87 protein-coding genes (1 of these 87 only partly in view) are annotated in these 99,013 nt (G+C 51.1%); 5 read left to right on the top strand and 82 right to left on the bottom strand.

Translation table 11 applies throughout. The features are described 5' to 3' along the window. The 32 genes from KF749_00490 to KF749_00645 form a co-directional block, all read right to left on the bottom strand. Positions 1–316: the beginning of a flagellar hook protein FlgE gene (locus tag KF749_00490; protein ID MBX2989622.1), read on the bottom strand. The gene continues 971 nt to the left of window position 1, outside the view; 316 of the gene's 1,287 nt are visible here — the first part of the coding sequence; it begins with the start codon at positions 314–316; its stop codon lies beyond the left edge, outside the window. A 103-nt stretch (positions 317–419) separates the two neighbouring features. Then, a complete protein-coding gene (locus KF749_00495) occupies positions 420–806 on the bottom strand; it encodes a flagellar protein (protein ID MBX2989623.1) in 387 nt (128 codons plus the stop codon). A gap of 3 nt (positions 807–809) precedes the next feature. Next, a complete protein-coding gene (locus tag KF749_00500; GenBank protein MBX2989624.1) occupies positions 810–1,496 on the bottom strand; it encodes a flagellar hook capping protein in 687 nt (228 codons plus the stop codon). A gap of 23 nt (positions 1,497–1,519) precedes the next feature. Beyond that, entirely contained in the window at positions 1,520–3,334 is a 1,815-nt protein-coding gene (locus KF749_00505; protein MBX2989625.1) for a flagellar hook-length control protein FliK, read from the bottom strand. Next, complete coding sequence (locus tag KF749_00510) at positions 3,331–3,897, bottom strand: hypothetical protein (GenBank protein MBX2989626.1); 567 nt, start codon at positions 3,895–3,897, stop codon at positions 3,331–3,333. Before KF749_00510 ends, KF749_00505 begins: the two co-directional genes overlap by 4 nt. 9 nt (positions 3,898–3,906) lie before the next feature. Continuing rightward, positions 3,907–4,335, bottom strand: coding sequence for a flagellar export protein FliJ (gene fliJ, locus KF749_00515; protein ID MBX2989627.1), 429 nt, complete (start codon positions 4,333–4,335; stop codon positions 3,907–3,909). Between the two features lie 12 nt (positions 4,336–4,347). After that, a complete protein-coding gene (gene fliI, locus KF749_00520; protein ID MBX2989628.1) occupies positions 4,348–5,685 on the bottom strand; it encodes a flagellar protein export ATPase FliI in 1,338 nt (445 codons plus the stop codon). Continuing rightward, a complete protein-coding gene (locus KF749_00525) occupies positions 5,685–6,395 on the bottom strand; it encodes a hypothetical protein (GenBank protein ID MBX2989629.1) in 711 nt (236 codons plus the stop codon). The genes fliI and KF749_00525 overlap by 1 nt, the downstream gene beginning before the upstream one ends. Continuing rightward, entirely contained in the window at positions 6,388–7,425 is a 1,038-nt protein-coding gene (gene fliG / locus KF749_00530) for a flagellar motor switch protein FliG (GenBank protein MBX2989630.1), read from the bottom strand. Before fliG ends, KF749_00525 begins: the two co-directional genes overlap by 8 nt. Positions 7,426–7,463: 38 nt before the next feature. Next, positions 7,464–9,074 (bottom strand): flagellar M-ring protein FliF, encoded by a 1,611-nt coding sequence (gene fliF, locus KF749_00535; protein ID MBX2989631.1) that lies wholly within the window; start codon positions 9,072–9,074, stop codon positions 7,464–7,466. A 1-nt stretch (position 9,075) separates the two neighbouring features. After that, on the bottom strand, positions 9,076–9,375 hold the full coding sequence (gene fliE, locus KF749_00540) for a flagellar hook-basal body complex protein FliE (GenBank protein MBX2989632.1): 300 nt from the start codon (positions 9,373–9,375) through the stop codon (positions 9,076–9,078). 5 nt (positions 9,376–9,380) lie between these two features. Next, a complete protein-coding gene (locus KF749_00545) occupies positions 9,381–9,677 on the bottom strand; it encodes a hypothetical protein (GenBank protein ID MBX2989633.1) in 297 nt (98 codons plus the stop codon). Positions 9,678–9,679: 2 nt separating this feature from the next. Then, positions 9,680–10,177, bottom strand: a complete 498-nt coding sequence (flgC, locus tag KF749_00550; GenBank protein MBX2989634.1) for a flagellar basal body rod protein FlgC — start codon at positions 10,175–10,177, stop codon at positions 9,680–9,682. Continuing rightward, positions 10,174–10,602 (bottom strand): flagellar basal body rod protein FlgB, encoded by a 429-nt coding sequence (gene flgB / locus KF749_00555; protein ID MBX2989635.1) that lies wholly within the window; start codon positions 10,600–10,602, stop codon positions 10,174–10,176. Before flgB ends, flgC begins: the two co-directional genes overlap by 4 nt. A 164-nt stretch (positions 10,603–10,766) precedes the next feature. Beyond that, the gene (locus tag KF749_00560; GenBank protein MBX2989636.1) at positions 10,767–11,342 is read right to left on the bottom strand and encodes a response regulator; all 576 of its coding nucleotides are present in this window, start codon (positions 11,340–11,342) and stop codon (positions 10,767–10,769) included. Next, a complete protein-coding gene (locus KF749_00565) occupies positions 11,339–13,525 on the bottom strand; it encodes a response regulator (protein MBX2989637.1) in 2,187 nt (728 codons plus the stop codon). Before KF749_00565 ends, KF749_00560 begins: the two co-directional genes overlap by 4 nt. A 72-nt stretch (positions 13,526–13,597) precedes the next feature. After that, positions 13,598–14,440: an HDOD domain-containing protein gene (locus tag KF749_00570; protein ID MBX2989638.1), complete on the bottom strand. Its 843-nt coding sequence runs from the start codon at positions 14,438–14,440 to the stop codon at positions 13,598–13,600. Then, positions 14,430–14,783, bottom strand: a complete 354-nt coding sequence (locus tag KF749_00575; GenBank protein MBX2989639.1) for a hypothetical protein — start codon at positions 14,781–14,783, stop codon at positions 14,430–14,432. The genes KF749_00570 and KF749_00575 overlap by 11 nt, the downstream gene beginning before the upstream one ends. A gap of 489 nt (positions 14,784–15,272) precedes the next feature. Then, entirely contained in the window at positions 15,273–16,703 is a 1,431-nt protein-coding gene (locus KF749_00580; protein MBX2989640.1) for a HEAT repeat domain-containing protein, read from the bottom strand. A gap of 277 nt (positions 16,704–16,980) precedes the next feature. Beyond that, positions 16,981–17,418, bottom strand: coding sequence for a response regulator (locus KF749_00585; GenBank protein MBX2989641.1), 438 nt, complete (start codon positions 17,416–17,418; stop codon positions 16,981–16,983). A gap of 128 nt (positions 17,419–17,546) precedes the next feature. Continuing rightward, positions 17,547–18,977, bottom strand: coding sequence for a sigma-54-dependent Fis family transcriptional regulator (locus KF749_00590; protein MBX2989642.1), 1,431 nt, complete (start codon positions 18,975–18,977; stop codon positions 17,547–17,549). A gap of 5 nt (positions 18,978–18,982) precedes the next feature. Further along, complete coding sequence (locus KF749_00595) at positions 18,983–20,653, bottom strand: response regulator (GenBank protein ID MBX2989643.1); 1,671 nt, start codon at positions 20,651–20,653, stop codon at positions 18,983–18,985. A 191-nt stretch (positions 20,654–20,844) separates the two neighbouring features. After that, entirely contained in the window at positions 20,845–21,510 is a 666-nt protein-coding gene (locus KF749_00600) for a response regulator transcription factor (GenBank protein MBX2989644.1), read from the bottom strand. Between the two features lie 147 nt (positions 21,511–21,657). Next, complete coding sequence (locus KF749_00605; protein MBX2989645.1) at positions 21,658–21,918, bottom strand: hypothetical protein; 261 nt, start codon at positions 21,916–21,918, stop codon at positions 21,658–21,660. Between the two features lie 9 nt (positions 21,919–21,927). Then, positions 21,928–22,278 (bottom strand): hypothetical protein, encoded by a 351-nt coding sequence (locus KF749_00610; protein ID MBX2989646.1) that lies wholly within the window; start codon positions 22,276–22,278, stop codon positions 21,928–21,930. After that, entirely contained in the window at positions 22,275–22,640 is a 366-nt protein-coding gene (locus KF749_00615; protein MBX2989647.1) for a flagellar protein FlaG, read from the bottom strand. Before KF749_00615 ends, KF749_00610 begins: the two co-directional genes overlap by 4 nt. Before the next feature lie 16 nt (positions 22,641–22,656). After that, complete coding sequence (gene fliD, locus KF749_00620) at positions 22,657–24,096, bottom strand: flagellar filament capping protein FliD (GenBank protein ID MBX2989648.1); 1,440 nt, start codon at positions 24,094–24,096, stop codon at positions 22,657–22,659. Positions 24,097–24,129: 33 nt separating this feature from the next. Beyond that, entirely contained in the window at positions 24,130–24,456 is a 327-nt protein-coding gene (locus tag KF749_00625) for a hypothetical protein (protein MBX2989649.1), read from the bottom strand. 144 nt (positions 24,457–24,600) lie between these two features. Next, a complete protein-coding gene (locus tag KF749_00630; GenBank protein ID MBX2989650.1) occupies positions 24,601–25,425 on the bottom strand; it encodes a flagellin in 825 nt (274 codons plus the stop codon). A 270-nt stretch (positions 25,426–25,695) separates the two neighbouring features. Then, positions 25,696–26,523: a flagellin gene (locus KF749_00635; protein MBX2989651.1), complete on the bottom strand. Its 828-nt coding sequence runs from the start codon at positions 26,521–26,523 to the stop codon at positions 25,696–25,698. Between the two features lie 289 nt (positions 26,524–26,812). Continuing rightward, on the bottom strand, positions 26,813–28,390 hold the full coding sequence (locus tag KF749_00640) for a glycosyltransferase (protein MBX2989652.1): 1,578 nt from the start codon (positions 28,388–28,390) through the stop codon (positions 26,813–26,815). A gap of 5 nt (positions 28,391–28,395) precedes the next feature. After that, the gene (locus KF749_00645) at positions 28,396–36,753 is read right to left on the bottom strand and encodes a glycosyltransferase (GenBank protein ID MBX2989653.1); all 8,358 of its coding nucleotides are present in this window, start codon (positions 36,751–36,753) and stop codon (positions 28,396–28,398) included. 250 nt (positions 36,754–37,003) lie between these two features. On the opposite strand from KF749_00645, the gene KF749_00650 reads away from it, so the two are divergent. Beyond that, entirely contained in the window at positions 37,004–38,206 is a 1,203-nt protein-coding gene (locus KF749_00650) for an aminotransferase class V-fold PLP-dependent enzyme (GenBank protein ID MBX2989654.1), read from the top strand. 15 nt (positions 38,207–38,221) lie between these two features. Further along, positions 38,222–38,629, top strand: coding sequence for a response regulator (locus KF749_00655; protein ID MBX2989655.1), 408 nt, complete (start codon positions 38,222–38,224; stop codon positions 38,627–38,629). Between the two features lie 13 nt (positions 38,630–38,642). On the opposite strand, the gene KF749_00660 is transcribed toward KF749_00655, so the two are convergent. From KF749_00660 to KF749_00675, 4 genes are all read right to left on the bottom strand, one after another. After that, positions 38,643–39,689 carry a PorV/PorQ family protein gene (locus KF749_00660; GenBank protein ID MBX2989656.1) on the bottom strand — a complete coding sequence of 349 codons (1,047 nt, stop codon included), beginning with the start codon at positions 39,687–39,689 and terminating at the stop codon, positions 38,643–38,645. 11 nt (positions 39,690–39,700) lie between these two features. Then, a complete protein-coding gene (locus tag KF749_00665; protein MBX2989657.1) occupies positions 39,701–42,160 on the bottom strand; it encodes a T9SS type A sorting domain-containing protein in 2,460 nt (819 codons plus the stop codon). A gap of 1 nt (position 42,161) precedes the next feature. Then, positions 42,162–42,959, bottom strand: a complete 798-nt coding sequence (locus tag KF749_00670; GenBank protein MBX2989658.1) for a TonB-dependent receptor — start codon at positions 42,957–42,959, stop codon at positions 42,162–42,164. Positions 42,960–43,068: 109 nt separating this feature from the next. Further along, a complete protein-coding gene (locus tag KF749_00675; protein MBX2989659.1) occupies positions 43,069–45,108 on the bottom strand; it encodes a carboxypeptidase-like regulatory domain-containing protein in 2,040 nt (679 codons plus the stop codon). A 144-nt stretch (positions 45,109–45,252) separates the two neighbouring features. On the opposite strand from KF749_00675, the gene KF749_00680 reads away from it, so the two are divergent. Further along, positions 45,253–46,209 (top strand): CPBP family intramembrane metalloprotease, encoded by a 957-nt coding sequence (locus KF749_00680; protein ID MBX2989660.1) that lies wholly within the window; start codon positions 45,253–45,255, stop codon positions 46,207–46,209. Between the two features lies 1 nt (position 46,210). On the opposite strand, the gene KF749_00685 is transcribed toward KF749_00680, so the two are convergent. The 13 genes from KF749_00685 to KF749_00745 all read right to left on the bottom strand — a co-directional run bounded on the left by KF749_00685 (position 46,211) and on the right by KF749_00745 (position 63,480). Then, entirely contained in the window at positions 46,211–47,248 is a 1,038-nt protein-coding gene (locus KF749_00685) for a beta galactosidase jelly roll domain-containing protein (protein ID MBX2989661.1), read from the bottom strand. A gap of 117 nt (positions 47,249–47,365) precedes the next feature. Then, the gene (locus tag KF749_00690) at positions 47,366–47,809 is read right to left on the bottom strand and encodes a hypothetical protein (protein MBX2989662.1); all 444 of its coding nucleotides are present in this window, start codon (positions 47,807–47,809) and stop codon (positions 47,366–47,368) included. A 150-nt stretch (positions 47,810–47,959) separates the two neighbouring features. After that, positions 47,960–48,643 carry a response regulator transcription factor gene (locus KF749_00695; GenBank protein ID MBX2989663.1) on the bottom strand — a complete coding sequence of 228 codons (684 nt, stop codon included), beginning with the start codon at positions 48,641–48,643 and terminating at the stop codon, positions 47,960–47,962. Positions 48,644–48,652: 9 nt separating this feature from the next. Beyond that, positions 48,653–50,227, bottom strand: a complete 1,575-nt coding sequence (locus KF749_00700) for a hypothetical protein (GenBank protein MBX2989664.1) — start codon at positions 50,225–50,227, stop codon at positions 48,653–48,655. A 6-nt stretch (positions 50,228–50,233) separates the two neighbouring features. After that, entirely contained in the window at positions 50,234–51,424 is a 1,191-nt protein-coding gene (locus tag KF749_00705; GenBank protein MBX2989665.1) for a dipeptidase, read from the bottom strand. Between the two features lie 165 nt (positions 51,425–51,589). Then, entirely contained in the window at positions 51,590–54,124 is a 2,535-nt protein-coding gene (locus tag KF749_00710; GenBank protein ID MBX2989666.1) for a TonB-dependent receptor, read from the bottom strand. Between the two features lie 70 nt (positions 54,125–54,194). Continuing rightward, a complete protein-coding gene (locus tag KF749_00715; GenBank protein ID MBX2989667.1) occupies positions 54,195–55,754 on the bottom strand; it encodes a DASS family sodium-coupled anion symporter in 1,560 nt (519 codons plus the stop codon). Between the two features lie 22 nt (positions 55,755–55,776). Further along, positions 55,777–56,775: a Gfo/Idh/MocA family oxidoreductase gene (locus tag KF749_00720; protein MBX2989668.1), complete on the bottom strand. Its 999-nt coding sequence runs from the start codon at positions 56,773–56,775 to the stop codon at positions 55,777–55,779. Next, positions 56,772–57,569 carry an MOSC domain-containing protein gene (locus KF749_00725; GenBank protein ID MBX2989669.1) on the bottom strand — a complete coding sequence of 266 codons (798 nt, stop codon included), beginning with the start codon at positions 57,567–57,569 and terminating at the stop codon, positions 56,772–56,774. Before KF749_00725 ends, KF749_00720 begins: the two co-directional genes overlap by 4 nt. A gap of 118 nt (positions 57,570–57,687) precedes the next feature. Then, on the bottom strand, positions 57,688–59,703 hold the full coding sequence (locus tag KF749_00730) for a M13 family metallopeptidase (protein MBX2989670.1): 2,016 nt from the start codon (positions 59,701–59,703) through the stop codon (positions 57,688–57,690). A 150-nt stretch (positions 59,704–59,853) separates the two neighbouring features. Further along, positions 59,854–61,431, bottom strand: coding sequence for a bifunctional metallophosphatase/5'-nucleotidase (locus KF749_00735; GenBank protein ID MBX2989671.1), 1,578 nt, complete (start codon positions 61,429–61,431; stop codon positions 59,854–59,856). Positions 61,432–61,447: 16 nt separating this feature from the next. Then, a complete protein-coding gene (locus KF749_00740) occupies positions 61,448–62,515 on the bottom strand; it encodes a UDP-N-acetylmuramate dehydrogenase (GenBank protein MBX2989672.1) in 1,068 nt (355 codons plus the stop codon). After that, positions 62,512–63,480, bottom strand: coding sequence for an XdhC family protein (locus tag KF749_00745; protein MBX2989673.1), 969 nt, complete (start codon positions 63,478–63,480; stop codon positions 62,512–62,514). Before KF749_00745 ends, KF749_00740 begins: the two co-directional genes overlap by 4 nt. Positions 63,481–63,606: 126 nt before the next feature. Here KF749_00745 and xdhA point away from each other — a divergent pair, with 126 nt between their 5' ends. Together xdhA and xdhB are read left to right on the top strand one after the other, a co-directional pair. Next, positions 63,607–65,058, top strand: a complete 1,452-nt coding sequence (gene xdhA, locus KF749_00750) for a xanthine dehydrogenase small subunit (protein ID MBX2989674.1) — start codon at positions 63,607–63,609, stop codon at positions 65,056–65,058. Further along, the gene (xdhB, locus tag KF749_00755; protein ID MBX2989675.1) at positions 65,033–67,417 is read left to right on the top strand and encodes a xanthine dehydrogenase molybdopterin binding subunit; all 2,385 of its coding nucleotides are present in this window, start codon (positions 65,033–65,035) and stop codon (positions 67,415–67,417) included. The genes xdhA and xdhB overlap by 26 nt, the downstream gene beginning before the upstream one ends. Before the next feature lie 17 nt (positions 67,418–67,434). On the opposite strand, the gene uraH is transcribed toward xdhB, so the two are convergent. From uraH to KF749_00920, 33 genes are all read right to left on the bottom strand, one after another. After that, positions 67,435–67,779 carry a hydroxyisourate hydrolase gene (gene uraH, locus KF749_00760; GenBank protein ID MBX2989676.1) on the bottom strand — a complete coding sequence of 115 codons (345 nt, stop codon included), beginning with the start codon at positions 67,777–67,779 and terminating at the stop codon, positions 67,435–67,437. After that, positions 67,776–68,411, bottom strand: a complete 636-nt coding sequence (locus KF749_00765) for an SGNH/GDSL hydrolase family protein (protein MBX2989677.1) — start codon at positions 68,409–68,411, stop codon at positions 67,776–67,778. The genes uraH and KF749_00765 overlap by 4 nt, the downstream gene beginning before the upstream one ends. Positions 68,412–68,488: 77 nt before the next feature. Beyond that, positions 68,489–69,136 carry a phosphoribosylanthranilate isomerase gene (locus KF749_00770; GenBank protein ID MBX2989678.1) on the bottom strand — a complete coding sequence of 216 codons (648 nt, stop codon included), beginning with the start codon at positions 69,134–69,136 and terminating at the stop codon, positions 68,489–68,491. Positions 69,137–69,228: 92 nt separating this feature from the next. Further along, positions 69,229–70,674, bottom strand: coding sequence for a phosphoenolpyruvate kinase (locus KF749_00775; protein ID MBX2989679.1), 1,446 nt, complete (start codon positions 70,672–70,674; stop codon positions 69,229–69,231). Between the two features lie 35 nt (positions 70,675–70,709). Beyond that, positions 70,710–71,222, bottom strand: a complete 513-nt coding sequence (uraD, locus tag KF749_00780; protein MBX2989680.1) for a 2-oxo-4-hydroxy-4-carboxy-5-ureidoimidazoline decarboxylase — start codon at positions 71,220–71,222, stop codon at positions 70,710–70,712. A 7-nt stretch (positions 71,223–71,229) separates the two neighbouring features. Further along, a complete protein-coding gene (gene alc, locus KF749_00785) occupies positions 71,230–72,252 on the bottom strand; it encodes an allantoicase (protein ID MBX2989681.1) in 1,023 nt (340 codons plus the stop codon). A gap of 36 nt (positions 72,253–72,288) precedes the next feature. Continuing rightward, positions 72,289–73,623, bottom strand: a complete 1,335-nt coding sequence (allB, locus tag KF749_00790) for an allantoinase AllB (protein MBX2989682.1) — start codon at positions 73,621–73,623, stop codon at positions 72,289–72,291. A gap of 94 nt (positions 73,624–73,717) precedes the next feature. Beyond that, entirely contained in the window at positions 73,718–74,191 is a 474-nt protein-coding gene (locus KF749_00795) for a hypothetical protein (GenBank protein MBX2989683.1), read from the bottom strand. Positions 74,192–74,218: 27 nt separating this feature from the next. Continuing rightward, positions 74,219–74,752 carry a hypothetical protein gene (locus KF749_00800; protein ID MBX2989684.1) on the bottom strand — a complete coding sequence of 178 codons (534 nt, stop codon included), beginning with the start codon at positions 74,750–74,752 and terminating at the stop codon, positions 74,219–74,221. Next, on the bottom strand, positions 74,727–75,290 hold the full coding sequence (locus KF749_00805) for a sigma-70 family RNA polymerase sigma factor (GenBank protein MBX2989685.1): 564 nt from the start codon (positions 75,288–75,290) through the stop codon (positions 74,727–74,729). Before KF749_00805 ends, KF749_00800 begins: the two co-directional genes overlap by 26 nt. A gap of 46 nt (positions 75,291–75,336) precedes the next feature. Continuing rightward, complete coding sequence (locus KF749_00810) at positions 75,337–75,888, bottom strand: HIT domain-containing protein (GenBank protein ID MBX2989686.1); 552 nt, start codon at positions 75,886–75,888, stop codon at positions 75,337–75,339. Positions 75,889–76,017: 129 nt separating this feature from the next. Continuing rightward, positions 76,018–78,126 carry an elongation factor G gene (gene fusA / locus KF749_00815; GenBank protein ID MBX2989687.1) on the bottom strand — a complete coding sequence of 703 codons (2,109 nt, stop codon included), beginning with the start codon at positions 78,124–78,126 and terminating at the stop codon, positions 76,018–76,020. A gap of 260 nt (positions 78,127–78,386) precedes the next feature. Continuing rightward, complete coding sequence (locus tag KF749_00820; protein MBX2989688.1) at positions 78,387–78,773, bottom strand: DUF948 domain-containing protein; 387 nt, start codon at positions 78,771–78,773, stop codon at positions 78,387–78,389. A gap of 24 nt (positions 78,774–78,797) precedes the next feature. Beyond that, on the bottom strand, positions 78,798–79,193 hold the full coding sequence (locus KF749_00825; GenBank protein MBX2989689.1) for a YtxH domain-containing protein: 396 nt from the start codon (positions 79,191–79,193) through the stop codon (positions 78,798–78,800). Positions 79,194–79,482: 289 nt separating this feature from the next. After that, positions 79,483–80,394: a zinc ribbon domain-containing protein gene (locus KF749_00830; protein ID MBX2989690.1), complete on the bottom strand. Its 912-nt coding sequence runs from the start codon at positions 80,392–80,394 to the stop codon at positions 79,483–79,485. A gap of 3 nt (positions 80,395–80,397) precedes the next feature. Next, positions 80,398–80,706, bottom strand: coding sequence for an integration host factor subunit beta (locus KF749_00835; protein ID MBX2989691.1), 309 nt, complete (start codon positions 80,704–80,706; stop codon positions 80,398–80,400). Positions 80,707–80,764: 58 nt separating this feature from the next. Then, on the bottom strand, positions 80,765–81,673 hold the full coding sequence (gene sppA / locus KF749_00840) for a signal peptide peptidase SppA (protein MBX2989692.1): 909 nt from the start codon (positions 81,671–81,673) through the stop codon (positions 80,765–80,767). Positions 81,674–81,835: 162 nt separating this feature from the next. Then, positions 81,836–84,211, bottom strand: coding sequence for an endopeptidase La (gene lon, locus KF749_00845; protein ID MBX2989693.1), 2,376 nt, complete (start codon positions 84,209–84,211; stop codon positions 81,836–81,838). 173 nt (positions 84,212–84,384) lie between these two features. Further along, complete coding sequence (locus tag KF749_00850) at positions 84,385–84,855, bottom strand: Hsp20/alpha crystallin family protein (GenBank protein MBX2989694.1); 471 nt, start codon at positions 84,853–84,855, stop codon at positions 84,385–84,387. Positions 84,856–84,909: 54 nt separating this feature from the next. After that, positions 84,910–85,305, bottom strand: a complete 396-nt coding sequence (locus tag KF749_00855) for an Hsp20/alpha crystallin family protein (GenBank protein ID MBX2989695.1) — start codon at positions 85,303–85,305, stop codon at positions 84,910–84,912. A 28-nt stretch (positions 85,306–85,333) separates the two neighbouring features. Beyond that, positions 85,334–85,780 carry an Hsp20/alpha crystallin family protein gene (locus KF749_00860; GenBank protein MBX2989696.1) on the bottom strand — a complete coding sequence of 149 codons (447 nt, stop codon included), beginning with the start codon at positions 85,778–85,780 and terminating at the stop codon, positions 85,334–85,336. A 304-nt stretch (positions 85,781–86,084) separates the two neighbouring features. Next, positions 86,085–86,912, bottom strand: a complete 828-nt coding sequence (locus KF749_00865; protein MBX2989697.1) for a hypothetical protein — start codon at positions 86,910–86,912, stop codon at positions 86,085–86,087. Positions 86,913–86,933: 21 nt separating this feature from the next. Continuing rightward, the gene (locus KF749_00870; GenBank protein MBX2989698.1) at positions 86,934–87,521 is read right to left on the bottom strand and encodes a c-type cytochrome; all 588 of its coding nucleotides are present in this window, start codon (positions 87,519–87,521) and stop codon (positions 86,934–86,936) included. A 485-nt stretch (positions 87,522–88,006) separates the two neighbouring features. Beyond that, entirely contained in the window at positions 88,007–88,189 is a 183-nt protein-coding gene (locus KF749_00875; protein ID MBX2989699.1) for a hypothetical protein, read from the bottom strand. A gap of 91 nt (positions 88,190–88,280) precedes the next feature. After that, the gene (locus tag KF749_00880; protein MBX2989700.1) at positions 88,281–88,907 is read right to left on the bottom strand and encodes a porin family protein; all 627 of its coding nucleotides are present in this window, start codon (positions 88,905–88,907) and stop codon (positions 88,281–88,283) included. A gap of 126 nt (positions 88,908–89,033) precedes the next feature. Further along, positions 89,034–89,174, bottom strand: a complete 141-nt coding sequence (locus KF749_00885) for a hypothetical protein (protein ID MBX2989701.1) — start codon at positions 89,172–89,174, stop codon at positions 89,034–89,036. Between the two features lie 192 nt (positions 89,175–89,366). Further along, positions 89,367–89,777, bottom strand: a complete 411-nt coding sequence (locus KF749_00890) for a hypothetical protein (GenBank protein MBX2989702.1) — start codon at positions 89,775–89,777, stop codon at positions 89,367–89,369. After that, positions 89,774–89,968 (bottom strand): hypothetical protein, encoded by a 195-nt coding sequence (locus tag KF749_00895; GenBank protein MBX2989703.1) that lies wholly within the window; start codon positions 89,966–89,968, stop codon positions 89,774–89,776. Before KF749_00895 ends, KF749_00890 begins: the two co-directional genes overlap by 4 nt. Before the next feature lie 76 nt (positions 89,969–90,044). After that, entirely contained in the window at positions 90,045–91,106 is a 1,062-nt protein-coding gene (locus KF749_00900) for a T9SS type A sorting domain-containing protein (GenBank protein ID MBX2989704.1), read from the bottom strand. Positions 91,107–91,309: 203 nt separating this feature from the next. Next, entirely contained in the window at positions 91,310–92,089 is a 780-nt protein-coding gene (locus KF749_00905; GenBank protein ID MBX2989705.1) for an arylamine N-acetyltransferase, read from the bottom strand. 17 nt (positions 92,090–92,106) lie between these two features. Next, a complete protein-coding gene (locus KF749_00910) occupies positions 92,107–92,751 on the bottom strand; it encodes a response regulator transcription factor (GenBank protein ID MBX2989706.1) in 645 nt (214 codons plus the stop codon). Between the two features lie 78 nt (positions 92,752–92,829). Next, entirely contained in the window at positions 92,830–95,916 is a 3,087-nt protein-coding gene (locus KF749_00915; protein ID MBX2989707.1) for a hypothetical protein, read from the bottom strand. Between the two features lie 17 nt (positions 95,917–95,933). Continuing rightward, the coding region (locus KF749_00920; protein ID MBX2989708.1) for a hypothetical protein at positions 95,934–99,013 on the bottom strand (3,080 nt) is incomplete at its 5' end.

Consider the following 99,013-nt stretch of genomic DNA (forward strand, 5'->3'; position numbering starts at 1 on the left):
CAACAAAGAATCCCCCGCCGGCAATAGCAAGATCGGTTGCGGAGCCTGACGCTTCAAAATTTCCCTGCGTAAACATCGTATCCACCGAACCAACCGAGGCGCCGAGGCCAATCTGCTGCGGGTTGATACCGCCGCTTTCACCCGCTGGGCGAAAAGCGCTAAGCCGCGTTTGCGAGAACATCTCGGCAAACGTCGTGCGTGCCGATTTGTACCCGATGGTGTTAACATTGGAAATGTTGTTTCCGATGACGTTGAGCATTACCTGATGATTGCGTAAGCCCGACACGCCCGAAAAAAGAGATGTGTAGAGTGACATATTATACCCCCTTATGATGATATGGTGTTCTGGCCAAGCCTCTGTCGTTCGGCTCAACCGGGGGCCTCCTCGTACCGAGGACCAGCCCGTGTTAGTTACTGTACTATCCAGCTATTACTGCACTGTCAATGTTGGTGAAAACATTTGCCTTCATGTTTTCGCCGTGCATTGCCGTTACAACCGTTCTGTTTTTCACGCTGACGATGAACGCCATGTCGCGCAACAACACCAAAGAATCGTGCGAACCCTTCTTCTCCGCCAGTTCGATGGCATTATGAAGATGAGACATGTCGTGTTGATCCAATTGGATATTGCGCTCGTTCAGACGTTCCTGTGCATGCTTCGAGAACTTGACTTCGTTCAGTTCCTTCTGAAAGATCGCTTCAAACGATCGCTCTACCGGAAGGTGAACCGAAGCCTTTTGTTTCAGTCCATCGACCCCACCTACCGGCAGGAACGGAACAGTGATACCGTTTACTGTTTCTGCCATGACTTATCCCTCCAGAATTTCAAGAATATTACCGAGGAATACTTCCTGACCATTAATGACGAACTTTGTCCCCTCAGCGGTAAACCGGACTGAAGAGACTCTCCCGAAGAAAAACGTGGAAGCATCTATGCTCTTGTTTGCTGAATCTTTGGCTTCGATGGAAAACGTGTACTTGCCTCCGGGAACGTCAACGCCTCCGTCATCCAACCCGTCCCACGTGAATGAATTGTCCCCCTTGCTTGTGCCCGAAAGCTGCAACGTACGAACAACTTCCCCCCGTTCGTTCTTGATCTTGACGGTAACGGAACTTGCTGACGATCCGAGCGAATAGCCCAGCTTTGCGCTCCGAAGTCCGTCGCCCGCCTCAGCCAGAGTAAACGTATCGCCGCTTGCACGCACTTCCTTCCCGACAAATCCAGCCGACAGCCCGTTGTTGATTGCCTGCGTCAGTACATAGTTGGCGTTGATGCTATGTTCCAGCGAGGCGCTGATGTTGCTGAGCTGCTCGACAGAGCTGAATTGCGCCAACTGCGCCGCAAAATCCGCCCCCTTCATCGGGTTCATCGGATCCTGAAAGCGAAGTTGGTTTGTGAGAAGCCTGAGAAAGTCATCCTTTCCCATCGCTCCTTTGTTCACAGTCGATGAACCAATTTGCGGCGGACCGACTGCTGTCGCCTGGTAGATTGGCATGAAGTCTCCTTTCTATGTAGTTGTTAGATAATGTATTCGACAGTGTTGTAGCCGAGATACTTCACGGTCTCATACCGTTCGGCCACATCCACATCCATCTGGCGCCGAGAGTGCTGTTGCCGATGAAAGGCGTTGCCATCACCATGACGCTCAAACTGAGTTGTTGATCCCGATAGAATATCGAAGCGTTCGACATTGATTCCCTGCGCTGCAAGCGCCTCACGCAATTGAGGCAACTGCGCCTCCAGCGCGATCTTCACCGCCGTCTTGCTCACATCCATAATCGCAACAAGCCTCCCGTCCTCCAGCGCAACGCGAAGGGATAATTGTCCCATCGATTCCGGCTTCATCACGACTCGCACTTCCGATGATTTTCCTTCGATATGCGCTTTCAGCTCATCGGAGATACGCACGATGAGATTCTGCGCGAAATCCTGAGGAATCTGGACAGGAATATGCAGTTTGTCGGCAACCTGAAACGAGTTCGATATCTCCGGCCTGCTCTGAGCCGGTATGTGTTGGAGTTCGAAAGAAGCTGGCCTTCCTGCTGCTTCAGATTGTATGTCTTGATTTGGAGCAGGAACATGTTTTGTTTCTGTCAGCGTTCTGCGTTGACTATGAAGACTCGGGTCCGGCTGCACATCATGATCCGTGTTGGTTTCGGAATCTTCAGCCGTAACTTTTTCCTGCACAACATTCTCGGTTGACTGTTCAGAAAGATTGACCGGATTTTCTTTGGTAGTCGATGCAGGTTCCGGAATCTTTACAGATGGTTGAGGTATCTGGAGCTGATCGGTGCCGGCCTGCTTCACAGACTGCGGATTGCTGCGTGATGGTGATTGCTGCAACCCGGCCTTGTTTTCTTGATTATGGTTCTCACTATCGAGAGTGTGAACTCGCCCTGTTTCGTCGGTTGAGATATCTTCCGAATTCTCTGCCGGGAGATTCATCCGGGTATTGCTCTCCGGCGTCTCTCTCTTCAGAATCCAACCGGTTGAGAATTTGCTTGTCAGAATCTGTAACTCCTCAGCAACTCCTTGCCTTCCGGTTTCCCGAACGGAGGGTCTGCCAGTCTCGGATGACAGGCTCTGCAATCCTTCGACAACCCTTGGTCTTCCGATTTCCCGTACGGAAGCTCTGTCAGTCTCGCTTGATCCGGTTTTGTTCCAATGGAGAGGAAACCCTTCACTTCTTCGCTCAACATTTTCTGTAGGGGATTTACTATTTGATCCGCCGATGACTACGTTTTGAGTAGGCGGCACTTCAAGAGCCGATCGAACTGTTGAACCGGATTGATGCTCGGTATTCCTCTGTAAAGCCACGGGCATCAATTGCTCTGTTGCGCGATGCAACTGCCCGACTTCATGATGAACAGGCGCTTTCTGTTCACCTTTTTCCACAAGGTGAGATTGAGCAGAACTCCGAACACTTTGGTCTCCGATTTGAGTGTTCGAAACTTGAAGAGCATCCACAGTCCCGGATGCCGATTCAGCACCGCTTCTGGTGGGAAAAACAAGGGTCATCTTCGCCGCGGGTGGATCAGTCAATCGAGGACTGTATGCCGCCTCCCCTTTTTGCTCATTGGCTTCGGGTATTGTTGTGAAAGCAGACTTCTCGTCCGCCGCTTCCACTGTTGCCATTCCTGTGTGTTCCGGTTGCTTTGAGGATTGGTGAGTGAACAACTGCACCAGCATAGCAAAGAATGACGTTCCTGCATCGGCAGGTTCACTGTAAACGCCTTCTACCCGATCCTCGCTGCATTTCTCCGACAACGATGCTGCCGGCAGATGAGAATCCTGTGACGTACCGGAAAACAATCCTTGCAGTAATCCAATCATGAGTTTTTCTTCCCTTTCAGTATTCGTGCAGCTTGTTCCGGTTCCAATGTCGCGAGGATTTTTGCACTTTGGCGGCTTTTCATTCTCGCGATTACCTTTCTAATAGCGTCTTCATCCATTTTCATCAGAATTCTGGCAGCCACTTCGGGATCCATCGATTCAAAAATCTGCACCATCTTCCTCAGTTCTGCCTCTTCAAGCGTGTCCACCGACGCCGGTACTATTGTCGGTGCATTGCCCTTGAGGCCCGACATGTTCCCCTTCGTTTTCTCCGGCAGTTGTTTTGTCTCTGCATTTGTTGCAACAGGGGTCGCTTGTACGCGAGCTGTGTCGGGTTGTCGGGTGGTTGAAGAGGAACTATCATCCATCAAATCCGGTAAATTGCCGGAAGTGCCGGCTGAATCCGATACTACAGCATGGTGCTGCAGAGTCGAATCGGGCGGAAACGTGCCGGGAACAAGGGAAAAGAACTTCGGTTCCACTATTGCCGTCAGAACCATGAGTGTCGTGACCGATGCAAGGGATGAAAGAAATATGATTATATGTTGTTTTGTGCTGGACATGATTGTACGCTACCTGGACCTTCGGTTTGCCACTTCATCAGTATTTTCCTGCTCTTTGCGATCAAGAGTTTTTGCCGCTTCGACAGATTTCTTTTCTTCGAGCTTCTCGACGATCTGTCGGGCGCGTGCACGTTCTGTCAGTTCCTCGCGCTTTGAGTTTGCTTTCACAAGTATGTCGTTCACTTTGGACGACTGTTGATGAATTTGTCCGTTCAGCTTGACAATAAATGCCCTCTGCATTTGCAGATCGGTTGCCCGCGTCCTGCCCTGGTGCAGAGACCCGTCGACGGCATCTTCTCTTGTTTCATGCAAGCGAAGAAGCTCCTCACGTTCTTTCAGATGGGCATGTTCAATCAGCACCAATTGCTGCTGGGCTATCTTCTCCTGCTGCTTTTTTACACGCACAACTGTCTTGAACCGCGATACTGGTTTTGCCATTCTTGCTCCGGATTATACCGTCATCATTTCACGTAGCAAACTGATACTGGTGTCGAGATCCTCATGCTCATCCGATTGCTGTCGGAGAAATACGCGGATCATCTCGCGCATTTTGAGAGATTCATCAATTTTCGGATTGCTCCCCTTCACGTATGCTCCGATATTAATAAGGTCTTCAGCCTCACGATAGGTTGCCATCAGATCGAGCATACGGGCTGCCGCCCGTTGATGCTCGCCGGTGGTAATTGCGGGCATAACACGACTGACGCTTTCCAACGCATCCACCGCAGGATAATGTCCAGCCGAAGCAAGCCGTCGTGACAGAACGATATGCCCGTCGAGGATTGAGCGTACGGTATCTGCAACAGGCTCATTCATATCGTCCCCCTCAACCAACACAGTGTACAATCCCGTGATGCTTCCTTTCTTTGCATTCCCTGCCCGTTCAAGAAGCTTCGGCAGCATCGCAAATACGGAAGGGGTGTATCCCTTCGTTGTGGGCGGTTCGCCGATCGCAAGGCCGACCTCACGTTGCGCCATTGCCAGCCGCGTAAGGGAATCCATCATGAGAACAACATTCAATCCCTGATCACGAAAGTATTCTGCAATTGTTGTTGCCATGAACGCCGCCTTGATTCGTATGAGCGCTGCCTGGTCGCTCGTCGCTACAACGACAACAGAACGGCGGAGCCCCACTTCCCCAAGTTCTTTGTCCAGAAATTCTCCCACCTCACGCCCCCGTTCGCCAACAAGACAAATGACATTGACATCCGAACTTGCATAACGGGCAATCATGCCTAACGTCACGCTCTTGCCTACACCGCTCCCCGCAAAAATTCCCACTCGCTGTCCAATACCGCATGTTTTCAACGTATCGATTGACCGAATGCCTGTTGCAATAGCCTTTGTGATACGTTTTCGCTCGAGCGGATTCGGCGGAGTTGCATGTATCGAACGGCGCTCGACGGCATCAATCGGCCCTTTGCCGTCAATAGGTCTGCCCATGCCATCAATGACACGGCCGAGCAACTTATTGCTCACCGGAACTGACAGTGGATGGCCTGTTGCAACAATCTCGCTTCCGGGGCTTACGCGGCCGGCATCTCCCAACACCATTGACAACACGCGATTGCCCCGAAACCCGACAACTTCCGCCATACAAAGATCCTCGCCGTTGCGTGCTTTCACATTGCATACTTCGCCGAGAAAACAGTTGGGGCCGGTGGACTCGATGACAAGGCCGATTACTTGGGACACGCGTCCATTGACCTTCACTACATCGGCATGATGCAGCCGTGTAAAATACGGGTCAAACCGGCCGGATTCGATATGTTGAGTCGCTGACACCATTACTCCCTCGGTTGCTCGCCGAGCAGGGCCACACCAATACGTTCCATTTGGGTTGCAATGAGTGCATCAACGTTTCCCGATTCGCTTTCGAGGATGCAGCCGCCCCGCTCAATTGTCTCATCACCTTCCACTGCAACATCGCGTACGGCATCGCTCGAAGCGAGAATCTGCGTGCGGTGATTCCTCACGAATTCTTCATCAGCGGGGTTCACCCGAATCTTGATTCTCTCAACACCGATGATCCGTTTTGTTGCTTCGTGGATTTGCCGCACAACCATTTCATTGTCCAGCATTACTTCGCGTTTCACGATTCTTTCGGCGATACCGAGCGCAAGCGCAACAACACACCGTTCAGCCTCACGTTGCAGCCGCTCGTACTCACGGACGATGTTCCCGGCAAGTTGCTCCACTACAGCGCGGTTCTGAGACAACCGCGCAGCCAGTTCATCGTGCAGGGATTTTTCCGTGAATCGTCTTCCTTCTTCAAATCCTGCTTTGTATTCATTATTCAATCGTTGCTCGATATCGAACGGATCTGTTTGTGCAACCTGAACGGGAACCTGTTCCGTTTCCGGGCCTGTTTCGGATTGTGGTGCCAGAACTGATTCATCAGGAAACGGAGCAAACGGCAGTATCGCCCGGCGGCGACCCTTCCGATTCAGCAGGCGCACACGGCCCGCCGGGGTGTGCATCTTTATGGTTCTAGACAACGAGTTCCTCCGCTCCGCCTCTTCCGGCGACGATGATCTCACCTGTTTCTTCGAGCTTCTTCACCACGGCAATGATGCGTGCCTGAGCTGCCTCAACCTCTTTGAGACGAACGGGGCCCATATATTGCAACTCTTCTCGCAATAGTTCCTGCGCCCGCTCGGACATGTTCGTCAGAATTTTTGACTTCAGTTGGTCATCAACAACTTTGAGCGCCAACGCGAGATCTTTCTTATCAACTTCACGCAGAACACGCTGAATGCCCCTGTCGTCAACATAGATAATGTCTTCAAACAAGAACATCAGGCTTTTGATTTCGGAAGCAAGTTGCGGCTCACGTATCTCGAGGTGTTCCATAATCTCCTTCGCCTTCTCCGTTCCAACACGATTCAGAACGGAGGCTACGGATTTCGGACCTCCCAGCGCACTCATACTCGACGTCATGTCGGTCTGTGCAACAGCTTCCAGTGCTTGCTCCATCTCCGCGATAAGCGACGGTGCTACCTTGCCCAAGGTCGCCATTCTGAAAATCACATCATTTCTCAAATCAGGCGGAATCTGACTCAATACTTCGGCAGTCTGCTCAAGCCGGAGATTCGAAAGTATCAATGCAATTGTCTGCGGATGTTCCTTTTGCAAGAAGTTGGCCACTTGATAGGCGTCTGCCTTCTTGAGATTGTTGAATCCTCGCAATGTCGTCGCCGCTTTCACACGGTCAAGCGTGAAGGCAGCGCGTTCGTTCCCCAATGACTTTTCCAAGAGTGAGCGCGCCTGGTCGGCGCCGCCGTCAACAAGATATTCTTGCGCTTTTATGAGTGATTGAAATTCCTCCATCACTTTGTCTGTTTCGACTGACGGAACGCTCTTCAAACGGGTGATTTCCACCGTCAGGTCCTCGATTTCGGCCTGCGTCAGCGTTCGCATGAGCGTTGTCGCCGTACCAAGATCCAGCGACAACAGCAATAGTGCCGCCTTCTGCTTGTTACCCTGCGTCTTTGCGCCAAGTGCCGGTGTTGAACTGTCTTTTCTCATGTTCTGAATTGTTGTTTGATCCGCACAAACCCGCTTTCTCAGTTGTCCACCAACCACACTTTGAGCAGCCTTCCGGCCTCTTTGGGTCGGTTGGCTATATACTCGGCTATCCGCTGCTGTCGTTCTTCACGAATCTGTGCTTCATCCGAGAGAAGGGTGTTGCCTGCAGCAGCAAGTTGCCTGCGTTGGTTTTTTCCTCCAAGAGCGCCTCGTTGCGGTGAGGCCGCCCCCAACCTTCCTGCATCGCCTGAAAGGACGTCAACGCGGGTACCAAGTATTTCTCCCAATTCGGGATCACTACCGCCGCGAAACTTGCTCAATAACACCCACATCATTCCCACTGCGCCGAGCATGGCAAGAAGCGTAAGCAGCTTGCCATACGAATCATCCTGCAATATTTCGGTCCAGTTGTTTGCCGGTGCATCTTTGTACAAGAATCCTTCACTTTCAACATTACCCCCGAAAGGCAAATTGACAAGCGCAACTTCATCGTTTCGCTTCTCATCAAACCCGACTGCACGCTTCACAATTTCACTGAGCTGGTTCATTTCTTCCGGCTTACGGGATTGAAACTCCGTGACCGTCCGGCCTTCTTTTTCCACCTGACGGGGAACATCATTCACAATCCCCGCAATGGTGAGCCGCTTGATTCCTCCGACATTCTCGATGATATGTTCGATTGACTTGTTCACTTCGTAGTTCGTCACGGAGTTGTTCCGGGTAGAGGGCGAGGATGAATCGTTCACAACAGACTTCTCCTCTGTGACTTGCTCGCTTCGAACAACTGTTTTGTCCGGATCGTACTGCTCGAGAGTTCGTTCCACTTGCCGGTAGTCAAGCTCCGCGGAAACCTGAACCCGGGCATTTCCGGGTCCGACAACGCCTTCGAGCAACGTCTGCGCTTTTTGGGAGAGATAGTTCTCAACACGTTGTTGCAGTTCATATTGTGTGGATGTTCTCGCGGCAAGCGAATTTCCCTTTTCCACATCGGAAAGCATGGTGCCGCGTGAATCCACAATCGTGACGTTCGAGGGATCAAGCCCTTCGATGCTGCTGGACACCAGATGAACGATGCCTTGGATATTTTCACGGCGTAACGGCTTCCCTGACTTCAACTTCAATACAATTGATGCCGTGGTCGGCTTTTCATCATCTTTGAAAAGAGCCTTTTCCGGTACAACAATGTGAACGCGGGCTCCTTCCACTTCTTCAATCTGAAGAATGGTTCGGGCAATTTCGCCCTCGAGGGCACGGCGATAATTGACTTTCTGAACGAAATCGGAAACACCGAGGTTCGTCCGATCAAAAATCTCGTATCCGACGATGCTCGATTGCGGCAATCCCTCGCCGGCTAAAGCAAGACGAACGTCGTAAATATTGTCTTTCGGAATGACAATTGTCTTCCCGTTGTCTTCCAACTTGTATTCGACCTTTTTCTCTTGCAGTTTCTCCACGATTTTGGAAGCATCCTGGGGCGCAAGATTGCTGAAGAGCGTACCATACGTCGGGCGATTCACAAATGTGACCAGTATGATGAGTCCGACGATAACGCCAAACGTAACGGCACCCAAGGCAAATTTCTGTGCAATGGATAGACGTCGAGTCAGATCGATAAGCTGTGAGCGGACTTGCTGGGGAAACTCGGCCATGTTATACCTGCATCCTCATAATTTCCCTGTACGCCTCGATTGTCTTGTTGCGGACTTCCATCAGCAACTCGAAGCTTGTCTTCGCTTTCTCGACAGCGATCATGACGTTATGAATATCCGTCTCCTCGCCGCTTACCATGCGTTGAACTGCTTTCCCTGCCTCGCCTTGCAGCGAATTCACATCACGGACAGCTTGGTTGAGCGTATCGCTGAATGATGTGTTTGTTTCCTTCAGCAGCTTGTTCACGGAATTGTGGCTGCGTGTACCGCTCAGTTCCGGAAGCAATTGAAGTTCCTGCATATGCCCTATCCTTTTCTGTCAATAAGTGTCCCCAGTTTCACCGTACGCGGTGCACGATCGCCCTGGTATGGATTGTACGACCGCACTTCATCCACGTCATCGGGATACAACCGCTCAAAAAAAGCCTGTTCCGTTTGCGTGAGCGCTACCGGAGAAGGTGTTTGCTTCCCTCCATCCGTACGCAGTATTTCTGCCGGAATGTTCTTCAACGCGGCGTCGAACGACTCTTCAGGCGCAGGCCGTGTTTGCTTTTTGTGAACCGGCAACTGAACCGGCGTGTTGCGAATATCTGAAACGTTCATCGTCAAATCTCCAGGCTGTCTTTTGCCATTTGCTTTTGTGCATTGATAACCGTGATGTTCGCCTCGTATGCTCGGGAGGCAGACATCATGTCGACCATTTCGGTGATAATGTTGACGTTCGGCATTTTCACATAGCCGTTCTCGTCTGCATCAGGATGTGTGGGATCATGAATCAATTTGAAGTCGGACGTATCTTCTGCTTCAGCTGCTTCCACGCTGCCGGGGAGGTTCCCTTCTGCTCTGAACTGGAATCCGCCGGGTGCCAGATGCGATTCATTCGTCGTGTCAAGTTGCAGTCCGGCCTTATGAAACGTATCGGTAAACGGCTGACCGGAAGCGGATTCGATAGTAACCATCTTTCGTCTGTAGGGAGTCCCGTCTTCCGTCCGGGTCGTTTCCGCATTGGCGATGTTGTTGGCAATCGCGTTCATGCGTTTTCGTTGAGCGCTCAAACCTTGGGCACTCACATTGAGTCCGGCAAAGAGTTTCTCAACTTTCATAAGGTACCTCGAATAGCTTTTTGAATCCCCTTGAACGTATCGCCCAACAGCCGTGAACCGAACTTAAAGCGAATTTGATTCTTAGCCAATTCGGCCATCTCCATATCAACATCCACATCATTGAAACCGCTTGACATTTCGCTGTATCCCGGAGGATTATTGCGCGCAGTGTCCTGAACCTGCGGATCAACATCGACCAGAGCGGCTGCACCGCCTACTTTGATGTGCTTGTCGTTTGTTGTTGCCCCTTTCACAGCCGAAACCTGCGATGCGGTCGCAAGGTGTTCTTCGAACGACACGCTCTGGCTCTTATACCCGTGCGTGGTGATGTTTGCCAAGTTGGAGGCGGTGACCTTCTGCCGAAGAGCGTAGACGTCAAGCGCCTTGCCCAACAATGGGATGTTTGTCGAATCAAAAAGTCTCATAACGCATACCTTTCCATCACAGGACAATACTCGGTGCACTGACGTGCAACCGCAGTGCCAACATTCTCAGGTTGCCAGTCCGCCTCCAAAAAGCGCAACTATGCAACGAACGACCGGAATGGAAAGACCCGCGTTGGCTACTATCGCGCATCTGTAGAGAACTGTCATCCATTGCGAATCTTCCGAAGCTCCTGCAGTTGCGGAACCATGTGTTTTTGATAGCATTCAGGACAAATACCGTGGGAGAAATTTGCTTCCGTTCTTCGTGAGATGTAACTCTCCATATGCTGCCAATGGTTTTCGTCATCCTTGATTTTCTTGCAGTACGCGCAAATGGGTAACAATCCCTCAAGTTGTTTCACTTCCGCCTGCAGACTGAGAATGCGTTCCGCGACGCGAAGCCGTGCAGCAAGCGTGTCTCGATCAAACGGCTTGCTGATGAAGTCATCCGCACCTGCTTCCATTCCCTCGAGATACTTTTCCTTGCCTTCCAACGAAGTAAGCAGGATGATATATGTGTATTTCGGCCGAGTATCCTGCCGAACCAGTTTGCAAAACTCAATGCCGTTCATGCCGGGCATCATCCAATCAGAGATGACAAGCTGAAAATTGCCGACCCGATAGGTTCCCCAGCCTTCATTGCCATCCTTTGTTTCAACAACGTCGTGGCCGAGGGATTTGAGCACACGTGACAGAATTGCCCTTGAGCCGGCATCGTCGTCGGCTGTCAGTATCTTCATGGAATAGTCCTTTCATTCGAATGATAGTGTTCGCTGACTCGCATGACTCGCGTGATTTCATTCTCAATGCTTCTCAGAAGTCCTTCGGCATTCGGAATTCCCTCCTGTTGAGATGCAGATTCAAGCTGGTGACAGTATTCGGCAAGCTGCGTCGCGCCGAGATTTCTGCTGCTTCCTTTCAGGGCGTGCGCGGCCATACGCGCTGCTACCATGTCGTGCGCCGAAATAGCCGCACGTAATTCCTCAAGCCGAACGGGTCCATCCACTCGAAACACCTCAAGCAACTCAACGAGTAGCGCGTCCGCACCGTCACTGAGTTCGTACAGTTCTTCGAGCCTTGACCTATCAAGGATGTCGTCGATGCCGGGTTCAGGGACCTTCGATGATGAATTGGCGCTCTGTTCTTCAATCGGCGAAAGGCCGATTGGTTGTTCTCTCTCATTGAGATGTTTCGTGATGACGGAGTGCAGGAGGCCCATTCTGACGGGCTTTGCCACGTAGTCATCCATACCGACGCTGAAGCAACGATCCTGCTCACTCTGCAAAATGCTCGCTGTCATTGCCAAGATAATCGTGCGCCGTCCTCCCGGCCGCTCGGATTTTCGAATTGCCATTGTCGCGTCGAAGCCGTCCATCTCCGGCATCATGCAATCCATCAAAACAACATCATACACCTTGTTCGCAACTGCCTCTACAGCCTCGCTCCCGTTCGAAGCGACGTCGGGCACACATCCCATTTTCTGCAGCATTCGCAGGGCAACTTTTTGGTTCACGACATTGTCTTCCACCAGGAGAACGCGAATACCCTGCGGCAGCGTCAGGTTTGCATTAGGCTTGAATGTTTTCCCCACGTCGACAGTTGACACGATACCGGACGACGGCTTTTCGAACACCACCGAGAACCGGAAGGCACTCCCCTTCCCGACTTCGCTTGTAACACCAATCGTTCCACCCATTAACTCGACAAGCTGTTTGCAAATGGCGAGCCCAAGGCCGCTGCCTCCATACTTGCGCGTTGTTGAGCCGTCGGCTTGCGTGAAGGGCTGAAAAAGGGATTTCTGGACCCCTTCAGGAATTCCTATACCCGAATCGATCACGGTAAACCGAACGCGAATTCCCGGTTCTGGCCAGTCCTCACGATCCACCCGAACGACAATGCTTCCGCTATTCGTAAACTTCACGGCGTTGCCGAGAAGATTCGAAATGATCTGGCGCAGTCGAACCGGATCGCCCTTAACGGCAACCGGAACGCTATCGTTTACAATGCCGACAACACGTACCCCTCGCGTCTCCGCTTTGCGCGCGAACAAGTCCACGGTATCACCCACAACCTGGTGGAGATCGAAGTCAATGCGCTCGAGCGACATCTTATTCGCTTCAATCTTGGAGAAGTCAAGAATGTCGTTAATGATGGTCAGAAGAGAGTCGCCGCTTGAGTGAATTGTTTGAGCATAGTCCTTCTGCACAGGGTCCAAATCGGTTTCAAGAAGGAGTTCAGCAAGGCCGAGCACGCCGTTCATCGGTGTGCGGATTTCATGACTCATGTTCGCAAGAAATTGACTCTTCGCTATCGTCGCTGCTTGCGCTTCTTGCACAGCCTGTTCAAGCTCTCGCGTCCTCGCCTGAACCAGAGCCTCAAGGTTTTTATTGTGCTCATTGATCTTACGGTACAAGGCCGAATTCTCGAGCGTGTTGGCGGTAATGAGAAGAAGAATGGAAAGAAGGTTCAGAGTTCCGTCAACTACCTGCCCGGTTCGTTCATCCAACACGCCGACGAACATTCCAAGTACCCGGTCGCGGGTTGCGATGGGATGCAACATCAGAGAGTGCCCGAGCTGTTGCATACCGAACGTGACAGCCCGGTTGTTGTTCAACGCCCATGCAAATGTTCCCTGTGCCGTTTGATGCGCAATCTCCTTTTGGATGGCTGAGATCTGATCCGCGGGCTCACAGTCAACAATATCAAATTCGGCTGTTTCGTCGTTCACCATCAGGAATGCGACGGTGTGGAACCGCATCAGACGAAGAACATACTGCCGCGTCGCCCCGAAAATCTCCTGTACCTCCCAATCTACATGGGCAGTTGTGTGCAAGTCGCCCATCGAGGCAACGATATCAAGTGCATCGAGATTCCAACGATTCACCTCCTCAAGGTAGGCAATACGCTCCTCGAGATTTTTCATCTGATCCACAACCTCGACAGGAAGTGGCGCGTGAACCGGGTGATGTGCCTTCTGCGGATTCATCTGTTTGAGTTACAAAATAATCTTCACTGCATCATCAAACTGGCGGTCAATCTGTTCGCATGCCGGGGCAAGTACGCTTACCTGTAGTGCAAGGCGTTCCCACACTTCTGCATTCATGGGCGGAACGTAGTGTTCACCGCTGCTTCCGAAACCCATGCCGTGAGCGAGAATATCTGCAACATGGACGATTGCCGTTTCGACCGGAAACCGGGTTGCAAGACCCGGGTTGTGATGAAATCCGACAACCTCCTCTTGATATGACGAGAGTTTCCAGATTTGCATAAGGGCACGCCCGACTGCGGCATGATCAAAGCCAATGACTTCCGTTTCTGTTACGTACAACAGTTCGTTGTTCTTTCTGGCACGAAGCAGCGCCTCGCGGGAGAGGTCGGGAATCTTCACATACATCACAAGCCGGCCGATATCGTGAAGGATGCCGGCAACAAAGAACCGCTCGATATTTGCCTCTCTGCGAAGCGTAGCGAGTGTTCTTGCCGCGATTCCGACTGCGACGCTGTGCTTCCAGAATTTCTCCATATCCACCAAATCGGACGGGATGCCCTTAAAGAGCTTGATGATGGACGTTGCGAGCGCAAGATCGCGCAGTTGTTGGGTTCCGACAATTCCAATAGCCTTTGTAATGGATTCTATCCGTTGTGGAAAATTGAAGAAGGCGCTGTTGACCACCATGAGCAGCCGTGCTGTAAGTCCTGCATCCTCGCTGATGATCTTTCCGATGTCGTTCATTGATGAACGCGGGTTGTTGACGGCCTCATTAATGCGCATGAACACTGTCGGGAGAGAAGAGAGTTCGACGTAGCCTTTGAGCAGATCACTCGGACTATTTATCATTGGTGACGACCCCTGCCTTTCTCCTTATAGTTCGAAGCACGGCAAGCCGGAACAGTTCTTGATTAAGCGGGTGAGACATGTCGGCATGATGAAACAACTCACGCTTCTCCGTTTCACATGCGGTTAGAATGTCTTTGTCGAAGCTCTCGATAATCTTGGCGTTGATTTCGTCGCGGTCCACGCCAAGAATATCCGCATCAGTTATTCCCCACTGTTTGAGGATTGTCAGATGCTTTTCGGTTACCTGGAGACCGCTTTTCAGTAGCACTCTTCCGCTCCTGTCCAATACGTCGGAAGCGAGGGTCATTCCGGGTTCAATTTCGTCTAAGTTGAGTCTGCCCATTAGAAGTCCGATGAATGTGAGATCCGCTATTTTTCTCTGCGGAATTGACGTGCCGATATGGTGATCGACGTTCCACACGCTGTAGTGAAATGAGTGAAAACCAGCATTCCTTCTGAAGGCATGCCGTTCTTGACCCGTACACTATCCCATTGATATCCCTGAAGATGAACATCCCTGTCGGCAAGGAAGTCTTCCTTTGAAGTCCATTCCGTGCCGCACAGTGAGCACCTCTTGAAGAACCCGGATACATGCATGTAGTCAGTTAGCCTGTTGTTTCACTACCGTTGCGGCAAACTATATGCCATTACACACACAGGAAACCAAGTCCAAAACAGATGGGATGCAGCGGAAAAGTCGGAGAATGTCAGGAGCGGTCGGAAATGAAGAAGAAATGCTGCACAATACTAGCCATATGGCTTCTTTCAGAGTATTCAAGGTGCTGAATCAGATTTCAGGTGCTTGGAGCGGTGCGTCGGAAGGACGACGGATTTACGTTGATCTGGCGCTTGCTTCCAATATCCATTCGACTGTTGAGCGAACGGTTTCGTCTTCATCGCTTGCCTGTTGCGACACAAGTTCCAGAACGTCCCGATCAGCGAACCGGCCAAGAACCTCGATGGTTTTTATTCTGACCCACGGATCGGGTACTGCAAGAAGTTCCGTCAAGAAACAGAATGTCCGTTGCCTGTCAATCAAGAACAGCGTTTCGAGGATCAGTTGCTTCGATTCATCATCAATGCAAAGCCATTGCTCCGCCGCTTTGCCGAAAAGGATATTTGCGTCAGGCTGTGAGACCGGCAATGTGGAGGTTGATATATGATGAAACAGGAGAGTTTTCAGGAGAACAAACATCTCACGCTGCAAAGGAGCATGGCCGTTTCTCAACATTTCCAGCATAACTGGCAATGCATCCTTTCGTCCCTCCAACAAGCCAAACAAGACAGCGTCTAAATACGTTGAACCGCCCAAAATGCCCAGAAACGCCCTGGTAACATCTGGATCATCAACGTGTGAGAGTTTCTGCACGGCGTTGAGCCGAACCCTGACATCGGTATCATTGAGAACTGCAATGAGGTCGTGTATAGTAGCACCCGGAATGTCGAGCGGCAAGCCGGACTTGTCACAGAGCCAAATTATTGCCGCCAGAATTGTTTGCCGCAGGTTTCCGTGAGCATCGGACAAATGGTGGCTGAGTAACGCAACGGCATCAGGATTCCCGACGCGCACGAAGGCCTCAATGATGCGAAAGAGTATCATCGGGTCAGTTGAGCCGGTTAACATGCCGGATCGAAAGCTGCTGAAAAGGACGCGGCTTGCTTCCCGGCCCCCGATCTTCCCAAGCGCCTCCGCAATAGCAGGCCGCGCATACTCCTCCTTCTCGTATACTTGCTCAAGGTGCGATATTGAGACTTCCTGTTCCTGATTTCCCAATGCCTCAACGACCGCAACAACCATGTCCGGATCATCGTGATACAGCAAGGGGATAATGGCCGTTGCGGCATCTCTATGTTTGATGCGGCCCAGAATCTCTATTGCAGAATTCCTCACCTCGTGATTAGAATGGTGAAGAAAGGGCTCCAGCGGCGAGATCGCACAATGGCCGAACCGACTGAGTACCTCACAAGCCATGAGTCGCATACTTTCACGTTCAAGTAGTTGAGCAACCATTCTTGCCGCATCGCCACCTCCAATCGTTGCAAGAGATTCCGCGGCCGTTAAACAGACGGATTCATTGTTGTCGTTGAGTGCCGCGATCAGCGCTCTTATTGAGTGTATAGAGGGATCAGTGGAAAGTTGCTCGGCGGCATTCACACGATGTACCGGATTCTTATGGGTTTGAAGTGTGATAACAAGCTGATCTGTCAACTCTGGCATACTCATAGCACCACGTTTCGTGTCAGGATAGGTCGAGCGTTTCATAACACCTGGCGGAACTGCTTAGCTCCCGACGGCGATTTCAGAACTTCTTTTTACGCAAAGAACATACCAAGCACCACCTGCCACATCCTTGGTTAGTTTTGCCTGTGCTTCTTGGGTCTCATGGAAGGATCCTGATGAAAGGACTACAGTGAACAATAACGGAAAATGAAGAAATGTTCACACAGTTCTACAAGCCGAGTTTTCGCGTTGTATTAGCGGGCGTGGGCAAGCGAATGAGCTCAGGAATTCAATCCAAGTGACTTGATGGGCTCGATTTTCACGAAGAGAGTACATCGCGGACTGTGTTTACGAACTCTGATGGACGGAAAGGCTTCTGCAACGCGCGCAATGATTCTTCCGCCAAAAGTGGACCGATTACTTCGGTTGGCGTATATCCTGTACAGAAGAATGCTTTGATATCAACATTCATCTTCTTCATCTCAATATACGTTTGCCCGCCATCCAATCGCGGCATCAACATATCAAGCACAACAAGGTCAATCTCGTCGCCATACTGTCTGTACATATCCAGAGCTTCAAGTCCGTCAGAAGCAACCAGCACGCGGTACCCGTGTTCCTCAAGGATGTCTCTTCCCAACTCTTGCATGACAGGCTCGTCGTCGACAATGAGGATAAGTTTCTTCCCTTTGACTTGTTCGTCTGACAGAAGCCTCGTACATGCTTGCTGGTCAACAACTGATTCGCTTGTGTTCATAGTATCCGGCTATCCGTTGTGCAGGTTGATTTGGATTCTTGTGATGCTTGGTGAGGCTGCGGCCACTTCCTCCCCCCCCCGGTACGCCAATTCTTCACATCCGATCAGCCTTGCATACAAACAATCGCTCAGTCTACAACCTCATTCTCCTCTATCCGGTAACTTCGCTGTTCAGGGTGAATACCCAGTTGATCCATTCTATACCGAAGTTTCGATCGCGTCAGGCCGAGAATCTTTGCAGCATGAACTTGATTGCCGTTCGTGATAATGAGAGTTTTCAGAATCAAGTCTCTCACCACCTGACCCATCGATACTCCTGCACTCGGAATCTCCAGTCGATAGGCCTTCCCGTTTCCTTCGCCATTCACGTTTCTTGCCATCCCGTCCTCAAGAAAAGCAAAGTGCTCAACCGTGAGCAATGGTCCGCTGGTGAGCAGCACAACCCGCTCAATAGCATTTCTCAGTTCGCGAATGTTACCCTTCCATTGAAGATTCTGCAACAAGGAGAGCGCATCATCGGAAAGCTTGGGTGTTTCTTTGCTGAATTTCTTGCTGAATTCCTGAAGGAAGGCGTACGAGATGACTCCAATATCCTCGATGCGTTCCCGCAACGGAGGCACTTTGACGGACGCAACATTCAGGCGATAGAAGAGATCTTCCCGGAATCTTCCCTCCTGTACTTCTCGCGCGAGATCTCTGTTGGAGGCCGCAATGACGCGGACATTCACTTTCAGTTCCCGTGTTCCGCCCAGCCGGTAGAATCGACGATCTTCGAGAACACGAAGCAGTTTCACCTGCATATCCAATGACAACTCGCCGATTTCATCAAGAAAAATTGTTCCGTCGTCCGCCAACTCGAATTTTCCCTGACGCATTTTATCAGTCGCGCCGGTGAACGCCCCCTTTTCGTACCCGAAGAACTCACTCTCGGCGAGGTTCTTCGGAATCGCGCCGCAGTTAACCGTGATAAATGCCTTGTCGGCACGCGGGCTTTTTTGGTAGATGAAGCGCGCCAACAGCTCCTTTCCTGTACCACTCTCGCCTTCCAACAGAACTGTTGTGTTGTCGCTTTGTGCAAGCTTTTCTGCTGTGTCCAGAACCCGGTGGAGCGCCGGGCTCTTCCCTATGATTCCGCTGCGTTGTCGCTGCTCTTCAAGCTCGGACTGCAAGACCTTGACTTTTCGCTTCAACTGCGATTGCTCCATCGCCTTCTCAATCAGCACGCTAAGATGTGCAAGTTCGAAGGGCTTCAGCACAAAATCAAGGGCACCTTCCTTCATGGCCTCGACAGCAAGGCCGACATCGGCATGTCCGGTCATCATGAGAACGGGGATGTCGTTGCCTTCCTCTTTCATTTTCCGCAACAACTGAAGGCCGTTGACTTTCCCCATGAAGATATCGAGCAAAACAAGATCCGGATTGACAGATGTTAGCATGGAGAGAAAATCCTCCCCTTGAAGGCACGAAGTAACATCGTATCCGGTTGACGACAGAATGTTCTGCAAGCTCTCAGTAAGTATTGCCTCGTCGTCGACGATTAGAATTTTCCCCCTTGACATGGTGTTCAGTTATCTCCGTTCTTGGTTAATGTAACCGGAAAAATAAGTCTGGCAATAGTACCCCCGCCAACTGCAGGCTCAATGCGAATTTCGGCCCGATGTTTATCCATAATCTGCTTCGAAAGTGCCAGCCCGAGGCCGGTCCCTCCCCGCTTTGTGGTTTCAAAAGGTTCGAACAGCCGCTTCATCTGTTCGGGCGAAAGACCGGGACCGCGGTCAAGAACGACAACAGCCACGCTATGAGAAAACTCGGATTGAGCGTTTAGATTTTCGATGAGGCACGTCGAAATCTGAATCGTGGATTTCGCCGGAGAGCAGTCAATAGCGTTCTGTATAATGTTCAGAATAACCTGCTCGATCTGTTTCGCTTCAACGTCGATCAACGGCAAGTCGGACGCAAGTGTGGTTTCCACTGAAATGTTCCGCTGGGCAATTGACGATTTGAGAAACATAAGCGCCTGCGACACAATGTTGTTAATCTGCTCGGGCTTTACCACCGGAGGTGTGATACGTGCGAGATTCAGCGTGTTCTCAATGATCTTGCCAATCCGCTGAGACCCCTCGATGGCAAAGTTCAGCGCGCCGCGATCGGGAAAATCGGCAGGGAGACGTTTGGCCAGATACTGCAGATTCAGTGTAATTGCGGCAAGAGGATTGCGAATATCGTGGGCAATGCTTGCTGCAAGGCGACCCATGAATGCCATCTTCTCAGATTGAATGAGCCTTTGCCTCATCTTCTTTTGTTCTGTTATGTCGAGGACGTACACCATAATTCGCTTGTCGGCTTGTTCGGAAAATGGGCCGGCCCCAAGATCTACATCCACCGTATGGCCGTCACGCCGCTTGAGCATGGTTTCCTTTGAGAGAAACGCCCCCGATTGAAGAATCGCTTTTGCGGTTGCGTTATCCTGAAAGAACGAGAGAGGCTCTATTACGGCAAGTTCCTCTTTTGTGTACCCGAGAAGTGAAAGCCCTTCGGCATTCACGTCCAACACCTTTCCGTTCTCCTTGTCAAGTATGAATATTCCAATGCCTGCCCTCTCAAACAAATTGCGATAGCGAGACTCTGAAAACTGGATTTCGCGGTTCTTTTGTGCGAGCGTTTCCGCATACACCTCCAGTTCTTGCATCTTCTCTTCGAGTTTCCGAACAATAACGGCATGATGCCGTTCAAGAAATTCCTGTGCATCAACGGTTGGCGAAACGGAAGTATTGGGTTTGACCACATCATTATTCGAAAATGGCGTTCCATAACAACTTTGGCAAAGGTCGTTCACGGTTTCCATCAACGTCGACAAACCGTCAAATTTCATAACATAGGCGTCAACTCCGATACTTTTCGCAAAGAGTTGGTCTTCAACATCCACATAGTGGCCTGTGTAGATGATGTAAGGAATGCCGGCATAGGCGGGATTTTTCTTCACCTCCCTGCATAACTGGAAACCATCCATCGTCGGCATCATAGCATCCGCGACAATGAGATGGATGTCGTTCTGTCCGAGAATGTGAAGGGCCTCTGCCCCGGATTCACTGCCCACCGTTGTGAAACCTTGCGTCGAGAAAACCTCGGCCAGAAGAGTAAGATTTTCGGGCATGTCGTCGACAACAAGAACCCGAAACGGACTTGGAAGGGTATTGCCAGCATCGATTGTTTGACTGTTTGCGGTTGTTGACATGAATCGTGTGTGCAATATTGAACAAGTGTTGGCAAATCTTATTTTGAACAAATGTACAATAGTTGTCACCTGTGCACAATACGACAATCAGCGTATCTTGCGCCAGAACACAACGTAATCTTGCATCCAAGATTGCTTAGGGCAAGTCAAGACAGAGAGAAGAAAGGAAGAGATTGCAGGCAGCGCGAGAACTACCGCTGCATGATGAGGATGCCGTTTTTGATGGCGTACGTCACAAGGCTCGCAGTGTCATGCAAGTCGAGCTTCTTCATGATGTTGTTGCGGTGAGTATCAACCGTTCGGACGCTGATCTTCAAGCGTTCGGCAATTTGGTGATGAAGATGTCCTTCGGCGATAAGTTGCAGTATTTCACGTTCCCGGGAGGTGAGTGGACGCGTGGTTTTCGGAGCAGGGCCCGTACGATCCGATGGCCGCGTTACATAACTATCAACGATTACTTTTGAAACCGCCGGGCTGAAGAATGCCTGCCCTCGCTGCACAGACCGGATTGCCGTGTACAAGTCGTCCAGCATACTGTTTTTTAGGATGTACCCGTTTGCCCCGGTTTGTATTACCTGCAAAATATACTCGTCGTTATCGTACCCTGAGAGGATAAGAACCTTGATATGAGGAGCAAGTTTTCGAATCTGGCGTGTAGCCTCCAAGCCGTTCAGGATCGGCATTCCGATATCCATGAGCACAACATTCGGGTTTTTCGCCAGAGCAATATCCACGGCATCGCGTCCATTTTCAGCTTCCCCGACAATCTCAAATTCTTCACATAAGGACAACAAAGAGACAAGGCCGTGCCGGACAATCGTATGATCGTCGGCTATTAGAACGGATATTTTTTCCATGGATTTCACAGCAGCGTCCCCCGGATACATTTGCTAAACAGACACCGTAAAATATACGGAAAGGGGTTCGAAAAGCAACCGCTGGTGCGGCCGCGCGTGAGGCAGGTCAAGTGTCCGTCCGAGGCCGGAAGTGCCTGTTTTCAGGCATCAACGAGGACTTTTCAGGTCACGGATCAGTCCATCCACGACCTTCTCGGTAACTTCGGGAGAGAAATAGAAACCGTTCTTGATCTTCTCTTGCACTTCTTCGGTTTGCTTCGCCTGTTTAGCTGCAAACATTGATTTTGCTTCCTCAGAAAGCTCAACCCGGTCTCCAGGTTCAGATTGGCTTGGTTTCTGCTCTTTTGCTTTCGCCGTTTCAGTGATGGAATTGACCGGAGCACGAAAGCCTATTTTCTCTATCGCCATACCAACCTCCTACCGTGAATATACAAGTAATAGTTTCTCATTTTGAGCATGATGCAGTTTCTCGGAAAGTTCAGCCTTCTTTTCCGCAAGACAACGGACCAACCTATCATCGGCTCTCTTCATGGCTCCAAACAATGAGTGCAAAGCAGCCAACGCAGCTTCGGCGTCAAGCTGACCCGAGTAGAATCTCTTCCACTCATCGGTTAACAGATTCTGATGACGGAGAAGCTGTTCCCGTTCCTCAATCAAGTCTGACAACATCAGAACATCACCATCCTCAACACAATCGCAAAGTGATTCTGTCACAGCCAAGAGCGAACGGAATCCCGTGCTGAGTTTTTCGAGACATTCAGTCATCATGCATTCCCGTCTACAAGAAGTCCTAACAAATGCTTGATACGTGAAGCCAGCCGCAGGGCGTCTTCTGCAGGAATCTGTCGCACAATTTCCTGCGTTTCGCAGTCCACAATCTTGATAACCATCTTCTCCGACTCCTTGTCCACCGTGAAGCTCAATTCGGTGTTGAACGGCCGCAATGCGTCATCAAGATCCTGAGCCAGTCGTTGTACCTCTTTTTCCGATACCTCGGTCCGTCCATCCTCGACCTTCTGGTCAAAGCGTACCAAGGGTTCGTACACACCGGGTTGTCCGGAGTATGCGAACGTTGTCGACAAGGGGGGCATTGTCATGACGGGGGTTGCTATTTGAGGGGAGATGGACATATTCATCCTCCCGGCTTTAGTAGCCGTATAGTTGATTTAACAGATTCGTTACAGTCTGTGACTGTAGCGAAATTCTCGTCATTGCATTGTACAATGCTTCGTACTGCCTCCTGAATAACGCCACCCTCGCATCTATCTGAGTTTGGTTTCGGGTCAACGCCGTCTTAATGCTTGACAGTTGATCTTTCGTTCCGTTCTGGGCAATCTCCAATTGCCCGCCTGTTGATGTAAACGACTCCAATAAGGCATTCATACGTCCTGCTACACCGTCGGCCGAGTTGAACAGATCGGCAACGTTGCGGACGTTGCCCGCAAGGGCATTGTCGAACGTGGCCGCATTGGTAATGCTTAGCGTACCGTCGGATGCCGCTGTTATTCCAATCTCAGCCAGCAACGACGGATTCCCGGTTGCAACGCTACTCACCGGACTGCCAATCAGCGAACGCATGTTCATTCGCAAGCCTTTAAACACCTGGTCGCTTGCCAGAATTTCCCTTGTCTTGTTCTCGGGGTTTACAGACGTTTTTGCATTGAGAAAGCTGAGAACATCATTATATGCCTTGATGAAGTCCTGAACGGTTGACTTAATCGACGATTTGTCCGAACTGACAGTCAAGGTCAACGGCGTATCTGCGGGAGATTGTACGCCCTTCAGTTCAAGAGTAATGCCGGCAAGTACATCGGTAATGGAATTCGTTCCGCGTGTAATGTCGATGCCATCCAACTTGAACTTTGCATCAAGAAGGCCGGTCGAAGAATACAGAAATCCTCCGCCCGTTGCCGTTGAAGCCGTCCGGTCTGCCATGACGGTAGCCCCCAGACCTATCGTGTCAAGTACACTTCCCGCTACATCTGTCAAACTTACGGATTGTTCGGACCCGGTCTTTTTGCTTGTGAAAACCAGTCTGCTTGTCCCTTGTGTATCGGAAACAACGGCAGCCGACACATCACCACCTGAAGCATTTACGGCCGCGGCCAGTTTGTTCAGTACAACGCTATTCGTGTCGCCTGCTTCTATCTCAAAATCGACATTGACAGCGTTGCCGTTGACAGTAATGCCGATCGTCTTTTGCCCGGCGCCCTCGGCTCCAACAATTGTTGTGGCACCGCTTGAAAGCTGGGCGGAAATGACTTTGTCCTGCTTCGCCAGTTGAGTTACAAGCAGCGAATGGGTTCCTGGAGAGGCCGTACCGGTTGCAGTGCCTGTAGCCACCGATCCAAGTGAACTTTCGACCGTGAAAGTATTGAACTTCGACGTTGTGCCCGATGCTTTCAACCCTTTGGCAAGGTTGTTCAACGTGGTCATCTTCGACTTCAGTTCGGAAAGAACGTTCAACCGCGTGTTCAAAGAAGTCTGACGGTTCTGCAGTAACGTTATCGGGTTGCTGATGCTGTACCGATACTGCTGAACGAGGGACTCGATCTGTTGGTTTGTTACCGTACTGATTGTCGCCATTACTGCATCTCCTCTTGATCCGTCCGCCTCACATTACAATTTGAATGCTTCGACCCAGGCGGAACGTAATTCCTCCAATACTTCCATTGCATCTGCCGGCTTGCCCTGCCGCAGGCAATGTTTCGAATACTGATAGAGTTTGTACAAGCTCAACGCAATTTCCCGATGTTCGAAATTCAAACCTGCGATAAGCTCGTTGATTGCACGGTTCGCCAATTGTTGATCATTCTTTTTTATTGCCTGAATGGCCACGCCGTACAACTTGTGAATCACCTCAACGGGGGAGAGATTCGCCAACTGTTCGTTCCGGTATGAATTCAACGCTGAGTTTACCCTTACTGCAACGTATGATCTCTCCATCGGAGACGCTTGCTGTTGTGCTGCCTGCATGTATCGGTGCTTTCGTTAGTTGGGGTTTGTTTAATGTTACATTCTGTTTTCACGTCGATAAATCAGGAGGGCGCCTTACGGGGCGCCGCTCCTCACTACCCGACCAATGTTCAATTAACGGAACAGTGACAGGAAGACCTGCGGCGAGGTGTTCGCCTGTGCCAACATTGAAGTTGACGTTTGCTGAAGGATCTGCAGCTTTGCAGCCTTGATTTGTTCCTTCGCAATGTCAGCGTCAAAGATACGGCTTTTTGCTGCTTCGGTATTCGTGATGGCCGTATTGAGATTCGCTTCCTTTGCAGAAAGGCGATTCAACGACGCACCGATTGTACCGATCGAGCTGTTCACCGTTCCAAGTCCGGTGTCTACTGTGAGACCCGAAACGTTGGCGGAAGTGATGCTGCCAGCCGCCGTGCCAAGCAATGAAGCAGAGGAGACGCTTGCACTGAATGAGACAGTGAACGTTTCCGTGCTGCCTTCGCCGACCTGGAAACTCTCCGAGTATTCGCCGTCCAACAGAGAGACACCATTGAACTTCGTCGTCGAGACGATGTCGTCGATTTCGCTTGCAAGTGCCTGAATTTCGGTTGCAATAGCATCCTTCTCATCGGCACCGAACGCACCATTGATGAACCGGGTTTGCTTCTCTTTGATCTGAACCAACAGATCGGCAACCTTCTGATAAGCACCTTCGGCAACACCGTATGTCGACTGCGCATCGCCAACGTTGTCAAGCGCAGAATTCATCGAACGGATGCGGCCTTCCATTTTCTTGGAAATGACATATCCTGACGGATCGTCTGCTGCTGTGTTGATGCGCTTGCCGGTCGCAAGGCGTTCCTGGTGCATACCGAGGTCGCGATTGATGGCGTTCAAAGACTGCAACGCATTCATCGCGGCAACGTTAGTGTTGATTCTTGCTCCACTGGTAAGTGGCATGACTACCTCCTTGTAGTTTGTGTATGTGTTGGTCGGGCTTCCTTGCCCGTTTGATTGAGCATTGGCTGCTCTGTTACTATTATCGGAGGTCTGTTCTGAATCTTTAGCTTCTCTCGCTTGGTAACGAATTGAGTTTCAAAGACTTAGGTAACAATCTGTTGTCACTCGTAATAGCCGTTGGCAAAACGGCTTTTTGAGCCGGAAATCAGCAAAACCGACAGGGAGGTACCCTTTCGAGCACCTCCCTGGTCAATACGCCGGTTGGTTGGCTTAGCTTCGGAAGAGAGACAGGAACACCTGCGGCGCTTGATTTGCCTGCGCCAGCATAGACGTAGCTGTCTGCTGCAAGATTTGGAGTTTTGCAGCTTTGATCTGTTCCTTTGCTATGTCGGCATCATAGATCCGGCTTTTTGCCGCTTCTGTGTTCGTGATAGCGTTGTTCAGGTTCTCTTCCTTCGCGGAAAGACGATTCAACGAAGCCCCGATTGCGCCAATCGCCGAGTTCACAGTCCCAATGCCCGTGTCAACAGTCAAACCAACAATATTGGCACTGGTAATGCTCCCTGCTGCCGTGCCAAGAAGAGAAGCCGACGAAACGCTTGCACTGAACGATACATTGAACAGTTCCGCGCTTGACTCGCCAACCTGAAAGTCTTCGGAGTACGTACCGTTGAGCAACTGCACTCCGTTGAACTTGTTGTTGGCAACGATATCATCAATCTCCGACGCCAACGCCACAATCTCCGTGGCAATGGCAGTCTTCTCATCACTCCCGAATGCCCCATTGATGAACCGTGTTTGCTTCTCTTTGATTTGCACCAACAGATCAGCGATTTTCTGGTAGGAACCCTCGGCAACGCCTAACGTGGATGATGCATCTCCGACGTTATCAATCGCCGAACTCATCGACCGAATACGACCTTCCATTTTCTTGGAGATCATATAGCCGGATGGATCATCGGCTGATGAATTGATGCGCCTGCCTGTTGCAAGGCGTTCCTGGTGCATTCCCAGATCGCGATTAATGTTGTTCAACGCATTCACCGCGTTCATCGCTGCAATATTGGTGTTTATCCTTGCACCACCTGTAAACGGCATAGTTACCTCCTTGTAAGAATGTTGATACGATCGGGCGTCCTTGCCCTTTCATGAACTACGAACATAATTGTTCTGAAAGTATTATCGGAATTTGTAGAAAACTCTTTAGTGCCCGATATGTCTGTTACTTGATGCAGGACAACGAGTTAGGGCAGGTCAGAAGTGTAATAGTTACAAAAAGGAGCCCTTGCGCACCCTTCAATCAAGCTCGATCGCCTTGTGCTGATGTTCCCTTTCTACAAACATGCAGCCATTTTCTGCAAGTCTTTTGCCGGGAAGTCCGACCTCTTCAAGGAGAAGTAGCGGCCGACATCCTTTCGGTGAGCGCTACAAGCCGATTCTTGATCGGCGAAAGATCAGCATCAGTGGTTTGCGACATCAGTTCAAGATGACGAAATGCGGCATTCACATTGCCTTTTTGCAGCGACAGTTGCAAGCCAGCCTTATGCAACTCAAAATCTCGGACGCCATTTTCCTCTGCCAATTCGAGAGTTCTTTCAGCGGAATGAACATCCCCCGCCTCAATCTTCCACCGAACAGCAAAGCCATACGCCTTGCTGTTTGCGGGCTGGGCAAGGAGTGTTTTGTCTATGAAATGAATGGCAGAATCCAAGTCATTCAGTTTCCGGTAATGCCACGCAAGCGGTAGCAAGAGCTCGCTACTGTTTGGATTTGCTTTTGCCAGATGCTTGAATTGATCAATCACAAAACGGGCATCCTCAACCTGCCCGGCACATTCCAACAATTCTACCACTCCTTCTTTAGCTTGCGTCAGTTCAACAATGTTCGCATACTGTATCAGCGCATTCTTGAATTCTCCCGCCGCCATGTATGTCATTGCCATTCGTTTCATGACATCTTCCCTTCTCAGATGAAGATCCGAAGCAATTTGATTTGAACGTTGAGCACCCGGAATCCGCAACAGATACTCGATGGACTTCAACTGCTCAATCGCCTTCGCATATACCTTCAAATCGAAATACATGAGTGAGAGAAACCAATGCGCCATTAATTGTTTTGGAGCGAGTTGAAGTGATTCACGGCAGAGTTCGACCGCTCCAGCTATGTTCCCCCGTTTCACTTCAATTTCGGCAAGCAGGTTGTAACAGGAGGCCCGATTGGTCACATCAAGTTTGCCGTTCTTCAAGGCCAACTCGAGCACCGGACCGGCTTCTGCATAGCGTTGCAGTACAACAAGGGTGTTGCCAATCTGAAATTGCGTATACGCATCATCGCACTCTGCAGTAAGTTGGTTCTTTAACAGCTCAAGATTCCGCTCCGCTTTCTGTTTGACGACATCATACCCTTGACCATAACCGAGATGGTGGATAACAAGAGGTGAACGCTTCACGGCAAGTTTCAGTCGCATCAACGAGGGCCACACTTGTTCATGCACTTTCCCCTCGAACTTCACTCCGGGCAATCTCCTGAACAATCTCGGATAGGTATTTTCCTGGTTGAAGTTGCCTTGTCGCAGCGAGTGTGGATTTTCGATGAGAACATTATATGCGCCGACCCCCCCTGCTGAGATGAGCTTCCGCAGCAATTCTACTTGACCACCTGTAAGTCGTTCATCTGCATCAAGATACAGGACCCAATCGCCCGTACACCGCTCAAGTGAGTAGTTCCGTGCAGCAGAGAAGTCGCCGATCCATTCAAAATCAAATATTCGCGCTCCGTACCGGGCCGCTATGACTTTCGTTGCATCGGTGGAACCTGTGTCAACGATGACAATCTCATCAACGATACTTTTGACGCTCTCAAGACAGTCGGGCAGAAACTTCTCTTCATTCTTTACGATCATCGAGAGTGAGAGGGAACTCCCCCGGCCTCGTTTGCTCTTCGTCTTTGAATGCGGCGTTGTCATGTCATTTACTTGTTTGCTGTCACGTATTCAATAAGCGAGTTCTCATCGGAAGGCAACCCAAGATGTTCGTTCACCTTGGCGAGCCCGTTTGTTGCCATTGTATTCTCCTCGTCATACACAACAGCATACTCAAACATAACCTTCGCTTCTTTGTCCTTTCCACACAAGTAGAGGACTTCGCCCAATCCCGCACATGCTTCCGATGAATCCGGTGTCAGATTCAGGGCCTCTTCGAAGCTCGCTTTCGCATTCTCCATATCGTTGAGACGAAGATAGCACGCACCTCTGAGATTGGCATGGTCTGTTTGAGATGTTTGCGAAGCATTGTCACTGACCTTAGCTCCGGGGTCAAGCAATTCTGCGAGAGAATCCTTGAACCTCCCGAGCCTGAATAAATCAAGAGACTTCCCAAGCTTCTCCTGTAAATACTCATCTCCAGGTTGTTGTTGTGAAAACCGGAGAATAGGTTTGTTCGACAATTCATCTATTCGTTTGCGGCATTTTGCGCCGGCGTGCTTCCAAGTCCATTGGCTGTGCGCATCTTTGCTGGCTTGTTGTCCAAGAGTCTTAAGATCGTCAGCATGTTGTACTGCAAATGTCATCCTCTCGGCAAGTTCCTTCCTGTTCACTTCAAGCAGCCACGGAAAATCAACCGTCTCGTCATGGCCGATGTATTTTGAAGGGAGTTGTAGTCTGCTTGCTGAAACAAGAATACTGTTCTTCTGATTGCAAAAATCGAGAACCGCGCCGCCATTTGTGACAATTGCCGGGGTTCCGCACGCCATTGATTCGAGAATCGGCATCCCGAATCCTTCGCCACGGTACGGATGAACGAGTACGTTACATGCAGTGTAGAGCCCTGCAAGTTCCTGTTCAGAAAGAATCTCATCGATGTATTGAATTTCCGGCATGCCGGGTTTCTTTTGAAGTTCGAGAATGACATCACGGAACGTTTGACCCTTGTAGAATGAATCCCCTCCCATATCCTTGATCACAAGACACACATCATCAGTACTTCTGAATGTTTGTGTGTAAGTCTCCAGGAGAATATCGATCCCTTTTCTGTATATCGTTCCCCCAACGAACAAGAACCTGAAGTGTTTCTTCGTCTTTAGTCTGAACGGCCTTACGTCAGGATGGAATTTTCCTGGGTCGAAGCCCGGCGGCACAATATGCACTCGCTCTGCCGGAATGCCGCTGCTGATATATACCTGGCGAACATACTCGGTGTACGCCCACACTTCATCCACGCGAGATGCGAAAGCCTCAACCCAGGATTTTGGCAGGCTGCCGAACTCCCACGGTTGCATTACAACCCAACGCCCTTCCCCAGGTGGCGTTAGGTTCGGTGGCCAGTGGTGACGAACGTGAATGTCAGTAGAAGAAAGTGACTTGTTTCGTCTTGCTTGAACAGCAGCAAACCGACTATTCTTCCCCGGCTTGAAATCATCCTCCCCGAATGGCACAACAGACATGTCACAACCATGAACGAGAAGTTCTGCGCACAACTCACGGTTGATTACGGAAAGGGAATGATGGGCAAACGGCGTCCCTTCCCAAACAACAGCTACCGATTTCTTCCCTGCAGGTTGAATTGCATCAGTCTGGCGGGAAACAATCGCTGTCTTTATCTCATTCAATCGATTGATAATGATCTCGCTCACCCTCGTTTGACTGTAGTGTTCGACAATGTCGCGCCTTGCCTGTCTGCCTTTTTCCTTGGCCTCTTCCTGATGCTCAATCACGTGTCGCATCAGTTTGCGAAGGTGATTAATGGAAGGATTCGCCCATTTGTGTCCTGTGTAGATCGGGTTCTCCATTTTATCAACATCACACAGGCCGTCAGATTTTATCAAATAGGAATTTGCCTGATTCATGAACTCTGTGTTGCCGCTCCAATCTGTGCCAATAACAGGTAGTTCCATTGCCATTGCCTCCATGAACGGCCTCCCCCAACCTTCACCGCGGCTTGGCAAAACGAACGCATCAAACGTCTTGTACAACGCCGGAAGCTCCGATGTGGCTATTTGATCATCAATAACCTCGATGGCAGGGAGTGAACTTCTTTCTCTTCCCAGGCGATCGGCGAATTCTCTAACACGTCTCATCACTTCGTCACGCACACGCAAGTCGGGGTGCATAGGAAAGCTGGTGCGCAAGAACAAGCACACATCGTCGCTTGCCGAGAATTCAGAGAAATATGCCCGGAGCAAAATGTCCCAACCTTTTCGTGCCGACCACTCAAAAACCGAGAGAAAGTTAAACTGCTTCGTGTTCTCAATTCCGAACGCTGGGGTTGTTGCCGGATCAAACAGGCGGGAATTGATTGACCCCGGAATCTTCATAAGTTTCTGTCTACTGACACCCGATTTCGCAAACGTCTGCATGTTAAACTCAGTAGGCACCCACACTTCATCCATCTGGTTGCATCGTTCAACCCACTCTTCAGGAATCCGGTCGGTTTCGAACATCGTCCTGCCAATACAGTACGCTGAATCTTTGTTGCGGAAGAAGCCAAGCGGATTCTGGTGACACACCACGATAGGCCCGTCTGCCCAGAATGATTGATCCTTGAACGGCAAGCCATTGAGCGACCGTGTATAGTCAAGCTGCTGAAGCGTCGTTCTTGTGTCTGCCGGTAATCCGGCCACAAATTGAGATGAATAGATGGTGTTGGCGTGATAGATACGCAGCGGTACTTCATTCGAAAGCGATTCCACGAATTGAATTGCTTCGCTTGCATAACCGCTTGGATTGTAGAACGGCGCGAACCACAGCACCGGAGTCTTCCCTTCAGGCGTCTTCCCGATGTCCGTTCGTTCAGGAAGAAAGTTCTCCGCAGAGAACGCGGACAAATCAGATTTCGTAATCGCTGCTTGGGTGGACGGGCGGCCGTGAATATCAACTCCCTCAATCTGCCTCATATCATCGAGAACGGCCTTGGCGATCACATCCCATGTATAGCGTGAGAGGATTGTGCTGCGGGCGACGCTTCCCTTCCAACGGCTTGTCAGGCGGTTATCCGCTATGTGACGCATCAATTCTCTCAAGTGATCTTCATCGATTCCGGTCGTTCCTCCACGCTTGCGCTGCCTTACTACATAGGATAGTGTTTCGGAAACGTAATCCGCCTGACCGCCGGCGGTTGTAGTGATTACCGGAAGCCCGGTGGCAAGCGCCTCAAGTACCGGCCGGCCGAAATATGAATCCGTGTACGGTTGCACAACGGCGTCGGCGCCGGCATAGTACAGCGGCATCATGTTCGCATCAAACGTGCGGTAGTCGATGCGGACTGCGTTGTAGTACTCCGACGGGATATCCCGGTGCGCCCTGATGAACTTTGCCGTCAACTCATCGAATTGCTGTTGTTGCTTCTTGACATCATTTCTGAAATCCAAGGATCGGAGAAGCAGGCACGTACGGGGATCCCCTTTGAACTCCTTGACGAACGCCGAAAATACACTCTCCCATCCACTTCTCGCCGACCAGTCAGTCATACAGAGAAACACAAAAGGATCATCTTGACGTTGTTCGGCAACATTTGTCCCGTAATCAAGCGTACCGACTCCATACGGAACAATTTTGACCTTGTGCTCGTTCACACCGGCGGCAATCATCTTGGTTCTTACGTGACGGGACGGCACCCAGACAGCATCAATATCGGGCTTCCCGAGACGGCGCACCGATGCCTTGTCAGTGTCATGTGCCATCACGACAACGAAGGATGCACCAGTCCGGCGTTCGAAGTAACGCAGAGGGCCGGGGAACACCTGGATGAATTTGTCCGCGAGAGGTTTCTGCTCAAGCTCCTTGAGGCAAGCCGCGTCGTTTTCGTTTATGACATTCTGAGGATCCGCACGATGCAGAAGTGGCCTAACTGCTACTCCTGCCCCATGACGATGCAGCGCGAGTGCAAGCTCGCGGCAGGGATCATCCATTGCCCACACCGGGCCTTCCCACAGAATTGTGGCATCGGATTGTTGTTGAACCCTTGGTACTGCTCGGATGTTCTTGACGCTAAGCGCATACTCGGCATACTGTCGCGCAATCGAGCCAACATCGTTGCGTTCGTGCACGAAAGCCCGGGCCCGGGCTGATAATTCTCTTGCAAACACAGGATTGTCATGAATCTTGACAAGCGACTGCACAATCTCCTCTACTTCATTCTCAAACCCGATCTTGACAACGCTATCGTCGGGAAACTCCTGATATTGAGCATACGATGATACAAGGGCCGGCTTGCCGCAACCGAGAACTTGAATCAGACTTGCAGATTCTTCACCTCGCGAAGGGTACCGCAAGTTGACAGTGACATCTGCCGCAGACATGTAGGCGAAGAAATCATCTTCAGAGAGCCAACCTGTTATGCGAACCTTGCTCTGAAGTCCATGTTGCCTGATAAGGCCGTCAAGATACGCCTTGTACTGCGGACTGGCAGGCTCGCCGCCTAAAATCAGAACAGCATCGGGATGTGATTGAGAGAATTCCGCAAACGCCGCAACCGTAACGTGGTTTCTCTTGTGGGGCTGCACCAATCCCAGCGACAGTATGACAAATGCTTCGCGAGGAATATGTAGCCTCTCCCGTACACCATCCCTGTCTTGATGAGCCGCATCCAACGCTTGCGATGCAAGGAGAAGCGGAATCACTCGTATCGGCTTGTCAGGAAAGGCGGAGTGCAGAAGATTGTACGAGTGCTGATTATGAACGACTATGCCCGTGCTTTGCCGCAGCACAGTCTCGAGCACTTTCCGGTTGTTCGGTTCGGCGCTGCATCCCTTGATTTCATATTCGTGAACTACGGCAATGCCGGGCATCTTTCTCGCTTGGTCACAGATCGCCGTATGAAAGCGGTTGTTTCCGAGATGATAGATAATCTGATCGTACCGGTGAATCCAATTGACATATTCGAGATCGGTAATCGAATGCACCAGGTATTTTCTGAACACATCTTCATGGCTGGGGACATAGTCGTCCACGAAGAGGTCGACCCGGGCGTGCCGTGAAAGGTTCGGGAGAAGTTCCTGCACATGATCAGCAATGCCGGTTTTCAGCGGAGCGAGGGGCGCAACCATCGCAAGTCGCGGCAAGTCACTATCCGGGCAGGCAAGTTCATCAGTTTTGTACCACGCATATTCGTCGGAGATGATATCGTTCTCCCAGCGATCAAGAAACAGCTTGTAGTTGTTGTCCGACGCATTGTGCCCTTCTTGGCCCGCGTTGCGTATCGAAACGGATTCGAAATGATACAACTCGCTTTGAGGGCAGTACACCACCTCCTTTCCGATCCTTCGCACTTTGAAGCAGAGGTCAAGGTCTTCGCCGCCGTTCTTGTACTTCGTATCAAAGCCGTTCACTTCTTTGAACGTTGTCTTCGAGATGAAGAGTGCTGCGCCCGTTACCGCTTGCACAGTTCTCTCCCGATTCACAAACGGCTGCCCGGCGAGACAGAACTTATACAGGTGAAGTGATCCCTTCTGATCGTTGAATGCGATTCCACAATGCTGCACACGCTCCGGTTTCCCGCTCTGTGTTGTGTCGGGAAAAACGAGCTTCGAGCCGGCAATGCCGGCGGCGGGGTTCTTCTCGACGACATCGACAAGCGCATCAAGCCAGCCCTGTTTCTTCGGCACTGTATCATTGTTCAGGAAAAACAGGTACTTCCCCTTTGCTTCGACTGCCCCGGCATTGCATGCACGGGCAAAACCACCGTTCTGATCCAGCGAGATGAACCGACAGTTTTTGTATTGTTTTGAGACTTCTGAGAGGAAATCCGCCGTTTCATCCGTTGAGCAATCATCAACCACAATGATCTCAAAGGATCGTTTTGGCGGAAACGAAGTATAAATCCCTTCAAGACACTTCCTCGTGTAATCCACATTGCCGAAAACAGGAATGATGATACTCACTTCAACTCCCGGCGGCACTCCCCCTTCTCTGACTTTTTCGACCGCTTCGCACGGACTGGATACTTCCTCCCCGATTGCGTTCTCTCCATCGGTCACAAGACCCAGTTGCTCCTCCAACGCCTTCACCATCTCTTGAATAGCTGTTTCCGCGGGATTGACTTTCGCAAGCTTACGGAAGCAGACCAGGGCATCCTCAAATTGCTGCTCCTGCAAATACAGGCATGCCAGTTCCGTTTGTGCTTCAATATCATCCGGAGTGATTTTGACTATCGTCAGAAGTTGTTCGATTGCCTTTTCTCTCTGGCCGGACTGAGTGAGTACGTCGGCAAGATTTTTCCGTGCGGCAATGCAGTTGCTGTCCGCAGCAATAGCCCGCCGAAAATACTCTACTGCTTCATCGCATTGTTGCTGCTGAAACGCGATGACGCCGCTATCGTTGAGCGCCAGCGCGTGCATCGGATTCGTTTTCAGGATCAAGCGTAATTGTTCGAACGCAGCGTCATTCTCTCCTTCGTTCATGAGAAGAGCGGCCAACGAGTACCGTGCAGATTCGAAACCCGGCTCCACTGCAAGCGCTTCAACAAGATCTCCCCTTGCTTCTTCCTGCCGATTCAGGGACAGCCGGAGTTCAGCCCTTTTCACCAACACATCAGCCTGGCGTGTATTCTTCGCGAGATATCTGGTGAGAACGGCGTCGCCCTTTTCAGCCTGACCTGATTTGAAGAGCGTGTCAGCCAAACGCATATATTCGTTTTTGAAATCACGCCGCGAAAGCTCCACTTCTTCCAATTCTTTCCGTAATACCTCCACATCCCGCACCCGACTGAGTGGGTCGGGGTCGGCCATAAGTGAAGCAAAATCAACAAATTCGGGGTAATATAACGCCAGTGCTGCAACAACAACTCCCATCGAATACACATCATCAAAACTGCCGTCCGACGGACGACCCTCGTTGCCAAGTCCGTCGGGGACAAATGACGACACTTCTGCGGAGGTCGCCCAGCCGAAGTCGATCAAGACCGGATGGCCTTCACGTACCAATATGTTCTCTGCTCTGATGTCCCGATGAGTTATCTCCCTTTCCTGCAATTCACCAACTATATCGATACACTCACGAATAAAGTGTTTCACCGAAGCAGAGTCATGTTCGGCGCAAAACCTGTCAATGTTCGTCAAAGGATATCCTTCAACAAACTCCATTTCGCATGTTGAGTACCCGTCTTGCGATTTCGATTCGTACACTCGCGGGAAATGAGCACCGGACAGTCGGGAGAGGAAGTAATGTTCCAACTGTGCAAGGTTCGACGTTGCCTGCTTGACGACTCGTTTCGTTCCGTTTTCTTCAAGAAGGTAGATTCTGCTTTGATAGGGAATACCGTCATGAACCGTAAGCTGCCTGCTGTAGAGAACGGATTCAACCGGATGAATGAAGGGGAGTTTCGGCAACACGGAAAGATCGGTTGGCTCAACCGGGTCCAGATGCTGTTGCTTCAGAATCGATGCGCAGTATCCGAGTGCATTCACGCTTGCAGCATCGAAGGACATTCCAGCGGATCCGGCAACTTCGACAAGCTTCTCCGCATAGTCCTTCCCCATCACCCCCTTGTGATACACGACGTGATAGAGAAGGGCGAGGAAATGATCTTCCGATGAGGGAACGTAGAAATTCCTATACTTCTCTCTCCGGGAAAGAAGCCGGTGTGAAAACCACCCGGGGTAGTAGCCGTCATCAGTTGTTCTGAGATCTACAAGAATGTACGTTTGATCGCCGTTCGGTCCTAAAACAGGAATCTTTCGCTGAACACGGTACGGCTCCTTCTGCGTTCGCATACCCCGCCACAACGAATCGAATTTCCCGACATGCTGGGGATGGATCAGAAGATCAAGATCACTATGCGGCCCGACTTCGATGTTGTCCGGCAGGTTTTCCCAGTTTCTTAAAACAACATAGAGAATGTTGTTGTCGTCGAGAAACTGCAACAGTGCCTCGACTGAGTGAAGCGAATGCGCATTGAATTTGTCGCATGCCGCCCGTACGGTTCCGGCAAATCTGAGGAAATCGTTATTCGCCATCTCAACACGCAGGTCGCGATAGTGCATGTGAACGAATGTATCTTCCTCGAGAAAATGCGAATCTTTGGAGGTTTCATGTGTTTTGTACAGATTCTCACATACCTCGATTTTGAAATCATCGGGTGTGCAGATGGGGTTGGCAATCCGCATTCTCCCCATCTCAAAATGCGGGGCTGAGGATGGAGATCCGGCATTCCGCCAGTTGTGAAGCGCTTGCTCGAATGTCGCTACAAAGTCTAGGAAATTCTCATGTGTAAGTTCGAGCCTGAGATTTCGCCAGTGAAAATGGAATGTCTCGCAACATTCAATTACAAATCGCTTATCGAAAATTGTTTTCTTCGGAATCTTCGCTGCTACAAGCGGAAGAAGCGTTTTACCCATACTGTCTCCGGATTTTTTGCGCGCAAATCGGATGTATTGAAGCCTGATGTGCAACCATCGTGCCGCTCAAAATCCCGCAAAAAGCCCGACGTATGCCGCCCCAAGAATCCCGTTGGTGGCTACTATTGTGCACTCGGTTGCTTTTCCGGGCCGGCACAATTCCTTTGCTTCTGCTCCCCCAACTTGGTATTTTTTGAAGGTTGAGGAGCATCCGATCTGCCCTCAACGAAATCAACCATTACAGCGCCCTATGCACGCGGTTCTTGAACAAGAGAAGGCAGAGTTGCTTACTGAAAAGTTTCTGGCAGAAGCTAGAACCCTGTTCCCCCACACAAAAACCGGCACGATCTATCTTAATCATGCAGGAACGTCTCCCCTCTCAACTCGAGTCGTTAACGCGATGAAGCTTCACCTGCAGGAACGATCAGAAGGCTCAATTGATACATACTTGTCTCTTGATGTGCCGAAAATTGCAGAATGCAGAGAACGCGTAAAGGCCCTGATACGTGCAGAATCAACCGAGCGTATAGCCCTTTTGACGAACACTTCGGATCCGCTGAATGTTGTCGCTTCGGGGCTGAAGTGGAAAAGCGGGGATAGGGTTCTTTTGCATGAGGATGAGTTTCCGGCAAATGTGTGGCCGTACCTCAATTTGAAGCGTCTCGGAGTCGAAATCGATGTCATTCCGAGAGGCAAAGGCCACCCAACCCCGCAGTTGATTGCTGATTCGATTTCCGGGAGAACAACACTGGTGGCATTGAGCGCCGTTCAATTTCTCACCGGTTACCGTGCAGACCTTGCTGCAATCGGTTCACTTTGCCGGGACAAAGGGATTGTTTTTGTGGTGGATGGAATCCAGGCTGCGGGCGCGGTTCGTTTGGATGTTCAGCACATGAAGATTGACGCACTCGCGGCGGGGTGCCAAAAATGGCAGATGGGTCCGCACGGCTCGGGTTGGCTGTATGTTACAGAAGAACTACAGTCCAAAATTCAGCCGGAACACGTTGGTTGGCTTTCCGTCGAAGAACCGTGGAATTTCTTCGACTACGAACAGTCCTTAGCCTCATCGGCAAGACGATTTGAGGGAGGAACGAAGAACATCCCCTCGTTGTGGGGAATGGAGGCAGCCCTCTCTACGCTGCTGGAATTCGGACTCGAAGAAATCGAGGGGCACATCCTCACCCTGACGCAGTTGCTTCTTGAGGGCCTCCGTTCGATTGACGGTGTGAGGGTTTTGACGCCGGACGAGATGAACCATAGGGCAGGGATTGTCACTGTTGAATTCGCTCAAGGGATGAATGCCGAATCCGTTTTCCGGCAACTCGAACGCCGTGATATGACTATCGCGTTGCGGGATGGCAAGCTCCGTTATGCGCCGCATTTCTACAATTCTGCAACTGAAATTGAGCTTGCGATTTCCGCAACTCAGGAAGCTATTCAACAACTGAACTAAACCACCGGGGGAATCATGAACTCACAAAACACAAATGCCATGAAACCTGAACTGAAGATTCTCCTCATCGATGATAATGAAGAGTTTCGTGTCGCCCTCAAGCATCTCCTTGCTTCCAATAAGTTCGACATTATCGAGGCGGGAAACGGCGAACAAGCCCTCGAACTCATGAACACCGACGTGCCCGACATGGCCATTGTCGATCTTGATATGCCGAAGATGAACGGGATTGAGTTTTCCCGAAAGGCCAAAAAGGAACGCCCCGGGTTCCCGATTATCATGGTAACGGCGTACTCACAGTTCTATTCATCGAAAGAAATCATCGCTGCGGGAATTGACGCATTCCTGCAGAAGCCGATAGATGGTGATACGCTTGTTGCAGTGATTCAGCAGTTGCGGCAAGCAGCAAGCAGGATGAATTAGCTTCCTCTTCGTCCTACTTTATTCCTAACTGAAGTGAAACGCGGTGGGCGGCACTCAGTAGTTCCATCTTCGTGAAGGCATAGTCCACGCCGATATCGAAACCTTGAACAGTTGTCCGCACACCGGCACCCACAGACAATCCCTCGATTGTGCTGTTGACGGCCGCACGGGATGAGTTGCCGCCGTCATCCGTTCCCGAGTAGTTGAATTTCCACCCTCCCCGAAAGGAAATCATATTCATGAACGTGTACTCTACACCGCTGAAGAAATACTGCGGCCCGTCCTGGGGTTTCACTGCGTCAAGAGCGAACATCAGTTCATGCTCGTCCGACTTGAGGGGAGAGATTGCCGTTCCTATGCTGAAGGAAAGCGGTAAGCCGTAGGCAATGTCATAGAATTTGAGGTCCGAGCCGAGATTGCTGAACCGCGCCGCAATCTTCCAGTCTAAAACACCGATCGCATACACCGAGCCTGCATCGAAAGCAAGAACCCCCGTGCTCAAGCCGTCGATTGACTGAGAGACGATTTTCGCCGTAATGCCGAGCGAAAGCCTGTCCGTGAAGTAGCGCGCAAAGCTGAGTTGAAATGCAACATCCCGGTAGTCATACGTTGCCGAGGCATTCCGGTCAATCTGAAATTGGATCAGCGCCGGATCGACAGGTACATCCCGGTCGGCGGGGATGCCGGAAATGCCGAACGAAATAAATCCCGCTGCAACCGTTCCGACATTCTCCCAATTGTAAGAAACCGCGGCACTGTGATGGCCAAGGTCTGCTATCCATTTATTGTACCCGAATGTCGCCTGCACGAGTGCGTCACCGGGCCGCAATGCAATCCCCGCGGGGTTCCAGAACATCTGGTTTACATCACCAGTCAATGCTGTTGCTGCCGAACCAAATCCCACTGCCCTTGCTCCGACACCGATTTTGAGAAACGCAGCTCCGGTAAGGCCTGCTTTTCGGGTTTGAGCATATACTGACGCGACAGAGAGTACTCCCGTTGCCAGCATCACCCCGATGAACAGACGGGACGGTAACGAACTTTGTATCAGCGCTTTCATGCTTGTTGACCTCACCTCAGAATCGACAAATAGCCGACATGCTTCCCGCCGTCGTATTCTACAACGTACACGTAGAGGCCGCTTGCTACTTCGATTCCATCCTTCGAAAACAAATCCCAGAACACGCTTCCGTTGTTCGGGTCGTTGCTTTCGAAGCGAATCTCTTTGACAATCTGCCCCGATACATCAAGGATAGTGATCTTCGCCCTTGCAGGCAGATTGTAAAACGTAACTTTGTGGTCGAACGGATCAACGGCGCTGTCGAACAGCGCTTTCTTTTTGTAGGGATTCGGTTTGACGGAAATCCGGGCCGCTCCGCTTGCAAGTGTGCCGGGGTCGGAGACAGCCGACTTCACAACGAAACCGGCGCCAATAGCTTTTTGACCAGCAGCCGTTTTCGGGAAGAAGCTGTTCAAATCCGCAAACGGATACGTGTCCATCCACAGCCCGCTTGCACCATTGCGGTTCAGGTTCGATGTTTCAAGCGTGCTTGTTGCCGGGTTGTTCAATCCCGCATACGAAGGTCCCAAATCCACCGGCGTTGTCTCGTGAGTATAGGCCGCAACGTAGTACCAATACTTGAAACCAAGATCCACCTGCTTGTCTTCCCACGTGTACGTATAGCCGTGCGACGAAGGATCTGTTACAGACCCCAACTGCGCAGCCGGGATTATCGCAGCGAGTTCATACGGCCCCCACGAATCGGGAACGCCGTTCCGTCCCTCAACAAAACTCTGTGCGGCAAAATTGGGATTTGCGGGAGAGAGAAGACTCTGCGGGGTTGCTCCGGGGGTTGTATTCATCCAATACAAATCCAGTCCGCGCATTCCGGCCTCAAGCCAATTGATTTGTTTGGCGAGCGATGCTTTGTAAATCTTGTAGCCCGCAAAACGGGGATGCGCGTTTGCCCGATCGTCCCATCGAATCTTCACAGATTTCGAGAGGGTGTTCTCAACCAGCAAGTCCGGTACGGGTGGCGGCTCGGGAACAGCGTACCCGTTCTCAAACGCCCATCGTGCCGCGGCAATTGCATTTTGAATCCCCTGTAACCGGAAACCACCCGCTTCAGCCCATACAACCGTTATGCTCTCCCCCTCGTGAAGGGAAAACGGCCCCACGCCACTGAACATATCGCCATCAAAGTTGTTCGGGGCGCTGAAACCTTTTGTCCAGCCCGGCTCATACGAATTCACCTCAAAAGCGGCAGGGTTTTCATCTGAAAAGAGTTTCCGGTCGCCGTTTGGTCGCAACGGGTTTGATTTGGGGATGAATGTCGTTGGATTGCCTGACGTTCCGCCAGCAAAAAATTCAGGATTCGGATCAAGGCGTAGCGGATGCGAATCGTCCCTGGTTTTTCCCCCGTCACGGTACCACACGCCCATAGCGGCCGTATGAATGCTTCGCGGATCGTTGTGGCTGAATTCGCGAACATTCAGGCCGCGGCCTTGTCCGCCCGAAATGTACCAACCCCGCCTGCTTCCTGTACCGATTGGATGGGTGCCGTACAACGTTTGTTTGTCGGCGAGAAGATGAAGGGAATCAGACCTGCTGCTCCCCTGCTTTACTGCAAGCCAGCTCCAACCGCTCCACACATCAGTATAGAACCGCAACGGAAAATCATTCAAGCCCATGTCTTTCAAACCGGCGCCGCTTTCTCCCGGAAATCCAACCATCATATCCCACGGCGAACCATTCGGATCGTTATCGCCAACATAGCCGATGGCCCGCGTTGCGCCGAAGCGGTTCGAACGTCCGGCTGAACGACCGAGATTGTAGGAACACATGAACTCGCCATTCACCATCAGCGTAAGCGCCCGGATATTGTTGCCTGTTCGTTCAGCAACACCGTCGGCGTTCAGATCGAGAATACCGGTATTCTTGAACGTAAATTCAACAATGATGAAGTCGTTGAAGTTGTTCCAGTTGAGGGAGAATTGATGAACTCTGATCTTCACATCAACGCCGATATTCGTGGGCCAACCTGCCTCGTAGAGCGCGTGATGGCGTTTTGCGGCATCCACCCATCGCGTTTCGGCAGTGTAGTTCCGGTTGGGATCGTTCGCACCGACGACAGTTGATTTATATGCGCCAAACGCATAGTAACTTCCCGAAGTTGCTTTATACGCGGGGTTTGGTTGGCCGCCAATCTCGGGAGGGTTCCAAGTGGAATCGGGATTGTATTCCGTGAGCCAGGTATTCTTTCCCCAGAAATTGCCGTTTGTCCAGCCGCCGGGCCACATGTGTGTCGGGGTTGACCAGGTTCGATCGACGTTTCCCATTCGGAGGATGTTCGCAATGACAGGTTGATTCGCTTCGACATACAGTGCCCCTGCATTCGGCGGGTGAAACGAATCCCACAATTCGCCACCCACCATAATCCCTGCTCCGTTTGCGGGAACAAGAAACGATTGCGAAAACGAGACAGACAATTCCAATACGATCAGAAACAGTATGACGACAACCGTTCGCATATTAGAAAGTGATGTTCATACCGAAGTAAAACTCACGAGGATTATCGTACACCATCGACCCGTCCTGCGTAACCGCCCGGTTGATTTTCGAGCCGCCCGTCGGGTCGCCGTATTTTTCCCATGCCTCCTGCCCAAGAGTCGAAGAATTGTATGCTGCAATGTTCGTCCAATTGAATGCATTCATAATATCAACATACAGAGCGATGCGGGCGATACGTTCGACGGTGAAGACTTTTTCTACGCGCAAATCAATCCGCCGGTTCCATGGGGCAACGCCAAGTTCGCGTGCACGAGGATCGCCCAGTGTGAGCGGATAGTAGAATCCACTTTGAAACATCCCGACACCGGACAATGAGATGCCGAGCGGAAATCGAAAGAGTAGATTGAAGGCAATTCTGTGTGTCCGATCGTAGCCACCCGTTAGCGTGCTACTTCCCCCCAACACATTGCGTTCGATAGTATTGAATGAACGAATGTCATCAAAAGGCAGTTGGCCGTTGTAGCGGGCACTATCGCTCGCCGAGGAGAATGTCGTGACATTGCCTCCGGCGTACACGGCCTGTTTGATATAGCTGTATGAATAGGATACTCTTCCTCCCAATGTGAGCCAATCAAGAACCGCCGTCGGATGTGAACGAACAGTAAACTCTACGCCACGGGAGTCAGCATAGCCGAAATTCGTGCTTATGTTGTACCCGCGCCACGGAGAGCGAGGTGTTACGGAGAACATGATCGTCCCGTAGTTCTCTATGTCTTTGTAGTAGGCATTGATGTCAATGCCGTAGTTGTCCGCAAACATCCATTGAATTCCCAAATCATAGTTGGTGGAACGGATCGGGTCCTGATTCGTCCGGGTTGTGACTTGGGGAGAGACGGGTTGCCGAAGTCGTTATAGTTGCTGTACAGCCTCAACAGTTGCGACTGTTGCTGGCTTTCAAAGACGAGAAGTACAGTGCCGCTCTATCACTTATCGGATGTGAAACACCAAGCCGCGGAGAAAACAAGATTTTCGATGAGGCATTGTCGGTTCGAACGGGAAGGCGCCGGAGATCCGTGACACTGCCGTTCACCAACGTCGTGTCATCACGAAACGGCGCGAAATAGTCTGCGTAGTCGCCGGCAGAGAGATCCAGGACATCAAGACGAAATCCGAGATTCAGTATCAACCCTTCCAGCTCTATTCTGTCTTCAGCATACAAGCCGTACTCCTTCGGTTTGATGTTCCAGATCTCTTCCACATAATTCTTGTACTGCGGAAACACACCGCCGATATATGCAGCGCGGAGTGTCCGGGCAAGGTTGTGAAATCGAAACTGGGCTCCCGCTTTGAGTTGATGATGTGTGGAAAGCCTGCTCGACACATCTCCTTTCAGAGTGAAGACAGAATTCACGAATCGCTCATAAAAAATACCCGGACGGGCGAGTTTCCAGGGTATGTTGCCGCCCAGCGTTGTCTCGCTTCCGATTTCGTTGCGCGGTTTTGGGGTGAAGAATTTTTCGAACTGGGTTCCGTCATTGGCGGCCATGTATCTGTTTACCTGCGCGGTATCTCCGAAGGTAAGAAAGTCGCCATCTTCATCCAGTGCAATAATACCGTCATTATTGTCGTCGGAGAATCCCCGACGCATCAGATCACGCACGAAACTCGCTTGAACTTCATAGAGCAGATTTGATGTGAGAACTTGCGAGAACTTCACGCTGCCGACAACATTCACTCCATCCCACTTCGGCACCCCTTCAAGAAAATAACGGAAATCGTCGGCATAGTCCCGGTTCTTCCATCCCAACATGCGGCCCCTGTCCTCCACAATCAGCAAACCTGTGAGATTCATCTCATCAGCAGGTCGAACGTTCATCCGTACGGTGGAATTGATTCGCCTCGTAAATTCATTCGGCAATCTGCCATACGAATTGAAGAAGCGTGTTGTAAGGAAGATTCCTCCCTCGTCAAACTCTCTTCCGAACGAGAATTCGGCATCGAAAGTGGGCCGTTCTCCGTATGAGTATTTTCCCGGCGTGTAGGTGTATAGTTTTGCTTTCGTAGAGTCGGCGGCGGTATTTTTGTTTAACAACCCGGCACGTTCACGAGTATAGATTGAATCATCATTGTAGATTCGTGGACCGGCATGAGCAAGGCCAAACTGACTTAAGCTCACATTCACTTTCGCTGTCCATTCCGGCGCAGGAGCCTGAAGATTGTACTCGATTACCCCGCCTGTCGCGCTTGCGTACTCGGAGCTTGTCGTTCCTGCCAACACATTCGTCTCGTCAACCGATAGTGCATTCAGGCTGACAAGCGACGAGCGGTTCGCCTGTGATTGTCGCATAATTGCGTTATACACCATGTAAGGGGTAACGGAAACTTGATCGCTTGCGGCCGCGTGAAATTGATCCGTCACATCCACGCCATCTATCAATGTCTTCGTCTCATATTGCCGTCCGCCGCGGACGAACCCCTTGTAGAGGGAGGGACTTACCGTTAGAGCGGATTCTTGAGATCGGAGCGGAAGACTGCTGATATCGCCCTTGGTGAGAGTTGTTTTGGGTGTTGTTCGGCCCGGGTCGACGACTGGTGAATATGCAATCACCTCGTCCGGAAATTCCACTTCCTTCTCAATCAGGGCAAAGTCAACTGTGACTGTTTCGGAAACTCCAACCCGGATCAAACGCAATACAGTTCCGTATCCTACATGCGTAACCTGGATTGTGTAACTGCCTGGCTGGATTTCGTCGAGTGAGTAAAAACCCTGTGAATCGGTGATGGTGCCGCGCAGGGTATTCTTGAGAAGAACGGTAGCGCCAACCAGCGGTCCTTGCGAGCCGGCATCTGTTATTCTGCCGGAAATATTTCCGTTGGCAGCAATAGCTATGTGACCGGCTGCACCGGAGATGCAGAGGCAAACGAAGAGCCTTCCTACCAGACGTCGGGTGAGTAATGAGACGGACATAAAGGCAGCAAACTGATACGTTGTGCTGGCCTAAGATAACAAAATCATATCAAAAGAGAAATCCCAACAAGCTACTTTCAATTTGAAAAGCCGTTCATTATCATAAACCCATCGTATTCGTCCGAATAACACACTTGGGCACACATGAAACGCATTCTCTCGTATCTGCAAGAATACTTTGATGAACAATGGAATATCCGGCTGTTTGCCTCAACCGGAATTTTTCTGGCACTTTGCTTTGCAGTCAACTACGGGTTTGATGCAGAAGTTGCCGCCCTTCGGAAACTCGCCCATCCGCTTCATCAGTTTATTTTCTACTTTTTCTTCTACAGTATCCCCTATGGTGTGACTGTTTGTTTGTACGCAATCTTTACTCATGAACGGAGGTTCTTTCGTGAGAGGAATTTCTACTTGCTTGCCGTGTTCGGCTTTGCTTTGCTCGCACTCTACGTAACGCTGCACAACGTTCCTGCATATACTGTACGGCAGTCTCCTTCTCTGTTTGGTGAAATCGCCTTGCCGTATCTTTGGTATTTTGCGCGATACGCCTCCAACCTGCTGCCGGGACTTGGCATCATCATCCCACTTGCTCTGTACTGGCACGTACACGATAGAAGCCGTTCCCGTTTCTATGGTTTCAGTTCATCCAACATCAACCTGAAAACATACTTCGCCATATTACTCTTTCTCGTTCCCGTGGTTCTTGCCGCTTCTTTCGGCGCGGATTTCCAGTCGGCGTATCCCAGGTTCAAGTTCGGATTGCCCGCAAGTGCTGCCGGCATTGAGAAAGCGTTGCTTATCGGATTCTTTGAGGTGTGCTACGGAGTGGATTTTGTTTTTGTAGAACTGATTTTTCGCGGGTTTCTCGTGATGGCATTTGCCCGGTACCTTGGTTCAGGGGCGATTTTGCCGATGGTGGTAGTGTATGCATTCATTCATTTTCAGAAGCCGATGGGAGAGGCTATCGGATCGATTGTTGGAGGGATGGTGTTGGGAGTGATCTCGTATCGCACGAACTCCATCTACGGCGGAGTGATTCTGCATCTTGGCGTTGCCTACCTTATGGAAGTGGCGGGAACATTGCAGATGTTTGTGAGATAATTCATCTGAAAATCCAATCAAACCAATCCTGCTTTGACGAATTCCTCCATTTCAAATATTTCTCACGGGTAACAATACCGATCGGGCCCTGGTAAATTCCTCCATCCCTGTATCCATCAAACACCCGAATGGCGAGCACGTTTTCCCCGCCTTCGATGAGGGTACCGGAAGGAATCGTATACGAACGCATCTCCTGCCATGTATTTGAATGGCGGACATTCTCACCCATCGTCCCCGTCTTGCCGATGAGGGTGCCGTTGAGATACGTCTCGTCGAAGTCGTCAATCATTCCGAGAAGAAGTATCAACCGTTTGGCTGCCATTCCGGTCGGGACACGAAAGCGTGTTCTGTACCATGCGTATCCGTCGTAATCCGCATGGCCTTGCGGCTCCCAATATCCCGGAACGCTGATCTTCGGCCAGTTACTGTCGTTGACGTTCAGATTCTTCCACGACATATCATCTCCTGTCAAGAATCGCCATTCTCCCGCAAGCTGAATTTCAGGCGTCAGCGCCTTAACGTCTTCATATATCCCCAACCTTCCTTCATACATGCCACCGCCAAGTTGATCATCGTACACACGGACGGCAATCACGTTATCACCGGCAATGTTCAAGTACGACGCCGGAAGATAGTACTCACGTTCCCAATGGTACGCAGTTTCGTAGGCCGGGGGAAACGACCCCGACGAACCGACGAACTTTCCATTCACATACACCTGATCGACATCATCAATCCGCCCGAGACGAAGATACAGCGATTTGTCCTTCCAATTCGCTTCTGCACGGAAGTGTTTGCGATACCAGGCATAGCCGTCATACCCCGGAAAACCTTCATCCTCCCATTTTGACGGAGCGTAAATTGATTCCCATTTGCTGTCATCAAATGCAGCCTCTGCGCGCTGTTTTCCGTCACCCAACTCGAACTTCCAGTTCCCCCTCAAGTCATGAAGCAGCCGAAGTTCTTGAGCATATGAGTTCACCGTTGTGAGGGTGAACGTCAAGAGAAAAACTGTGCGGTATACGATCTGACGCTTCATATTGGTTTCACATTCGATCTGCCTGTACGTCATTCCTGTTCATTAGAAAGATACAATACTTCAGACATACGGATGTCGCTTTGCGGTCACTGAATGTAAAAAGATGTCACCAACAACCTACTTCCCGATCGCGCTGGCTATCAATGCGCTCATTCTGCTTGCCAGCACTGAAAACAACTCATCGGGCGATTCATAGCTTGTCCGGGCCTCGCCGGAGAATAATTCGGGATTCCGGAGTACGTTGCTTACCAGATATGCCTTATAACGAATTTCCGGTGACGGGTTCGTTCCGGCAACCACGTCAACCGCGGGCGCTACCAATGCAAAGTCTCTTTCCGGGTTCATCAGTTTCAGCAATGCAACGTGAGCAAGCGCAGATTCAACCACGCCGTCGTTCGCCGATTTCAGGCAGTTAGCATACTGCTTCTCTGCCTTTGCCAGATTCGCCCCTCTGACAGAACTCGCCTCTGAAAAGTAGGTGCCGGAATTGGTTTGGGAGAAAGCTGCAACCGAAAGTGTTGACATTACCAACACTGCATAGGCCATTTTCTTTGTTTTCATGACATCCTCCATTGGGTTTGTGCAATTGCTTAGTTGGAACTTCTGCCATAATCTACGGGCAGGAATTGTGGAAGATGTCCAAACAGCGTTAGCAATTGTAAAAGAATGTCACTCAGGAAATTGGACGTGATGATGCAACAGGCATCTCTTCTACACGATCAGCTTGTAGCCTGTTCCATGAATAGTGATGATGTGTCGGGGATGTGACGGATCGGCCTCAAGTTTTTGTCGCAGTTTGAGGACAAAATTATCAACCGTGCGAGTGCTGATGGACTCGTCATATCCCCACACATTTGTGAGGAGTTGGTCGCGGCTTACCACAGTGTTGCGATGCTGCCAGAGAAACTTGAGAATTTCGAATTCTTTCGGCGTCATCGCCACTTCCTTGCCGTCGCGTGTTGCGGTGTATGCCGCGAAATCAATTGCTGCATCGCCGAGCTTCATCTGAACAGACAACGCCTGAGCGCCCGACTGTTGCCTTCGTAACACCGCTTTTACGCGGGCAATCAACTCGCGGAGACTGAACGGCTTCGTCATGTAGTCATCGGCACCGAGTTCCAATCCAAGAACCTTGTCGATCTCCTCCCCTTTCGCCGTCAACATGATGACGGGCGTGCCGATCCCCTTTTCACGGGCTTTTTTCAAGACATCGAAACCCGACATCTGCGGAAGCATCACGTCGAGCACAACAAGGTCGTACGAATTGTTGATGAGTTCCTCCAATCCGGATTTTCCGTTATTCACGACATTTACGTCGTATCCTTCAAATTCGAGATTGTCTCTCAGGCCGATTTGCATTGTCGGCTCGTCTTCAACTACAAGGATTTTTGCCATGCTTCTGACTCAGGTTTTCTTCCGGAGATGTTTGTTCGGAAACACAAGTCTGAACGTGCTTCCTTTGCCTATCGTGCTGTCGAGCTCCACCTTTCCGCCGTGAGCGTCCATAATATGTTTCACGAGGGAAAGCCCCAGGCCGCTTCCTTTCGTATTGTGGACAAGTCCTTCAGACACACGATAAAATGTATCGAAGATTTTCTTCTGATGTTCGGGTGCAATCCCGGCACCATGATCCTCAACTTCCACTGCAATGCCGGAAGCAACCATCTTCGTCTCGATACGCAAGAACTTCTCTTCTTTGCTATACTTGATTGCATTATCAATCAGATTGATAACAGCCTCCGTTACTGCTTCGGAGTCTGCTGTAATAACCGGCAACCCGTCAGCAAGACGGACAAGCGGCTCGATGCCGTGATTCTGCAGATGATAACTGTATGTGTTGAGTACGGAACCGACAACGGTATTGATGTCGGTTTGCCCGAAGGTGTATTGTTTCTTGCCCGCCTCCATTCTGGAGAAATCGAGGATATTGTTCACGAGTCGAGTCAGCCGTTCCGATTCCTTCACGATCGTGCCGTAGTACTCCGTCTTCTTCTCCTCACTGCGAAGTCTTCCCATCTCCAACGTTTCCGCAAACATGCGAATCAGCGCAAGGGGAGTCCGCAATTCGTGGGAAACATTCGATACGAAATCCGACTTCAGCCGCACGAGTTCCATTTCATGGCGAACCGTCCGGTACAAGAGCCATGCACCGGTAATCACGACGAGATTGAGGATGATAATGAGAACAGTGTTCTGCGTTGTTCGTTCACGAACAATATCCGCAACTGTTGTTCCCTTCAGGCGGATGCCCAGCGAATGATCCGGAAAAAGCCACAAGGCTCTTTGCTGCTTGAGTTCCGCGGCAGTAACAGGGCTTGTGTTGACGACAGGCTCTCTGTTCCCTTTCGAAAGAACACCGAGTACAAATTCGTTCCCCGCAACGTCAAGAAGCTTCGGAGCGATCACGATGCGAATGAATGCATCGGCACGTATCACGAAACCGGCTGCGGATATCTCCTGTTGGTCTGCCAGCGCAAACGCCACGATAACGTCCTGATGATTTCGTCGGAAATCTTCTGCACCGATCGGCTCAAGCTTCCGGTAGCCGCTTTTGACGTAGCGCGCAAGTCGTTGGAAGTGCCCGGATTGGCGGGAAAGCGTACCGGCGAGGTCAACAGAATCTGCAGGCAGCATCTCTGAATTCCCGGCTGTGCGAGAGAGATGAAGAATTCTCCCAAGGGAGTCGGCAAAGAACAGTGCCGAGATTGCGGATGCCTGCGCGCCAAGCAAGGGTAGCACTGAATCCGGCCGGCCTTCGACGTTCTGCGCCACAGTGTTCGCCCAACTGTTGACAACATCCCAGGCATGCTGGTTCACGGAAAAAAGAATTGCATCAAGCTGGCGTGTATAGATTTCGTCCAGCAATTGCTCGGTGGTGCTGAGCGATGTCAACTCGTACACAGTGAACATCAACGCGGGGACAAGCACCAGCAATAGCAGGACTATTGCGAGGCGTGCAGGCTTTGCAAGTGTTTTCACATCATGCTATTGGGATTGAAGCGAACGTGCCAGGGCCTCCACTTCAGACCATACGCGCATAGTATTCTCCCCGCAAATTTTCCTGATGTCTGCTTCGGAATATCCGGATTTTTGAAGCTCACGGATGAGGTTCGGATACTGGGACACATCCTTCAATCCGGTCGGAAGCGAGTCGCCGACGCCGTCGAAATCGGAGCCGAGACCGACGTGGTCAACACCGACAAGCTTGACGACATGATCGATGTGGGCTACGACATCCGACACATCGGCGAACAGCGGCGGATTTTCTTCCCTGAATTTTCGGGCGTACGCGACAGCTTCGGCATCTGTTCGCTTCAGCTTGTGTTCTTCGTAGTATTTGTTCAGCGCTGTACGGCGTTCCTCCGATCGTTTACGAACATCATCCCGCAGAAACTCCGATCCGAAATTGATCTGGATGACACCGCCGTTCTTTGCCAACGCGACAATCATCTCGTCACTCATATTTCGTTCCCATTCCGGAGTGAAATGCCTGCACGATGAATGGGAAGCAATTACAGGCGCTTTCGTCTGTCGGATGACCTGGTAGAAGGCACTGTCGGAAATATGCGACACGTCAATCATGATACCGAGGCGATTCATCTCGTCAACGACTTGCTTCCCGAACGGACTCAAACCATTCCATTTCCGTTTCGGGTCGTAGGATGAATCACAGATATGATTGTTGCGTGAATGGGCCAGCGTGATGTACCGGATTCCCCGTCGATAAAAATGCTTGAGATTCTCCAGCTTTCCTTCAATCGGCGTTCCGTTTTCCATTCCCATGGCAAGGGCAATGCGCCCGTTCGACACGTGATTTCTGACATCCGCCACGGAATGCGCAACAGCAAACTTGTCGGGCGCGTCGGTTGCAAACTTCTCCACCATATCAATCAGACGGTCTGCGAACTTCTTGCCGCCTCCCTTTTCCTCATATGATGCAGGTACATAGATGGACATGAACGGCACATTCAAGCCGCCATCTTTGGCACGCGGATAATCGAAATCGCCTCCGGATGTGCGGACGGAAATATCCTCCATCTTCTCCTGAAGGCGATAGGGCACATCAATATGCGTATCGACAATGAGAAAGGGAGTCGAAGGCTCCGTGCCGGATCGTTCTGCTTCGGATTGGATTTCCTTCTTTGCATCAGAACACACAGTGACAACAAACGAAATCGAAAGAACAGCAAGAATCTTTGCAGACAATTTCTCTCTCCGAAATATTCAAGAATGCGTGAGTTAAACGGAGCAACTTCCGTACAGGCCGACGAACCCGGCATTTTGCTGTTCAAAGGTAGAAATTTGCAGTAGATGAAGCAACACCGGATTCGTGCAGGAGCTTCAGAAATTGATACTGAATCCGAGTGAGGGAAAGATGGGAATGCCGTTTATTGTTCGTGTGCGCAGAGAACCCGATTCATCAACAAAGTAATTCTGGTTTTGAACGTTTTTCCTGTTAAGCACATTCTGCACGTCGAGATAGAATGCCCATCGCAGCCCCCACCACGAGGGATATGTTGTCAGTCGAACATCAAGCGATTGGTAGGGGTCGAGTCTGCCTGAAAACCTGTCGCGTTCATAGTCAACGTCAAGAAGAACTCTCTCCCGCGAATCGGTTTGCAATACCGGAGTTTCCACGCCATTGATTGTCGCAACCACAACCCTTGGCTTCACGCCTAATGCAATAGCGTACGGCCTGCCTGAGCGCAGCGTGTACCGTATGCCGACATCCCAGGCGTCGGCAAACCGGAAGTTTCCGACAACATTCATTGCATGTCGCTGATCGAACAGAAACGGAGAGCGTACTCCATCACGATCCCGATCGGCATACGACAGCGCGTAACTGACCCATCCCGTCAGTCTGTCGGTCGGCTGTCCGCTGATTTTCTGCAACATGACTTCAAAGCCGTACGACCGGCCCGTCGCATCATTGACTGGAACGGAGGTGAGGGAATCACTGGGAATCTTGACTGGAGTAGTCCACCCGCGAACGCTTCGGAGGCTGTCACCGGTCGGTTGGGAATACCACCGGGATCCGGTCATTTTCTGCGCTGCAATCACATTCCTGAACCCTTTGTAATATCCTTCCAGCTTGAATTGCCACGCAGGCGAAACCATTCTGTCAAACCCAAGAATCACATGCCGGGCCTCTTCCGGCACAAGCGTTGCAAATGCCTGATCATTATACGTGATTGGGGCTTGGAAATTCTGCTTCTCCATCCCCGGCGATTGGTAGTATGTTCCGTACGCGGCCCGCAGGGTTGTCAGTTCATTCAGTTTGTAGGAAATGTTGATGCGGGGCGAAACATGCACAGTCTTTTTCAAGAAGGGATACACATCAAACCTCACCCCCGGCTGAATGAACAGGCGGTCATCAATTGAAATGCGATCTTGCAAGAACGCATTGTAGCGAGTGTAACGGACCGTTTCTGTCTCGTCAGTTGGAATGGCAAACCCGCGTTGAACAATGAAGTCTCTCAATGTCTTGTCGATCTGAAAATACCGTATGAAATCCGTGCGAAGGAAATCAACCCCGTACCCTCCTTCGATGGTGTGACTGCCGGAGTTCCAGAACAACCGCTGGGCCAGCGAGGTTTTTGTGTAGATGTAATCATAATCCACCGCAAACCGGACGAACCTCAGATTCAGCGTATCGCCCCTCCCGATACTGCCGGAGTTCTGCGAAGGATCGACGAAGGTGCCGTCGAAAGCGCCTGCGCCTGTGTTTTGATAGAACGAAACCTGCGTGTTGACAATCAGGTTCTTGCTGGGATTGAACTGCCACGTTGCACCAACCATTGAGTTGTAGGATTCATCAAAGAAGCTTACGCTGTCGGCGCGGTCACGTTCGGCTCCGGAAATGAGTGAGACGCCGTCACGTGACGTGAGGGCATTGAGAATTATCTTGTTCGATTCGCCGAAGGGCACGCTTGCCCTGAATTGCAGGTCACGGAAATTCGGCAAAGCAACATCCCCGTCCACAAGCTTGTTCCTCTTGAGAACCGGACCGAGGATAAGGTCGTAGTATGTTCTTCGAAGAGAAAGCAGATACGACGACCCGTCGAACGGCAATGCGCCCTCGAGGATTACGTTCATGTTGGTGAGACTGAAATTAAGCTTAGCGGCCAGCGGCACGTCGCTGCGACCTTCACGGTTCTTCACATCAATTACTGCAGAAAGCCGGTCGCCATACTGCGCAGCGAAGCCGCCTGTTTGCAGGCTGATGTCACTGACAGTTTCGGGATTGAACATCGAAACCACTCCGTACAGCCGGTACGGATTGATGACTTCGAATCCGTCAATCATAATCAAATTCTGATCCGGCCCCGAGCCGCGCACAACGAGCTGGGACGAGAAATCGCTGACGCTGGTAACACCCGGCAGTGCCTGCAAACCGCGCAACACATCTTCGGCAGCACCCGGAAGGTACTTTGCGTCTTTCGGTGTCATGGAAGTGACGCTTGCTCTCGTATCCTCGGCCGCCTGTCGCCTGCTTCCTGTAATGAGTATCTGGGCAAGTTCTATTTCGTTCTCACGCAGGCTCACGGAAACAGTCGAGGTTTCGTTTGCGCGGACACGAACAACAGCAAGCTCGCCCTGATCATACCCGATCAATCTCACTTTGAGCCTGTACGTTCCGGGAGGAACATTGTCAATCACAAACGACCCGCCTTCAGTCGTCGCGGCGCCAAACCGGGTATCTTCAAGAGTAACAATTGCATTGGGAGCAGCATCTTCGTTGGGAAGAAAGACCTTGCCTGCTATCGTTCCCGATACAGGTTGCGACATCCCAACAACTGGCAGGAGAAGAATGAAAAGGCTGATAATCCGGCGAATCGGCTTCATAAATATTCGTTGTTCAGAACGGTTCTTCATCTATAAAATTCAAACAAACAAGCAAAGGCTGCCGGTTCCGTTCTACGAAAAAAAAGGGGGAAAGTTGATTTCACAGCGAGAATACTCCGAATATGAACCAGCCGAAAATCACCAGAATGCCGATCGTAAACAGCCACCCCAGAATGTCGAGAATGAAACCGGCCTTGATCATATCCTTGAGCCGGATGTAGCCCGTCCCGTACACGAGCGCGTTGGGGGGAGTTGCAACCGGAAGCATGAATGCCATCGACGAGGCAAGCGCGGCAGCAATGGAAAGCGCGACCGGATTCTCGCCCGTAGTTTGTGCAATGGCGATAACCACCGGCGTCATCATCGAAATGACGGCCGAGTTCGTGGCTACTTCGGTCAACAGATCAATAAAGAGTACAATGGCGAACATCATTTCTATCGTTGTCGGCGAGCCGAACAGCGAGACAAACGTTGACGCAAGCCACGCAGCAAATCCGGTTTTGAACATGCCATCCGACAGGGCAATGCCGCCTCCGACAATCGCCAGTGCACCCCATTCGACATACTTGAAGTCCTTCCAATGAAGAAGAAACGTGCGCCCGCGAAAGCTGACGGGAATTAGGAATAAGGAGATTCCGGCAAAGAGTCCGGTTGTATATTCATCCAGCCACGTAATATGAATGAGAATATGTCGGGGAAGAAGTTGCTCACGGAAAGGCAGAGTCAGCCATAAAAAAACGGCACAGAAGAAAACCACGATCGAACCCTTTTCCCCCGTTGTCATCGGGCCGAGTGCGCGGAATTCTTCCATCAATCTCTTTTTCCCGCCTTCGAAGGATGAGACTTCGGGAGGAAAGACTTTCAGGAGAACAAACCACGCCACAGGAAGAAAGAGGATCACGTAAGGAACTCCAAATTTCATCCAGTCAAGAAACGTGATGCGCTGGTATGCCGGATCGCCTGCAAATGCGGTATTGAGAATTCCAACCGCGATGCCGTTCGGAGGCGTTCCAATCAACGTTCCCATCCCGCCGATTGATGCAGCCCACGCAATCCCTAACATCAACGCTTTGCCGAAATTTGATTTGCCGGGCTCGGCTCCGATGTACGCGAGAATACCTACGCTCAGAGGCAGCAACATGGCACAGGTTGCGGTATTCGAAATCCACATCGAAGAAATCGCCGATACCACCATCATTCCGAATAACGTCTTGCGGGAATCTTCAGCGAGCCGACCACGCGTCAGAATCCAGAGCGTCAGCCTGCGGTCAAGTTTCCACCGACGCATTGCGCCCGCGAGCAAGAACCCGCCAAAGAACAGCATCACGACGGGACTGAAGTAGTTCTTTGCCGTATTGACCACACCGAATTCATGCACTTGATTGTTGCTTAGTCCGATAACGCCGAACAAGGGAAGGATGGCGAGAGGAAGCAAAGCCGTGTGTGCAAGCTTCATCACTTCGGTAATCCACCAGATCACCATCAAGCCCATCAACCCTGAAACGAGTTGCATCGATCGGGCAAGGGTGTCAATATGGGCGGCATGCTGATCGCCGGCGAACTGTTGCGCCGCTGTGCGGAACGTTTCGAAAGGAGGCAAAAACGCCAACACGGCAAAGACGGTTGCTCCAAGCAGCGCGCCAAATGTTCGTTTGTTCATTGCCGTTGGTGGAGTGACGGGGTTAGTGAAGCGCCATTGTCTGATCCAGTACGTGCTGGTTCTTGACGGCGTTTTCGGCGGTCAGCAAAGGTCCGGTGTTGTTGATGATACAATCGGAGAAGAGGTTTACTTCTTCGGTGTAGAGATTTGGAATATCAAACTCCTCGACAACACTATCGTGTGTACCGTCGAGATTTCGTCTCTCGATCCGTAATTGGGATTGGCGTCCGCTTACCGTGAAATCAACGGCGGATATTCTTGACTCTGTCCCGATGAGTTCAATCCGGCTCTCACGAATCGGCGACGCATACGATGAAAAGATTGTCGCTATTGTGCCGCGCGAGAAACGCAGGAGAAGCTGTGACGAACTCTCGGTATGATTCATGTCGGGAACCGGTTCCAATTCGCCTTTCACCGAAATCACTTCATCATCCAGAACGAATCTCAATGTGTCGAGGCAATGGACACCGACATCGAATGTCGGACCGCCTCCGGCCACCCTTCTGTCGAGAAGCCACGCGCGGGAACTCAGCCTGCCATCATACACAAAATCCGATTCCGCACGGACAAGCTTTCCTAATGCATCGGATTGGACAAGCTCTTTCATTCTTTTCACAAGAGGCGAAAGCCTGACCATGTGCCCCACCATCAACTTGACGTTATTCCGCTTGCAGGCTTCCATCATGCGTTCACATTCCGCAACATTCATTGCCATTGGTTTTTCACAGAGAACGTGCTTTCCCGCTTCGGCCGTCAGAATGGCTTCTTCGCAGTGAGCTGAATTCGCAGACACGATAAACACAGCATCGACATCGGGATGGGCAGCAAGATCGGCAACAGAATCGAATGCGAGCGGAATATTCAATGCGGCTGCCGCGACTTTCGCTTTTGCTACCGACCGGTTGTGAATTGCGACAAGTGTTGAATTGTGAGATTGTCGGATCGCGGGAGCAATTGCTTTTTCCGCGAAGCGGCCAAACCCCGTGATTCCGTATCGAATCTTCCGTTGCGGAGAGTTCATCGAATCACCCGTACCTCGTCACCGACCCGTATTCTGCCGGGAGCAGCGTGAATGACATTCTGGCCAAACATCACTTGATTTCCAACGGAACGGAATGTTGCAAGGGTCCGCAACGGTTCCTGCCCCTTCGTCCCCGTCGCCGTGTCAACGGTTGTAATCGTACAGCGGGCGCAGGGTTTCACAACATACATATGGACGCCGCCGATTACGATTTCCTTCCACGTATCCTCGGCGAAAGGCTCGCAGCCATCCACAACAAGATTCGGACGAAAGCGCTTCATCGGTACCGGAACTTCAAGTCGTTCATTCAGATCGGCAAGCGAAGCCTCTGAAATCAACAGCATCGGGAACCCGTCTGCAAAGCTGACAACATTTTCCCCGGTGTCGTAGTTCTTGTCAACGGGTCGAACCGATCGTTCCGTCATAACAACAAGTTTGCAACGCACACCGAGAAATTCGCTGAACCACTCGGCAGTCTTCCCGTCGACCGGCATGGCTTCGAGACTGTCATCCCATATCACGACAGGGAGATGTTCGCGGCGGTCGGGCTTAAACGGCACTAAGAGCGGCTCCATCTCCGGCGCTTGCACAAACAGGCAGTCGGATTTCACCTGAACCGAAACCAGTGTCATGCGGGGGAAGTCGCGTTGCGTCATAAACATCCCCCCATCATCCACAACAAGCCAGCGACGATCATGTCGTAAGCCTCGAGGCTCAAGGTCGGCTTCGTGCAACGATATTAGCCCGCACGACTTAATGGGATAGATATTGAGTTCTGACAATCTCATCGACATGACCGAAAGAGTACTACAAACGTTGACAATATATCTGATTCATGTCTCAGTCTCAATCAAATAAGAATCCCGGTCGACATTTGTCAACCGGGATCGGGTTTTGGTTTGCAGTTCGATTCTACCAGATCTTGACCTGCTTGTCAGCGGTACGCACCATCGAGTCGCCACCCTTGCAGCCGAACGCCTCAAAGAACTGCGGCATGTTCGCAATCGGGCCGTTTGCCCGGAAGACGCTCGGAGAATGCGGATCCGTTACAAGACGCTGTTTCAGATTCGCGGGAGTATAATTCCGCCGCCACATTTGCGCCCACGCCAGGAAGAAACGCTGCTCCGGCGTGAACCCGTCAATCTTCTCTGTCGTCTTCCCCTGCTGCGCCTTTTTTAGGGCATGATACGCAATTGCAAGTCCGCCGAGATCGGCGATATTCTCGCCCAACGTCAGTTTTCCGTTCACTCTCAGCGTATCAATCGCGACATATTGATTGAATTGTTCCTCAACTCTCCTTGCACGCTCGATGAATCGAGTTGCATCTTCTTCCGTCCACCAATCGGAGAGATTACCTTTTGCATCAAATTGCCGGCCCTGATCGTCGAAGCCGTGCGTAATTTCATGCCCGATCACTGCGCCCATGCCGCCGTAGTTCACAGCATCGTCTGCATCGGGATCGAAGAACGGCGGCTGGAGAATTCCCGCAGGAAACACAATCTCGTTCAGTAGCGGATTATAGTACGCGTTCACAGTGGAGGGAGTCATGAACCACTCCGTCCGGTCAACGGGCTTGCCGACTTTTTCCAGCTGCCGGCGTGTTTCGAATTCATTCGCCCGATGCACGTTCAGCACGTACGCTCCGTTGTCGATCTTCAATCCGTCATACGTTTTCCATTTGTCGGTATAGCCAATCTTCGGAACAAACGAATCGAGCTTTTCAAGAGCCTTCTTTCGTGTAGCATCACTCATCCAATCGAGCGACTGAAGCCGTTCCCGGAACGCCGCCTGAAGGTTGTGCACCATTTCTAATGCACGGGCTTTGGCCTCCGGCCTGAATGTTTTTGCGGTGTACAACTGGCCGAGCGCATCACCAATCGTCCGGTCAATTGTCCGGAGAACTCTTCGCCACCGCGGCTGAAGTTCTTTTTGCCCGTTCAGCACGGTACCGTGAAAAGCAAAGTGGGCATTCACATACTTGCTGCCGAGGTACTGCGCAACCTCGTCAATCAAATGCCAGCGCAGATATGTTTTCCATTCTTTGATTGGAACGGAAGTCAGCATTGCATTGACTTCCTTCATGAATTCCGGCTGGGCAACGTTCAGCGAAGCCACGTTCCGGAGATTCATATCCTTCAAGTAAGTATCCCAGCCAAAGGAAGGAACGAGCTTCTTCAGATCACTAACGGCCATTCTGTTGTACACTTTCGAGGGATCACGTAATTCCACTCGCGTCATCGATGCGTGCGCAAGACGTGTTTCGATGGTCATTACAATCTTCGCATTCGCCTCTGCCGCTGCCTGCTTATCTCCAAGCATCCTGAAAATCTTCACCATGTAGTCGTGATATTCCTGCCGGATATTCTTGTACCGATCATCCTCCTTCACGTAGAAATCACGATCCGGTAATGTCAATCCCGCCTGATCGATGCTCGCAATAACTTCTTCACTGTTCTTGAAATCCTGCTGCGACGAAATCATAAAGAAGGGATTGCCGATGGAAAGATGGAAATGCGCTATCACTTTTTGCAGATCGGAGAGAGTGTTGATTGATTCGACCTTCCTGAATTCTTCCCGCAACGGCGCGATACCCGATACCTCTGCGGCCGCGGAATCCATACCGCTTGCATAGAAATCTCCCACGAGCTGGTACGAAGTTCCCCTCGGGGCATCCTTCTTTGCTTGTGATTCTTCAAGGATGGAGCGGAGAATCTCGTCATTGCGAACCGTCAGCTCGCTGAAACTCCCCCAATTGCTGTATGCCGCCGGAACGGGATTCCTGTCCACCCAGCCGCCGTTGGCGTAGCGGTAGAAATCCGAGCACGCCGTGACGCTCATATCCATATTTGCGGGATCGAGCGGCTTGGATTGATTGTAACCGGATTGCGCGTGAAGCGAGCCCATCATGACAAAGCATGATATGAGCATTCCTATCCGGCGTTGTACCGAAGGCATGTACTTCATAATGTGTTCCTTTGTGTGTGATGTGAATTGCCAAACGAGATGGAATGTGACCGTCTTCTGATACGTAGAGCCCGAGGAAAAGTTGACCCCGAATCCTGCCGGCTGGCGGCAAGATCAATTGTTCTTCAAGAAATCGATGACGGCGAGACGAATGTCCTTCCTCAAGTCGTTAGCGTTGGAAAGATCATGTTCCGCAACTGAAACGACATCCCGATCATCCTTATGGAAAAACTCTATTCCCGTCTCCCGCCCGGAAAAAAGAAAATCCGACACAATGACCCAATACCGGGCTTGCACCTCAATTGCTTTTCCATCAACAACCCACGTTCGTTTCGTGGAATCGAAAGCCACGCCATCGTATTGCAGGAATCCACCTCTCCCGACGTTCTTCTGACCCGCATCGAGAACCCGCTTCAGCAGACTGCCTTTCATCTCAACTTCAACCAGTTTGCCGCCGAACGGAAGCGTACGAATGATGTCGTATTGTGTGACTGTTCCTGCAAGCTGGTCATCAAGACGAATCGATCCGCTGTTGAAGATTGCAATACGGGATTTCGATGCCGACGCACGCATCGATTGCGCAATGACCAAGCCGAGATTTGTTTGACGATAGCGGATTGAGCTTTCCCGCCCGTCAAGCGGCTCACGAAGCGTCGTCACAACTTCAGCAGGATCAAATCCTCTTTCCTGAAATCCCTTATACGCCCTTGCCGTCCACTCGTGTACAATGTTCGCCGTCGACGGTTCTTCGGGAATTGTGTTGTCGATAGTCTTCACTTCCGAGAGAGTCGAAAGCAATTTCGTGGAAGCCGACCAACGGAGGCGGTGGATATATACCGTTCGAGCATTTGCATCAGCCTTTGAGATAATCGTCTCTCCCACTTTGAACATCATGTTAGTATGCTCATGTCCGCCAAGAATGAGCTTCACGTCGGGAAGCAGTTCCGCCAATTTTTTGTCCTCATCTATTGAGAGATGTGTGAGGGCGATAACAATGTCGGTTTTTGTCTTGAGATCTGCATACACCCGCTGTGCCGACTCGAAAGGATCGGTCCAGACAACAAACTGAGGCTGATTGCTCCCAATCGTCAAGCCAATAATACCAACGCGGACTTCCATCCCTGCACTGTTCTTTGCCCGAACAATGTAGGATTCCGGCAGTGGCTGCGCAACGCCATTCACTACTTTTTCGAATGGCGCGACAAATCCTTCTACCGACGGCGTGTACTGGATGTTCGACGAAATCCACGTGAATTTCGATTGGTTGATGCGATCCTGCAACACCTCGTAACCGAGATCAAACTCGTGATTGCCGAACGTGACGAAATCAACCCCGGCACTGTTCATTGCATCGATCATCTGAGCGCCATTGATGCGTTTTCCATCAAACGTCGCTGTACCAAGCGCCGAGGGGCTGATGAAATCACCCGCCAGTACAGTGAACGTATTGGGATTTTCTTTCAGCAGATTCTGCCGCACAGCAGCGACACGGGCCATGCCGCCGTACTTGCCGTTTTCAACCGGCGCAATTTCGTACACATCATTCAGTTGAAGAAACGTCAGATCAACGATGTCGCTGCTTGCAGAAAGCTTTGCCGTCTCTGCCGCCTTGTCTGCGCCCGTCCGCACACTGACACTGCATGCTGAAAAAGCAAACGATAGTATGACGACGAGAGACTTAAGGGATCTCATATGTGCTCCATTCCTTTTACTGAACAAGAACCGGTTCCCGCTCCAGCAGGATTCCGAATTTCTCAATGATGGCGGATTGTATTTCGTTTGCAAGCGACAGCAACTCCTTTGTTGTGCCACCATAGTTCACTAGCGCAAGCGTGTGATTCGCGGAGACACCGACGCCTCCCTTTCTGAACCCCTTCTGAAAGCCCGCCTTCTCAAGCAACCATGCCGCCGGAACCTTTACACCCTCACCCGACGGGAAGGTAGGCGGCGAGTCGTCAATACGGTTCATTCTGCAGCGTTCCAGGAGTTGAAGGAACTTGTCCTGCGTGAGAACCGGGTTCTTGAAAAATGAACCTGCCGATTGCGTGTTGGGATCCGCTTCATCGATAACCATTGATTTCTTTCTCCGAAGCGCAAGCACGGCACTGCGTATTGCTTCGAGCTTATCTATTCCGCCTGCGAGTTTCCCTACATCAACAGATGATGCGATAACATTCTGCAATTCTGCGTACCGGATTTCGGGCTGAACGGCAGGATCAAACCTGAACGCCACCTCTGTTATGATGAACCTGCCGCTATCTTCTTGATTGAAGCGGCTCCTGCGATACGCGAAGTTGCACTCGCTGTTTCCGAAACGGACTGTACGCAGTGAAAAACGATCAATTGCTTTCACTTCAAAGATCGTCTCTGCCACCTCCTGCCCGTACGCCCCGACATTCTGAATCGGCGTTGCCCCGGCAAGTCCGGGGATGCCGGAGAGACATTCCACACCGGCCAACCCCGACCTGATGCAGAATCTGACGAAATCATCCCACTGCTCGCCTGCGGCAACAACAATCGTGACGCTTCCCGGCTCCCGAACGAACTGAATTCCTCTTGATGCAATTTTCAGCACAAGTCCGTCAAAGCCGTCGTCGGGAAAGATCGTGTTGCTGCCACCGCCGAGTATATGGTACCGGACCTTCTTTGACTCCGCCACATGTATTGCTGCAAGAATCTCATCGGTATTCCTGCACTCGGCAAAGTAGCGGGCATTTCCCCCGAGTTTGAAGGTGGTAAGACTGGCAAGGGGAATGTTCTCGCGGAATTCCGTCATCCGGCAATCTGATTCTTTGTTTTGATGATCTCTGCGGCGATGCTAATAGCGATCTCCTCGGGGGTGTGGCTCTCTATTGGAATGCCGATCGGATTTCTGATGCGACGCAACTGCGCTTCGGAAATTCCCTCAGAAATCAAATCTTCAAGAATGTGTCTTGTTTTCGCGGCACTCCCCATTAACCCGACATACTGAACATTCTTGACAAGAATACTCTTCAGCGCCGCTTCGTCGGATTTGTACGCTGTTGTCACAACTGCAACGTACTCACGGCCCGTTCCGGAGATCAACGATCCAATCTGATCATAACGGCAATGGACTTTCTCGTGAGCATAATTGTTTGAAGCGAACGTCGGTGCATCGGCTCTGTCGTCGATTATAACCACACGGAAGTCGAGCGTCACCATGATACGCGAAAGGGCAAGCCCGACATGGCCGCTTCCCACAATAAAAACCGTATCAAGAATACCAATATTTTCGTCATATTGCCACTGCTTCTCATTCGCAAAGGAGAATACCGAGTCCGGTCCTCTTCTTCTCTTGCTGTGACACGTGAACTCCAAAGGAGTAACCGTCAGGTTTGCACAGTCGTGTTTCTCGAATGTGCGAACGATTTCGCTGACAGCCCCGAGATTCCCGGACGACAACGGTTTGAGGAGAATTGTTTGCGATCCTGAACAGATGAGACCTGAAGACTCGTGCGTTGTCTCCTTCGAATGGAACAGTTGTCGCACCGTTGGTGTCGTGTTGCCGGCTGCCAGGCGCCGCTGCGACTCTTCGATCAAGGCAAGTTCCATTACGCCGCCTCCGATGGTTCCTCGTCGATCGCCATTCGCGACAACAACCATCTTGAATCCCGCCCGACCCGGCGACGAGCCATGACTTTCAACGACGATCAAGAGCATCGCGGGAATATGATTGCTCAAGTACGTGCTGACGAATGTCCAGAATTCTTTTTCTCTCATAGTTGGTGAAAGCGCATTCGATTTGTGGCTATACGGCTATTTGATAGTAACGAGGATTTTGTTTAGTTTCCATCAGAATCTTGATGATTTCCCACCACCAACAAGGACCTTCCGTGAGGAGTGACGATGCGTTCGTCCATTTCATTTGTACTTGATGGCAAGGTTGTTACCGAGGATTTCTCAAAACCGTCCGTTACTCCCACAACAACTGTTCTGAATTACCTCCGTTCACTACCAACACATAGAGGTGTAAAAGAAGGGTGCGCTGAAGGCGACTGCGGCGCGTGTACTGTTGTCCTTGGAGAATGCGCTGCAAATAATACGATCCGCTACAAGGCGGTGGATTCGTGCCTTGTGTTCCTGCCGATGATTCACGGAAAACAACTGATTACCGTTGAGAATCTGAAGACTGACGCCGTATTGCATCCCGTGCAACAAGCGATGGTTGACACCGGAGGCAGCCAGTGCGGCTATTGTACCCCGGGTATCGTCATGTCGTTGTTTGCGTTGTACAAGAATCACGACCATCCTGATCGGGATGTTATTGATGACGCGCTTACGGGAAACCTCTGCCGCTGTACGGGCTACAAACCGATTGTAGAGGCTGCAGCACGTTCCTGTGTTCATCAGGAAATTGACCCTTCGTCGAAAGACGAAAACCGAATTGCCGGATTGTTGCAAAGCATTCCGCGACATTCCGCATACATTCAAACAGTCCATACCACATACTATCAGCCTCGCACGCTTCTTGAGGCACTCACGCTGAAGCATCAACATCCCGAAGCAATCGTCATCGGCGGCTCAACCGATGTGGCATTGCGCGTGACAAAAAATCATGAAGAGTTGAGACAATTGCTGGATGTTTCATTAGTGGATGAACTCCATACGATTGACAATTCTGACGGATACCCGTCGATCGGAGCGGGGGTTGTTCTCAGCGATGTTCGGCCCGCTGTCGAAGGAGAGTTTCCGGCCCTCGCCGACATGTTGACAGTGTTTGGTTCGCTTCAAATCAAAAATCTTGCGACACTCGGGGGAAATATCGGTTCTGCATCCCCTATTGGGGATACGCTGTCGGCGCTGATGCCCTACGATGCCCGGGTTGTGCTGGAAAGTGTATCAGGGCGACGGGAAGTGGAGTTGAACCAGTTCGTTACAGGCTACCGAAAAACCGTCCGCAAGCCTGACGAGTTGATTGTGGAGATTGTTCTTCCGAAACCAAAACACCATAGCGTTGTGAAGTGGTACAAAGTGTCCAAGCGAAAAGATCTCGATATCTCCACCGTCAGCGGGGGATTCCGAATCGACTTTGGCGAAAGGAATCGGATTCATCATGCCACGCTGGTGTTCGGAGGCATGGCTGAGCGTGTGAAGCGATCATCAACCGCCGAAGCCTTCCTGCAGGGCAAGCTCTGGACAAGGGAAACCGTCGAAGCAGCAATGCCTTTGATTGACAACGATTTCACTCCAATTTCGGATGCGCGGGGCAGCGCCGAATTTCGCCGCGTTGCAGCACGAAACCTCTTATTGAAATTCTGGGATGATACAAGAAATGGAACGAACGGTGCCGCGGCATAAACACCGGCATGAACCGGCTAACAACGTCGTGCCTCATGAATCTGCTTCGAAGCACGTCACCGGTGAAGCAGTGTACGTCGATGACATTCCTGTGAACGGACAACTCCTCGTTGGACGAGTTGTGTATTCGCAGCATGCACATGCAAGAATCACCTCATTCGACCTTTCGGACGCACGATGTGTTCCCGGTGTTCATGCTGTACTTTCGTACAACGATATTCCCGGACACAATCAGATGGGACCGGTCGTCAAGGATGAGGTTTGTCTTGCTGAAGGTGAAGTCATGTGCATCGGGCAAGCGATGTTTCTGATTGCAGCGGAAACAGACGAACAGGCACGCGAAGCTGAACGACTAATCCGGATTGAGTACGAACATCTTTCCACGATCCTCACCATTGACGAAGCAATTGCACACAATAGCTTTCTCGGCCCACCCCGGACAATGCAACGAGGCAATCCTGATCACGAGATGCAAAATGCTCAACATCGCCTCAGAGGAGAACTCAGAACCGGAGCGCAAGAACATTGGTATCTCGAATCGCAGGTTTGTCTCTGCATTCCGGGTGAAGAAAAAGAGATGAACGTCTTCTCTTCAACGCAACATCCCTCTGAAACTCAGGCGCTGATTGCCGAAGTTCTCGGCATCCCTAAAAACGAAGTGGTTGTGGAGACTCGCCGCATGGGGGGAGCATTTGGCGGAAAAGAGACTCAGGCAAACCATACCGCGTGCTGGACTGCGCTGCTGTGCAATGCAACCCGGCGTCCGGTGAAGATCCGTCTCTTCCGTGATGATGATATGAAGATGACGGGAAAGCGGCATCGGTTTCTTTCGCGGTATGAAGTTGGATTTGATGATGAAGGAAATTTGCTTGCAGTCAACATCGAGTTGAACAGCGACGGCGGCTGTGCAACGGATCTTTCCTTCGCCATCATGGAGCGGGCAATGCTGCATGTCGACAATGCTTACTTCATTCCGAACGTCCACGTGTTAGCCCGTGTCTGCAAGACGAACCTTCCGTCCAATACCGCATTCCGGGGGTTCGGCGGCCCTCAGGGCATGGCGGTTATCGAACATATCATGGACCGAGTTGCCCGGTTCCTGCACGCAGACCCGATTAAGATCAGGCGCAGGAATTTTTACGGCATCGATTCGCGGAATGTAACGCATTACGGCCAGACGGTTGAACACAACCGGCTTCACATCATATACGAGCAACTCGTAACCTCGTCGGAATATTATGAGCGCAGAAAGACAATTGCCGCGTTCAACTCTTCTAGCGAGTTTGCGAAGAAAGGCATTGCCCTGACTCCGGTGAAGTTTGGAATCTCCTTCACAACAACGTTTCTCAATCAAGCGGGGGCACTTGTCAACATCTATAAGGACGGAACAATCCTGGTCAACCATGGCGGCACAGAAATGGGACAAGGGCTGCACACAAAAATGCAGCAAGTCGCCGCCGCCGAGTTCGGAGTCAGCCTTGACAACGTGAAAGTGAGCGCTACCAACACGTCGAAAGTACCGAACACGTCTGCAACAGCCGCCTCGGCAGGAACTGATCTGAACGGCATGGCAGTGAAGAATGCAGTCGATACGTTGAAATCCCGCATTGCGGAGTCGCTAGCGCAATATTGGTCAGAGCAGAACCCCGATACTCCAACGTCGCCGCATTCTGTATGTTTTGAGAATGATTTGATATTCGATAGCGAACACCCTGCCCGACGGATTTCGTTCGCCGATGCAATGCCGTTGATGAACCTCCGCCAAGTGAGTCTGAGTGCAACGGGCTTTTACAGAACGCCGAACATCGGGTGGGAGAAGCAGAAAGGGTTGGGAAAGCCATTCCACTACTACGCGTTTGGAATGGCGTGCACTGAGGTGCTGGTTGACACGCTCACCGGCCACCACACGATTTTGCGAACAGACATTCTGCACGATGTTGGCGATTCCCTCAACCCGCAAATCGATCTTGGCCAGGTGGAAGGCGGATACATTCAAGGAAACGGCTGGGTGACAACGGAGGAAATCAAGTGGGACGACAAGGGTATCCTGCTGACTCATTCGCCTGATACGTACAAGATTCCTTCAGTACGGGATATTCCGAAGGACTTCAGGGTTCATTTGCTTCAGAACGTCCCCAATCCGAACACGATCCGCAAAAGCAAAGCGGTTGCCGAGCCGCCGTTCATGCTGGCGCTTTCAACATGGCTGGCGATCAAGGATGCTGTCTCGGCAGTCGGTCATCACAAGTTCGAACCTGAGTTTTCGCTGCCTGCGACCAACGAAGTAATTGTGCTTGCAACCGAGAATCTGAAGAGAAGATTGCGGGAGACCTCGCCCGCCGAAGTGCCTCTACGTTAGGAACCGGTTCGGGACCCTCAACTCCCCCGATATGTCGAGTACCCGAACGGACTCAAGAGCAAGGGCACGTGGTAGTGACCTCCATTTTTTACTGCAAACTCCACAACAACTCTCGTGTAGAAACTATCCCGATTCATGAGTCTAAAATACTCCGCGGTAAGGAACGTAATCCGGTAGATTCCGACGGCAAGATGAAAATCTTCGGGCAGCAAATCGGCAACCCGGCCATCGCTATTTGAGACGCCGCGGCCGAGTTCATTCCATGCACCATCCACCTGCTTCATCTCCAACACGACCGGAATGCCTTCTGCGGGCCTTCCGAGTGCAGTATCAAGAATATGGGTTGTGACAGGACTCCTCATTTCTTCTCCTTTTCTATCGCAATACCGAGAGCTGTGCATGCCTTCGGTTCGATGAGTTCCCCCCAATACTTGTATTGAACACCTGAAGGATGAAGTCCGTCGGACGCGATAAGTTCAGGATACCGTTCAACTTCACGTGAGAGTGGAGTAATGTCAACGTATTGAACTCCCGCCCGAACGGATTCTTCCCAATTTATAGCATTAAACATGTCTATCTCTTTCGCAATCTTCATTCGATCTCTTCCTTCAGCAAACGGCATTACGCCCCAGTCGGGAATCGACACCACAACAACATGTGATGCCTCGCCGTTTGCGAACCGTATTGCACGTTGCAGCAGTTGTTTAAATTCACCCCGATACTCATCCGCACTTCTGCCACGATATTGATTGTTGACGCCGATAAGCAACGTAACAAGATCGAACGGCCCGCGGGAGTCACTTGTATCAATTGCAGCGCTCAACTCGTCCGTCGTCCAACCCGTACGGGCAACAATCACCGGGTCGGCAATGGAAACATTTCGCTTCCTGAGACTTGAAACGAGTTGCACGGGCCAGCGTTCGGTTTCTGCAACTGCTTCACCGATTGTGTATGAATCGCCGAGGGCGAGAAATGTTCGGGTCTGATGGTTCATTGAATTCCGCTCGTTGTCATTTTGGGAGAATGCAAGTGAACTGAGTGCTGAGAGAATGCCAAGGCAAGCGATGAAGCTCATTGTACCTCATTGAAGAATGCAGCGAGCTTGCTTTCATCGAGTACGCCATCCGTTCGGACACCGCTGCACAGATCGACGGCAAACGGGCGAACTTCTCTTATTGCCTCGGCGACATTCTCAGCTTTCAAGCCACCCGCGAGATAAACTGGTATTCTCACCGATTCCACAATCTGTTTGCTGAGATTCCAATCGTGTGTGCGGCCCGTACCGCCGAGTTCTTTCACAGGAAGAGATTGATTCCCTGAGTCCAACAGGATTGCATCCACAAATTCCGACACCGCTATCGCTTCAACAATGGATTCCTCTCCCGTTACATGCACGACTTGCACGAGCCCGATGCCGGGCAATTCCCTCCGGAGTTCTTGATATACATGAACGGAAATCCTGTCAACCAACTGCAGGGTATTCGTCCGGCAGCGCCGGTGTTGCTTGATGATCGAATCAGCGTCCTGCTTCGATGTCAGCAAAAATGAAGCTACGCCGGGCGGAATCACAGCGGCTATGTCGGCGATCAATTCCTCGGGGATGGGGCCGGGGCCGCTCGGCATCGCAGACACGAGTCCCAACGCTGATGCCCCGTAACGGATGGCAAGCCGGGCTTCCTCAATACTGCTGATACAGCAGATCTTGACTCTTGTTTTCATCCTGTCACCTGTTGACATTTTTCCTCCACCGGCTTGATTTTATGAAACCCGGAATGCTGTACAAAATCGTCTGATGAATCACTCGCCGAATGCTATGCCGTTCTTCTCCCATCTAATATCCTGAGAAACGACCTGCTGCGCAGCTCTTCAAGCGTCAAGCCGGTAGCCGATGCTTCTTCCTCGGTGATTGCCCTGCAACTCATCCCGCGCAAGAAATAATTCAACAACCCTTGCCCCGTCGCTGCATCATCAAATACATCGCCGATGAGCGTGGCCTGCGCTGCTTTTTCCATGAACGATCTGAGTCTCAATGTTGCAAGATCGAGCCCTTCGAGGAAGAACGCATACACCGCCGCGTAGCGAACACACAACTGCGCCGGATGCAGATCCCATCCCTGATAGAAACCGTGCTTCAGTGAGTGCATTGTATCATCGAACGCATGTTTCCAGGCACGATGAACAGCCGCGTTATTCTCGGCAAGTTGTCGTGCCGATAGCTTCTTCCCCTTCGCTGCACGATGCGGCCCGACAGGCATGATGTTCGTTGCGCCGTCGGAGATGTTGATACCGGTCTGGGCAAGCGCCACTTTCATTATGTGACGGGCAAAGTCGCACGCAGGGTGGCGCATGGATTGGTGTGCTGCCGTGATTTCGCAGAGCGCCGTGTAATCGTACACGCCGAAATGCATCCCGACAATTCGACCCTTACCGGCGAGGGCAAGCAACGGAATGTGAGATTCGCCGTTCGCATTGAAGATGGACTGAGGCGTTTCAATCATCAACTCCAACCTCAAAGAACCGGAATCGAGGCCGGTTGTGCGTTCAAGAATATTGCAAAGTTCGACAACAGCCGTAACGTGTTGCGGAATAGTGACTTTCGGAATCGTGATAACGAAGTGTGCGGGAAGTATGCCACCGGTTTCTGCGAGAAGGGTCGTGACAAAAATATTCGTCGTCCGGAGGCTGCGCGCTTTTAGTTCCTCCGTCATCGGCTTAATGCGTATGCCGATGAACGGAGGGAGGGTTCGCTCACGCATGCCGCGTGCAACTTCCTTTGCAGTGAACGCGGCATGGCTATCTTCCTCGTTGTCAAGGCGATTACCGTAGCCATCCTCAAAATCAATCCTGAAATCTTCAACAGGTTCAGATTTCAGTTTTTCAATGATGCGGTTGTAGATGGTGAATGCAAGCCAGGCAGCGCGGCGTTGTGTTTTTGCCATGGCGGAATTTCTCTTGAGCATGCCGGTGAGTGCTGCAATGTGCCTTGCAGATTTCGGAAATGACTCAAAGCCCGGCAACTGAATCGCCCGGGCAAACGCAACAAAATCCGGAGCATTCTCAAGAAAAGCACGCAACCCGACTTCGCCCAACTTTTTTGCCGTGTCCGACTTGAAGATTTGCGCACCGCCGTACACGGTGTGAACCGGTTGGCGTAACCCCGTATCGCCGGGATACCGCGCAGCAAACGCATAGTTTGCTTCACGAAGGTTGGAGAGAATGTCGTCAGCCTCAATGAGGCGCTGTTCGTGTGATTGCATGCGATCAGTACTGCAGAAGATGAATGTAGATATGTTTACGATTCAACCGAGAACAGTTTTTGTAACCGGAGCCTCGTGATGCTTGCCTGTTCGGAGGCAGCAATCAGAATTTCCTTATCAGGAGGATTGGACATTCGACGATTGAGAATTGCCAGCATTTCATTTGCAGATTTCCCTGTTGCGCAAACGATGAAGATATAGCCAAACTTCACTTCGTATTGTTGATTTCCATCAGCTAAACTCCTGAGAATGTTCTCGCTCGCTGTCGCAACGCTGGCTTGTTCACTTGAGGCCCAGCGTGCAGTAGACGAGAGTTGTTTTTGCAGGCTCGTCACGTCGCCGATCTTCGGATGACGGGCAAATGCTTCCTTCCAATCCGATTCTGAGAGACTCTGCCAAATCTCATCTGCAGCGGCAAGCACTTGATCCTGCGTCGAAAAGGGGCGGCATTCAGCCATTTGCTTCACCCAACGGGTTGAGCCGCAGCAACGGCGAAGTTCGTCCATTGCTGTCGCAGTACTGAGACTGTTCAATTCTCGCAGAGTCATGCTTCAGTCATTCGGAAGCAAGATATCCCAACACTCGCATTCTGCTGACGCCGCCATCAGGATAGACATTCAGCCGAACATGCGTACAACGGTCAACCGGCTTCAATTCCTTTTCGAAGAGATGCTGCGTATCCGCGTGCAACCCGGTTTGAGGAAGAATCTCCTTCCATTGAAATTGATGCCAACTCAATGCATCAACCGTTGAACCAGGGGCACTCAATGCATCGATGGAGCAACTGTCGGGATAGTTACCTTTGAAATGGCCGGTATCCACCTCGATCCTTTGAATTCTCCCTAATGCGCCCAGTTGAAGAATAGCCCAATCGTGACCAAGGCCGCGACGGCGCTTTGTTTCCCAGCCGTCTCCCATATTGACTGCCCGTCCTGGCATGATAAGATTTTCCTTGTTGCCGAAAAACATATCGCTTGCAGCTACAACTTTTCCGCCTGAGCCGATGTATGCAAGGTCAATCAGTCCCTCTTGCTTCAAGCTATTCCAATCAGGAACAACATTTCCATAAATTCTCAGCCGTGCGACACCGCCGTCGGGAAAAATGTTGAGACGAACATGAGTCCACACCATCTGGTCTGCAACTGAAAAAAGATTCTGGGTACCGGGGCGTAGTGGCGACTTCGGTAAAATTACAGACCATTGTGTTTCGGGTCCCGGCAACGGGCCGTTCGATGCATCGCCTATGATGCTGCATGCTTCAATTGACGCATAGGCGGGATTGTTTCCGAGAAAATGATTCGTGTCGATATCGACGCCTTTGATAATCCCGCTAAATCCAAGCTTGACAATACACCAGTCATGCCCCGGGGTACGCTTTCGACGTGATTCCCACCCGTCCATCCATTTGCCGCGATCGGTGTACTTGTCCGGAATAAAAATCCCGCGACCGGGCTTCAGAAGGTTTTCCTTTTCGGCGAAGAACTCATCACTCGCGATGAGAGCCTTGCCGCCCAATCGCTCGGAAGCAAGATCGGTAAAGCCGGAGAAAGCGGCTGCGGTTTCATTCTCTGAAGACATCGAAATCTGGAGAATTTGGGATTATGAGGCGATGGACTATGCGTTACGTGAAAGAACTCTGCCAGCCGCTACTGAAAATCTCCCCTCTTCAAATACTTTGGTACCCCGAACGTATGTTGCCAGCACGTTGCCGTACAAGGTTCGTCCCTCGTACGGAGTTACTTTGTGACGGTGATGAAGTAACGAGGGCCCGACAGAAAATGATTCATCCGGATTCCATACAACAAAATCGGCATCATACCCCGGTGCGATTCTGCCTTTCCTGCCTTCAAGCCCGACGAGTGTTGCCGGATTTGCCGACATCAACCTGCTAATATCAGAAATCGAAAATCCTCTTCCACGCATTTCCGTCCACATAATTGAAAGGCCGAATTGAAGGGATGCTATTCCACCCCATGCCTTCATGAAATCGCCAGCTTCCATCACCTTCATTGCGGGAGGACAAGGCGAATGATCCGATGCAATGAAATCTATGACGCCTTCACGCAACGCCTCCCAGAGTTTGTCGTTGTTCTCCATCTCGCGAATAGGCGGAGCACATTTGAACTGCGTAGCTCCCTCAGGAATCTCCTCTGCAGAGAATGTGAGATAATGGGGACACGTTTCCGCTGTTATCTTCACGCCACATGATTTCGCTTCCCGCAACACGGGAACAACTTCTGATGAAGATAAGTGAACAATGTGTACTCTGCAACCGATTTCTTCGGAAAGGCGAATCAACATGGAAATGGCATCATTCTCCCAACGCTTTGGTCGGGAATTGAGATATGCGGCGTAACTTCGTGAATGCCGAGGCGCAGCTTGAAGAGGCAAAGTCTGCAACTCTGCATGAACAAGAAGTGGCAAGCCGGCCTTTGCTATTACCGGCATTGCGGCGCGTAGGTTCTCTTCCGATGTCGGAGGGAATTCATCAATCCCCGAATCGATAAGAAAGGTCTTTACTCCAAGCACGCCCGATCCCGCCAAAGACTCCATCAACGACGCATTGCCGGGGACAAGTCCTCCGTGAAATCCGCAATCTACATGCAACTTTCCTTGGGCAGCGCTCAATTTCCTTTCAAGAGCATCGACCGTTGTCGTAACCGGAGAGCTATTTAACGGCATGTCAACAAGCGTGGTTATTCCCCCCGCGGCAGCGGCTCTTGTTGCGCTTTCAAATCCTTCCCATTCAGTCCGTCCGGGCTCGTTAATGTGAACGTGAGGATCAACAAGTCCGGGAGCAACAACCACATCACTAACATCTTTGACATCGGCACCGGAAGGGATTTCGCCCGGATTGATGATATCGCTAATTCTGCCGTCATTCACGATGATTGCGGCATCGCGCATACCATCAGGAGTGATAATGCGCCGGGACCGTAAGATGAACATCTGCTTGTTGGTAAATGATATGATATGAATTGGAGGCAGAATTCAACCTCTGCCTCCGCTTCAGGTTGGAGTACATCGGATCGGAAGAAATGCGCTACATGTCGCCCGTTCTTCCGCGGCGGCGCTGTTGGGATTCACGGACTGCCTCGCGCAATTCCTTTTCAAACCTGCGCTCGAAGAGCAGCAACTTTGCCTGCTGCTCAGCCGTGAGTAAATCGCCGAGTCCGTTGAAGAACTTCTGCCTCTCTTCCCCGATTTGTCTGTTGAGAGACTCGACTTCAGGGAAGAGTTTCTCGTACTCTTTTGCATCCGCCTTGTTGCGAATGAGGCGCTCGATCTTGTCGAGTACTTCATCGCGTTGCTTCTCCAGTGCACGCCGGTTGGTTTCCATCTCGGTGTGACGGGCGAAGAAGCGAACGGATTGTTCCTCTTTCAACTCCAACATCTCCACCATGCGCATTTTTTTGAACCGTTCAATTCGCTCAAATCCGGGTCCGCCCATGGGAGGCTGGGCATAGACGAATGTTGTGCAGAACAATAGGATGAATGTTGCGGATAGAGTTCTCATACTCGATGACTCCTGTTGTTTCATGATTCAGAGATCCGTTGAACGGGATTCAAGGATTGCGGCGACTTCTGTCACCTGTTGCTGCGGAAGTGTTTCCAAGATACTCGCCGGCATTCCCGATGCAAAATAGAACTCAGCCAGCTGGACATTCGAAACACCAAGGACATCACCAGGTATTTCGGACGCAATGGAACCTGACGCAGCCGATGATTCATACAGAAGCGAATCGATCACACCTGCCGGAAGGGCACGTACAACTTCCGCCATCGAGCTTTGCCGACTGTTGCTTCCGGGCCCGTAGTAATGCAATCCGATGAAGAAGAAGAGAATTGCCACGACACCGGGCACAGCGACTCGTGCCAGCCAACTGATGGAAAGCGCTGCGCCGCTGGTGACATGATCGATGCGATGATTCGTTCTGACTATCAGATTGGCAAAATGAGTGGACGAGGGAATCGACATCCCTGATTCTGTCGCTTCCGATGCAAGACGCCGCACGGCTGCTTCTGCTTCGTGTTCCGCCGAATCGGTTATTTCAATCTTTGATCGTCGCAGTTTCATCTTTCAAATACTCCTGCACCTTTTTCAGTGCATGAAAATAGTTCGCCTTCAGCCCGCCTACCGATGTTTTGAGAACTTCGGAAATCTCTTCGTAGTTCATCTCCTCATAGTATCGCATCACAAAAACCGCCTTTTGCTTTTCCGGCAACAGTGCCACAGCCCGCTGCAGCTTCGATTCCAGTTCCTTCGCTTCCAACTCTGCTTGAGGATTATCCTTCGCGGGCAGCAGAGACAAGATCATCGGGCTTTCCCGCAGGTAATTCACAACCTGCTGCTTGCGAATTGTGTTGAGCGACAGATTCACCGCAATCCTATACAACCATGTGAAAAATCCCGAGTCGCCCCGAAAATCACCTAACGCGAGATATGCCTTCACAAACGTCTCCTGCGCAATATCATCTGCATCGTCATGATTGCCCACAATTCGACGGGCGACCCAGTATACGCGTTGCTGGTATCGCCGCATCAGTTCCGTATAAGCTTCTCGCTTTCCGTTCCGAACTTGTTGAACAAGATCGAGGTCGGTCAGTGGGTTCATGTACCTTTGTCGTCTACTGTATTAGACAAGGCTTTCGGGAGAATGTTTAACGCTTAGGCGAGCCGTTCTGCTGTTGCTTCTTGCGTTTGATGCCATCAGCCTGTTTGAAAGCCCTGCGCAATTTCAGCATCGTTGTTCGCATATCTTCGGAAATCACCTTCGTATCGGAGAGAACAGGCATGAAGTTCGTATCACCGTTCCAGCGGGGTACAATGTGGAAGTGGACGTGCCCTTTGACGCCGGCTCCGGCAACACGGCCGAGATTAGCGCCAAAATTGAAGCCCTCAGGCTTCATGTTCTTGTCAAGAGCGTTGATACTGATGCGTACCAGTTTCATGGCTTCGGCAATCTCGGCATCAGAAAGGCGGTCAAAGCGCCCTGTTTGCTTGTACGGCACAACCATCAGGTGCCCGCTGTTGTAGGGGTACAGATTCAGAATAACGAAACAATGCTTGCCCCGATGAACGATAAAGTGCTTGTCGTCGTCATTCTCCTCCAACGCCCGGATAAAAATACTCTTTCGCGATTTGCTTTTCTTGGGCGGATCTTTGAACGTCTCCAAATACGCCGAACGCCACGGCGACCACATGCGTTTCATGTACTCTCCTGAAATAGAGTGAACAGCTTCCTGCATCCCCCCCCCAACGGCCCGCAAAATATGAAAGTTTGATACAAAGAAAAAGGTTGGGGCTTTCGGCACCAACCTTTCTCCGGAAAAACAACACAATTACGCTTCCTGCTCTTTGTTCTTGTTCTTATCTGATGCCGCGATGATCTTCTCCACCTGTTCTCTCGGCACTTCCTCGTAATGCGACATGCTGGCACTGAACACGCCTCGTCCGCCGGTCTTCGAACGAAGAACCGTTGCATACTTGTGCAGTTCGGCTTGCGGCACTTGCGCCCGGATGATCTGATAATGACCGGCACTGTCCATTCCGAGAATTTTCCCGCGCCTGCCGGAAATATCGCCCATTACTTCACCCATTGCATCTTCCGGAACCTTCACTTCGATGTTGTAGATTGGTTCAAGCAGAATCGGTTTTGCTTCCATGAACCCTTTCTTGAATGCTTGCGACCCGGCAATCTTGAACGCCATTTCGGACGAATCCACATCGTGATACGAACCGTAATGCAGCGCCACGCGCACGTCCACAACGGGATAGCCGGCAAGCACGCCATCCTTCATCGTCTCGACGACACCCTTTTCCACCGCCGGGATGAATTTTCCGGGGACAACGCCTCCGACAATCTCATCGAGGAATTCAAACCCCTGTCCCCGCTTCAACGGCTCAAGACGGAGATGAACGTGGCCGTATTGTCCGTGACCGCCGCTTTGTTTCTTGTGCTTGTACTCGGCATCTTTTGCAATGGTTTTTATGGTTTCACGATACGCGACTTTCGGTTCAACGAGGTCAACATCAACATTAAATTTCTGTTTGAGCCTTTTCACAATCACTTGGAGATGAAGCTCGCCCTGTCCGCTGATAATCGTCTGGTGCAACTCGGCATCCACACGGAACACGAATGTCGGATCTTCCTGATGAAGCGAATGGAGTCCGTTGGCAATCTTGTCTTCATCCCCCTTCGATCTCGGAACGATACCGAGATGATACACGGGCTCCGGAAAGGCAATCGGGGCATACACAACGGGAAACGCTTTGCTGCTGAGCGTATCGTTGGTGTGCGTATCCTTCAACTTCACTACTGCACCGATATCGCCCGCCATTAATTTGTTGACGTCCTTCCGTTCCTTGCCGTTCATAATGTAGATTTGTGCGAGACGCTCGGGTTTGCCGTTTGCCTCGTTGATCATATCCATACCCGGCGTAACCGTGCCCGAATACACGCGAAAGAACGAGAGTTCGCCCACGTGGGCCTCCGACACGGTTTTGAAGACGAACAGCGACGGCTCACCCTTCGGATCGGGTTTCACGGTCACATCGTTGTTGCCATTCGTTACGCTGACAGGCCGAGCATGCGTATCTCCGATTTCCGGCGGTGCGGGACAATCCTCAACGACAAAATCCAGAATATCCGTCACGCCGATGTTGTGGGCTGCCGAGCAGCAGAGAATCGGGAAGAGATTCCTCTCATGAATCCCGCGATGCAACCCTGCTTTCAGTTCTTCGTCCGTAAGTGTGCCTGTCTCGAAATATTTGTTCATCCACGCTTCGTCGAGCTCGGCAACGGCATCAAGCAGCTTGCGGCGATAGGTATCGGCCTTTTCTTTGACTTCGGCGGGGATTTCCGACTCCGCGTACTTCCCATTGCCGCCGCGCTGGTACTTCAGAGCTTTCATCTTGATAACATCGATCACCGTATCAAATGCAAGTCCCTGATTGAGAGGAAACTGCACGACTTCGACCTCATGACTCACATAGTCGTGGCATTGTTGCACGACTCTGTCGAAATCCGAGTTCTCGTTGTCGAGTTTGTTGACGACAAAGACAACGCCGGTCTTGTATTCATTCGTGTACTTGCCGACGATTTCCGTGCCGACTTCGATACCTTCAACAGCCTTGACGAGAACAAGCGCCGTATCTGCAACCCGCAATGCACTTTTCACCTCACCGGTAAAATCCGTGTAGCCCGGGGTGTCGAGGATATTGATTTTTGTTGATTTCCATTCGCAGAAGAGTACAGAGGTATTGATCGAGATTTGCCGTTCGACTTCGTCCGGATGGTAGTCGGAAAGTGTATTCCCTTCCTCAACCTTGCCGAGGCGCGTAGTACTGCCCGCAGAGAAGAGCAGAGCCTCGGCCAACGAAGTCTTCCCCGCCCCTCCGTGGCCGATGAGGGCCACATTGCGAATGTTCTCAGGTGTAAATTCTTTCATAGATATTTCTGTGCCTCCAATAAGGAGATGTTATGATATGATGTTCGGGTAACAGATGACTTCCCTACAGAAATCCGGTACACGCCGGCGTTCCACATGCGTGCCGCCACGAGGGAAGACGTGAAATGAGGGAATGTTTCTCTTATCAACCACGATGGTTCGCTCTTGAAAATCCACTCGTATTGCCGGGTGCAGAGATTCGGAGAGTTTGCAAAGAGATTCTTACAAAGAACAAAAAACCCCTGTCTTGCGAACAGAGGCTACGCTCGAAGGCGGGACGTAAATGCTTTTACGCCCTTGACGAGTGCCGCGATCAGAGCCACAGTGTCAAGGATGGGGCCTTCAATCCGTGACTGTACCTGTCGTTCGAGCGCGACGATATTGTCGGCAATCTCCCTTATTGAGCCCATCGACTCGCGTACCATCAACACCTGATCGTCGATGTTGTCGGTGATGTTCTTGACACGCGAGGAAATATAATCGATATTCTCGAGCACAGGCATCGTCCGCTCCGTCACTGCCGAGATATCACGCTCGATCTTGCTCAGCATTTCCCGCACGCGAATGAGAACCAGAATGAGAAAGATACACACGGCAGTTACCGCGACAAGCGCCACCAGTTGGGCAATCAAGAGTGCAGTTTCCAAAGTGTAGTTCCTTTGCTTGTTCGATTACGAGCGGTTGCGCTCCTGCTTGAATGCGTCAACTCCCGCCTTTACAGCATCCTTCACTTTGATACTTTCGTCGATGATTGAAGAAGAACGCTGCTTCACATTCGTCAGCACGCGGTCGGCATCGTGCATCAGGGTGTCTGCTTGCGATTTTGCGTCCGAAATCACCCGCTCCGATCGTTTTTTGGCTTCGCTGGCAATTTCGGGAATCTTCGTTCTCGCCCTCTCTACCATTCCTTCCGCATCATCAATCAGCTCATCGGTTTTTGCTTTGATATCTGCACGCAATTCTCTGCCGCTCTTGGGTGCGTACAGAAGGGCAAGCATGGCGCCGATGGCGCTTCCGGCCAACAGTCCGAAAATGAATCCTTTTGTCGCTCCGTTGTTATCAGCCATCACAACCTCCGCCAACAAATATGAAAAAAGTGCCTTTTGAACTTAGTTTCATGATATAAACTTCGTCGAAAAAAAGCAACAAAATCGCCTGATCCTGCTCCCATAAGCACAATCTCTTCACCAACAAATACAAATCCCGCCGGGGTGTGGCGGGATTGTTGCATTCTAACGATTCTTCTTCTTGTGACGCTGTTTGCGCAGCCGCTTCTTGCGCTTGTGCGTTGCCATTTTGTGGCGTTTGCGCTTCTTACCGCTCGGCATTCGACCTCCTTTCGTGAAAGATACTGTATTAACCTGCTTGCCCGTGTTGTTCCATAATTGCCTTCGCCCGCCTGCCTAACTCTGATTCGGGATTCAAATCTGCCGCTTTCTTGAACCACCGGTTCGATTCCGGCATGTTCCCCGAGAACAGATACACAATACCAAGATTGAACGCGCCTGCTTGATGTGAAGGTGACTCCTTTACCGCCCCAAGCATTTCATCAATGGCCATCGCGTAGAACCTCGCGGAGTGCAACGAATCGATTTTGCCAAGCTCAAAATAACAGATCCCTAAATCCACTCGAGCATTCGGATCGTTCGGGTTTTCCTTCAGGTAGACTTTGTATGCATCAATTGCGCGAGGTAAGAGAGCGGCATCGTGCATCGCGCCATCGTGCAGGGCATTTGCGAGAAGGAGTTTCGATCCGATATCGTTGGGGTTTTCCTTGACGGTACGTTGCAGCCTTTCAATAGCTGCAAGGATTTCCTTGGCATGCTCAGTTTGGGTTGCCGATTGTTGTGCCGGAGAGGAGGTTTGGGCTGTCTGCCGCGGAATTTCCCGCTGCGTCTCCACGTAGATGAACACTCCTACGACGGCAACTATCAGCGCGATGCCGACATAGTGACGAGTCTGTAACTTAGGAGAGCCCGCGGATTGCTTGACCGGAGTCTTGGAGATTGGCGGAAGTTCAGGTTTCAGGGGAGCCTGTGCCGCGGCTGGAACCGACGCCCGGGGCAACTTGACACCGCACGCCTCACAGAACGAACCGCTATGCCTGTTTTCATGCCCGCAAACCTCGCATGTCAGAACCGCGGGAGTGGAGGCGGGCTCCGGCTTGTCGATTTGTTCCGCTACTTTTGCTCCGCATTGCGGGCAAAACTTATCGGAATGCGATATCTTGCTGTTACACTCACGACACACCAAAACTGCCTCCGCCATTCATCACCCTCCGGACACTTGGGGCAATTTCGAGAGATTTTCGTTCACTGCCTGTTTCACTTCTTTCGACACTTTAAAGAGCGGCACCCAATGTTCGTCAACCATCACTTGCTCGCCTGTTCTGGGGTTGCGGGCAACACGCCCTTTGCGCTTCTTGACCTTGAAACTCCCGAATCCCCGGATCTCGATATTCTTCCCCTCCTTCATTGCATCAATTACGGTCAGGATGAAACCATCCACCACTGCCTCTGTATCGACTTTGGTCAGACCTGTTCCTGTCGCAATGCGGTCAACAATATCGGCTTTGGTCAACTCAAACCCTCCTGTATTGTGGTGATGAAATAGCGTTCTTTGGTTTCTGCGTAACGACTCAATAAGGCCCCGTAAAACGATACGACATGATCGGCTTCTGTAAGATCGCCTCTTTGATATCCGAGATGCTTTCGCCGACGTCTCCAAACATTCTGTCGAAGAACTTCTTCTTCTCACGCTCTTTCACAATCGCCGGCTCACCTTCGATGCCCGAAAGGCCTGCGGCAATGCGAACGGCATCTTCGTACGTTCCGAGCGTGTCAACAAGGCCCAACCCGATTGCCTGTTCGCCTGTGTACACCCGCCCATCAGAAAGCGCAACGGCATCGGAGTGTTTCAGTTTCCGTTCCTGCTCAACAACTGTCACAAACTGCCGGTGCACATCATCCAGCAACCATTGGAAGTACTTTTCCGCTTCGTCGGTCATGTTGCGCATCGGGGTGCCCGCATCCTTCAACTTGCCTGATTTCACTGTCTTGACATCAACACCTAACTTCTTCATCGCTTCCTGCAGTTGCAGGAACTCGGCGATCACGCCGACACTTCCTGTGAGTGTGCCGCGATTCGCAACGAGCTTCGAGGCGCCGACCGCAACATAGTAGCCTCCGCTTGCAGCAAGTGACCCCATTGAAACCACAACGGGTTTTACGTCGCGGGTCTTGCGAACTTCCTCATACATTTCCTGACTCGGAACAACCGCTCCACCGGGAGAATCAATACGAAGAAGAATTCCTTTGATGGATGAGTCTTCACGATACTTTTTCAGTTGCCTGATAATATCTTCGGAGGATCGGATTTCGCCGACCAGTTCCACGAGGGCTAGTTTCGCTCCGCGCCCGACCGTGACAACCTCCTTTGAACCGTCACTCACCGACCTGATTGCTGAATAGAAGAGAAATGAGAACACAACACCAACGACCATCAGCATGCTGAAAATGAACAGAAACCATTTTGTCGATTTTGACATATCAGAGAAGGGAGCGAAGTGCTGTAAGTGATTATTTTACACAGCATTGTACGAAACTAAGAGGTGAAAGTCAACGAATCCAGACAGGTACATTCAGAATTGAAAAAGGCGCCATCTTTTCAGACGACGCCTTTCATCTCACCAACGGAAGTTCGGCACTCTTCAGTTCACTGCAACCGCCTCGAGACTGAACTCGCCCATCCGGTTCTTTACAGAGTCTTCTTTGGAATGGAGTGCCAGTTTCAACACATCCGCCATCTCTTTCACAAAATGGAATGTCATCCCTTCCAACGCGCTCTTCGGAACATCATCAAGATCGAGCTTGTTGCGCTCGGGCAGTATCAAAGTCTTGATGCCGGCACGGTTGGCGGCAATCACTTTTTCTTTCACACCGCCGATCGGCAGTACGGCTCCGCGCAGTGTTATCTCTCCCGTCATCGCGAGATCATTTCGAACCAGGCGATCCGTGAACAGCGATGTCAATGCTGTCAACATCGTCACCCCGGCAGACGGGCCATCCTTCGGGATTGCGCCCGCGGGGACATGCACGTGAATGTCCGTTTCGTTCCGGAAATTCTCATCCAACCCGAGTTCTCTTGCGTGAGAGGAGATGAAACTCATCGCCGCCTGAACTGATTCTTTCATCACATCACCGAGTTGCCCGGTGAGCGTGAGATTGCCTTTCCCTTTCATCTTCGTTGCTTCGATGAAAAGAATATCGCCGCCCACAGGAGTCCAGGCAAGCCCCACAGCGATACCCGGCCGATTGATGCGTTCGGCAACATCGGGAAAGAATTTCTGTTGACCAAGATACTTGGTGAGATTGTCCCTGGCGATGGTTGCCTTCGTTATCGTTCCTTCGGCGATGTCCTTTGCAACGCCACGGGCAACGGCAGCTATTTTTCGTTCGAGATTCCGGACACCAGCCTCACGTGTGTAGCCGGCGATGATCCCCCTCAAGGCATCATCCGTGAACCGGATTTGCTCGGCTTGCAAACCATGTTCTTTCGCCTGTTTCGGCAACAGAAATCGTGTTGCAATGTGAAGCTTCTCGTCCTCGACGTAGCTTGGAATCTCGATAATCTCCATCCTGTCGCGCAACGCCGGAGGCACAGGTTCAATCATGTTCGCGGTTGCAATGAACATGACTTTCGAAAGATCGAACGGAATCTCAAGATAGTGGTCGCTGAATGTTGAATTCTGTTCGGGATCAAGAACCTCAAGCAAAGCCGCAGAGGGATCGCCGCGAAAATCATTTCCGACCTTGTCTACCTCATCTAACATGAGGACAGGGTTGTTGGAGCCTGCCTTGCGCAATCCTTGAATAATCCTGCCGGGCAATGCTCCAATATAGGTTCGCCGGTGACCGCGGATCTCCGCCTCGTCGTGCACGCCGCCGAGCGAAATGCGAACGAATTTCCTGCCGAGCGCATTGGCAATCGAGCGCCCAAGGGATGTCTTGCCGACGCCGGGCGGGCCGACAAACACGAGGATCGGGCCGCGCATATCGTTTTTCAACTTCCGAACGGCAAGGTACTCCAGAATTCTCTTCTTTACATTCTCCAAACCGTAATGATCATTCTCGAGAACTTCTTTCGCCTTCTTGATGTCAAGATTATCTTCCGTGCCTATACTCCACGGCAAGTCGAGAATCCAATCGAGATACGTTCTGCTGACGGTATACTCGGCAGAGGCCTGGTTCATTTGCGCGAGTCGTTTCAGTTCCTTTTCGGCAACTTTCAAGGCTTCATCGGGAAGATGAGCCTCATCGATGCGCTTGCGAAGTTCGGTCAGTTCGACCCCTTCATCATCCTCTCCCAGCTCTCTCTTGATTGCTTTCATCTGCTCGCGGAGGTAGTATTCCCGCTGAGATTTGTTGATTCCGTCCTGTACTTCGGATTGGATCTTGCTCCCTAACTCGAGTTTCTGGACGAGTTTCGTCAACAAAAGCGTCAGTTCTTCCAATCGCCTCCGAAAATCGAATGTCTCCAGAATCTTCTGCTTCTCTTCGACAGACACCGGCAACAGCGATGTGGCGATATCCGCCATGCCTCCGTGCTCCTCGGCGTTCAGGATAACCGAGAGATGTTCTTCCGTCAGATTAGGGGAAAGCTCGACAACTTTCCTGAACAAGTTCTTGATATTCGTTGCCATCGCGTCTATTTCCATTCCGCTTTCGGCTGGTTCGTCGAGGGACCGGACAACGGCACGGAGGTACGGTTCGGCATGCAGAATGGAAAGAAGCTGTACCCGCTCAATCCCCTGCATGAGCACGCTGCGTGTGCCGTCGGCAAGAGTGAATTGCTTCAACACTTTGGCGAGCGTTCCGACCCAATGGATATCCTTCTCCGTTGGTTTTTCGATGTTTCCATCGGTTTGAGCAACGATGACGATGTGGCCGTCATCTTTCAATGCTTCCTCAATAACGCGGATGCTGCTTTCCCGTCCAACGGATAACGGCATGATTTGGCCGGGGAAAAACACCGAATTTCGGAGCGGCAATATCGCCAGGGCCTGCGGGACTTGTGTTCTCTTCATTTGCTTCAGCCTTTCAATATGTCTTCACTGCATAAAACATCGTCCTGAATCAATTCGTTCTCTCCATTCGACTCTACTCTTACGGACAAACAATAACGGGCACCGATGCAATCCCACCATACAAGCATCGGCGCCCGTTGTCGGAATGTACTGCAGCCTGCGCTCTTCACGCGTTACCGGACTTTCACCTCGATCTGCTTGCGCTTCGCCTCTTCGGCTTTGGGCAGACTGATCGTCAGGATGCCGTCCTTGTACTGTGCTTCGACTTTGTCCGCCTTGACCATTGTCGGAAGCGTGAAGGATCGCTGGAATGACCCGTAGCTTCGTTCGAGACGATGATAGCTGGATTGTTTCGTTTCTTTCTCTTCCTTCTTTTCGCCGCGGAGGGTGAGAATGTTGTCCTGCAGCGTAATCTTCACGTCGTCTTTGTTGACGCCGGGAAGCTCGACGTGCGCAACAAACTCGTCATCTTTCTCAACGAGGTCGACCGCAGGCAGCCACGCGGTCGGCATGATGTCGCCTTCCTCCGGCGTACCGCCCCGGAAGAAGCGGTCGAACAGGTGATTGATCTCCTTCTGCATGCCTAAAATGTCAGAAGGGAAGGTCGCCAAATCGCGAACCGGGTTCCAACGTATGAGTGACATAATAAGCCTCCTTCCTGATTGACTATTGTGTTATTGTATGAATCTGATTACTGGTTATCGAATCCGAATCTCTCGTGGTCTCAACTGTTCTTTCTTCAACAACTTCACCATCAGCACGCCGTTCTCGTATCGTGCATCAACATTGTCACGGTTGATGCCGTCGGTAAGGTTGAATGCCCGCTGAAAGCCGACGCCGGGAATTTCGTTGAACAGAAGCGTTGCATTTTCTCTCACATAACCCTCGACATTTGCCCGAATCACAAGTGACGATTGATCCATAGTAATACTGATCGAGTCCTTTGTAGCCCCGGGCAAATCGAGCAAGAGTACGTACGCATCGGATGTTTCGTAAATGTCAGTCAGCGGCGTGACGGTGGCAACCGGGTCGGGTTTTCGCATCAGAGCTGTGTTATCCTGCTGCACGACTGTGACATCATTGTTGGTTGACATGAAATTTTCCTCCTTTCACTCGGCAATGTTATTGGACACGAATTTCACGCGGCTTTACTTCCTCGGCCTTCGGCAATACGATCTTCAACAGGCCGTTATGCATTTCAGCAGAAATTTTGCCGGCATCGGTTCCTTTTGGCAAGCGGATGGAGCGTGTGAATTGCCCGGTTCGAATTTCATTTCGTACCCATCGGGCTTTTTCGGGCAACTGGATTTCTTTGCGTGTGCCGGAAATAGTCAGAATTTCGTTTTCAACCGAAATCTTCACGTCGTCCTTGCTCATCCCGGAAAGCGCTGTAACGACAAGCGTCTCGTTGCCGTTCTCGACAATATCCATCGGCGGAGCGTAGGTCCGGCTGACTTCCGGCTCGCCCGAAAGAAAACCATCAAACGCCTTTGCCACCTGGCGTTCGAAATCGGCGATCTCGCTCAAGAGCGGATTGAAAGTTGGATAGCGACGAACTTGTACTACCATTGTTGTTCCTCCTGACTTTTTGTTTTGTTGAGTTGTGTTGTTCGGCCTATAAGTAATCAATGCTTATGCCATTCAATCTACTGTCGAGAAAGTCCTTGAAATTCAAAAGGTTATACCGTAGCATCATCTGACGCAGTTTTATGCGGTGTCACTTCGTCAGAAGAATGGTGAAATGATTTCAGAGGGGGATGAAAAAACGGCGGGTTGATATTGACATTTCGTCAAGTACGACAGGCACAAAAGCAGAGAAGGCGCTCACGCATGAACGTGGAAGCGCCCTCGTAAAAACAACCACCCGAAATATCTAATTCTTCACTATAGCTGCAGGTCTCAATTCGAGCATGAAGTCGACCGAGATATTTCCGTTGCGCTGAACAACAACTTCACGAATTTTCTCATACGGAGGCTCGTAGTAGTATACCTTCGCCTTTTTGCCATCCAATTCGGTTCGAGTCACATTCACACCCTCGTGCCACATTTTGAGCTTGTACGTTCCGGGCGGAACATCCCTGAGTTCGAACTTTCCGACCGGATTCGAGAGCACATAGTACGGATGTTCGGTTGCGATAACGTATGCACTCATCCACGGGTGGCCCGCATCGCAAGTGGCGTGATATGCACCCGGCATAGCAAATTGTGAGGCCTTCACCGGAAAGCGAACACCTTTTATCGGTTGGGCTATATTGAATATCGTCCTGCCGCTGCCTTCATAGGTATGCACGTTGTGAAGAACCGCATCGCTGTTCACAATCTCCAACGGCGAACCCATCGGAAGCAGCAGCACGTGAGGAACATATTCGCATTTTCGCTGGTCGAGAATATATTTCCCGCCATAGAGGTGTTTCTTCCCTTCTGCAATCCCTACCAGCGAAATCACTGCGTTGGCAACGCCGTTGTTTTTTCCAACCACAAGGCGCGGCGACTTTTTCTTCGTCCCGCACCAATCGTTGTCTTTCGTGATGTCGAAATCCAGCTTCGGCAGACTTCCCTGCAATCGTACAACACCGGAGATCGTTCCCCCCTCCTTCACCACAATGGCTTTGTACGGTTGAGCAGCAAGGAGATTGACGGCAAATGCAACAATAGCTGTCAAAAGAATGGAGGCCCGTCGTTCAATGTTTCCTGCTTTCATGTCAGACATTGCTCCGGCTTACTAATGCTCAGTCCCTGCCGGCGGAATCGGGTCATGCACGGCGTTACGAATCGGCGGCAATGATTTGAGATATGCGAAGATCGCCTTCAAGTCTGCGTCGGTAAGCTTGGCAAAGTTCTCCCACGGCATCGGCGGAAGAATCGGGCGGCCTTCTCCCATTTGCTTGCCCGTACGTAACGTCTTGATGAACATCTCTTCAGTCCAGCTGCCGAGTCCTGTTTCGATATCGGGCGTGAGATTGCGGGCAAAACTGATGCCCCATGGACCGGCCCATGCTGCCAAGTGCCCGTTCGTGAGTGCCATCCACTTATCCGGAGCGAGAACGCCTTGTGGAACTTGCGGAATTGGTTCGTGTGCCGGTTGACCGGAGAGAAGCTTTGATTCGTCGAGCACAGGGCCATGCGGTCCCATTTTCTTGGGTGTATGACAATCATTGCATCCACCGAAATTTACAAGGTACTCACCTCGTTCAATCAGTTTCTTGTTCGTGGCAGACTTCTGTTGCGCCGGTGAAGGCGTCTGTGCCAGAGAAACGAACGCTATAACACACAGGACGACAGTGCGTGAGACTTTCATGGAATTCTCCATTTTGTTGTTGGAAAGGTAAATGACGGATTGGTCCGTCTTCTGTTCGATTGACCGTTGGGGTTGGCCCAGCTGCACACTGCCGAGCTTCCGGTACAGGAACGAAAGCGTTGCACCGAAACCCATGAGAAGAAGTCCAAAGATCGTGATTGCCAGAGGTACGTACTTGCCAAGCGACAGTGCATCCTCCTGAATTGGGGTGGGCAACATGGGAATAAGAACAATGAAAAGCAAGAGCCCGAAATACCCCCCCTTTGAAGTCCGGGAACCGGGCAAATGGCATCCTACAAGACTGAACAGAATTCCGCCTATTACACCGATTGAGGTCGAGAACACCAATGCCGCAATCGTCCCTTCGATGCTAAACGTCAGCGGCTGATGTGTGAAGAGTGCCAGCATGTGCATTGCAATGCGGCCGCCAATGCCGATGAAAATGAATGACGCAATAACGCCGCCGACAATCGCTGAACCCGTATGATGTATCCCTTTTAGCATTTGACAACCGCCTTCTTCCCTGCACGTTCTTTTGACACATTACTGCTGGAGAACGCCCTTGTGTTCTTGCGCGCATTCCGTTTCAATCCCAACTTCACTGAACGCCTGTTGTCGGGCGTTCGTTGAGCATCGGCTCCGCGCTGAAGGAGAGGTACGAGAGAAAAGATTGCAAACATGGTTTTTCCTATTGCGATGGCTTTGGACAACTTGATTTTCAGAGAACACACAGGGTGCCGAACCAACCGGGTCGGCTCCGCCGCAAGAACATCAGAACGAAAAGCCTACAGCTACCGGAAGATGCGACGAATTTGCATTCTGCGTGAAGATCAACATATATTTCACGTCAACAAACAACTTCGTCCTGTGACCCAACCCGAACTCAACACCCGCGCCGAAGTTCATTCCAAAATTCGTGTCGCTTGATGGAGACGGAATGGTAAGCAGTGTATTGCCTGCGGCTACTACCTTCAGTTCACTTTGACTCAGGATGTGAAGTCCGAAGCCGATCATACCGTACGGAGTAACGGATGAATGCGTCGGAATCTTACCGATGCCATTCAACGAAATGCCGATAATCGAGACATTTCCGCCTGTGACTTCAAAGTTGTTCGTCGGATTCCCGTTCGGATCGGTAACCCTGAATTGAGTCTTCAGCTTCGTCTTGTCCGAAGGAAATGAGCTGTAATCAAAATTCAACCGGGTCGTCAAGAAGCTCGCGATATTCAAGTCTGCATGTGCGCCGCCGCCAAACCCGATTCCGTAGAAGTCCTTCACTCCTTGTGGAAACGATGAGAATGTCAGTCCGCCGTGCGGGCCGCCGCTGAATGAGAACTGTGCCTGCGCTGCCGAAACCGTCGCAGTCACAAATGTCAGGATAACCAGGAGTTTCTTCATAGTGTGTACCTCATGTTTTGATGTTGATAAAGATAGTTGATTTGCCCCCGTTCTGTTACTACATCTCAATGTAGGTTAGACCACGTAGTACGACGCTGCCGCTCTGCATGCATCTTCATGTGGGTGTTACCAGCCCACCTTCACTTGAGCGAAATAGGATTTTTCGTCCGTGAACGTATCATGCGCAAAGGCGCCATCAATCTGCAGGAAGCGGAGCAGATTAAGCCCGAAGGTTTTGAGTCTTCCGCATACCGATTGCCTTTTCATCCTCTTTGTTCGAGGGAAGAGAAAGGGAAAACGTCTCCCCGTGAAAACGTACTAGGGCAGAACTTCTTTCCGGCTGCTATAGTAACCGCCGGTCTGTGCAAAGCCTGCAACTGCCAGGCAGAAATTTGTGAAAGAGAGAATACTGAGTTTCATAGCGCGTAAGGTATCCTTCAAAGTGGAACTCGTTGAATTCTACCGTGCATAATCCGAAGTCGGTGGATGCAGCGGCGATATCGTTGACCACGACAGCGTTGCCGAATGATTGCCGAGCGGGACAGAGTGCGAACCGCCAACAATCCTGTTCTGTGAATCAATGTGGAATCTGAGTCCAGTCATCACGATTATCAACGGCATATCGAAAATGAGATTATTGACGGCGGAGGTGTAGGTCACACCCGACAATCCGAAATTCAGATCCGCATGACCCGATGCGAGATCGATGAACGAACCGTGCATACCGAAGCCGACTTGCTGCGTGGGGGAAGTCAGAAGCGCAATGCTGCCTCCACCCGACCAGGTTTCCGTGCTGCCGCCGGGACTTGTATAGCTGCCGCTTGCGAAGTAGGTGGCACCGGAAGATTCGAGCAACGTTGCCAGCCTCATCTCAGCGACTCTGCGAACACCATCACAGAATCAACCGCGGCACGCCGTTGCTCGGCCGTAACCGTTCCACCTCCATCATTCCCGCCGCTGCCACCGTTGCCCGGATCGACAATGCTGTCCGAGCTCTTCGAACACCCCGCCACGAACAGTATCACTGGAATCAGACATGCTTGCACAAACAACCTGTACACGAGCTATCTCCTCTTTTAAGTTTGAAATGGGACGACGTGAAAGCCCGGGTACGGTCCCCCGCACCCGAACCGGAATCTATTTCAGCAACGTCAACTTCTTTGTCTGAACTGCATCACCAACCTGCAAGCGATAGACGTACGTGCCGCTTGCCAGATTACCTGCATCAAAGGGAATTGCATAGATGCCGTTGCCCAGCTCCTCATCGAGCAACGTCGCAACTTCCTGACCGAGGAGGGTGTACACCTTCAACGAGACTTTTCCCGATTGCGGAAGCTGGAAACCAATGGTCGTTGCCGGATTAAAGGGATTCGGGAAATTCTGATCGAGCCTGAACGTTGCGGCAACCCCATCTTTCTTCCGTTCGTCGACACTTGTCGGCGCAACGGGGTGGTAATCGACCTTCTTGATCCTTGTGGTACTGCCGTTTGTCACGTGAACGTAGTAGGCAATCTGCAGAACAGGAAACTTGGCGGAGGCACTGAACCATTCATACGACGTGATGGTCAAGGACGACGTCATGAGCGGAATGCCGTTGACAAATGTCGTATCGAAATTCTGGCGCACAAACTTGACGCGTGCCGCCTGCATTGATGCCCCGCCCGGCAGTACCAGCATTCCGTAGCTGTCGTTGATAACGTTCAGCGAGCCGGTTGTTCTCACCGAAAAGCCCTCGCCATTCATCACGCCTCTGAATTCATCGCTGTACTGGTCGTTGAAGTGCAACGGAGTTGACATTTGAAGTTCGGGATCATCGTACTGAATGATAAACTCCTCGCCGGCCGAACCGTAAAATGTGAGCTTGCTTGATGCGGTTGAAAAATACGCGTACGTGATGAAGCCGCCGTCATCAATTACACTGGCAAGGCTCGCATTCGGAAACTGTTGCACGTAAGGAGTTGCCGCGGCATTGACGTACCGAATTGTTTCGGGCAATGCACTTGACGTAAGCCCTGCAAAGTTCCAGGATTTGTTTGCGCCGGCGGTCCCTTCAAACACGCCCGCTGTATCCATCGGGTGTGCAATAAACACATCACCTGCGGAAGGCAACTTGTCGGGGCCGATGGAAATCTGGGAGGCAGCGTCTTCTGCCAGCCAACCGAACAGCACAAACAGCGCCACAACGGATGCAAATCTCATGGTGATTCCTTTCATAAGTGTGTTGATGATTGATATGGGATGATTTCAATCTAACCTGCAACAGCGGTCGGAACTACCGCATATCGATGCAGGAATTGTGAAAGGTGATACGGGACGGAGTATGCTCTGCTACCTACATGAGAATGTGGTAGATTGAAGCGTAAAGCGGAAAATGATCGGAAGAGAGTTGCAGAGAGCTGGGGTTACGCCAACGAACCGGATGTGGCGAGAGAAGATCCGTCGAGGTCAATACCAAAGTGTTCGTTCAATGCGACCTTGTATTCAAAGTCGGTAAGCTCACGCTCTGTCCGTTTGCCATTTGAGGCAAGAATGAGTCTGTTGTCGCTGAGCGTGATTCTTCCGTCCGGCATCGCAAGCGAGCAAATGCGTTTGCGGGTAAAATGAGAAAGCGGCGAAGTTTGATGATACGTACACATGCCGGAAAACTCGGAAAGCAACCGGGGCTTTTTGTTGAAGATATATTGCGGCTCATCCTTGCCTTCGGGCTTTCGCCGCCATAGGGTAACAGCCTCACCGTCATCACTAATCCGATATGCTATGCCCCCATGAACCTGATCAACGGCGCTGTTCATTCCGAGCGGCTCAAGAAACGAATCCCCAAACCCGACGTCTGCCAACCACGGCTCATCAAGATGCACAATCAACGTCAGATGATCGTATTCCGGACCCGGCCTCTCCTCCTGAAAGACTTGCGCCGAGCAAAGTGTCACATCAAACCCGATCTCGCGAAGAAGTCCGGCAAACAGTCCGTTCAACTCGTAGCAGAACCCGCCCCGATTCCTGTTGACAATCTTCTCAAAGAACCGACTCTCATCCAACAGGATCTCCGTTCCGGTATGAATGTCAAGATTCTCAAACGGCACGGACATCATGTGTGAACGGTGGAGATTCCGAAGTGTGTCGCTATTTGCTTTCAGGCTGCTGCTGAAGTTAATTCTGCGAAGGTAGGCGTCAACATCCATTCCCATCAACACTCCTCTTAGATCTCTCCCCGTAGTGACTTGCTGATTACTTCCGCCTTGGAGTTGACGTGGAGTTTTTTGTAGATGTTCTTGATGTGAAAGCGGATCGTGTCAATCGAGATACTCATACGATCTGCAAGCAGTTTGTAACTCAACCCATCCACCAATCCGATGACGATTTCTTTTTCTTTCGGCGTGAGGATGGATTCGGGCTGCGACTTCTCCGCTTGTAACGTTGCCGGAGAGTTGAAATGTTCCATTACCTTGCGTGCAATTTCGGGCGACATGACGGAGCCGCCTGTGCGTACAGTCTCAATAGCTTTTTTGATTTCCGCCAGCGGCGTATTCTTCACAAGATAGCCTGACGCCCCTGCCCGCAACGAATCGAAAATCTTCTGCCAATCGTTGTACACGGTGAGCATGATAATATCCGTTTCGGGATGATCTTCCTTGATCAATCGCATGCCGTCTATTCCCGACATACCCGGCAAGCCGATGTCGCTCAGGATCACTTCAGGAAATTCGACTTGCTTCGCCTTGTCAAGAAACTCCTCTACCGACTCTCCGGTCACTTCGCAGAGAAACTCTTTCTGATGGCTCAGATACTTCTGAATGCCTGTTCGTATGTCCTTGTCGTCTTCGACAATTCCGACTGTTATCATGAGGCTATACTACGAAAAATCAGTGAGTTGGATAACTACATGAGAATGTGGGGAAATACCCGAAACAATAAAGAAAACTCAGAGTTTCCGGACCTTGAGAACAACGCGCGTCCCCTCATCCTTCACAAAATCGATCGTACCACCAAGCCTCTCTGCACGCATCCTCATGTTCTTCGTCCCGTGTCCGCTCGGGCGTGCTGTACCTTCCCAACCTTTTCCATCATCTACAACAATCATCGAAAATCCGTCTGCATCATTCCGCAGAACAACGTTTACGTGTGAGGCGTCGGCATGTTTGGCGATGTTGTTGATGGTTTCTTTAAAGATAAGGTACAGATTTTCCCGAACATCAACAGGAATTTTCTTCTTCAGATCGAGACCCGAATGAGCAAAGCTGAAACCTATATCTTTTGCCGCAAGTGTGCTCGATGCGAAGCTCTTCATTTTGTCGAGCACGCTTTCGATCGTATCGTTGCGGGCGTCTATTGACCAGACGATATCACTCATTGATGTAACAAGCTCGCGGCTCATCGTGGCGATATTTGTGAGATAGTTCTCCCTTTCTTCAGGCTCAAATCCTTCCTGAATTAATTCGCTTTGCAAGGAGATTTTTGTAAGAGATGAGCCGATATCGTCATGCAAGTCGCTGGCAATACGCACACGCAGGCGCTCAATTTCCAAAAGTCTGTTCACACGATAGTTGTAGATTGCCGCACCCAACCCGGCGAGGAGTATAACAGCCGCAATTCTGAACCACCAGGTTTCCCAGTACGGCGGTTCAATCACAAGCCGCATAGACGTGCCCTCCTCATTCCAGACCCCATCACTGTTCGATCCGCGAACGCGGAACGTGTACAATCCCGGAGGAATGTGTGTATAGCTGGCGTATCGACGTGTCCCTGCGTGAGTCCATCCGGTATCAAGCCCCTCAAGCTTGTACGCGTATTCGTTTCTTTCGGGAAGCGAGTAGTCGAGTGCAACGAACTCGAACGAGAAGGTGTGCTCATCGTGCTTCAATGAAATGCCGGAAAGGTACATGATGGACCTTTCAAGCGGAAACGGCTTCTCGAACACTTTGAAGCTCGTTAGCACGACGGGAGGTTTGTATTCCTTGGGTTTAAGACTATCGGGGTGAAACGCCGTTACGCCCCCCTCGCCGCCGAAATACAGCATTCCCGAGGGACTCCGAAATGCCGACCCCGAGAGGAACACGTTGCCCAGAAGTCCGTCCTTCTCTTTTAGGTTCTTGAACACCTCAAGCTTCTTGTCGAACAGGGAAATCCCTTTGTCGGTGCCGAGCCAGAGATTTCCTTTTGCGTCAGCAATCACAGTCTTGACAAAATTGTCCGCAAGTCCGTCACGTACCGTGTACTGTTTATAGATCCCCGATTCGCTATCGAATCGCATCAGTCCCCCGCCGACTCCGCCCAACCAGAAAACTCCTTCTTCATCCTGGGTGATTGCGTACACGCCGTGAACCGGAAGACTTGTCGGGTCGTCCTCGTTGTGTCGAAAAGAAGTGAATGCATTTGTCTTCTTGTCAATCATGCTCACGCCGCCGCTGAACGATCCGGCCCAGATTCTTCCCGCCCGATCCTCATACAATGTCCAGATTTCACCGGGGATGAGCGAATTCGGATTACCAGGTTCGTGCTTATATTCACTCACGGCTCCATTCTTCGGGTTGTACCTTAAGAGACTCGGCGCGAACGTACCTGCCCACAACTCTCCATCGTTGTCAATCAACAGGCATTTTATTGTGGGGTAGGCGGCTCGCCGCAAGAATTTGTTCAACTCATGTTGCCTGAAGTGTTTCGTTGTACGATCATATCGCTCAATGCCGAGGTTCGTCGCAATCCACATGTCGCCCGAACGATCTTCGGCAAACGAGTAGATCTCCGGCCCACGCAAGCCCCCGGGCTTTGAAGGATTCGGCGGGAATTCTCTCATCACGCCCGACTGCTTTTCGTAGATGCGAATCCCCGTTCCGAACATTCCCGTCCAGACGTTGCCAAACGAATCCTCACGAATGGCAAACACGCCACGGTTAGCCGGATAGTGTGCATACTGATCCCGGCGTCTGTCGTACTTGTTCAGCCCCACGCGGTATGTTCCGATCCACAGCACATCCGATCGATCCTGAATGATGCACGTAATTCTATCGTCATTCAGCGAACGGGGGTTTGCGGCGTCATGAAGGTGCTGTGAGAACCGCCCGGACGACGGATCGTATCGGAACAATCCATCCCTGAAGGTGCCCACCCACACAATTCCCTTGTCGTCAACATACACGGTGTTGACGAATACCTCTGTTCCAAGATCAGGGCCTTTTGACGTTTTCTGTCTGAAGGGAATGAAGCTTCCGGTCCGCCTTTCGAGCCGCAACAATCCTGAAAAGGTCGCTGCCCAGACTGTGCCTTCGGCATCTACCGCAACATCGTGCACATCGTTATGGCCCGGCTTGAACGGCGGAACGTTGAGCTGAAACCTCCGAACCTTTTCGTTTCGCTTATCGAACAGGTTCAGCCCGTTCGACGAGGAAATCCATATGAAGTCGTTTCCTTCCAGACAAAGCGTGCGGATTGCGTTCATACTTAGCGTAGATGAATCCGCCGTGTCATGTGTGAAGAAGCGGCTTTCAAACGTCTTCGTGTTGAATTTGCACAAACCCGCATTTGTAGCAATCCACAACGTGCTATCGCCTTCCGGCTTAATGTGGCCGAGACTCAGCCGGTAGTCGATCTTGATTTCGGGCGGAACGACAATCTTATGACGAACAAACGAATCAGTGTCGGGGTCGTAACAGTGAAGAATGTCGGTTTCGGTTGAAACCCAGAGATTCCCGTCAGGGGTCACACTCAATCCGGTACACAATCCTCTACTGAGTGTTGTTGAATCCTTCGGGTCGGCACGATACACAACAAATGTGTAGCCGTCGTAACGATTCAATCCATCTTCCGTGCCGATCCAGAGAAACCCCTGCTTATCCTGTACAATATGAAATGGCGTAAGGCTCGACAGACCGTGTTCAACTGTGAGGTGATCGAATTTCATTTGACGGGTTTGGCCGACTGCGGCAACAATCGGAATGAAGAAAAAGCAGAAAAGGAAGGGCTTGAAGCCTTTCGGGATTGCATGATACGCTATTCTCCGGTACTGAATCATCTCCATTCAAAACACTGTCAAAGTCTTCTCATTGTGAGCATAACTCTCGTCCCCTCATCTTTCACAAATTCGATTGTGCCGCCGAGGCGTTCGGCACGCATCTTCATGTTTTTTGTGCCGTGACCGCTGGGACGCTCCACTCCTTCCCACCCCTTCCCGTTATCGACAATCAGCATTGAACATTTGTCCGAATCATTCCGCAGAACAACATTGACGCTGTTTGCATTCGCGTGCTTTGCGACATTGTTGATTGCTTCTTTGAAGATGAGGTAGATGTTCTCACGAACGTCAACCGAGAGTTTCTTCTTCACTTCGAATCCCGAATGGGAAATAGAGAAGCCGATATCTTTTGCAGACAACGTACTGAGTCCGAAACTTCTCATCTTATCGAGAAGGTTTTCGATAGTGTCATTGCGTGCGTCAATAGACCAGACGATGTCGCTCATGGACGTAACCAACTCGCGGCTCATCGAAGCGATGTTCTGCAGATAGTTCTCACGTTCTTCGGGTTCAAACCCTTCCTGAATAAGCTCGCTCTGCAGGGAGATTTTTGTAAGGGAAGAGCCGATATCATCGTGCAGGTCGCTGGCAATGCGGACGCGAAGACGCTCGATTTCGAGAAGGCGGTTTACACGATAATTGTATGCGGCCACCCCTATCCCGAACAGCGCAAGCACAGCGCCGGCGCGGAACCACCACGTTCCCCAGAAAGGAGGGGTAATGATGATGTGCGTTGAGGCACCCTCAAAATTCCAAATCCCGTCGCTGTTCGTTCCGATCACTCTGAACGTGTATTCGCCGGGAGGCAAATGCGAGTATCCGGCAAATCTCCGCGTACCGACGTACATCCATTCAGGGTCAATCCCATCGAGCCTGTACGCAAATTGGTTCTTTTCGGGTAAAGAAAAGTCGAGAGAGACGAATTCGAACGAGAGTGAATTCTGGTCGTGCTCCAACTTAATCCGGGGAGTTTGCATGATTGAATGCTCGAGAGGATGGGGTTTCCCGAACACGTGAAAGCTGGTGACGACAACGGGAGGTTTGTAGGAACTTCTCTTGAGACTATCGGGGTAGAAAGCCGTGACGCCGTTTATTCCCCCGAAATAGAAACGCCCATCACGATTCTTGAAAGCTGCACCGGAAAGAAGAACATTGCTGTGCAGCCCGTCTTTTTCCTTGTAATACTCAAACTGCCCGGACGCAACATCGAGAAACGTTATGCCTTTGTCGGTACCCATCCACGGATTCCCCTTTGAATCAAAGAGAATCGTCTTCACAAAATTGTCCGACAGGCCGTTCAGATCGTTATATTGGACACACAGGCCTGTCTCGGGATCGAGCTTGGTTGCACCTGTGGCAAACTGTCCCACCCACAGATTTCCTGTGTTATCTTCCCGTACAGTGTACAGTGCATCCCCGCCCAGTGTTGTTGTATCTTCCGCTTTCGTCATGTATCGCCGCGTGAATCTATTGCTTGCCTTATCGAATAGCGTTAATCCGCCGCCAAACGTCGCCACCCAGATTCTTCCTTTCGAGTCCTGAAACAGCGACCAGACTCCGTTGTTGGCGAGCGATGTGGAATCGTCAGGGTGATGGACATACGCCGTGAATGTTTCTGTTTGCCGGTTGAAACGAAACATCCCGTGTGTAACTGAGCCTGCCCACAGATCTCCATCACGATCAATCATCAATGATTTGATGTTGTGTTCTTCAGCTCTTTGAGAAGGAGGGGCAACCCGATAGTTTCGAAAAATGCCGGTGGCCCGGTCGTAACGGCTCAGGCCGATGTTCGTTCCAATCCACATATCTCCGTTGGATTCTTCGCACAATGAATAGACGCTGTTGGTACGAGGCAACCGGGGCGGATTTCCACCGGAGAAAAATTGCTCGGGAATTCCTCTCCCCCCCTTGTAGCGGAACAAACCCTCTCCGCTCGTCCCGACCCACAGATCACCGAAGGAGTCTTCCCATATCGCATATACTGCTTCGGCTGTGGGATAATGCGCAAACTGATCCTCGCGACGGTTGTATTTGTTGAGTCCGGCACGGTAATTCCCCACCCACAACACACCCGATCGATCCTGGTAAATGCACGTAACGCGATTATTCAATAATGAGCGCGGATTTTTCGGGTTGCTGAGAAACTGAACGAACTTGCCTTGGTTCGCGTCGTATTTTATCAATCCCTCATTAAACGTCCCGAACCAGAGTACTCCCCCCGCATCAACAAACATTGGCACGATGAACAAGTCTCCCGGTGCATACTGCTGTCCTTCGACCCGTAGCTTCACCGGCTGAAACTCGTCTGTCGTGGGATTGTACTGCATCAAACCGGCGGCGGCCCCGGCCCATATAGTTCCGGTACTGTCGATCACAATGGAGTTGATGGTATTGCGACTGTGAGGCGAACTCGGGTAGCGAGACTGCGGGAAATAACTCTTGAACGTCGCAGTTTGCTTGTTGAAGCGGTGAATTCCGTTGTTCGACCCGATCCAGAGATTGCCCGACCGATCATCGATAAGGCAGGTCATCACATTGCTCCAAAACGCCTGGCTATCCGGCACGGCAAGACGAAACGCCAGCAATTCTCCAGTAGGCGGATGGAAAAGCCGCAAACCGTGATTCGTCGCAATCCAGATTCCGTCGTCGGTTTCGTCGGGAACAATTGCCCCGGATACCATGAAGAAATCTTTCGGCACAAGGCTGTCTTTCAGGCTATACCGCACAAACGAATCGGAGTTCGGATTGTATCTCATAAGCATGTGACTTGACGCCGTCAGCCACAGTGTGCCCCGCCTGTCAACTGCCGTGCCTGTAACAGTATTGCTTGAGATTGAAGTAGAGTCCTGCGGCCTGTGTTTATACACAGTGAAGGTATGGCCATCGTAGCGGTTCAGGCCATCTTCGGTTCCGATCCACAAGAAGCCGAATTTATCCTGAATAATGTTGAAGGGAGTAAAATTGGAAAGACCCTGCTCAACCGAAATATGGTCGAACCGCATAGGGTTCGTTTGAGAGAAGGATAGATACGTGAAGCACAGCAACGAAAGAAGGAGGCCGCCCGTCCGGAGATGTATCGTACTCACAATAACGGAGT

Source organism: Bacteroidota bacterium (assembly GCA_019637975.1).
In the GTDB taxonomy this organism is placed as follows: domain Bacteria; phylum Bacteroidota; class Ignavibacteria; order UBA10030; family UBA6906; genus CAADGV01.

Excerpts from the sequence above, each read along its gene's own strand:
- KF749_00495 (MBX2989623.1), bottom strand. The coding sequence starts at position 806 with ATGGCAGAAACAGTAAACGGTATCACTGTTCCGTTCCTGCCGGTAGGT.
- KF749_00500 (MBX2989624.1), bottom strand. The coding sequence starts at position 1,496 with ATGCCAATCTACCAGGCGACAGCAGTCGGTCCGCCGCAAATTGGTTCA.
- KF749_00505 (MBX2989625.1), bottom strand. The coding sequence starts at position 3,334 with ATGATTGGATTACTGCAAGGATTGTTTTCCGGTACGTCACAGGATTCT.
- KF749_00510 (MBX2989626.1), bottom strand. The coding sequence starts at position 3,897 with ATGTCCAGCACAAAACAACATATAATCATATTTCTTTCATCCCTTGCA.
- fliJ (MBX2989627.1), bottom strand. The coding sequence starts at position 4,335 with ATGGCAAAACCAGTATCGCGGTTCAAGACAGTTGTGCGTGTAAAAAAG.
- fliI (MBX2989628.1), bottom strand. The coding sequence starts at position 5,685 with ATGGTGTCAGCGACTCAACATATCGAATCCGGCCGGTTTGACCCGTAT.
- fliG (MBX2989630.1), bottom strand. The coding sequence starts at position 7,425 with ATGAGAAAAGACAGTTCAACACCGGCACTTGGCGCAAAGACGCAGGGT.
- fliF (MBX2989631.1), bottom strand. The coding sequence starts at position 9,074 with ATGGCCGAGTTTCCCCAGCAAGTCCGCTCACAGCTTATCGATCTGACT.
- fliE (MBX2989632.1), bottom strand. The coding sequence starts at position 9,375 with ATGCAGGAACTTCAATTGCTTCCGGAACTGAGCGGTACACGCAGCCAC.
- KF749_00545 (MBX2989633.1), bottom strand. The coding sequence starts at position 9,677 with ATGAACGTTTCAGATATTCGCAACACGCCGGTTCAGTTGCCGGTTCAC.
- flgC (MBX2989634.1), bottom strand. The coding sequence starts at position 10,177 with ATGAAAGTTGAGAAACTCTTTGCCGGACTCAATGTGAGTGCCCAAGGT.
- flgB (MBX2989635.1), bottom strand. The coding sequence starts at position 10,602 with ATGAGACTTTTTGATTCGACAAACATCCCATTGTTGGGCAAGGCGCTT.
- KF749_00560 (MBX2989636.1), bottom strand. The coding sequence starts at position 11,342 with ATGAAGATACTGACAGCCGACGACGATGCCGGCTCAAGGGCAATTCTG.
- KF749_00565 (MBX2989637.1), bottom strand. The coding sequence starts at position 13,525 with ATGAAAAATCTCGAGGAGCGTATTGCCTACCTTGAGGAGGTGAATCGT.
- KF749_00570 (MBX2989638.1), bottom strand. The coding sequence starts at position 14,440 with ATGATAAATAGTCCGAGTGATCTGCTCAAAGGCTACGTCGAACTCTCT.
- KF749_00575 (MBX2989639.1), bottom strand. The coding sequence starts at position 14,783 with ATGGGCAGACTCAACTTAGACGAAATTGAACCCGGAATGACCCTCGCT.
- KF749_00580 (MBX2989640.1), bottom strand. The coding sequence starts at position 16,703 with ATGAAACGCTCGACCTATCCTGACACGAAACGTGGTGCTATGAGTATG.
- KF749_00585 (MBX2989641.1), bottom strand. The coding sequence starts at position 17,418 with ATGAACACAAGCGAATCAGTTGTTGACCAGCAAGCATGTACGAGGCTT.
- KF749_00590 (MBX2989642.1), bottom strand. The coding sequence starts at position 18,977 with ATGTCAAGGGGGAAAATTCTAATCGTCGACGACGAGGCAATACTTACT.
- KF749_00595 (MBX2989643.1), bottom strand. The coding sequence starts at position 20,653 with ATGTCAACAACCGCAAACAGTCAAACAATCGATGCTGGCAATACCCTT.
- KF749_00600 (MBX2989644.1), bottom strand. The coding sequence starts at position 21,510 with ATGGAAAAAATATCCGTTCTAATAGCCGACGATCATACGATTGTCCGG.
- KF749_00605 (MBX2989645.1), bottom strand. The coding sequence starts at position 21,918 with ATGGCGATAGAGAAAATAGGCTTTCGTGCTCCGGTCAATTCCATCACT.
- KF749_00610 (MBX2989646.1), bottom strand. The coding sequence starts at position 22,278 with ATGATGACTGAATGTCTCGAAAAACTCAGCACGGGATTCCGTTCGCTC.
- KF749_00615 (MBX2989647.1), bottom strand. The coding sequence starts at position 22,640 with ATGTCCATCTCCCCTCAAATAGCAACCCCCGTCATGACAATGCCCCCC.
- fliD (MBX2989648.1), bottom strand. The coding sequence starts at position 24,096 with ATGGCGACAATCAGTACGGTAACAAACCAACAGATCGAGTCCCTCGTT.
- KF749_00625 (MBX2989649.1), bottom strand. The coding sequence starts at position 24,456 with ATGGAGAGATCATACGTTGCAGTAAGGGTAAACTCAGCGTTGAATTCA.
- KF749_00630 (MBX2989650.1), bottom strand. The coding sequence starts at position 25,425 with ATGCCACTTACCAGTGGAGCAAGAATCAACACTAACGTTGCCGCGATG.
- KF749_00635 (MBX2989651.1), bottom strand. The coding sequence starts at position 26,523 with ATGCCGTTTACAGGTGGTGCAAGGATAAACACCAATATTGCAGCGATG.
- KF749_00640 (MBX2989652.1), bottom strand. The coding sequence starts at position 28,390 with ATGACAACGCCGCATTCAAAGACGAAGAGCAAACGAGGCCGGGGGAGT.
- KF749_00645 (MBX2989653.1), bottom strand. The coding sequence starts at position 36,753 with ATGGGTAAAACGCTTCTTCCGCTTGTAGCAGCGAAGATTCCGAAGAAA.
- KF749_00650 (MBX2989654.1), top strand. The coding sequence starts at position 37,004 with ATGCACGCGGTTCTTGAACAAGAGAAGGCAGAGTTGCTTACTGAAAAG.
- KF749_00655 (MBX2989655.1), top strand. The coding sequence starts at position 38,222 with ATGAACTCACAAAACACAAATGCCATGAAACCTGAACTGAAGATTCTC.
- KF749_00660 (MBX2989656.1), bottom strand. The coding sequence starts at position 39,689 with ATGAAAGCGCTGATACAAAGTTCGTTACCGTCCCGTCTGTTCATCGGG.
- KF749_00665 (MBX2989657.1), bottom strand. The coding sequence starts at position 42,160 with ATGCGAACGGTTGTCGTCATACTGTTTCTGATCGTATTGGAATTGTCT.
- KF749_00670 (MBX2989658.1), bottom strand. The coding sequence starts at position 42,959 with ATGTTTGCGGACAACTACGGCATTGACATCAATGCCTACTACAAAGAC.
- KF749_00675 (MBX2989659.1), bottom strand. The coding sequence starts at position 45,108 with ATGTCCGTCTCATTACTCACCCGACGTCTGGTAGGAAGGCTCTTCGTT.
- KF749_00680 (MBX2989660.1), top strand. The coding sequence starts at position 45,253 with ATGAAACGCATTCTCTCGTATCTGCAAGAATACTTTGATGAACAATGG.
- KF749_00685 (MBX2989661.1), bottom strand. The coding sequence starts at position 47,248 with ATGAAGCGTCAGATCGTATACCGCACAGTTTTTCTCTTGACGTTCACC.
- KF749_00690 (MBX2989662.1), bottom strand. The coding sequence starts at position 47,809 with ATGAAAACAAAGAAAATGGCCTATGCAGTGTTGGTAATGTCAACACTT.
- KF749_00695 (MBX2989663.1), bottom strand. The coding sequence starts at position 48,643 with ATGGCAAAAATCCTTGTAGTTGAAGACGAGCCGACAATGCAAATCGGC.
- KF749_00710 (MBX2989666.1), bottom strand. The coding sequence starts at position 54,124 with ATGAAGAACCGTTCTGAACAACGAATATTTATGAAGCCGATTCGCCGG.
- KF749_00715 (MBX2989667.1), bottom strand. The coding sequence starts at position 55,754 with ATGAACAAACGAACATTTGGCGCGCTGCTTGGAGCAACCGTCTTTGCC.
- KF749_00720 (MBX2989668.1), bottom strand. The coding sequence starts at position 56,775 with ATGAACTCTCCGCAACGGAAGATTCGATACGGAATCACGGGGTTTGGC.
- KF749_00725 (MBX2989669.1), bottom strand. The coding sequence starts at position 57,569 with ATGTCGATGAGATTGTCAGAACTCAATATCTATCCCATTAAGTCGTGC.
- KF749_00730 (MBX2989670.1), bottom strand. The coding sequence starts at position 59,703 with ATGCTCATATCATGCTTTGTCATGATGGGCTCGCTTCACGCGCAATCC.
- KF749_00735 (MBX2989671.1), bottom strand. The coding sequence starts at position 61,431 with ATGAGATCCCTTAAGTCTCTCGTCGTCATACTATCGTTTGCTTTTTCA.
- KF749_00740 (MBX2989672.1), bottom strand. The coding sequence starts at position 62,515 with ATGACGGAATTCCGCGAGAACATTCCCCTTGCCAGTCTTACCACCTTC.
- KF749_00745 (MBX2989673.1), bottom strand. The coding sequence starts at position 63,480 with ATGAGAGAAAAAGAATTCTGGACATTCGTCAGCACGTACTTGAGCAAT.
- xdhA (MBX2989674.1), top strand. The coding sequence starts at position 63,607 with ATGCGTTCGTCCATTTCATTTGTACTTGATGGCAAGGTTGTTACCGAG.
- xdhB (MBX2989675.1), top strand. The coding sequence starts at position 65,033 with ATGGAACGAACGGTGCCGCGGCATAAACACCGGCATGAACCGGCTAAC.
- uraH (MBX2989676.1), bottom strand. The coding sequence starts at position 67,779 with ATGAGGAGTCCTGTCACAACCCATATTCTTGATACTGCACTCGGAAGG.
- KF749_00765 (MBX2989677.1), bottom strand. The coding sequence starts at position 68,411 with ATGAACCATCAGACCCGAACATTTCTCGCCCTCGGCGATTCATACACA.
- KF749_00770 (MBX2989678.1), bottom strand. The coding sequence starts at position 69,136 with ATGAAAACAAGAGTCAAGATCTGCTGTATCAGCAGTATTGAGGAAGCC.
- KF749_00775 (MBX2989679.1), bottom strand. The coding sequence starts at position 70,674 with ATGCAATCACACGAACAGCGCCTCATTGAGGCTGACGACATTCTCTCC.
- uraD (MBX2989680.1), bottom strand. The coding sequence starts at position 71,222 with ATGACTCTGCGAGAATTGAACAGTCTCAGTACTGCGACAGCAATGGAC.
- alc (MBX2989681.1), bottom strand. The coding sequence starts at position 72,252 with ATGTCTTCAGAGAATGAAACCGCAGCCGCTTTCTCCGGCTTTACCGAT.
- allB (MBX2989682.1), bottom strand. The coding sequence starts at position 73,623 with ATGTTCATCTTACGGTCCCGGCGCATTATCACTCCTGATGGTATGCGC.
- KF749_00795 (MBX2989683.1), bottom strand. The coding sequence starts at position 74,191 with ATGAGAACTCTATCCGCAACATTCATCCTATTGTTCTGCACAACATTC.
- KF749_00800 (MBX2989684.1), bottom strand. The coding sequence starts at position 74,752 with ATGAAACTGCGACGATCAAAGATTGAAATAACCGATTCGGCGGAACAC.
- KF749_00805 (MBX2989685.1), bottom strand. The coding sequence starts at position 75,290 with ATGAACCCACTGACCGACCTCGATCTTGTTCAACAAGTTCGGAACGGA.
- KF749_00810 (MBX2989686.1), bottom strand. The coding sequence starts at position 75,888 with ATGAAACGCATGTGGTCGCCGTGGCGTTCGGCGTATTTGGAGACGTTC.
- fusA (MBX2989687.1), bottom strand. The coding sequence starts at position 78,126 with ATGAAAGAATTTACACCTGAGAACATTCGCAATGTGGCCCTCATCGGC.
- KF749_00825 (MBX2989689.1), bottom strand. The coding sequence starts at position 79,193 with ATGGCTGATAACAACGGAGCGACAAAAGGATTCATTTTCGGACTGTTG.
- KF749_00830 (MBX2989690.1), bottom strand. The coding sequence starts at position 80,394 with ATGGCGGAGGCAGTTTTGGTGTGTCGTGAGTGTAACAGCAAGATATCG.
- sppA (MBX2989692.1), bottom strand. The coding sequence starts at position 81,673 with ATGTCAAAATCGACAAAATGGTTTCTGTTCATTTTCAGCATGCTGATG.
- lon (MBX2989693.1), bottom strand. The coding sequence starts at position 84,211 with ATGAAGAGAACACAAGTCCCGCAGGCCCTGGCGATATTGCCGCTCCGA.
- KF749_00850 (MBX2989694.1), bottom strand. The coding sequence starts at position 84,855 with ATGTCACTCATACGTTGGAACCCGGTTCGCGATTTGGCGACCTTCCCT.
- KF749_00855 (MBX2989695.1), bottom strand. The coding sequence starts at position 85,305 with ATGTCAACCAACAATGATGTCACAGTCGTGCAGCAGGATAACACAGCT.
- KF749_00860 (MBX2989696.1), bottom strand. The coding sequence starts at position 85,780 with ATGGTAGTACAAGTTCGTCGCTATCCAACTTTCAATCCGCTCTTGAGC.
- KF749_00865 (MBX2989697.1), bottom strand. The coding sequence starts at position 86,912 with ATGAAAGCAGGAAACATTGAACGACGGGCCTCCATTCTTTTGACAGCT.
- KF749_00870 (MBX2989698.1), bottom strand. The coding sequence starts at position 87,521 with ATGGAGAATTCCATGAAAGTCTCACGCACTGTCGTCCTGTGTGTTATA.
- KF749_00875 (MBX2989699.1), bottom strand. The coding sequence starts at position 88,189 with ATGTTTGCAATCTTTTCTCTCGTACCTCTCCTTCAGCGCGGAGCCGAT.
- KF749_00880 (MBX2989700.1), bottom strand. The coding sequence starts at position 88,907 with ATGAAGAAACTCCTGGTTATCCTGACATTTGTGACTGCGACGGTTTCG.
- KF749_00885 (MBX2989701.1), bottom strand. The coding sequence starts at position 89,174 with ATGAAAAGGCAATCGGTATGCGGAAGACTCAAAACCTTCGGGCTTAAT.
- KF749_00890 (MBX2989702.1), bottom strand. The coding sequence starts at position 89,777 with ATGAGGCTGGCAACGTTGCTCGAATCTTCCGGTGCCACCTACTTCGCA.
- KF749_00900 (MBX2989704.1), bottom strand. The coding sequence starts at position 91,106 with ATGAGATTTGCATCCGTTGTGGCGCTGTTTGTGCTGTTCGGTTGGCTG.
- KF749_00905 (MBX2989705.1), bottom strand. The coding sequence starts at position 92,089 with ATGGATGTTGACGCCTACCTTCGCAGAATTAACTTCAGCAGCAGCCTG.
- KF749_00910 (MBX2989706.1), bottom strand. The coding sequence starts at position 92,751 with ATGATAACAGTCGGAATTGTCGAAGACGACAAGGACATACGAACAGGC.
- KF749_00915 (MBX2989707.1), bottom strand. The coding sequence starts at position 95,916 with ATGATTCAGTACCGGAGAATAGCGTATCATGCAATCCCGAAAGGCTTC.